Source organism: Kitasatospora herbaricolor (assembly GCF_030813695.1).
Taxonomy (GTDB): Bacteria; Actinomycetota; Actinomycetes; order Streptomycetales; family Streptomycetaceae; genus Kitasatospora; species Kitasatospora herbaricolor.
In genome coordinates this window covers 1-115343 of record NZ_JAUSVA010000002.1, presented here as the reverse complement: position 1 = coordinate 115343, position 115343 = coordinate 1, and the positions used below count along the sequence as shown (strand labels likewise).

At 69.9% G+C, this 115343-nt stretch carries 84 protein-coding genes and 5 pseudogenes (1 of these 89 running past the window's edge); 50 read left to right on the top strand and 39 right to left on the bottom strand.

What is annotated here, in order from left to right; translation table 11 throughout:
• From J2S46_RS00875 to J2S46_RS00855, 5 genes are all read left to right on the top strand, one after another.
• Positions 1-581, top strand: partial view of a sugar ABC transporter substrate-binding protein gene (locus J2S46_RS00875; RefSeq protein WP_191294159.1) — the 3' portion only. It extends 466 nt beyond the left edge of the window; only the last 581 of its 1047 coding nucleotides appear in the window; the start codon falls outside the window, past its left edge; it ends in the stop codon at positions 579-581.
• A 60-nt stretch (positions 582-641) separates the two neighbouring features.
• On the top strand, positions 642-2207 hold the full coding sequence (locus J2S46_RS00870) for a sugar ABC transporter ATP-binding protein (RefSeq protein WP_191294160.1): 1566 nt from the start codon (positions 642-644) through the stop codon (positions 2205-2207).
• Complete coding sequence (locus J2S46_RS00865) at positions 2191-3216, top strand: ABC transporter permease (protein WP_191294161.1); 1026 nt, start codon at positions 2191-2193, stop codon at positions 3214-3216. The genes J2S46_RS00870 and J2S46_RS00865 overlap by 17 nt, the downstream gene beginning before the upstream one ends.
• Positions 3217-3422: 206 nt before the next feature.
• Positions 3423-4127 (top strand): FadR/GntR family transcriptional regulator, encoded by a 705-nt coding sequence (locus J2S46_RS00860; RefSeq protein ID WP_191294162.1) that lies wholly within the window; start codon positions 3423-3425, stop codon positions 4125-4127.
• A gap of 929 nt (positions 4128-5056) precedes the next feature.
• Positions 5057-5347 (top strand): hypothetical protein, encoded by a 291-nt coding sequence (locus tag J2S46_RS00855; RefSeq protein WP_307348198.1) that lies wholly within the window; start codon positions 5057-5059, stop codon positions 5345-5347.
• Positions 5348-5816: 469 nt separating this feature from the next.
• Here J2S46_RS00855 and J2S46_RS00850 read toward each other — a convergent pair whose 3' ends face one another.
• From J2S46_RS00850 to J2S46_RS00835, 4 genes are all read right to left on the bottom strand, one after another.
• The gene (locus J2S46_RS00850) at positions 5817-7859 is read right to left on the bottom strand and encodes a family 20 glycosylhydrolase (RefSeq protein WP_307348195.1); all 2043 of its coding nucleotides are present in this window, start codon (positions 7857-7859) and stop codon (positions 5817-5819) included.
• A gap of 798 nt (positions 7860-8657) precedes the next feature.
• The gene (locus J2S46_RS00845) at positions 8658-8867 is read right to left on the bottom strand and encodes a hypothetical protein (protein WP_191294361.1); all 210 of its coding nucleotides are present in this window, start codon (positions 8865-8867) and stop codon (positions 8658-8660) included.
• A gap of 615 nt (positions 8868-9482) precedes the next feature.
• Positions 9483-9722 (bottom strand): hypothetical protein, encoded by a 240-nt coding sequence (locus J2S46_RS00840; RefSeq protein ID WP_191294360.1) that lies wholly within the window; start codon positions 9720-9722, stop codon positions 9483-9485.
• A gap of 273 nt (positions 9723-9995) precedes the next feature.
• Positions 9996-10901, bottom strand: coding sequence for a serine hydrolase (locus J2S46_RS00835; protein WP_191294359.1), 906 nt, complete (start codon positions 10899-10901; stop codon positions 9996-9998).
• 549 nt (positions 10902-11450) lie between these two features.
• Here J2S46_RS00835 and J2S46_RS00830 point away from each other — a divergent pair.
• The 9 genes from J2S46_RS00830 (at position 11451) to J2S46_RS00790 (ending at position 22013) form a co-directional block, all read left to right on the top strand.
• Positions 11451-11606, top strand: a complete 156-nt coding sequence (locus J2S46_RS00830; RefSeq protein WP_191294358.1) for a hypothetical protein — start codon at positions 11451-11453, stop codon at positions 11604-11606.
• Between the two features lie 316 nt (positions 11607-11922).
• Positions 11923-12090 carry a hypothetical protein gene (locus tag J2S46_RS00825; RefSeq protein WP_191294357.1) on the top strand — a complete coding sequence of 56 codons (168 nt, stop codon included), beginning with the start codon at positions 11923-11925 and terminating at the stop codon, positions 12088-12090.
• On the top strand, positions 12087-12386 hold the full coding sequence (locus J2S46_RS00820; protein ID WP_191294356.1) for a hypothetical protein: 300 nt from the start codon (positions 12087-12089) through the stop codon (positions 12384-12386). The genes J2S46_RS00825 and J2S46_RS00820 overlap by 4 nt, the downstream gene beginning before the upstream one ends.
• Before the next feature lie 547 nt (positions 12387-12933).
• Entirely contained in the window at positions 12934-13254 is a 321-nt protein-coding gene (locus tag J2S46_RS00815; protein WP_229913371.1) for an endonuclease domain-containing protein, read from the top strand.
• Positions 13255-13266: 12 nt separating this feature from the next.
• Positions 13267-13452: a hypothetical protein gene (locus J2S46_RS00810; protein WP_191294355.1), complete on the top strand. Its 186-nt coding sequence runs from the start codon at positions 13267-13269 to the stop codon at positions 13450-13452.
• Between the two features lie 1418 nt (positions 13453-14870).
• Positions 14871-17168 (top strand): NPCBM/NEW2 domain-containing protein, encoded by a 2298-nt coding sequence (locus J2S46_RS00805; protein ID WP_191294354.1) that lies wholly within the window; start codon positions 14871-14873, stop codon positions 17166-17168.
• Between the two features lie 660 nt (positions 17169-17828).
• A complete protein-coding gene (locus J2S46_RS00800) occupies positions 17829-18107 on the top strand; it encodes a hypothetical protein (protein WP_307348183.1) in 279 nt (92 codons plus the stop codon).
• A gap of 150 nt (positions 18108-18257) precedes the next feature.
• On the top strand, positions 18258-18851 hold the full coding sequence (locus J2S46_RS00795; protein ID WP_191294352.1) for a hypothetical protein: 594 nt from the start codon (positions 18258-18260) through the stop codon (positions 18849-18851).
• Between the two features lie 282 nt (positions 18852-19133).
• Complete coding sequence (locus J2S46_RS00790; RefSeq protein WP_191294351.1) at positions 19134-22013, top strand: ATP-binding protein; 2880 nt, start codon at positions 19134-19136, stop codon at positions 22011-22013.
• Between the two features lie 117 nt (positions 22014-22130).
• Here the strand turns inward: J2S46_RS00790 and J2S46_RS00785 are convergent, their stop codons facing one another.
• A complete protein-coding gene (locus J2S46_RS00785) occupies positions 22131-26018 on the bottom strand; it encodes a carbohydrate-binding protein (RefSeq protein ID WP_191294350.1) in 3888 nt (1295 codons plus the stop codon).
• Between the two features lie 1590 nt (positions 26019-27608).
• Here J2S46_RS00785 and J2S46_RS00780 point away from each other — a divergent pair.
• The 6 genes and pseudogenes from J2S46_RS00780 to lexA all read left to right on the top strand — a co-directional run bounded on the left by J2S46_RS00780 (position 27609) and on the right by lexA (position 31146).
• Positions 27609-28736, top strand: coding sequence for a helix-hairpin-helix domain-containing protein (locus tag J2S46_RS00780; protein ID WP_191294349.1), 1128 nt, complete (start codon positions 27609-27611; stop codon positions 28734-28736).
• Complete coding sequence (locus J2S46_RS00775) at positions 28733-29770, top strand: DNA polymerase Y family protein (protein ID WP_191294348.1); 1038 nt, start codon at positions 28733-28735, stop codon at positions 29768-29770. The genes J2S46_RS00780 and J2S46_RS00775 overlap by 4 nt, the downstream gene beginning before the upstream one ends.
• A 93-nt stretch (positions 29771-29863) precedes the next feature.
• Positions 29864-29986 carry a hypothetical protein gene (locus J2S46_RS00770; protein ID WP_268255745.1) on the top strand — a complete coding sequence of 41 codons (123 nt, stop codon included), beginning with the start codon at positions 29864-29866 and terminating at the stop codon, positions 29984-29986.
• Positions 29979-30299, top strand: a complete 321-nt coding sequence (locus J2S46_RS00765) for a hypothetical protein (RefSeq protein ID WP_191294347.1) — start codon at positions 29979-29981, stop codon at positions 30297-30299. The genes J2S46_RS00770 and J2S46_RS00765 overlap by 8 nt, the downstream gene beginning before the upstream one ends.
• A 158-nt stretch (positions 30300-30457) precedes the next feature.
• Positions 30458-30651: pseudogene (locus tag J2S46_RS40750) on the top strand (LexA family protein); the annotation flags it as partial.
• Positions 30625-31146 (top strand): transcriptional repressor LexA, encoded by a 522-nt coding sequence (gene lexA / locus J2S46_RS00760; protein ID WP_370882296.1) that lies wholly within the window; start codon positions 30625-30627, stop codon positions 31144-31146. The pseudogene J2S46_RS40750 and the gene lexA, both read left to right, overlap by 27 nt.
• A gap of 79 nt (positions 31147-31225) precedes the next feature.
• Here the strand turns inward: lexA and J2S46_RS00755 are convergent, their stop codons facing one another.
• Positions 31226-31921: a hypothetical protein gene (locus J2S46_RS00755; RefSeq protein ID WP_307348176.1), complete on the bottom strand. Its 696-nt coding sequence runs from the start codon at positions 31919-31921 to the stop codon at positions 31226-31228.
• A gap of 208 nt (positions 31922-32129) precedes the next feature.
• Here J2S46_RS00755 and J2S46_RS00750 point away from each other — a divergent pair, with 208 nt between their 5' ends.
• On the top strand, positions 32130-32534 hold the full coding sequence (locus tag J2S46_RS00750) for a hypothetical protein (protein ID WP_191294345.1): 405 nt from the start codon (positions 32130-32132) through the stop codon (positions 32532-32534).
• A 658-nt stretch (positions 32535-33192) separates the two neighbouring features.
• Positions 33193-33672 (top strand): hypothetical protein, encoded by a 480-nt coding sequence (locus J2S46_RS00745; protein WP_229913370.1) that lies wholly within the window; start codon positions 33193-33195, stop codon positions 33670-33672.
• Positions 33673-33777: 105 nt separating this feature from the next.
• On the opposite strand, the gene J2S46_RS00740 is transcribed toward J2S46_RS00745, so the two are convergent.
• Positions 33778-33936 carry an ATP-binding protein gene (locus J2S46_RS00740; RefSeq protein ID WP_191294364.1) on the bottom strand — a complete coding sequence of 53 codons (159 nt, stop codon included), beginning with the start codon at positions 33934-33936 and terminating at the stop codon, positions 33778-33780.
• A gap of 130 nt (positions 33937-34066) precedes the next feature.
• Here J2S46_RS00740 and J2S46_RS00735 point away from each other — a divergent pair, with 130 nt between their 5' ends.
• The gene (locus J2S46_RS00735) at positions 34067-35143 is read left to right on the top strand and encodes a tyrosine-type recombinase/integrase (RefSeq protein ID WP_229913369.1); all 1077 of its coding nucleotides are present in this window, start codon (positions 34067-34069) and stop codon (positions 35141-35143) included.
• On the opposite strand, the pseudogene J2S46_RS41085 reads toward J2S46_RS00735, so the two are convergent.
• From J2S46_RS41085 to J2S46_RS00710, 5 genes and pseudogenes are all read right to left on the bottom strand, one after another.
• Positions 35088-35492, bottom strand: a pseudogene (locus J2S46_RS41085) (transposase); the annotation flags it as partial. The gene J2S46_RS00735 and the pseudogene J2S46_RS41085 overlap by 56 nt on opposite strands.
• Before the next feature lie 214 nt (positions 35493-35706).
• A complete protein-coding gene (locus tag J2S46_RS00725; protein WP_191294342.1) occupies positions 35707-36015 on the bottom strand; it encodes a transposase family protein in 309 nt (102 codons plus the stop codon).
• Between the two features lie 212 nt (positions 36016-36227).
• Positions 36228-36683 (bottom strand): hypothetical protein, encoded by a 456-nt coding sequence (locus J2S46_RS00720; protein WP_229913372.1) that lies wholly within the window; start codon positions 36681-36683, stop codon positions 36228-36230.
• Positions 36684-36801: 118 nt separating this feature from the next.
• Positions 36802-37203, bottom strand: coding sequence for a hypothetical protein (locus J2S46_RS00715; protein ID WP_307348170.1), 402 nt, complete (start codon positions 37201-37203; stop codon positions 36802-36804).
• Between the two features lie 34 nt (positions 37204-37237).
• Positions 37238-38521: an IS481 family transposase gene (locus tag J2S46_RS00710; protein WP_370882295.1), complete on the bottom strand. Its 1284-nt coding sequence runs from the start codon at positions 38519-38521 to the stop codon at positions 37238-37240.
• 192 nt (positions 38522-38713) lie between these two features.
• Here J2S46_RS00710 and J2S46_RS00705 point away from each other — a divergent pair, with 192 nt between their 5' ends.
• Entirely contained in the window at positions 38714-38857 is a 144-nt protein-coding gene (locus J2S46_RS00705; RefSeq protein WP_191294340.1) for a hypothetical protein, read from the top strand.
• Between the two features lie 448 nt (positions 38858-39305).
• Here J2S46_RS00705 and J2S46_RS00700 read toward each other — a convergent pair whose 3' ends face one another.
• From J2S46_RS00700 to J2S46_RS00690, 3 genes are all read right to left on the bottom strand, one after another.
• Positions 39306-39431 (bottom strand): hypothetical protein, encoded by a 126-nt coding sequence (locus J2S46_RS00700; RefSeq protein ID WP_268255744.1) that lies wholly within the window; start codon positions 39429-39431, stop codon positions 39306-39308.
• 748 nt (positions 39432-40179) lie between these two features.
• Positions 40180-44403 (bottom strand): RHS repeat-associated core domain-containing protein, encoded by a 4224-nt coding sequence (locus J2S46_RS00695; protein ID WP_307348165.1) that lies wholly within the window; start codon positions 44401-44403, stop codon positions 40180-40182.
• Positions 44334-47630, bottom strand: coding sequence for an RHS repeat domain-containing protein (locus J2S46_RS00690; protein ID WP_191294764.1), 3297 nt, complete (start codon positions 47628-47630; stop codon positions 44334-44336). The genes J2S46_RS00695 and J2S46_RS00690 overlap by 70 nt, the downstream gene beginning before the upstream one ends.
• Positions 47631-48672: 1042 nt before the next feature.
• On the opposite strand from J2S46_RS00690, the gene J2S46_RS00685 reads away from it, so the two are divergent.
• Both J2S46_RS00685 and J2S46_RS00680 read left to right on the top strand, forming a co-directional pair.
• On the top strand, positions 48673-52983 hold the full coding sequence (locus J2S46_RS00685) for a ricin-type beta-trefoil lectin domain protein (RefSeq protein WP_307348163.1): 4311 nt from the start codon (positions 48673-48675) through the stop codon (positions 52981-52983).
• A 162-nt stretch (positions 52984-53145) separates the two neighbouring features.
• Complete coding sequence (locus tag J2S46_RS00680; RefSeq protein WP_191294623.1) at positions 53146-53547, top strand: hypothetical protein; 402 nt, start codon at positions 53146-53148, stop codon at positions 53545-53547.
• Positions 53548-53652: 105 nt separating this feature from the next.
• Here the strand turns inward: J2S46_RS00680 and J2S46_RS00675 are convergent, their stop codons facing one another.
• The 6 genes from J2S46_RS00675 to J2S46_RS00650 all read right to left on the bottom strand — a co-directional run bounded on the left by J2S46_RS00675 (position 53653) and on the right by J2S46_RS00650 (position 71539).
• Positions 53653-59625 carry an AAA family ATPase gene (locus J2S46_RS00675; RefSeq protein WP_191294624.1) on the bottom strand — a complete coding sequence of 1991 codons (5973 nt, stop codon included), beginning with the start codon at positions 59623-59625 and terminating at the stop codon, positions 53653-53655.
• A gap of 108 nt (positions 59626-59733) precedes the next feature.
• Positions 59734-61995 (bottom strand): hypothetical protein, encoded by a 2262-nt coding sequence (locus J2S46_RS00670; RefSeq protein ID WP_191294625.1) that lies wholly within the window; start codon positions 61993-61995, stop codon positions 59734-59736.
• Between the two features lie 146 nt (positions 61996-62141).
• Positions 62142-68240 (bottom strand): DEAD/DEAH box helicase, encoded by a 6099-nt coding sequence (locus J2S46_RS00665; RefSeq protein ID WP_191294626.1) that lies wholly within the window; start codon positions 68238-68240, stop codon positions 62142-62144.
• 968 nt (positions 68241-69208) lie between these two features.
• Positions 69209-69631, bottom strand: coding sequence for a hypothetical protein (locus J2S46_RS00660; RefSeq protein WP_191294627.1), 423 nt, complete (start codon positions 69629-69631; stop codon positions 69209-69211).
• A complete protein-coding gene (locus J2S46_RS00655; RefSeq protein WP_191294628.1) occupies positions 69628-70068 on the bottom strand; it encodes an ADP-ribosyltransferase in 441 nt (146 codons plus the stop codon). Before J2S46_RS00655 ends, J2S46_RS00660 begins: the two co-directional genes overlap by 4 nt.
• A gap of 169 nt (positions 70069-70237) precedes the next feature.
• A complete protein-coding gene (locus tag J2S46_RS00650) occupies positions 70238-71539 on the bottom strand; it encodes a hypothetical protein (protein ID WP_191294629.1) in 1302 nt (433 codons plus the stop codon).
• A 555-nt stretch (positions 71540-72094) separates the two neighbouring features.
• Between J2S46_RS00650 and J2S46_RS00645 the strand changes: the two genes are divergently transcribed.
• The gene (locus J2S46_RS00645; RefSeq protein ID WP_191294630.1) at positions 72095-72799 is read left to right on the top strand and encodes a DUF6262 family protein; all 705 of its coding nucleotides are present in this window, start codon (positions 72095-72097) and stop codon (positions 72797-72799) included.
• Between the two features lie 35 nt (positions 72800-72834).
• Here the strand turns inward: J2S46_RS00645 and J2S46_RS00640 are convergent, their stop codons facing one another.
• Positions 72835-74022 (bottom strand): HEAT repeat domain-containing protein, encoded by a 1188-nt coding sequence (locus J2S46_RS00640; protein ID WP_307348152.1) that lies wholly within the window; start codon positions 74020-74022, stop codon positions 72835-72837.
• 92 nt (positions 74023-74114) lie between these two features.
• Positions 74115-74951: a zinc finger domain-containing protein gene (locus J2S46_RS41080; protein WP_503129174.1), complete on the bottom strand. Its 837-nt coding sequence runs from the start codon at positions 74949-74951 to the stop codon at positions 74115-74117.
• Here J2S46_RS41080 and J2S46_RS41075 point away from each other — a divergent pair.
• The 3 genes from J2S46_RS41075 (at position 74881) to J2S46_RS00625 (ending at position 76384) form a co-directional block, all read left to right on the top strand.
• On the top strand, positions 74881-75390 hold the full coding sequence (locus tag J2S46_RS41075) for a DinB/UmuC family translesion DNA polymerase (RefSeq protein ID WP_503129173.1): 510 nt from the start codon (positions 74881-74883) through the stop codon (positions 75388-75390). The genes J2S46_RS41080 and J2S46_RS41075 overlap by 71 nt on opposite strands.
• 2 nt (positions 75391-75392) lie before the next feature.
• Positions 75393-75641 (top strand): hypothetical protein, encoded by a 249-nt coding sequence (locus J2S46_RS00630; protein WP_191294727.1) that lies wholly within the window; start codon positions 75393-75395, stop codon positions 75639-75641.
• A 218-nt stretch (positions 75642-75859) separates the two neighbouring features.
• Positions 75860-76384, top strand: coding sequence for a hypothetical protein (locus J2S46_RS00625; RefSeq protein ID WP_191294726.1), 525 nt, complete (start codon positions 75860-75862; stop codon positions 76382-76384).
• Here the strand turns inward: J2S46_RS00625 and J2S46_RS00620 are convergent.
• Together J2S46_RS00620 and J2S46_RS00615 are read right to left on the bottom strand one after the other, a co-directional pair.
• Positions 76381-76521: pseudogene (locus J2S46_RS00620) on the bottom strand (ATP-binding protein); the annotation flags it as partial. The gene J2S46_RS00625 and the pseudogene J2S46_RS00620 overlap by 4 nt on opposite strands.
• Positions 76522-76552: 31 nt before the next feature.
• A complete protein-coding gene (locus tag J2S46_RS00615) occupies positions 76553-77044 on the bottom strand; it encodes a hypothetical protein (RefSeq protein ID WP_229913440.1) in 492 nt (163 codons plus the stop codon).
• 108 nt (positions 77045-77152) lie between these two features.
• On the opposite strand from J2S46_RS00615, the gene J2S46_RS00610 reads away from it, so the two are divergent.
• The 9 genes from J2S46_RS00610 to J2S46_RS00570 all read left to right on the top strand — a co-directional run bounded on the left by J2S46_RS00610 (position 77153) and on the right by J2S46_RS00570 (position 85379).
• A complete protein-coding gene (locus tag J2S46_RS00610) occupies positions 77153-77710 on the top strand; it encodes a hypothetical protein (RefSeq protein WP_191294725.1) in 558 nt (185 codons plus the stop codon).
• 68 nt (positions 77711-77778) lie between these two features.
• Complete coding sequence (locus J2S46_RS00605; RefSeq protein ID WP_191294724.1) at positions 77779-77916, top strand: hypothetical protein; 138 nt, start codon at positions 77779-77781, stop codon at positions 77914-77916.
• 743 nt (positions 77917-78659) lie between these two features.
• On the top strand, positions 78660-80405 hold the full coding sequence (locus J2S46_RS00600; protein WP_191294723.1) for a DUF8841 domain-containing protein: 1746 nt from the start codon (positions 78660-78662) through the stop codon (positions 80403-80405).
• Entirely contained in the window at positions 80405-80830 is a 426-nt protein-coding gene (locus J2S46_RS00595; RefSeq protein ID WP_191294722.1) for a hypothetical protein, read from the top strand. The genes J2S46_RS00600 and J2S46_RS00595 overlap by 1 nt, the downstream gene beginning before the upstream one ends.
• Positions 80831-81549: 719 nt before the next feature.
• Complete coding sequence (locus J2S46_RS00590; protein ID WP_229913439.1) at positions 81550-81837, top strand: hypothetical protein; 288 nt, start codon at positions 81550-81552, stop codon at positions 81835-81837.
• 507 nt (positions 81838-82344) lie between these two features.
• Positions 82345-82863, top strand: coding sequence for a hypothetical protein (locus J2S46_RS00585; RefSeq protein ID WP_191294721.1), 519 nt, complete (start codon positions 82345-82347; stop codon positions 82861-82863).
• Positions 82864-83377: 514 nt separating this feature from the next.
• Positions 83378-84001 carry a DUF6000 family protein gene (locus J2S46_RS00580; protein WP_191294719.1) on the top strand — a complete coding sequence of 208 codons (624 nt, stop codon included), beginning with the start codon at positions 83378-83380 and terminating at the stop codon, positions 83999-84001.
• Positions 84002-84250: 249 nt separating this feature from the next.
• Entirely contained in the window at positions 84251-84646 is a 396-nt protein-coding gene (locus J2S46_RS00575; protein ID WP_191294718.1) for a hypothetical protein, read from the top strand.
• 205 nt (positions 84647-84851) lie between these two features.
• A complete protein-coding gene (locus J2S46_RS00570; RefSeq protein ID WP_191294717.1) occupies positions 84852-85379 on the top strand; it encodes a hypothetical protein in 528 nt (175 codons plus the stop codon).
• A gap of 35 nt (positions 85380-85414) precedes the next feature.
• Here the strand turns inward: J2S46_RS00570 and J2S46_RS00565 are convergent, their stop codons facing one another.
• Positions 85415-85786 carry a hypothetical protein gene (locus J2S46_RS00565; protein ID WP_191294716.1) on the bottom strand — a complete coding sequence of 124 codons (372 nt, stop codon included), beginning with the start codon at positions 85784-85786 and terminating at the stop codon, positions 85415-85417.
• Between the two features lie 507 nt (positions 85787-86293).
• Here J2S46_RS00565 and J2S46_RS00560 point away from each other — a divergent pair.
• On the top strand, positions 86294-86587 hold the full coding sequence (locus J2S46_RS00560; protein WP_191294714.1) for a hypothetical protein: 294 nt from the start codon (positions 86294-86296) through the stop codon (positions 86585-86587).
• On the opposite strand, the gene J2S46_RS00555 is transcribed toward J2S46_RS00560, so the two are convergent.
• The 4 genes from J2S46_RS00555 to J2S46_RS00540 all read right to left on the bottom strand — a co-directional run bounded on the left by J2S46_RS00555 (position 86553) and on the right by J2S46_RS00540 (position 89814).
• The gene (locus tag J2S46_RS00555; protein ID WP_191294713.1) at positions 86553-86888 is read right to left on the bottom strand and encodes a hypothetical protein; all 336 of its coding nucleotides are present in this window, start codon (positions 86886-86888) and stop codon (positions 86553-86555) included. The two genes, J2S46_RS00560 and J2S46_RS00555, sit on opposite strands and share 35 nt — an antisense overlap.
• 16 nt (positions 86889-86904) lie before the next feature.
• Entirely contained in the window at positions 86905-87477 is a 573-nt protein-coding gene (locus J2S46_RS00550; protein ID WP_191294712.1) for a suppressor of fused domain protein, read from the bottom strand.
• Between the two features lie 250 nt (positions 87478-87727).
• Positions 87728-89266, bottom strand: a complete 1539-nt coding sequence (locus J2S46_RS00545; RefSeq protein WP_442358315.1) for an ISL3 family transposase — start codon at positions 89264-89266, stop codon at positions 87728-87730.
• 29 nt (positions 89267-89295) lie between these two features.
• Positions 89296-89814 (bottom strand): hypothetical protein, encoded by a 519-nt coding sequence (locus J2S46_RS00540; RefSeq protein WP_191294488.1) that lies wholly within the window; start codon positions 89812-89814, stop codon positions 89296-89298.
• Between the two features lie 371 nt (positions 89815-90185).
• On the opposite strand from J2S46_RS00540, the gene J2S46_RS00535 reads away from it, so the two are divergent.
• Positions 90186-91007, top strand: a complete 822-nt coding sequence (locus J2S46_RS00535; RefSeq protein ID WP_191294487.1) for a DUF4190 domain-containing protein — start codon at positions 90186-90188, stop codon at positions 91005-91007.
• A gap of 633 nt (positions 91008-91640) precedes the next feature.
• Here the strand turns inward: J2S46_RS00535 and J2S46_RS00530 are convergent.
• Positions 91641-92636: a YrhB domain-containing protein gene (locus J2S46_RS00530; protein WP_229913397.1), complete on the bottom strand. Its 996-nt coding sequence runs from the start codon at positions 92634-92636 to the stop codon at positions 91641-91643.
• Between the two features lie 355 nt (positions 92637-92991).
• Between J2S46_RS00530 and J2S46_RS00525 the strand changes: the two are divergent.
• Positions 92992-93201: pseudogene (locus J2S46_RS00525) on the top strand (transposase); the annotation flags it as partial.
• A 169-nt stretch (positions 93202-93370) separates the two neighbouring features.
• Here J2S46_RS00525 and J2S46_RS00520 read toward each other — a convergent pair.
• Both J2S46_RS00520 and J2S46_RS00515 read right to left on the bottom strand, forming a co-directional pair.
• A complete protein-coding gene (locus tag J2S46_RS00520; RefSeq protein WP_229913396.1) occupies positions 93371-94714 on the bottom strand; it encodes a hypothetical protein in 1344 nt (447 codons plus the stop codon).
• Between the two features lie 119 nt (positions 94715-94833).
• A complete protein-coding gene (locus J2S46_RS00515; protein ID WP_191294486.1) occupies positions 94834-96414 on the bottom strand; it encodes a right-handed parallel beta-helix repeat-containing protein in 1581 nt (526 codons plus the stop codon).
• A 666-nt stretch (positions 96415-97080) separates the two neighbouring features.
• On the opposite strand from J2S46_RS00515, the pseudogene J2S46_RS40745 reads away from it, so the two are divergent.
• Positions 97081-97252 (top strand): annotated as a pseudogene (locus J2S46_RS40745) (LysR family transcriptional regulator); the annotation flags it as partial.
• A gap of 217 nt (positions 97253-97469) precedes the next feature.
• Positions 97470-99887 (top strand): sigma-70 family RNA polymerase sigma factor, encoded by a 2418-nt coding sequence (locus J2S46_RS00505; protein WP_191294484.1) that lies wholly within the window; start codon positions 97470-97472, stop codon positions 99885-99887.
• Between the two features lie 880 nt (positions 99888-100767).
• Here the strand turns inward: J2S46_RS00505 and J2S46_RS00500 are convergent.
• Positions 100768-101817, bottom strand: coding sequence for an Lrp/AsnC family transcriptional regulator (locus J2S46_RS00500; RefSeq protein WP_191294483.1), 1050 nt, complete (start codon positions 101815-101817; stop codon positions 100768-100770).
• 72 nt (positions 101818-101889) lie between these two features.
• Between J2S46_RS00500 and J2S46_RS00495 the strand changes: the two genes are divergently transcribed.
• Together J2S46_RS00495 and J2S46_RS00490 are read left to right on the top strand one after the other, a co-directional pair.
• Entirely contained in the window at positions 101890-103434 is a 1545-nt protein-coding gene (locus J2S46_RS00495) for an MFS transporter (RefSeq protein WP_191294482.1), read from the top strand.
• A 551-nt stretch (positions 103435-103985) separates the two neighbouring features.
• Complete coding sequence (locus J2S46_RS00490; protein WP_191294481.1) at positions 103986-105497, top strand: pyridoxal phosphate-dependent decarboxylase family protein; 1512 nt, start codon at positions 103986-103988, stop codon at positions 105495-105497.
• Between the two features lie 844 nt (positions 105498-106341).
• On the opposite strand, the gene J2S46_RS00485 is transcribed toward J2S46_RS00490, so the two are convergent.
• From J2S46_RS00485 to J2S46_RS00475, 3 genes are all read right to left on the bottom strand, one after another.
• Positions 106342-107115 carry a heavy metal-responsive transcriptional regulator gene (locus tag J2S46_RS00485; protein ID WP_191294480.1) on the bottom strand — a complete coding sequence of 258 codons (774 nt, stop codon included), beginning with the start codon at positions 107113-107115 and terminating at the stop codon, positions 106342-106344.
• Positions 107116-107547: 432 nt separating this feature from the next.
• Complete coding sequence (locus J2S46_RS00480) at positions 107548-107808, bottom strand: hypothetical protein (protein ID WP_191294479.1); 261 nt, start codon at positions 107806-107808, stop codon at positions 107548-107550.
• A 38-nt stretch (positions 107809-107846) separates the two neighbouring features.
• Positions 107847-108812 (bottom strand): helix-turn-helix transcriptional regulator, encoded by a 966-nt coding sequence (locus J2S46_RS00475; RefSeq protein ID WP_191294478.1) that lies wholly within the window; start codon positions 108810-108812, stop codon positions 107847-107849.
• Between the two features lie 79 nt (positions 108813-108891).
• Between J2S46_RS00475 and J2S46_RS00470 the strand changes: the two genes are divergently transcribed.
• Together J2S46_RS00470 and J2S46_RS00460 are read left to right on the top strand one after the other, a co-directional pair.
• Positions 108892-109626: an alpha/beta fold hydrolase gene (locus tag J2S46_RS00470; protein ID WP_191294477.1), complete on the top strand. Its 735-nt coding sequence runs from the start codon at positions 108892-108894 to the stop codon at positions 109624-109626.
• Between the two features lie 404 nt (positions 109627-110030).
• Complete coding sequence (locus tag J2S46_RS00460) at positions 110031-111599, top strand: ISL3 family transposase (protein WP_229913398.1); 1569 nt, start codon at positions 110031-110033, stop codon at positions 111597-111599.
• A 48-nt stretch (positions 111600-111647) separates the two neighbouring features.
• On the opposite strand, the gene J2S46_RS00455 is transcribed toward J2S46_RS00460, so the two are convergent.
• Together J2S46_RS00455 and J2S46_RS00450 are read right to left on the bottom strand one after the other, a co-directional pair.
• Positions 111648-112142, bottom strand: coding sequence for a hypothetical protein (locus J2S46_RS00455; RefSeq protein ID WP_191294476.1), 495 nt, complete (start codon positions 112140-112142; stop codon positions 111648-111650).
• Positions 112143-112845: 703 nt separating this feature from the next.
• Positions 112846-113466: a DUF4328 domain-containing protein gene (locus J2S46_RS00450; RefSeq protein WP_191294475.1), complete on the bottom strand. Its 621-nt coding sequence runs from the start codon at positions 113464-113466 to the stop codon at positions 112846-112848.
• A gap of 217 nt (positions 113467-113683) precedes the next feature.
• Between J2S46_RS00450 and J2S46_RS00445 the strand changes: the two genes are divergently transcribed.
• Together J2S46_RS00445 and J2S46_RS00440 are read left to right on the top strand one after the other, a co-directional pair.
• Positions 113684-114130 (top strand): transposase, encoded by a 447-nt coding sequence (locus J2S46_RS00445; RefSeq protein ID WP_268255747.1) that lies wholly within the window; start codon positions 113684-113686, stop codon positions 114128-114130.
• Positions 114127-114681 (top strand): hypothetical protein, encoded by a 555-nt coding sequence (locus tag J2S46_RS00440; RefSeq protein ID WP_191294491.1) that lies wholly within the window; start codon positions 114127-114129, stop codon positions 114679-114681. The genes J2S46_RS00445 and J2S46_RS00440 overlap by 4 nt, the downstream gene beginning before the upstream one ends.
• The last annotated feature ends 662 nt before the right edge of the window (positions 114682-115343 follow it).

Sequence of the window (115343 nt, the reverse complement as noted above, 5' to 3'; positions counted from 1 at the left end):
AGCAGCTCGGTGGCAAGGGCAAGGTCGCCGAACTCCAGGGCGCGCTGGACTCCATCAACGGACGCGACCGCTCGGAGGCCTTCGCCGCCTGCATGAAGCAGCAGTTCCCCGGCATCCAGGTGATCGAGCTGGCCACCGACTGGAAGGGCGACGTGGCCTCAGCCAAGCTCCAGTCCACCCTGGCGGCCAATCCCGACCTGAACGGCGTCTACATGCAGGCCGGCGGCGTGTTCCTGCAGCCGACCCTCGCCCTGTTCCAGCAGAAGGGCCTGCTCAAGCCGGTCGGTGAGCCCGGGCACATCGCCATCGTCTCCAACGACGGCATTCCGCAGGAGTTCGAGGCGATCCGCAAGGGCCAGATCGACGCCACGGTGTCCCAGCCCGCCGACCTCTACGCCAAGTACGCCCTCTACTACGCGAACGCCGCCGCCCGGGGCAAGACCTTCAAGGCCGGCCCCACCGACCACGACTCCACCATCATCGAGCTCCCCAACGGCCTGGAGGACCAGCTGCCCGCCCCGCTGGTGACCAAGGACAACGTCGACGACACGAGCCTGTGGGGCAACAGCGTCGGCAAGTGAACCCGGCGGCGGGCCCCAGGCCCGCCGCCACGGACCACCCAGCGGAAAGGAACCTCACCCATGGCGGACACCAACCGCCTCCCCGGTCCGGCCGGCGCCTCGGCCGCCCCGGTCGTCGAGGCGCACGGCATCAACAAGCGCTTCGGCGCGACCGTCGCCCTCTCCGACGCGCGGCTGTCGGTGGCGCCGGGCGAGTCGCACGCGCTGGTCGGCCGCAACGGCGCCGGCAAGTCCACCCTCGTCTCCATTCTCACCGGTCTGCAGAGCCCCGACACCGGTACCCTGCGCTTCAACGGCGCGCCGGCCCCCGCCTCCGGCGACATCGACGCCTGGCGCGCCCGGGTCGCCTGCGTCTACCAGCGCTCCACCGTCATCGGCACCCTCACCGTCGCCGAGAACCTCTTCCTCGACCGGCAGAGCGGCCGGGCACTGCGGCCGATCAGCTGGCGACGCCTGCGCACCCGCGCCTCGGACCTGCTCGCCGAATACGGCGTCGACGTCGACCCCGCCGCCCGCGCCGACCAGCTCACCGTCGAGCAGCGGCAGTTCGTCGAGATCGCCCGGGCACTGTCGTTCGGCGCCCGGTTCATCATCCTTGACGAGCCGACCGCCAAGCTCGACGCCCGCGGCATCGAGCGCCTGTTCGGCAAACTCCGCGAGCTGCAGATCCAGGGCGTCGCGTTCCTGTTCATCTCGCACCACCTGCAGGAGGTCTACGACCTCTGCGCCACCGTCACCGTCTACCGCGACGCCCGGCACATCACCACCGTCCCCGTCGCAGGCCTCGGCCACCACACCCTGGTCGAGGCGATGACCGGTGAGAGCCGCGGTGCCGCCGGGGCGCGGCACGCCGCCGGGCCGGCCCCCGACGCGCCGTACCTGCTCGAACTCGACCACCTCACCCTGCCCGGGGCGTTCGAGGACCTCAGCCTGCGGGCCCGGTCCGGCGAAGTCCTCGGCCTGGCCGGCGCCGCCGCCAGTGGCAACGTCCAGGTCGGTGAGACGATCGCCGGCCTGCACCGCCCCACGGGCCGGATCACCGTCGCGGGCAAGCCCGTCCGCACCGGCCGCGTCCCGGCCGCGCTCGCCGCCGGCGTCGGCTTCGTCCCCGAGGACCGTCACATCCAGGGCCTGGTCCCGGGGCGCAGCGTCGCCGAGAACGCCACCCTCACCGTCACCGGCCAGCTCGGTCCCTTCGGTACCGTCCTGCCCTCCCGGACCAGGGCCTTCGCCGAGCGGATGATCGCCGACCTGGACATCAAGACCCCGGGCCCCGACGCCTCGGTGGACGGACTCTCGGGCGGCAACCAGCAGAAGGTGGTCATCGCCCGCGCGCTGGCCACCCGCCCCCACGTCCTGGTCGCCGTCCGGCCCACCAACGGCGTCGACATCAAGTCCAAGGAATCCCTGCTCGACACCGTCCGCCAGGTCGCCGACGACGGCAGAACCGCCCTGATCGTGTCCGACGAACTGGACGACCTGCGGGTCTGCGACCGGGTGGTGGCGATGTTCCACGGCCGGATCGTCGCGGAGTTCCCCCGCGGCTGGAGTGACGAACAGCTGGTCGCCGCCATGGAGGGCATGGCCGACACCGACACGAAGGAAAGCCATGTCACCCGTCACTGAACTCACCCCCCGCACCGCCACTGCACCGACCGCCCGGCCCCGGCCGGACATCGCCCGCTACCGGGACCTCTCACTGGTACCGGTACTCCTGGCCCTCGGTGTCATCGGCTTCATCGTCTCGCCGGCCTTCCTGACCTCGGACAACCTCCTCGGAGTCGGGCAGCAGGCCACCGAACTCAGCCTGTTGGTGCTGGCCCAGGCACTCGTCCTGATCGCCGGACGGATGGACCTCTCACTGGAGTCCACCATCGGCGTCGCCCCGGTCATCGCCGTCTGGCTGGTCCTGCCCACCTCCGGCGACCGGTTCAACGGCCTCGGCCTCTTCCCCGGCTGGACCGCCGTTCCACTCTGCCTGCTCGTCGGGGCCCTCATCGGCGCCGCCAACGGCTTCCTCATCCTCAAGCTGCGCCTCAACGGGTTCATCGTCACCCTCGGCGCCCTGACCTTGCTCCGCGGCCTGCAGGTCGCCATATCCGATGGTCAGTCCATCGTGAACCTGCCCCCCTCCTTCTCCTACCTCGGCGGTGCATCCTGGTTCGGCGCGCCGGCCGCGATCTGGATCTGCGGAGTCCTGTTCCTGGTCGGCGGCGCCGCGCTCGCCTGGCTGCGGCACGGCCGGGCGCTCTACGCGATCGGCGGAAACGCCGAAGCCGCCCGCGCCGCCGGCATCCGGGTCGACCGCATCACCTGGGCCGTCCTGATCACCGGCGGCGTGCTGGCGGCCTTCGCCGGCATCCTGTACGCCGGCCACTACGGCTCCATCTCGGCGAACCAGGGCAGCGGCTGGATCTTCCAGGTCTTCGCCGCCACGGTCATCGGCGGCGTCAGCCTCAACGGCGGCCGCGGCACCCTGTTCGGCGCCCTCACCGGCGTCCTGACGCTGCAACTCGTCGTCAACGTCATGACCCTGGCGGGCGTCCCACCGCTGTGGAACCAGTTCCTCTACGGAGCCATCATCATCCTGGCGCTGATCGTCTCCCGCTTCGCCTCCGGTGAGAAGCAGGAGTAGCAGGCGATGTCACCCGGTCGCGGTGCGACGGCTCCCGGCCATCGCACCGCTCCGGCTTCCCGCACCGACGGATCCGGCGGTGCGGCGCCGCAGGGCCACCGGAGTCAGGGGGCGTGCCCGGTGGGGAGTACCGTCATATCCACAGCTCAGGAGAGCGTCGGCCGCGCCGACCACCTCAGGTGTCCGTACGGAGAGGAGGAACGAGCATGCCGGTAACCGATGAGGCGATCGACAAGATCAAGGCGATGATCGTCAGCGGTGAGCTGCGCCCGGGAGCCAGACTCCCGAAGGAGGCCGACCTCGCCGAGCGGCTCGGCCTCTCGCGCAATTCCCTGCGCGAGGCGGTGAAGGCCCTGTCACTCATCCGGGTGCTGGACGTCCGTCAGGGCGACGGCACCTACGTCACCAGCCTGGAACCCAGTCTGCTCCTGGACGCGCTGGGCTTCGTGGTCGACTTCCACCAGGACGACACGGTGCTGCAGTTCCTCGAGGTCCGGCGGATCCTGGAGCCGGCCGCGACCGCGATGGCCGCGCGCCGGATGCAGCCCGAGGAGGTGGACGCGTTGGGCCGGATCCTCGACCGGCTCGGTGACGAACCGACCCTGGAGGAGCTGATCGCCAACGACCTGGAGTTCCACCAGCGGATCGCCGCGGGCGCGGGGAACATGGTGCTCTGCTCCTTGATCGAGGGGCTGTCCGGCCCGACCACCAGGGCACGGGTCTGGCGCGGTATCACGGAGGAGGGCGCGGTGGAGCGCACCCGGCAGCAGCACCGGGCCATCCTCGACGCGATCGCCGCCCGCCGTCCCGACCTGGCCGCCTCGTGGGCGACGGTCCACGTGGCCGGCGTCGAGGAGTGGCTGCGCGGCACCCTGGGTTCAGCCGAAGCCGTCCTGCCCCCCACGGCGTAGCCGCCTCCCGGCCCTGTGCTGCAGGCCCCGGCGGCCGCAGCCGCGCGGGCGATCTGTCGGCGCCGGTGACGGCCCCCGGGGTATCGGCCCGAGGCCTCGCCGACCGCGACCCCAGGCCGTCCGTGACTGTACCTACGGCTCCCCGTCCGACTACGTGGTGTTCCCCTGTCGGCATCTCGCGGACCACTGGCGCGACGGCACCCGTCAGGACGCCGACGCCGGCGAATTTTGGAGAAGTCCGTCCCGACTGGGCCGGCACCGTCTCCGGCGTTCAAGCAGCCGACTGCTCCGGCCGAGCTTGCCGCGACTCGGCATCGGGCCGGATCGGCCGGATGCCTGCGCCCATGGGTGGGTGCCAGGGAGTCGCGAAGCAGGTCGGGTTCGCAGGCCGGAGGCCTCCCGCCTGCCGTGACGCCCCTATGGTGCCGGCGTGCCGAACGGAGCAGAACGCCGGTACGGGTGCGGTTCGAAGCGGGAGGTGAGGGGCGGCCTCTGCGGCTGCCTCGGCAGAGACCGGCACGGATCGGGGTGCCCTTCGGAAGGGTACGAGCCGGGGTGCTCAAAGCCTGCTGTGTGCTGATGATCCGGGGGTTCTCGCCGCGCCATGGATGACGTTCCCACCACCGGCCCGTTCCACACGGTGCTGCGCTCGGCGATCGCGGCTCGGGGCCTCGGTCTGGAGCGCCTCCGTGATCGGCTGGCCGCCCGCGGCCTGTCGGTAAGCATCTCCACCCTCAGCAACTGGCAGCGCGGAGTCAGCCGCCCGCGCCGGCCGGACAGCCTGCACCTCGTGGCCGTACTGGAGGCCGTGCTCGACCTGCCCGGCGGGGCCCTCGGCCGGCTGCTGGACGAACCCGTCCGGGCCGGCCGCGACTGCCGTCTCGGCCGGGTGCGTACCGACCCGGGAGGCCGCCCTGGTCGCCGCCGAGTTGCTGTGGGCCCCGCTCGGCGCGGGCGAGACCTTCGCGTTGGAGTACCACCTCACGGCCGGTCAGCCGGAGCCCTGTCACGGCCGGTGGTTCCGCCGTGCCGGGCAGCACCTCGACCTGACGGTCCGCTTCGCGCCCGGCACCGGTGTCGGCCAGGCGTACCGGGTCTGGCGGCTGGACGGCGCCTCCCCGCACAAGGACGTGGCCACGTTGCGCGTCATCGACGACCGGGTGCACCTGGCGGACTACGACGTACCGCCGGGCTTCCACGGCATCCGCTGGAACCCGTGACGCATCGCCGGGTCGCGACGAGCGAACGCCTCGCGCTCTGCCCTCGGCCGCGTGCAGCCTGGGCCCGACAGCGCGGAACAACGAAGACCCGGGCGCCCCCGTCGGACGAACACCGCTTCTCCGAATCGCACTTGAGGCGTCGAACCTGTGTGTCAGTCGTTCAGGTCTGCCCAGACGGCCGACGGCATACTCGTGGTAGCCGAGGCGGGCGCCTATGTCGTCCGGGTGGGTCATTCGGGCTGGGCCGATGGGGACGAAGTACGCCCTCATGGCGCGCGGAAAGAGGCGGAATGCGAGGTCGGACCCGCGTGCCGGGACGACTGCAGACAGCAGCGGGGCAAAGAGGGCGGTCCTATGCACCGTAGGCACGGCGAACGCGGATGCTCCGGGCGGCGTACACCGGTTGGGCGCCCGCTCGGACCGAGCGGGCGCCCTCGGGGCTACCTGGGCCGCACCAGGCCTGGCCGGGTCAGGTGATGGTCCAGTGCTGCAGAGCCGCGTTGGTGTTGTTCTGCTGGGTCACCAGGGCGCCGTTGGCGGTCGAGGCGGTGGTCAGCAGCAGCCCGCTCTTGGCCGAGGCCAGGGTGTAGCCGCCGCCGGCCAGCGCCACGGCCTGCCAGCGCTGGTTGAGGCCGCCGCTGCAGGTGTACTGGATCACGGCCGCGCCGGCGGACATCGAGCCGCCGTTCACGTCGAGGCAGAGACCGGAGGCGCCGTTGACGAGCGTGTAGGAGCCGTCGGACTGCTGGGTGAAGGTCCACTTCTGGTTGCTGCCGCCGTGCAGTGCCCAGGTGTCCAGCTGGAGGCCGTTGCTGGTGGAGCTGGCCGGGTCGTCCAGGGCCTGGCCGCCGGTGGTGACGGTGTGCACGCCGTTCAGGGTGCCGGGGGTGCTCGGCCAGGTGATGTCGGGGGCGGCGTAGAAGGCGATGCCCGCGGCCGTCCAGCGCGGGCCCTGGGCGGCGAGGCGCTGGCTGAAGCCGGTCCAGTCGTGGGTGGACTGCGGCGACCAGCCGATCTCGGCGACGGCCGGCAGCCGGGGGAAGCTCATGTGGTCGGTGTAGACGGACGGTTCGGGGAACTGGCTGCCGGAGTTCGGCGTGCTGGTGCTGGGCGAGTAGGCGCGGTCGGCCCAGAGTGCGGCCTCCACGCCGGCGATCTGGGCGGCCGGCACGACCGGGGAGGTGCCGTTGGTCTTGGCGGTGACGGTCGTCGGGTCCCAGTCGTAGGCCTTCTGGGCCGAGACGTAGCCGTCCCAGCTCAGGCCGTAGGGGGTGCTGGAGTCGTACTTCATGTCCAGGTAGGCGTGGTCCGAGGGGGACATGATGAACCTGGCGCCCTGCGCGGCCCCGGAGCGGACCTGCTGGATGCTCTTGGACTCCTGCGAGGTGCCCACGGTGGCCCGGTCGGCGGCGTCGCCCCAGAACTGGAGCAGGCTGTTCGCCGGGAGGGTGCCCTGGCCGAGCTGGTGCCAGCCGATCAGGGTCTTGCCCTGGGCGGTGGTCGCCGAGGCGGCCGCCGACACGTACGAGGCGTACTGGGCGGCCGTGGCCTGCGGGGTCTCGTCGCCGCCCACGTGGAGGTAGGGGCCCGGGGTGAGCGCCGCCACCGTGCTGATCACGGTGCTCAGGAAGCTGCCGACGTTGGCGACGTGCTGCGCGTCGCCGAGGCAGTAGAGGCTGATGCCCACGTCGACGCCGGAGTACGGGGCGATCGCCTGGTTGTTGCAGTTCAGGTTGGCGACGGAGGCCAGCGCCGCGCTGGTGTGGCCCGGGCCGTCGATCTCCGGGACGAGCGTCATGAACCGCGACTTGGCGTACGCGACGAGGTCCTGGTACTCGGCCGCGGTGTAGTACCAGGAGGTGCCGCCGGTGAAGCCGCTCTGGGTGCTGGCTCCCACCGTGGTCAGGTTCGGCAGCGCGCCGATCGCGATCCGCCAGCCCTGATCGTCGGTCAGGTGGAGGTGAAGGGTGTTGATCTTGTACGCGGCGGATTCGTCGATGAAGCGCTTGACCTGCGCCACGGGGTAGAAGCGGCGTGCCACGTCGAGCATCGCGCCGCGGTAGGAGTACCGGGGCGAGTCGGATATCTGCACGGGCGCGACCGTCCACGGCCCCGGCTTCACCGTGGGCGACTCCACGGCGGCCGGCAGCAGTTGGCGCAGGGTCTGGACGCCGCGGAAGAGGCCCTCGGCGCCGTGCGCCGTCACGGTGACGCCGCCGCTGTTCGAGGTGAGGGTGTAGCCCTCCGCCCCGAGCGTGGCCGGGCCGTTCGGGTCCAGCACGACGGCGTTGCCCGCCGGCTGGGTCGAGCTGACCACCGGGAGGGTGAACCCGGTCGCGGGCGCCAGGAGCCCCGACAGGTAGCCGCCGACGCCGAACGCGGCCGGGTCGGTGGACAGCACGTCGACCTGCGTCCCGGCGGCCAGGGTGAACCCGCTGCCGGTGCCGGCCGACTCGGAGACCGGCTGGGGCACGATCGCCGGCAGGGCCGACACCGCACGAGCGGCCGTCACCCCCGTCGTACCCGACAACAGCGACGTCGCAATGGCGACGGCACCCAGAGCGGCGAGGCCAGGGCCTCGCCGACGAAACAACCTCATCGATGACTCCTTCATGTGGACGGACCGCACCGCCCTGGGGCAAGGTGCGGCACCGCGCCGGACCGGGGGGAAGAGGGGAATACAACTGCGGGAGGAAGGAGCGCGGACCCGACCACAGGTCCTCACCGGCGGAACAACTTCTTGCGGGAGAGACGCGCATCTCGACGCGACAGGCAGGGCCACCCGCCTTTCGGCTGGGCCTGGCCTGATCGTGAGGTGCACGCGTTCTGCGAGAGGTATCCGATCACCGACGTACAGAATCGGAAGCATGCGGGAACATGCGGGTGTGGGACGAAACAGGTGAATTGTCGGCTTCCTCCCCGCCTCCTAAGGCGACCCTGGGGTTCCCCCGGGGTGCCTCGGGTGCAGCGGGCCGAGTGCTCTTTCGGTGAGCCGAGGATGCTTGATTGTGCATGATAGGGCTCGGATTAGAGCACATACAAGCAGAGAGTGCAGGCGATCTACGCCATGCTCCAAGACGGTGGCTTGGATCAGCAGGCCTACGTCTCCCAGGAGGGCTCTCACAGTTACCGGGAAACGGTCTCCTGCTGCGCGTCCAGCGCGCCGGCGACATCCTGCTCACCCGGCCAGTCTTCGCCGCCCCGCCTAGATTTTCGGCCACACCTCTCCGTCCGGTGACACGGTCGGCGACCGTGCCAAGTGGCTCGGTCCACCGGGTCGGTCGGTGAAAATTTGGCGGCCGGTTCCAGCTCACCGGACGCGAAGGGGCCAGGGCTGGTACTCAGAAGGACCGAGGTTGACGACCAGCTCGGCGGTCTGCTGGAGCAGCTGGCGCGCCAGCTGCTCCAGCAGACCGCCGTCATCGAGCAGTCGCATCCCGTAGGCCCGGGCCTGCTCGGCCGCGAACTCGGCTGCCGGCGCGCCCTCACCTGACCCGTCCCCGCTTCGGCGCGGACCCACGTCCGAGGTATCGGCAGCCAGGTGGGTGGTCAGAGGCTGTCGTTGTGAGCGTCGGCCGCCGCGCAGGAGTCCGGACGCGTAATGGCCCCATACGGAGTGGACTACCTATCGATCCCCTATGAATGATGCGAGATGTAGTCGAATCCGAGTTCCCGAACTATGGATTCGACTTTTCTGTTGGCGTTCCCTGGGGCAGAGGCGGAAATCAGAACGTGAACCCTGAGTCGGGCGCCTCTGGGACTTCTCGGAGGAGGCGGACGTCATGGGAATCGACACGGTCCGAAACGCCACAGCGGGAACGGCGATCTACCTGCGCTGCTACCCCTACGACATTCGGAGGATGGAAATCCGTCGCAGCGCCCTTTGTCAGATGGCTGGTCTGCTCGGGCTGCCCGAGCTGGGGAGGACCCGCGCCGGACATGCGTCCCGCGGCGGTACGGTCGTGGGCAGGAGGCGGCAACCCCTTCCTGTGCGTGCCGGCGGAAGCCGCCGGGCGGCTCCCGCGGCGGCGGCCGGGTCGGGGAGTGCTGCGGTCCCGGGGGCAGCAATCCTGCGGCGGGGGTTACTGCGGGCAGGTGCCGAGCATCTCGTTCAAGGCACGGTGCTGCGCGGTGGTCAGCGGGCGAGGGTGACGGTGAGCGGTTCGTCCCTGCAGTCTGCGGCGAGCCGGTGCAGTGCGTCGGCTTCGCGCTGGTCGACGGTGAGGCCCCAGCGGGTCTTCACCGCGGTCCAGTCGGTGAGGTAGGTGCAGCGGTAGCTCTGCGCGGGCGGGAGCCCGTCGGCGGGGTCCTTGTCGGCCTTCGAGCGAAGCGCGCGAGTTCGAGGATTCCTGGGGGAAACCCGGAGTGAACTCACAACCAGAGGAGGGCGAAGGGGCGGATCTGGTGCGGGTTCCGGCTCGGCCTTCGAGTTGAGTCGTGCGGCGAGCGCGGTCAGGACGGTGGCACTGCGGCGCCACCTGTAAGTGATGATCATGGGGTCACGTCTACCGGCGGCCGGGCGGTGAGGCACGGTTGGTCACCCGGCCGACGGCGTGCCCTGGCCGGTGTTGACGCAGGTGGCGGGCCCGGCATGGACCCGCTTTGCTGGTCGGAAGCCTGGGTGTCTGTAGCTGGTGCCAGAAGGACTTCAGGCCCCCGTGTCCTGTAGGGCGGTGACGGCCTGCGCGGTGACAGCGCCGATGGCGCGGCTGATCGCGGCGTCGTCCGAGCCAGGCCGGGATCGAGTGAAGACAGCGGCGGCATATCGGCGGCCGTCGGGATAGGAGATCACGCCGATCTCGTTGCGGATCACGCCGACCAGGCTGCCGCTCTTGGCTGCGACCCGTACTGGCAGCCGGAACCCGCTCGCGATCCGGTGTCGGGTCAACTGCCGGGCCATTACGGCACGCACACGTTCGCACGCGGCGGCTGGGCCTGCCTGGTCCGTCCAGATCAGCCGCAGTAGTCCGACCATGTCACGAGGGGTGGTTCGGGTCCCCTGCGACGGGTCCAAGGCGCGGGAGGCAAGGAGCCTCTCGTCGGCCTGCGCCATCTCGTCTGCCGATGCGCCGGCTGCCCAGGCCAGCGATTCGTTCCAACTGGCACAGCCCAGGTCCTGGCCGATGGAGTCGAGCATGGTCTGCAGGTCGGAGTCGATCGCAGTGCCGGTCAGCCCGAGCCGCGTCGCTGTCGCGTTGAGCGCGTCAACGCCGACTCGCCGCAGCAGCGCGTCGGTCGTGTGGTTGTCGCTGATGGTGAGCATCAGGACGACCATGTCCCGCCATGAGAGCACGGCATCGTCGTTGAAGAGCGAGATCCCGACCGGGCCGGGAGTCCGGTCGGCGGCACTCAGCGTCACCCGCTCGCACGGGTCCAACCGGCCTTCGGCGAACGAGGTCTCCACCTCCAGAGCGACCTGCACCTTGACCACCGAGGCTGGGACTACAGGCTCATCAGCATGCAGGCCGAACTCGGCGTCGCCTTCCAGTGGCTGGACGCATAATGCGCCTTCACAGCCAGCCTGTTCGAAAATCTCTCGAATGTCGTCCGTCATGGCGCCGATTCTGTCAGCACCCAGGCGAAAGATCACGAAGTCGTACTGGAGTACTAGGCGGTCCAGTCGGTGGCGGCGCGGCGGCGCCATTGCTGGGCGGGTGATGGGGGTGAGGATCGCCGGCGGCAGGTCCTGGGCGAGTCGGACGAGTGCGGTTGTGCGGGCCGGGCGGCTCCGGCGGCGCGGACCTCCAGGGGCAGCGCGGTGTCGGTGAGGCACTGCTGGAGGAGGTCCCAGTGGGAGTCCTCGTCGAGGCCCTCGGGGCCGGCCTTGGGCGGTGGGGGACCAGCAGGGGGCGGCTGCGGCCGCAGCGGGCGGCCCGGACCAGGAAATCGCGGACCTCGTAGTGGGTGCCGGGATTGCCGGCGAGCCCGGCGTCGACGTCGTGCCGGGTGACGTCGGCGAGTGCCAGGCCCAGCTCCCGCATGGCGGTGAGGAACGTGGCGGCCAGGAGGCGGCCGGAGTGGGAGCTGCGGATCCAGTTCAGCGCCGTCCGCGGCTGATCGCACCCGGCGAGCGCCGCCCGCATCCGCGCGTACTGGCCCTCCCGTGTTGCAGCCGCCGCTCGACGTTCAGCCACTCCCGGACGAGCGGGCTCAGGTTTCGCTGCTGCGACAGGCCGGCCGCGCCGCCGTCCTGTCGCTCGCCGGGACCCCCGCGCTGATCGTCGCTGCCCTCGTCGAACGGCGGCTCAGCACCCGCTGACACCAGGCCCCGACGCGGGTGCCGGGCGCCGGGCCGCCTCCCGGCTCTGTCGAGCCCGATCGCCCGTGGCGTGGCCCGGGCTGCCGCCGTTGCGTCCGTAGGACGATGTCCGGCCGCGCCGCTGTAGCCGGACGGCGCCGTCGCCGGCGGCGGTGGGAACGCAGCGGTGGGAACCTGTCCTGCCGCCCTGCCGCAGGCCCGCTGTACTCACCGTGCGGCGGTGGGTTCGTCGCGGGGCCGGGCGAATCCCCGCAGGACGCTCCCCAGACCCGCTGCCGGGCGGTACCGTCATCAGGTAGCTACGGAGGGTTGGGTTATGGCGACGGAGATCCGCACCTGCGCCTCGTGCGGCGGGGCCCGCGGCACGGAGAAGGAGCAGCACAAGGTCGACCTGGACGCGGACGGCAATCAGGTCCACCGCGTGGAGCGGTTCTGGTCGCCCTGCAGCGCGTGCGGCGGCGCGGGGACGGTGATCGTCGGATGAGGTACGTCTTCGAGTGCCTGGAATGTGGCGTCCACTACCTGCCGCCCGAGGGTATGTCCTACCCGGACGGCCCGGCGAGCCCGGTCTGGTGCACCGTGTGTCAGGGCCTGATGTGCCAGCGCGGGATCCCGGAGCCGGCGGCCGCCGCGGCCGTGGCGCTTGCCGCGGCGAAGGCGGCCCTCACCGCCCGGACCCTGCAGGCCGACGAAGCCACCCCGGACGTCCGCCCGTCCCGACCGGCACGCACCCGCCGAGCCCGATCCGGCCCCAGCAGCGCACGCAGCAAACTGGGCTGACGACCCGGCGCCGGCCCTCGTCCATCCGCTGGCGTCATCTCCGTAGTTCCACAACCGACGGTTCGGCTGGTGGACGAAGCGTCGCCAGCGCACCATGGCCGACCCGATCGAGCCCGGCCACAGGTACTTCTTCTGGCGCTCCATCCGTCGAACCTCAGCGAGGGCTGCCGCGGACGGCCCGTGGATGATCGTGATGTCGTCTTGCAACCGAGGCCGGTACGGAAGCTCGGCACGGACGCGGCCAGGCCGTCTACGCGGCATCGGCCTTTCTGGTGATCGTCACGTCGCCATCCTCCACCGACTGCCGCTGGCCGACCAGACTGGGGTCAGGCCTCCCCAGTCCTGCGCCCTGCGGGGCCTGGCGGTCCGAGCCGCAGGCCGGGCAGAGGACCTGGCAGCGGTGATCGTGTCGTCCATCTCGTCCTTCTCCCGGGGGTGGAGTCCGCCCGCCTTTCGAGGGCAGAACTCCGCTCCGACAGAAGGGCCTGGTCAGCGGCGCGGGGCGACACGGTCGATCGGGTGACGCCTGTCGGAGCTGCCTGCGACCGTGGCGGCAGATGAGTGGATCCCGTTGCTGGAGGAGCACGTGAAGTACCGGAGGATGTCGTCGGAGGCGAAGGCGCAGTTCCGGGCGGAGCGGCCGCGGTGCGCGTTGTGCGGGGCCGGGTCGATGGAGGTCGATCACGACCACCTGACGGACGAGGTTCGGGGTGCGCTCTGCCGGATGTGCAACGGCCGGCTCGGGTCGCTGGAGGCGGCGCTGCGCCTGCCGGCGGGGCAGTTCCAGGCCAAAGCGGGTGATCCGCACAGAGCGCTGTGGCGCGACGGGCGTGTGGAGCTCGGCCGGTACGCGGGGGATTGCGCCTAACTCGGCACCTCGGTGGAGGGGTACGAGCGGCGGCCGCGCGAGGTGCACAACCTGCTGGTGCTGCCGTACGTCTACTGGGCCCCGGTCACCGATCAACCGATCTCGCGCGAGTGGACCAAGATCGGGCCGCTGGGCGACGACGAGGAGGCCCGGCGGCGCCAGGCGCGTCTGGCGGCCGCCGCCGGCCCCTCTTCGTGATGGTCTGGATGATCCGGGAACCGGACGGCGGGGTGAACTCCCCGCGGCCTCGCGCTCTACTTCTGGACGGGGCCTGCACCGAGGGCGCGAGAAGGCCGCCCGGGCGCGGTGCCGCCCGGCGGACATGAGCGGGTACGGGGCGAAGTGCCGCGACTTCGTGGACCTCGTCGTGCCGGGCCCGGAGGCCAGCGGCCCGCTTGCAGGACCGCGAAGAACATAACGGGGGCGTGGTGAGATCCCGGAATCGTCGGTTCCGCCGGCGGTGACGTCCGTCGCGCCCTCGGTCACGGCGGTCAACGTGCCGGGCGGGGTTCCGGGGTCCGCCCGGGAGAAGTTCAACATAAGACCACAGGGATGACTCGATTTCTCCGTGACGCCTGTTGGTATCTGTTCGCTGCTGCTATCTTCTGACCGGGCAGGATGTGAAAGTATCCGTCTCCCGGAGGCCAGCCCGGGGGGCGGCGACGCTTGCCTGCCGGTTCGGGAATTCCTCCCCGGGCACCCGAACCGGCTTCTGCCGACGGCCCGAGCCGCACGGCAGGTTCGGCCGGCGGGGTGCCCTAGGGGGGACGTTTCGCCGGCCGAACCATCGTCCTTGCGGGGTGCAACGGGCCTTCGCCCTAGCGCCTTTGGGTCATCAGTTGGCCGCACTGCCGAAGGCGCGGGTCGCGCCTTGCCCTGCGATCCTGTGGGTTGCCCGTGAGATCTCCGGGATCATGGAGCCCTCTCGGTTCGCATGTCGCAGTCGCGGGCATGGCTGCGGCTCACGCACCGTCCGGCACCTCCAGAAATCTGACCGGTGCAACCGCCGCTCCGTCCTGACCGTGTCATGAACGCGTCTGTATCACAGTCCCCAATCGTTGGAATCTGTTGAATTCTGGAAGATCTCGTGTCTTTTGCCCGCCTGGATGACCTCCAGCGTGGACGCCCCCGGCCGCGCCACGGCTCCGACCCCTGGTGCCGGCGACGGCCACCTTGCCCCGCGCCAGTACCGGCCTCCCACGGCCACCGGCCCCCCACGGCCTGACCCGCTCCGACCCCGCCTCGCCACCCGCCCCAGCCGGGTCCCCCCACCCGGCCCGGCGCCGATCATCCCAGCCGGCCCCGCCACCCCGGCTGGCCAGCTTCGGCAGCAGGCGCCACGCAGCGCCTCCGGCAGTTCCTCCCCTCCCGCAGGGCGGGCCCCAACCCCACCTGCGGCCCCCGATCCTCCCGACGCGCACGTCGGGAGGCGTCTTCCCGCATGGTCATCGGCGCGGGAAGCGCCCGGACACGCAGGCGGCCGGACCGCCTCGGTCGAGATCGACAGAGACACGGCCCGACGTGCTCTGCCGTGTCCACCCCCACCCCCACCCCCCACCCCCACCCGCCGCGCGCGAGCCGTAGAACTTCCGCGCCGCAGCCCGCAAGGACAATCCATGGACGACATCGCCCCAAGCCCCCACCGCGGGCGCCGCACGTTGGCGCTCACCGTCGCAGCGGCACTCGCCGCATCCATCGGCCCCCTCATGATCGGCGCCCCACCCGCCGCCGCCCAGGACAACAACGCAGCCTTCACGCCCCCGATGGGCTGGAGCAGCTGGAGCACCGTCCGAGCCAACCCGACCGCGCAGAAGCTCAAGGACCAGGCCAAGGCCATGTCCGACAAGGGCCTGGTCGCCGTCGGCTTCAAGAACATCAACCTCGACGACTTCTACTACCTCGCGCCGCAGACGAACTCGGACACCTACGGGCGCTGGCAGACCGACCCCGCACGGTTCCCGGACGCCGGCACCAAGAGCGGCATCAAGGACGTCGCCGACTACGTCCACGGCTACGGCGAGAAGTTCGGCATCTATGTCACCCCCGGCATCCCGGTGGACGCGTACGCGAAGAACAAGCCGATCGAGGGCACCGGCTTCCACGCCCAGGACATCGTCTCCGACACCACGCACTTCGCGGTCAACTTCGGGCCCGGCCGCAACACGGGGATGTACACCATCGACTGGAACAAGAACCCGGCCGCTGCCCAGGCCTACCTCAACTCCTGGGCGAACCTGTTCGCGTCCTGGGGTGTGGACTACCTGAAGCTCGACGGCGTCAACTCGGACGAGGTCAACGTCCAGCACTGGTCGCAGGCGCTCAAGCAGACCGGCCGGCCGATCCACCTCGGCCTGTCACTCGCGCTGGACCGCGGCTCCGCCGACATCTGGCAGGCCAACGCCAACAGCTGGCGCACCGACGGCGATCTCGAATGCTACTGCGGCGCCGCCGGCAGCTCCTACCCGCTGACCACCTGGGGCAAGGTCGCCAACCGCTTCACCAGCGCGCCGAAGTGGACCAAGTACAACGGCAGGGGCGGCTGGAACGACCTCGACTCGCTGGAGATCGGCAACGGCCCGGGCGCGAGCGGATCCGGCCTGACCCGGGACGAGATGCAGACCCACATGACCCTGTGGGCGATCGCCAACTCCGTCCTGATGCTCGGTACCGACCTCACCAGGACGCTGGACCCGGACGACGTCGCGATGCTGCAGAACCAGGAGGTCATCGCGGTCAACCAGGCCGGCCGCACGGCCCGTCCGATCGACCAGTCGACCCAGCAGCAGGTCTGGCAGACCCCGAACCCCGACGGCAGCTACACCGTGGCGCTGTTCAACCTCGCTGACTCCGCGGCCACCGTCACCGCCGACTGGTCCGACCTCGGCTTCGGCGGCACCGCGACGGTGCACGACCTGTGGACGAAGACGGACAGCACCAGCGTCGCCGACTCCTTCGGCGCCACCCTGCCCGCACACGGCAGCCGCCTGCTCAAGGTCACCCCGAACACCTCGGCCGCGCCGCCCAAGGGAATCACCCCGCTCGCCGACCTGCCCTGGCGCTCCGCGCCGAGCAACGGATGGGGCCCGGCGGAGCTCAACACCAGCAACGGCGAGACCCGTGCCGGTGACGGCCACACCCTGACCATCGGCGGGACCACCTACACCAAGGGCCTCGGCGTGCACGCGGCCTCAGACGTCAAGTACTACCTCGGCGGCTCCTGCAACTCGCTCCTCGCGACCGTGGGAGTGGACGACGAGGTCGGGAACAAGGGCTCCGTGACCTTCCAGATCCTGGGCGACGGCGTTCTCGCCACCAGTGCCACCCGCACCGGCGCCGACGGCCCCCAGAACCTCACCGCCGACCTCACCGGCGTCCAGGAACTCACCCTGCGCGTCACCGACAACGGCAACGGCGACACCTACGACCACGCCGACTGGGCCAACCCCCGGATCGCCTGCGGAGATGCCGCCCCCACCCCGGGCAGCCACGCCCTGTCCGACCTGCCCTGGCTCTCCACGCCCGTCAACGGATACGGGCCGGTCGAGCTTGACCGCAGCAACGGCGGCAACAGCGCCGGCGACGGCCACACCCTGACCATCGGAGGCACCACCTACACCAAGGGCCTCGGCGCGCATGCCTTCTCCGAGGTCGCCTACTACCTCGGCGGCAGGTGCACCAACCTCACCACCACCGTCGGCGTGGACGACGAGGTCGGGAACAAGGGCTCCGTGACCTTCCAGATCGTGGGCGACGGCCAGGTCGCCACCAGCGCCATCCGCACCGGCGCCGACGGCCCGCAGGACCTCGCCGCCGACCTGACCGGCGTCCAGGAACTCACCCTGCGCGTCACCGACAACGGCAGCAACGACTCCGACCACGCCGACTGGGCCCAGCCCGTCATCACCTGCACCTGACAGCCCCCTGAGCCTTCCTCCATCCGGAAGGGACTCACCGACAACGGCGGGAACATTCCCGAGCAGCAGGCCGAGGCAGAACCTGGGCCCCGCCTCCGATCCCCGGGGGCATACGGTTCCCGGCGGTGGTCTCCGCGGACGTGGCGTCCTCGGGGACCACCGCCGTCAGTCCTCACGCCGCAGTGACACCAGGGTGAGGCCTCGCTGCGCGGGCTCCGGCCGAAGTGCGCTCGATCTTCGGCACCGAGCTCGCCGTCCCCTGCTGCAGCCTGGGCAGAGGCCCGGGACCGAGCGTGCCGCCCGGGCCGCGGCGCGCTCGGGGGCGTTCGTCGACGACCCTGCCCTCGGGCCACCGTGCCGGCGCCCGCCGGACGAACCTGTGCGCGCTGATCACCACCGCCCGGGCCACGGCGCCGAAGCCACCGGCCGCCGGCGGTCGCTCGGACCGCTCTGCGGCACGCTGAGCACCCGATTTCCTGCTGGCGCCCGCCGAACCGCTGCGGGCGCCCTGCCAGCCGGTCGGGCCCAAGGTATGCTCGCCGCTCCTTTCACCAGGTGGCCCAGGCAGTTCGCGCGTTCGGCCGCAACCCCGGCGCGCCGCCGCATCCGCCCGCTTCTCACGGAGTTGGAGGGGGCACCCGTATCCTGAGGAGCGACGTCATGCCGGCTGCCACCCTCGTTCGCCGTGCCCTGGTCAACGCCACGTCCGTGACCCTGCTGGTCGGCGGGTGCGGCAGCGGCGGGGGATGCGGCTCTGCCGACGCCGCCAAGTCCTTCAGCTACCAGGTCAGCGAGCCGCAGAACCCGGTCCAGCCGGCCAACGCGAACGAGGCCGGCGGCTCACGCATCATCCTGAACCTCTTCAAGGGCCTGGTTGGACTACGACCCGGGCAACGGCGCACTGCGGATGTAGGTCACGGAGAAGATCGACAGCAGTGACGTGTTCGCGCCCTGCCATTCGGGCTGGTAGAGGGTGAAGCCGATGTTCTGGATGCCGCCCTGCGGGGCGTCGAGCGCGCCCGGCTTCCGAGGTCACTCCCGTAGCTCGCCAGGGCGGACGGCGGGACCTGGTCCAGCACGTCCAGGCTGTTGGACTGCAGGACCGAGGGCGGCGGGGTGCCGGGCAACAGGCTGACGATCACTTACAACGCGGACGGTGGCCACAAGGAGTGGGTCGACGCGCTCTGCAACTCGATCCGCCAGAACACCGGGGTGGAGTGCGTCGGCGACCCGAAGGTCGACTTCAAGACCGCCCGAACGGCGATCACCGGCCACACCGTCAACGGCGCGTTCCGCACCGGCTGGATCCAGGACTACCCGCTCAACGCCAACCTCCTCGCCGACGTCTACCGCACCGGCGCCGCCTCCAACGACTTCGGCTACAGCAGCCCGCAGTTCGACCAACTGGCCGACCAGGCCGACCGGACCACGGCATCCCGGCCACGGTCACCGGGTACCAGCAGGCCGAGGCCGTGTTCGCGCAGGACATGCCCGCCATCCCGCTCCGGTACTACCGGAAGAACTCGGGATACTCCACGAAGGTCAAGAACGTCACCTTCGACCCCTTCGGAAACCCGGCCTGGACCCAGGTCCAAGTCACGGGTCGAGAGCCGGTCGCCGGTCACGCCGGCGCACGAGGTGGTCGCTGCGGCCCTGTCGGCCGATACCCGCCGGACCAGGTGAAGAACCGGTGTTCAGCAGCCTACCGAGGAAGGCCTCAGCAGGCGAAGACGGCACAGGCCTCGCGCCCTGGGCGCGGCCGATCCAGGGGCCGCGAGCGCGCTGCCGGTGTCACGGGTGGGTACCCGTCGGCCGGGTGGGCACGGACCTCGCCGGCAACGTGCGCAGCCGGCACCGATTGCCGGATGCATCCGGTGCAAGGCCGGGGCCGACTTGCTGGTCGAGCGGTGTGGCAAGTGGAACAATTGCCGTCATAGCTGTTTGGTCAGGTCCTTCGGAGGCTTCATGCCAGCTGTGCGGGCCGACGGGCCCAGCTTCGACCGTCGCGCGGGCTTCGCGTTCGTGGGCCGTGAGGGCGAACTCCGATCACTCATGGTAGCTCTGCGTGAGGGGCCGGCCGTGGTCTTCGTCGAGGGTGCGTCGGGGATCGGGAAGTCCCGGCTGCTGCAGGAAGCCGAGCACCGCATCCGGGCGGCCGGCACGCCGGTTCTGCGCGGCGCGTGTCACCCGCTGCGTGAGCCGCTGCCTTTCGGACCGGTGGTCGACGCGCTGCGCGACGGCTGGTCGCACTTCGGGCCCGAGGCACGGTTCGGCCCCTCGACGGCCGTCCTGGCCGCCTACCTGCCTGAACTTGCCGACCGGCTTCCCGCCACGGGCCCGGACATGGGCCTGGACCCGGAGGGTAGCCGCGGGCAACGGCTGATGCGCGCGGTGCACCAGGTCCTGGGGGCTCTGGGTCCTGCCGTGCTGATGGTCGAGGACGTGCACTGGGCGGATGACGCCACGCGGGACCTGCTGCTCCTGCTTGCCCGCAACCCACCGGGCCGCCTGCGGCTGGTGCTCACCTACCGGGCACGCGACCTGCCGGGCAGCGGAAGCGTGCTCGGATCACCTTATCGTCGACCGATCGGGGTCGGCGGCACCGAGATGATCCTTCGGCCGCTCTCGCAGGCGCAGGTCCGCGAGTTGGCGGCGTCGGCGATCGGCCCGGCTGCCACCGGGTCGCTGTGCCGGGCGCTGTACGAACGCAGCGGTGGGATCCCGATCGCCGCCGAGGAGGACCTCCTCGTCCTGGCCGGCCACGTCACCCGCGGTGGTGGCGCGCTGCAGATCTTGGAAGACGCCCTGGTGCCGCGGGCCTTGCAGGAGGCAGTGAACAGCCGGATCGAACCGCTCGGCGCCGATGCGACCACCGTCGTGCAGGCCGCCGCCGTCCTGGCGGTCCCTGCGGGCGAGGAACTCCTCGCCGCGGTCGCCGCGATGGACGAGGATCAGGCCGGCCAGGCTCTCATCGCGGCGCTCGAAGCCGATGTCCTGGTCGAGAAGGGTTCCGGGCGATACGGATTTCACCACGTCCTGGCCCGCCGCGCTGTCTACGACCAGATCCCCGGACCGCGGCGGCGCCGCCTGCACGCCCGGGCCGCCGAGGCGCTGGAGTGGCAGGACCCGCCCGCCCTGGTCCAGGTCGCCCACCACATCGGCAGGCTCGGCGACACCGCGGCCTGGCTGCCCAGAGCCCTTGCTGCCGCAGACCACGCCTTCGCCCTCGGGGACGACGGTGTCGCCGCCGAGCTGCTGGGCCAACTCCTTGCCGAACCCACCCTGCCACCCGACGACCGCACCCGCGCCGCCCTCGCCCTCGGCACCATCGCCGCCTTCCGGACCGACCCCGCGGCCAGCGTCGCGACGCTGCGCCGGATCGTCGCCGACCCCGCCCTGCCCACCGGGATCCGCGGCGAGATGCGTTTCAATCTCATCCGGATCCTGACGAACACCGACGCGTACTGGGAGGACCTGGCGGAGCTGAGACAGGCGATCGCCGAATTGGAGACCAGGCCGGCGACCGCGGCAAGCGCCATGGCGACCCTCAGTTTCTGCTCCGCCATGAGCGAGAGAGGCGACACCGTCGCAGAGGATCTGGCCCTGATGGACCGAGCGGAGCGGTTGGCCGCCGGCACCGGCGACACCCTCACCCTGGCCGACGTCCTCGCCACAAGGATCGGATTGCTGGAGATCATCGGCGACCCACGCGGCCGGGAGCTCCTGAAGGAACTGCCCCTGCGGGCCACGGACCGCGACATCCTGCGCCACTGCGCCCGGGCCCTCCACAACGCGGCCTATTACGAGATGTCCCGGGGTTGCGACCAGACCGCGCACGAACTCCTCGGTGAGGCCGAGGAACTGGGACGTCATACCGATTCGGAGATCCTGGAGCTGGGCTGCCGGGCCATCCGGCTGGGTCTTGACGTCGTGAGCGGACACTGGGCCGGCCTGGACCGGAGGATCGAGGCGACCCTGTCGGAGTCCGCAGAGGACAGCACCATCCGGCTCGCCCTGACGGCGGCAGCCGCCATCCTGGACACGGCAGGGGGGCGATGGCTCCAGGCCCGTACCCGCCTGACCCCACTCACCACCGCCGCCAACGCGGACATCGGACCGATGGCGATCAGCATGCTCGCCAGGCTCGACATGCTGGAGGACGACGCGCCCGCCGCGTGGCAGCGGATCCAACCCGTGGTGGTGGCCAGACGCCGTAAGGGACTCTGGGCACAAACACTCGACCTGGTACCGACCGCCGTCCAGGCCGCACTCGCCTGCGGCCGACGCGACGAGGCACACCGCATCACCGACGACGCCGAACACGGCATCCAGGGCCTCAACGCACCCGGGGTCGCCGCGGGAGCGTCCTGGTGCCGCGGCCTGCTCGCAGCCGACACCGACCCCGAGGGCGCCCTCACCCACCTGGAGCGTGCCCGGATCCAGTACGACGCCATCGGCCGCGCCCCCACCGTGGCCAGGGTCGTCGAACAGAGCGGCCTCCTCGCTCTCGCACACAACCCCGGCCGAGCCACCCGCGACCTTCACCACGCCCTCGACACCTTCACCCGCCTCGGCGCCACCGCAGATGCTGCACGCTGCCAACGGGCGCTGCGCGACAACGGCCTGCCGCGCCTCACCCCCCGCAGCCGTCGCAGCTACGGGACCGATCTGTCCCCCCGCGAACAGGAGGTCGCCCAACTCCTCGCCGGCGGCTCCACCAACCAGCAGATCGCCCGCTCCCTCGCTCTGTCCCCCCGCACTGTCGAGCACCATGTCGCCAGCGTCTTGAAGAAGCTGAGCGTTACCCGGGACCGGGTCCAGGAGACTCTCGACACCGACTCCTGACCCGGGACCGAGTGCCGTTGCCCGAGGCAGGCCAGCCCGGCGAGGGCCCGGGGTCCGCACGGCGCAGAGCGTTCCGGCCCGGTGCCCCGGGCCGGAACGCTCTGCGCCGGGGCTGGTTCAGCCGGCTGTGACGGTGATGCTGTCGATGTTGATGCTGCCGGAGTCGTTCGGTCCGACGAGCAGCTGGACCTCGTTGTCGCCCTTCATCAGGGCCACGGGGACGTTGACGGTGCCCCAGGTGTCCCAGTTGGCGGTGGTCGGCAGTGACACGGTCACCGTGGAACCGCCGGCCGCCAGCGAGATGGTGCGGGTGACCTTCACGTAGGGAGCCGTCCGGCCGCCCGTGGAGTTCGCGTACCGGATCGCAACCGTGTGGGGCCCCGCAGCCGGGGCCTTCACCCGCAGGGTGTCGGAGGCATCCGGGTACAGGGTGTCGACGAAGCTGGCTCCGACGGCTCCGGTGGCGCCGCTGTGGTTGCCCGCCGCCTTCGCGCCACCGGCGAGGATGCCCTTCTCCGCTTCGCACAGGGTGCCGACGGTACAGGCCGGTGCGGTGACGGTGATGCTGTCGATGTTGATGCTGCCGGAGTCGTTCGGTCCGACGAGCAACTGGACGGGGTTGTCGCCCTTCGGCAAGGTGACGGGGACATCGACGGTGCCCCAGGTGTCCCAGTTGGCGGTGGTCGGCAGTGACACGGTCACCGTGGAACCGCCGGCCGCCAGCGTGATGGTGCGGGTGACGTTCAGGTACGGGCCGGGCGACTTTCCGCCCGTGGAGTTCGCGTACCGGATGACGGCACTGTAGGTGCCCGCGCTGGGGACGGTCACCCGCAGGGTGTCGGACGCGCCGGTGTAGAGGTTGCCCACGAAGCTGCCGGTGGCCCCGACGTGGTTCGACTGGGTGGTTGCGCCGCCGGCGTAGAAGCCCGACTCCGCCTCACAGGGGTCTCCTGCCGCGCAGCCGTAAATCAGGGGTGCTGCGGTGGAGGTGCCGGCCTCGGCAGTGCCGTCCTGCCAGGTGGTGCTCGCAAGCAGTGCCGTGGCGGGCCCGCTGGTCGCGGGCGGCGTGACCGTCCAGGTGACTGTGGTGGAGACACCTGCCGCGAGGCTGCCGACGTTCGTGCCACTGACGGGCTGGGCGGTCCATCCGGCGGGGAGGACACCCAGGGTGGCGCTCACGCCGTCGGCGGTTCGTCCGCCGTCGGAGGTCAACGACAGGCTGACCGTCGCGGCCTGGCCGGGGATGAAGCCCGGAGCGGTCAGGGTGGAGGTGACATGGGCTGCCGAGGGGTCGGGCAGGGCGAGTTCAGCGATGCTGGCCGTGCCACCGCCGAAGGTGAGGGTGACGGCCTGCGTGGCGGTCGTCGGCCATGACGCGTGGAGGTCTCCGCTGGTCGGAACGTCGCCGGCGGTCACCTTGGTCCAGGTGCCGCCAGTGGACTGGACCCAGGCCTCGTAGGTGGTGGGCCTGGTCGGTCCCCACTGGATGTCGGCCTTGCCGGTCTGCTTGCCGGGTGCCAGGGTGACGGAGAGTGACGACGGTGCTGTCGACGTGGCGGTCCAGACGGTGGCCGTGCTGCCGTCGACGGCGGCGGCGGGCGGGTTGTCGGACAGGGCGGACGACGCCTTGACGCTCTGGCACCGCGCCTGGTTGGACGTCGGGGCCAGGTCCGGTCGGGCGGTCGGCACGATGAGCGGAGAGCCCTGAGCGAGGATCTGCGTCCCCGAAGGGAACTTCACCGTGATCGGCGCGCCGGAGGCGAGGGAGACCGTGGTGGTCTGCGGTCCGATGGCCAGGGTGACGGATCGTCCCTGGTACTGAAGGCCGGTGAGCGTGATGCCGTCACCGAGTTGCGGGGTCAGCATCGGGTCGAGCACCAGGCCGTCCTGCTGCCAGCGCAGACCGCCGAGGCCGTAGGGGAAGGTCTGCAGGAACCCGCCTGCGCCGGTCGCGAAGTTGAAGGCCGGGTTGCCCTGGCCGGCTGAGGCCCCCGTGAACTTGGTCTCCAGGAACTGTTGGAAGGGGCCGCGGAGGAACGGGGCGTAGGAGTTCCGCATGAGGGTGTCGGTCAGGCAGCCCGGGGTTTGGGCGTAGGCGGCGATGACGGCCTCGACCGACGCGGTCATGGCCGGGCCTCCGGGGTCCGTCAGCGGGAGGTAGCGGTGGAGGTCCGCAGCCGCCACCGTACGGTCGGTGACGTACCCGATGGGGTAGGACATCATGACCGTGGCGGCCTGCTTGACCGACTGGTTCGTGTAGCCGGCGTACTCGGGGTGGGTCCCGTCCGGGTCGACCGGGATGAACAAATTGTCGCCCACTGTCGTCCAGGCCGGGTCGGGGCTCTGTCCGGCGGCCTGCGCGGCCAGGACCGCGTTGCGCAGGGCGACGACGGCGCCGGCGTTCGTCGCCGACTCGTCGTTCTTGTCCCAGGCGTACTCGTCCGCGGACTGCACACCGTTGACGTGGTAGGTGCCGTCGGCGTTCCTGTCGACGCGACTCGCCCAGTAGTCGGCGACGGCGCTGATCACGGGGTAGCCGTAGGACTTGAGCCAGGTCAGGTCGCCGGTGGCCTGGTAGTACTGCCACTGGGCGAGCGCGATGTCGCTCTGCAGATGGTCCTGGCTGGAGGGACAGCCGTTGAGTCCGCCGCAGGTCCCGCTCGGGCCGTTGTCCCAGGCCCAGGCGCCGCCCTTGAGGGCTCTGCTCGTCACCCCCGCCGCGTTGGCCTTGGCTGCCGCCAGCGTGTTGTAGCGGAACATCACGATGGACTTGGCGAGTTCGGGGTGGAAGGCCAGCAGCGTCGGGTACATCCAGGTGTCGGCGTCCCAGAAGATCACGCCGGCGTAGTTGTCGCTGGTGAGGCCGGCCGGGGGGATGCTCCAGGAGACGCCCTCGCGCAGGCTGGAGTAAAGCAGGTAGAACGAACTGTAGATGCCAGCCTGCAGGGCGTTGCGCCCGGTCGCGGTGATGTTCGGCGCCCAGAGGCTGGCCCAGGCCGCCTGGTGGCGCGTCAGGAGGTCCTGCCAGCCGCTGTTCGCGGCTGCGGTGACGGTGTCGGCTGCGACCGTGTCGGGCGTGGTGGTCTCGTTCGAGGTGGAGATGCCGACGTACTTGGTGAACGTGTACGTCCGGCCCGCCGTCACCGGAATCGTCCACTGCTCTCCGGCGGTGGCGGTGTCGGTGGGCGCCTGCGAGGTGGCGGTGACAGTGGTTCCGGGGCTCGCGACGAGGCGCTGGGTCTCGATGACCTTGGTGTCGCGGCCCGGGGTGCTGAGGCTGACCGTCGAGGTGTGGGTGGCGGTGTCCACAGTCCGGGAGACGGGGGTGATGCGCTGGGCTCCCGCGCCGTCGAGCAGGCCGGTGAGGGACAGGCTGCCGCTCCACGCGGGGGTGACGGTGACCTGGACCTGACCGAGGTTCATCACGTCCCGGTTGGCCAGGACGTCGAACTTCACCGCCGTGGCCTTTCCCTCCGTAGGTGTCCAGGTCATCGAGGTGCTGACAGTGGCGTTGCGCTGGTCGAGCGTCTGCTGATAGCCGGTGATCTGACCTGCCGGTACCATCGCGTCCAGCGTGTTGCCGTCGATCCCGAGATTCATCGTCGACCAGGTCGGTAGGGCGGAGATCTCGTCGGTCGGCTTGCTGCCGTAGGGGATCCGCTCGTAGACGCCGGCCACCAGCGCCGAGGTGTACCGCGGGTTGTAGAGCGGCCAGCCGGCCTTGTCGGTGGACTGCTGAAAGCCCTGGCCGACGGCGGGCAGCCGCTGCGAGAGGTAGCCGTTGCCCACGAACGGCTGCTTGAGGTAGTCGGCCGAGTCGAAGGCGGTGTTCGTCAGGACCCACGGGTCCGCGGGTCCTGTGTCCGGCTCGGCGACCGCGGGCAGCGGCGAATCCGCAGCCAGGGCGGGAGCGGCGGCCCACGTCGGCAGCACGCACAACAGTGCGGCGAGTGCGGTGGTGGCGGCCAGGGCACGTCTGCGTCCCGGGACTGATGGATGTGTCATGTTGTTCTCCCCTGCACTGGTGAAGACCGTCGCGACCGGCGCGAGGGCACAGGTCGGCAACCCGGTCCGGAGGGACGACTGACATCGTCAGACTTCAGAAGTTGAACTGGCGATGGTAAAGACCGCACGCACCTTCGAAGGAGCGATACGGGGACCACCTGCATGTTCAGGACCAAAGAAGTGGACGTCATATTTACCGCGCCGTCACGTGCTGTCAATGCACTCCACACACGAATGGGCCTAGCAGGGGGCTTTGCGTACAACTAATGAACTAATGGCTTTGGAGGCGCCCGTCGACGACCGCCCGGGGCAACGGACCGCCGTGAGCCTCGGCGAATGGGCCCCAGGCCTGCTCAGCCCCTGTGAACGCCAGTCGTACGGTCAGCGCAACCGATGACACCCGGAAGCCCCACGGCGGAACCGCGCGCCCTTGGACCGTCCACGTCGGCTGCCCGGTCCCCCCGCCTTCGGGCGCCACAGAAGCCTCCAGCATGCGGGCGAGAGTGGGAACAAAACCGCCCAAAGTTACCCTTATCAACTGCTCGCGTGCCCACTACCTACATAGGGATCCTGCGCTGCACTGCCATACCTATCGCCAGCCGCATGCCAAGTCCGACCCGTTACCGCAGGCGCCGGGTTCTGGTTTGTTCCGGCCCCGTTTCGAAGGTTCTCCTGGGACAGGAGTCGCTGAACCGACGGTGATCATCGCGACTCCGAGCGATGAATCTGCCAGGAGGACCAATGAAACCGAATGTCGAAGGGCGCTTCCCCGGGGCAGCGATCTACCTGCGTTGCTATCCCTTTGACGAGTTGGCCATGCCGACACACCAGTACGCTCTGAACCGGTTCGCGGACCAGTTGGGGCTTCCGGCTCCGACGGTCTTCCTGGACAACGGCTGTCCCTCGCGGGGACCGCTGCCTGCACTGGAGCACGTGGTCGACCTGGCAGCCGCAGGGGCTGTTCGGGTGGTACTGGTACCGGGCCCTTTCGTCTTCTCACTGTCCGACATCGAGGCCCACCGTGTCCTCGCCCGGCTCGGCAAGCTGGGCTGCCGTGTGGTCGAGCTCCCGGTCCCGCACCGAACGACGAATTGGCGGTCGGCGCAGGGGCGACCGCCTTGTTGATCGGCCGTCAGCCCCTGCAAAGCGTCAGCCGCCAGCACTGTCAGGGTTGAGGTGGACCTGCGCGAAGATCCTTCGGGGCGAGGTCGCAGTTCGGATCCCGCCCAAGGACTCGGGCCTACGCCAGTTGCCGGCCGACAGCGGCCTCGTCCAGGGCTTCGCAGCCTACGGGCACGGCATGCTCGTCGGTATGGCCCAACCGCCCAAGGGCCCAACGGGCCGACGGTCGGACCGCCGACCTCGAAGAACTGGCGCGGCGCCTGTGGTTCTCGCCTGGCCACCTGGGCCGCCGACTGCAGGGGCCCCAACGAACTGCACCTCGACCCAGTACGCGTCTACGCCTGGCGCTGCGGGCGCGGCCGATGCCAGAGGCCGCGCCGCGGACCGCGGCGACGGCCAGCCCGGCCCCGCGCCGGGGGCCGGCGCCGTGTCCTCGCCGGCCGACGCCTCGACCGCGAGCTGGAGAACATGGGCGCCTACGGCTTGGCCCGGGCCCACGCCGTCGCCTTCGCCCTGCCCACTCTGCAGTCGGCCTGGTTGAAGGCGCACTACCCGGCGCCGTTCTACGCCGGGCTGCTGGAGCACGACCCCGGCATGTACCCCAAGCGCCTCGTCCTCGCCGACGCCCGCCGGCGCGGCGTGCCGATCCTCCCGGTCGACGTCCAGCACTTCGGCACCGACTGCCGCACTGAACAGCTCCCGGACGGGCGGCTGGGCCTGCGCGTCTCGCTCACCGACGTACACGGCATCACCGACGACCAGGCCGCCCGGATCGCGGCCGGCCGCCCCTACACCGGCGTCGCCGACTTCCGGGCCCGCGCCCGCCCTTCCCAGCCGGTCGCCGACCGCCTGGTACGCATCGGCGCGCTGGACGCCCTCGCCCCCGGCGCCCACCGCCGCGAACCCCTGCTGCAGATCGACGAGCTCCACCGCCAGCACCGCACCGCCGCCATCCCCGACCAGCTCGTCCTCGCCGCCCCCGCCCCGCCCGAGCCGGGCGCCACCGGCCTGCCCGCCATGTCCCCGCAGGAGGAGCTGTGCGCCGAACTGGAGGTCATCGGCATGGACGCCTCCCGCCACCTCATGGAGCCCTTCCACCCGCTGCTCGCGGAGCTCGGCGTCACGCCCTCCCACCGGCTGAAGGACCAGCGGACGGGGGAGATCGTGCTGGTGGCCGGGGCGAAGGTCGCCATCCAGACCCCGCCGATGCGCTCCGGCCGGCGCACCATCTTCGTCTCGCTGGACGACGGATCGGAAGGTGGGCAGGTCGACCTCACCTACTTCGACGACACCCACGCCCAAGCCGCCCACCCGCTCTTCCACCACCACCTGCTGCTCGCCCGCGGCACGATCTCGCGCCGCGGCCGGTCGGTCACCGTCATCGGCACCCACGCCTGGAACCTCCAGGACGTCGCCGACGCCCACGCCGCCGGCGGCACCCCCGCGGTGCGCGCCCTGCTCGCCGCCGGATCCGCCCCCGGCCCCGTGCACGACGACGCGGACCGCACCGCCACGGACACCGGTGCAGGTGACGGGCGTCCGGCCGGCCCGGGCGCCGGACGGCTCTGGCACGCCTCGCAGGGGAGCCCAGGGTGACGAATCGGGACCGCGCGATCCTCCACCTGCGCATCCACCGCCCCTCCTTCGAGGTGTACGCGCAGCTGTTCAGCGTGCTCGCCGACGTCTCGCCGGTGGTGCAGGCCCTGCCGCCGGACGGCGCACTGATGGACGTCACCGGCGCCCTCGGCTACTTCGGCCGCACCCCGGCCGGCCTGGCCGACCTGCTGCAGACCCGGCTGCTCGCCCGCTACGGCCTCACCGTCTCGGTGGGCGGCGGCGGTACGCGCATGATCGCCACGATGGCCGCCGAGACCTGCGCCCCGGGCGAGGTCCGGGTGCTGGACCCCGACCCCACGTCCGTGACGAAGTTCTTGCGGGCGCGGCCGGTGCGGGCACTGCCCGGCGTGGGCCCGGCCCTTCTGCGGGGACTGGTCCGGTACGGCATCGAGAGCGTCGGGGACCTCGCCGACCTGCCGCTGTCCACACTGCAGCGCATCGCCGGCGGCAGCACCGGCCGGCTGCTGCACCAGCGCGCGCACGGGATCGACCCAGGGGGCGTCACGGTCGGCGGCCCGCCGGCGAGCATCGCCGCCGGCCGCCGCTTCGAGCGAGACGTCCTGGACCCCGACGAGGTCCGCCAGGCACTGCTGGCCCTGGCCACCGACCTCGGCGCCCGCCTGCGCACCGCCGGCAAGACCACTCGCGGCGTCGAACTGCAGGTCACCTACGCCGACCGCTCCACCACCACCCGCTCCCGGACCCTGCGCGAAGCAACCGCCCACACCCCCGTCCTCCAGGACACCCTCTACGCCCTGTTCGCCGCGCTCGGCCTCCAGCGGGCCCGCATCCGGGCCGTCACCGCCCGCGTCAACAACCTGGCCGCAGCCGAACGCAGCTTCGTCCAGCTCACCCTCGACGCCGCCACCGAGAACAACCGGGCCCTGGAGCCGGTCCTCGACAAGGCGAACAACCGCTGGGGCACCGGCACCGTCCACACGGCCGCCCTCACCAACCCCAAGAGCCATGCCACCCGCCCGACCCTGCGCCCCCGCCACCCGGACCGCCCGTGACACCGGCACTCCGGCCACCGGGCACGCGCCTGGCCCCACAGCGTCGGCCCCGCACCGAACCGCCGAAACCGCCCCTGACCCCGAAGGATCGACATGCCCCAGTCCCTGCCGCTCCCCAAGGACCTCACCCCGCAGCACGAACCTGCCGACGCCCGCCGGGCACCGCGCGACGCCGCCGCAGCGGCCGCGGCCGTGAAGGAGGACGCAGATGCCTGACGCCATAGGCCCGGAGGAGAACGGCGAGAGGCCGGTCGAGCCGTCCTGGCCGGCCTGGCTGCCGGAGCTGGAGGAATGGCTGTCCGTGGCCGATGCGGACGACGGACAGCCCGGCGAGGACCCGGGCATCCTGGAGCTGATCGGCGGGCCCCTCGACGGCGCCTTCGTCGACGCGGCGTTGCTGTGCGCGGAGGAACGCGAACAGGGCCTCGCTCTCACCTGCCCCGGCTGCGGCTACCCCCACGGTCGCTCCCTCTACGACCCCATACCCGGCCGGCCCGGAGCCCTGCGCTGGGCCGGCGACATCCCCTGACGAACACCGCCCGGCTGACCCACCACCGCACGCCGGGCACCCGGGCCGGGGCCCCGGGGCCCCGGCCGCAGCAGGGCCCGGGCGCCGGGCCCCGGCGGGGCGCTGTTGTCGTAGGGCGGGGATAGTGTCCGACCAAGATCGAAGCAGATGGGGGAGTCATGGTGAGCGCCCAGGCCGACAGCGGAGGGGCCGGCCGCCCCGCGGGCGTCCGGCGAAACAGCGACGGACTGACCGACCGGCAGACCAGGATCCTGCGGTTCGTGGAGCGGACGGTCGAGCTGCGGGGCTTCCCGCCGAGCATGGCGAGATCGGCGAGGCCGTCGGGCTGAGCTCGGTCTCCTCGGTCTCGTACCAGGTCCTGGCGTTGGAGAAGAAGGGCCACCTGCTCCGCGACCCGCACACCCCCCGCGCCTACCGCATCCGCCACAGTCCCTGGAACACCCTCCCGCAGGACGGCTCACAGGGCCGGTCCGGGTCCGTGGACCTGCCGGTGCTGGGGCAGATCGCGGCCGGCGCCCCGATCGTCGCCGAACAGCAGGTCGACGACGTCTTCACCCTGCCCCGGCGCCTGGTCGGCGAAGGAGAGCTGTTCATCCTTCAGGTGCGCGGCGACTCGATGACCGGCGCGTCCATCCTGCCCGGCGACTGGGTGACGATCCGCCGCCAGGACACCGCCCGGCACGGCGACATCGTCGCCGCCCTCCTGGACGGCGAGGCCACCGTCAAGCAGCTGCGAATCACCGACGGCCACACCTGGCTGATGCCCCGAAACCCCGCCTACGACCCGATCCCCGCCGGCCAGGCGACCATCCTCGGCAAGGTCGTCTCCCTCCTGCGCCGCCTGTAGAGCGGGCCGGGTCCCCGGATGAAGGCAGTCGGGGCAGGGGCTCGGCTGCATTGCGGCGGTGCGGGTGGCGATGGTGAGGTCAGCCGCCGCTTTGCAGGCCGGCTGCTTCCTGCCCCGTTTCGATCTTCGTGCTGATGGCCAGGACGACGCCGATCGTACAGCTGTCAGCCCAGGCGCACACCGGGAGGTCATACGAGGAGGCCGATCCGCGCAACGTCGCCACCGTGCAGTGCAGGACCACCGCTGTGTCCTGCGTCGCGTAGCCCTGGGCGGGGGTGGTGGCGAGGGTGAGCGTGGTGTTGGACGTGTTGGCCAGCGGTGCCGCCTTCAGTGCCAGATCTGCCTGCCCCGCCAGGTCCTGCGGGTAGGGCCGCGGAAGGTTGACCCCGGCGAAGTAGAACGGCTTGTTGATGTCGAACCCGGCCGCGACGGCGGTCGGCGAGCGCTCGGCGAAGAGCGATGCCAACTGCACGCCCATCTGCCGCGCGTAGCCCTCTCGGGTATGTCTCCGAGCGTCACCGACGGCCTGCGGGGCGGTCAGTTCGTGCTTGGCGGGCAGCTCGGGCGTCAGTGCGGCACTTCCGTCGCCCGCCGAGGTGGCGGTCCCGGCGGCCGGTTCGGTGGCGGAATCGGCCGTGGTGCATCCGACCGCCAGTGCGGCCAGGACGGCAAGTAGGGCTATCGACCGGTATCTATGCATTTGTTGAACTCCTTTGGCCGGTCTGACCGGTCCCTTGAGGCGGGGCAGCGCTTCCCGCAGGCCCATGATCGGCAAGGTACCGGTCCTGAGGGGGAGCGGGTCCGAATTATGTGCCCGACGCCGGTCCGCGATCTCGCTGCCGCGGGTCCAGCCCCGAATCGCAGAGGGCACTACTCCCGGCCGATGTCCCGCAATCCCGCCCACGACCCCAACCCAGCCCTAGGGTCGATCCGCGATCTGCGCCAAGGGGAAAGGTGGTACCGCAGTGTTCCCAGGGTTCACGGTGGACGAAGAAGGCCGCTACGTGCAACGGGTGTTCACCGATGGGCAGCCGCGAAAGCCATGTCATGTGTACGTCGTGGTGCATGACGGACTCGGCGCGGCCAAGTACGGCTTGGGGGAGACGGGGCCGCACGACATCCGGGTGCGCGATCACCTCAGAGAGGGGTGGCGCGAGCACGATCGGAAGCTGTTTGGCGATCGGTCGGCTGCCGGAGCTGTGGAGGACTACGTGCGTTGGTCGCTGCGTGCGCGCGGGGTCCGGGCGTTCCTGTCGGCCGAGCAGATGCCGCAGAAGGGCGCGTCCGAAACCGTGGCGCTGGCCGAGATGTCGGCCGAGCAGCTGTGGGAGCTGGTGGAAGAGGCCGCCACCGTTGTCAAGGTCGAGTACGTGGTCCGCCAGGGGTAGCCCGATGCGCCGCGCTCACCCCGGCCGGCGCCTGCTCCTACCTGCACCTGTTCGAGACGCCATCGGGCCCCGGAGGCCCCACGGCTTCCTGGTGTCCGGGGCGGGGGGAGGTCGAGGACCAGGACGTGGTGGGGCGCTGACCTGTACCAGGGGATCGCGGTTCCGGCGTAGCGTTAGCCCCAGCTCCGGTTGGCGGCCTGCGCGACGGCCTCGGGCTGTTGAGCATGATTTTGTCGGGTCATATGAGAGCCACTGCTTCGGTGTGAACGGGAGCCGGGTGCAGACCGTTCGTGGCGGTGGTGTACTCGCCCGGGACGGGTGCTCTTCGGTGAGTTCGGGGGCCACTTCGGCGGGAATGAGAGCCACTGATCGGGTGACCGGGCGGGTCTGGGCGGAGTGTCCGAAATGACCGGGTCAGCGTCGTCGATAACGTGTGGTCGCGGGCCCGGGTTGCCTCCCTGACAAGTCGTGGCCAGGGCCCGCCCCACACGAAGCGAGAGCACTGCGACAGCATGCCGTGATCGAGCCCCTTGGGTTCCTCGGAGTGCCTGACGCACTGGTCCAGCTGGCCGTCGCGTGGCGTACCCGGCCGTCCCCCGTCTTCAACACCGCTGTAGCGTTGTCCGCAGACGATCAGGGGGGTTCAGTGACGAGGTCCTTGCACTTCAGCTGGGAACTGAGCGGCTCCGGCTGGGCGACGTGCAGGATCTGGGACGGCTCGACGAAGCACCGGGACATCGTCAGCTACTGCACAAACGCGCTCGCCGACTTGTTGAAAGGCGTGTCGGGCCTTTACGGCCCCCATGGCATCCAGCGGTTCTCGTTCGACCTTGAACCGGCAGAGGCGCGGTGGATTCTTCGTCGCCGAAACAGTGACGTGCACATCACAATCCGTCGCTTCCCGGACATGTCGGCCAGCTTCGACGCACCGGACGGGAAGGGCACCCTCGTGTGGACGTCCACACGTCCTCGCACCTCCCTGGCGCATGCGGTCCTGATGGCTGCCGAGAAGGTGCGGGGAACCCACGGTGAGGACGGCTACCTCCAGAAGTGGCGGCTGCACGCCTTCCCCACCACCGAACTGGAAACCCTTCGGCACCTGCACCTGGCAGCGGATAACTGCGCTCTCCAGCACTGAACCAACGGCGCCTCACGGCGCAAACACGAGCTGAGCCAGAACTGCTTCTTATGCTCAGAGCCAGCCATCGGTGGGGGTCAGTCCTTCGTGCTGCTTGGCGGGTTGTCAGCTCTGAGCGGTGAAGAGGGATTCCTGGGTGGCCTGGTAGCGGTAGGACTCGGTGCCGGTCTGGATCAGCGTGCAGCGGAAGGTGATCCGGTCGGCGATGGCCGCGCAGAGGCGGGCGTCTCCGAAGGTCTTGTCCCATTCATCTGGGGCTGGCACTTGTTCCCTCACACGAGTTAGTGCTGCCACCTGGCCGTATCCGTCTCCTGCGGTCCTCGTTGGTTCTCGTGGCAGCAGCCGAGTTCTCCAGGTGCTGCCTTGACCGTTCAGGTGCGAGGAAGGTGTGCCGGTGGCTCGGCTGCAGGTCATCGCGGTCGGGGCCGTCCCGCAGGGACCATTGACGGCGGATCCGTGGAAGTTCCAAACGGAGTGCGTCGAGGCGTTTGTCGCCTCCTGGCGGGCGCGCGGGTTCAGCCCGGTGACCATCGACAACGACATCGGGCTGCTGGAGCGGACGCTGGCCGCACTGGGTCGGCCGGCCTGGGAGGTGACGCCGGAGGACATCGACCGGGTGGTCGGTGATCTTGCGCTCCAGGGGCGGAAGTCGTCGACCCGGCGCGAGTATGTGCAGATCTTCAAGGGGTTCCACCGGTTCCTGCAGGTCCGCAAGGCGGCCGAGGTCGAGGCCGCGTTTGGGGTGCGGCTGGTCTGCCCGGTCGATGAGTTCAACGCCTCCCGGCATGTCGGTGACGATTCCCCGGCTCTGCTGCCGCCGCCGACGCCGGAGCGGGTGGAGGAGTTCTTCGAGTTCCTGAAGCAGCGGATCGCCACCGCCAGGAAGTACGCACCCGCCGCGCGGGACTACGCGCTGTTCCGGACGCTGTATCACGCTGGCCTGCGGTCAGAGGAGGCCTCGCTGCTGGAGAAGCCGGACGCGCATTTCTCGCGCGGCCCGTTCGGCAAGCTCCACGTCCGGTTTGGCAAAGGCGCCCACACTTCCGGACCGCGGCCGCGCTGGGTGCCGATGCTGGACGGCCTGGACCTGGTGCTGCGATGGTTCCTGGACGACGTGCGGCCCAAGTTCCCCGACTCGACGGTGCTGTTCGCCGACGAGTCGGGCGGCAGCCTGCACCGCGGAACGATCCGCAACCGGCTTCGGTATCTCATGGAGCTGGAAGGCCGGCCTGCGGTTGAGCGGTTCAGCCCGCATGCCTTGCGGAGGGCCTGCGCGACCCACAACTACGAGCGCGGTGTCGACCTGGTCGCGATCCAGCAGATGCTCGGTCACTGGACCGTCAGCTCGTCGATGCCGTGGCGCGGGCGAAGCGGCGCACGGTGGACCGGTCCAGCCGCAGTGTCCGGCAGATCTCCTCCAGTGTGCTGCCGCCCTCCAGGAGCTGTCGCACGGCGGTGTAGCGTTCCCTGATCCGGGCGACCAGGCGGCGATCGCGCCCGCAGACGTCGAGCATCGCGGCAGCCGGTGCCGGCGGTGGTGGCGTCTGCCAGATGTCGTCGCCGGTTGGCGGGGCGGCCGGTGCGGTGTTCTCGAACGCGGTCCGGACGCAGGAGTGGTGGGCGGAGACGGTCTTTTCCACGGCTTCGCCGACGTTGTGCCACAGATGCCAGGCGTCGGCGACCTGCTGGTCCTGCGGGGCGCCGTCGCGGGCGCCCTCGGCATAAGCCCCGGCCCGGTCCCGGCAGATGATCTCCACTTCCGGATGGCCTTTCAGCCATGCGGCCAGTGGTTGGGCGTCCCGGCCGGGCAGCACGTCCACCGGTCGCCGCCTCTACAGGTCCACCAGGATCGTGGCGTACGAGAGTCGCCCTTGCGTAGCGCGAAATCGTCGACACCGAGCACCCGGATCTGCCCGACGGGTTCTTCCGGCGCGGCGCGGACCAGGCGTAACAGGGTGTCCTTGGCTGCGCTCAGGCCCAGCACCCCGGCCAGACGGGCACCCGCGCGGCCGGCCAGCGCGAGAGCTATCGAGGTCAACTGATGACGCACCTGTAGCGGGCATGCGGGCTCGTCAGTCCCGCGATCTGCTCGGCGAATGTCACCGCCGGACACGACGGGTTCGGGCACTTGAACCGCCGCACCAGCAGCTCGATCACCACGTTGGCGCCACCGACCGCGGCATCCGCGAGCCGTCGCATGTAGCGGCCGTGCACCCGGTGCGACGCACTACCGCAGTGCGGACAGTCCGCACTCGCCGAGCGGGCCCGCGCATTCATCGTGACCACCCCGGCCGCAGCCCGCTCGACCAACTCCACCACGACACCGGCCAGATGAGGAAGCAAGACCTCGAAACTCCGCGAAGAACACGCGGGCCATGATCACAGCCACCGCTGACACCGACAGCGTCACAAGATCTGCGATGTGAGGTCTCAGGACTCAGTTGACACTTCCGGCTCATCAGATCCTTGACAGGCTCAAGACTTACTGGACATGGCCGGGCATCGTGTTTCGAAGCCGGTTCGCCGAGCCGGTGGCAGTGCTGTGATGGACGAGATCAGGGCCCGTCTGGGCGTGACGCGTTCGGATCGACGTTCCAGCGCCCGGGTAGGTCGGCGTCGCAGAAGACGCAGACGAAGTGGTCTTCTCGCACGATGTTGTGCTCCTGGCAAGTAAGACATCGACGGAAGACCGCTGCGTGGGTGAGGTAGTCCGGGTGGTCGAGGTCGGCTTGATCCAGTGCGTTCGCGACAGCTGGCCATGAGGCAACGTCCGGACAGTAGCCGGTCGACTGGTTGCTGACCTCGTTCACCGTCCAGCGTCCGGCGTCGGTGCAGAAGCTGACCTCGCCAGCGCCCAGTACCCGATCGCCGCTCGCGCAGGCGACGTGTTCGCTGCGGCGTGGGGCCAGCCGCAGAGCGCCGTCCGTGTCGATGACGAAGGTGAAGGGCTCGTTGAGTTCCTCGACGGTCCGGGCTGCCACCCAGTCTGCGAAGTCGGCGGCTGTGCGGATCGTGGCACCACCGCCCGCTGGCTAGACAGCATCAATCACATGGCGCGGCCCGACATAGCGGTAGGTCCGGCCCAAGGCGCTCATGTCGATCAACGTAGAGCACGAAGTCTTGGCGCGCTCAGAGTTTCGGTGCGTGGATCTTGGCCTTCCATCGGGTCACGGGGTGTTGGTCCTGGCGTGCATGGAGCGAGATCTCGGCGCCTTCGTAGGTGACGCGAAAGTGGGTGTCCTCGACGTAGATGGTGACGATCCGCCCGGCGTGGGTCCGGCTGACGCGCAGGCGCTGGCGGGCCACCATCACGACGCCGTCGTTCGGGACCTTGCGCTCAACGGTGACGGCGGCTGGGGCCGGCGGCAGCTGGGTCGTGGCGAGCCTGGCGCCGCGGAGCCGTGGGTGCTCGCCGCCGGTGAAGGGCGAGGGCAGGGTCTTGACCAGCTGCCCGTTGTGCACCGCATGGAGGAGGTGCCCGTCGAGACGGACGGTGATCCGTCGGTTGGCGAGCTCTGGACCGATCTTCACGCGTTGGGTGGCCAGGGCGATCCAGCCGTCCTGATCAGCGGTGCGTTTCGAGCTCCAGCGCGTGGCCGGCTGGGAGGTCACCCAGGCGGTCGACGGCAGGGAGAGCCGGTGGAGGCCCGGCCGGGCGCGCTCCGCGGAGTTTGAGCTGGTGGAGGTGCTCGGCATCGAGGTTGGACGCCACCGTCTTGACCACCTCGCCGTTCACCAGGACGTGGACGGTGTTCTCGTCGGCCCAGATCCGGACTCGCAGGCCAGCCCGCTCGGCGCCGAGTCGGATGCGCTGGACTGAAGGGATGATGCTGACCTGGCCGCCAGCCGGGACCACGGTGTCGAACTCGACCGCGCCAGCCGACGGCGTCATCACCGGCGCCGGCGGGGCCGACTCAGCGGGCACGGGCGCGGCCTCGGACCGCTGGGCAGGCACGACCTTTACGGGTTCCGGCTGCGGGTTGGGGCGGAACAGGCTGGCAGGTGTGGCCATGTCGAGGGCCTGGTGCGGGCGGAGGTGGTTGTAGGTCTGAACCCACTCGCCGATGGCGGCCTGGGCTGCCGCGAGGGACGCGAACGGCCCGCAGTCGTCGAGCAGTTCCCGTCGCAGGGTCCGGTGCCAACGTTCGATCTTGCCGGTGGTCGTCGGTGAGTACGGCTTGGTCAGCTTTGCGCCGATCCCGTTCTCCCAGCAGACCCGCTCGAACAGCACTTCTGCGGGCCTGGGCCGCGTGTAGCGGCCGGTGAACTGCTTGCCGTTGTCCGTGAGCACTTCGGCCGGCACCCCGTGGATCCGCATGGCCCGCACGAACGCGTCGGCGACCGCCCTGCCGGAGGGGACGGTGAGCACATCGGCGACCACGATGAAGCGCGAGTGGTCGTCGATCCCGGTGAGCATCTTGCACTCGCGCCCGTCGGCGAGGTAGATCCCGCCGACCAGGTCGAGCTGCCACAGGTGCATCGGGGTCTCGCGCTGCCACCACTTGTACTTGCGCCGGTGCTGCTGTTCCTGTGGGCGCACGAGACCGTTGCGGTTCAGGACCCTGTGGACCGTGGCCCGCGACGGAGCGGGCTTCGTGCCGGTCCGCTCGATCTCGAAGGCGATCCGTCGCGCTCCCCTGCGTGGATGGGACCGGCGCATCTCGCAGACCAGGGACTCCACCTCAGCCGGCAACCTGGTCGGACTCGTCCGCGGCCTACGCGATGCCTCCCGCAGACCCTCGAAGCCACCCGCGGCGTACTTCGCCTTCCACGTGTAGACCGACTGCCGCGAGACCCCATACCGCTGGGCGACCTCCGTGATCGGCGAACCGTCAAGTACCTCCAGCACCGCCCGGTACCTCTGCTCGACCAACCAGTCGCGCTGCTGCTGGCTCTCCGCCTCTTGAGTCACACCCGAAGCATCTGAATGACCATCAGAAACTGTCAAGGGTGTCCCGAGAACATCACGTCAACTATGTCCTGAGCCCTCACATCACAGGGTCGCCTCGGTGGCTCGCGCCACCGAGAAGGGGAAGCAGTGATGAGCCTGCATGTCAATGCCCAGGAGGTTGCGGCGGTGCTGCTGGCCGACGGCTGGTACGAAGCCAAGACGGGCAGTTTCACGGTGGGCCCGTTCGCCTTCGCCGGCGCGACGGACGGCAGTTCGGCTGACATCGCGGGATAGCCGGGCTTCCGGCTCACCACTCAGGAGGGCTCGATCATCATGAGGCCGTTGTCTTCGGTCCTCGCCGTGCGGTGCGAGGCCGGGACGGACCAGGGGCGGACGCCGCTGTAGGAGCTCGCCTACCGGCTGGACGGACAGATCGTCACGGTGGACGGTGCCGAGTCGGTCCGCTTCACTTACGCTGGCCAGCAGTTCGAAGTGTGGCTGGGGGCGACGAAGTATGGGTTGCGATGGTTGTTTGCTACAGCTGGCCACCGGGAGAGCGCCATCGACTACGGGTACGGCGAGAAGGACCCCGTCGACCACGTCGCCCGGGCGGCCATGAGAGAGCTCAAAGCCGGCATGCACTCCGGCCCAACCACGGACACGGGCGACCACCCTCCCCCCGGCTGAACCGCAACCACGGACTCCCCGGCCGAGAGCGTCTTCCTCATGGTCCGGACAGCGATCAGTTGTCGGGCCTGAGCCCCGCCAGCACGGCGGTCGCTGTCACCTTGGGCCGCTCGACCATGGACGAGTGCGAGGGCCTCATGAAGGCGGTGTGGTGGATCGCCGACGGCAGGGCCGACAGCATTCTCTCTCTGAGCTTGACCGGATCGTCGGGGGCTCACCGTCGGGGAAGCGGTCCTGGCGTATGGGTGGGTGCTCGGAGGCCTGGCTGCGTAGGTGAGAGCCGTTCTCGTGCACAGAGCCAGCGGCGAAAACTCCTACATCAGGACCCAGCGACAGCACGCAGTTCGCCCGATGTAGCCGCAAGACCTCCTGGGCTGGTAGAGGAGGACGACTTCCTGTCACCGCGCCCACGGTCGCCGATTGACCTGACCACGCCTGACCGGTGCTGGCCTGCAGGAAAAAATCCCCGGCGGGCCAGCACCAGTCGCTAATCTAGACCTTTTCAAGACTGCATGGCGTCACAGCTCCAGAGTGTTCAAAGTTATTTTCAGAACTGGCTGGAGCCTCATTGTAGAAGAATATTTGAGTATTTCCATCCAGGCAATCAAGAGCCATCTCGGAAGAGAACTGTTCTGGAGTTCCATCCGCCCTGCGCACTCCGGTGAGTGAAATGATTGAAGCATGCGGTCGAGTCGAGAGTTGCCAAATTCCCGACCCGCTGCGAAGCTGCTGGGATGAAGTGCCGAAAATTATGCTATCCGCAATCTCGGACATCACAAATGTTCCGTCAGGTCCGAGTGAAATTGATGCACCAGTGCCGTTTTGCCACCGCCCTGCGAGATCCTTCTCGGCGACGACAACCCTCCGTCCTGACTGCTCGGTAGAGCAGGAAGTCAGCAGGAGCAGCAGGGGTGATACAACGCATGCGATTATTTGACTGCTTCGAATCGGGGCCACCGAATCTGCTCCATCCAGAGAAAGTGCTCAGTTACGTCATGGACACCCGCAGATTTTAGCGCACCCGCAGCTCCGGCATTGCTCTTGGCTCCCGAGTACCCGCCACTACCGGGTGGACGGGTGCCAGACTCGACGCTGGTTCGGTTGCTGATCTCGAACTGGACCGTGGAAACCCCGTTCTTCTCGTCGCGCCCGACGATTTTATAGGTCATATTAAAGCTCCCGAGGAGCATCTTGGTTCGACTCCGGTCGTCCGCCCAGCTGGACGAGATCTTCGGTATGTCAACCAAGGATGTAACATCCTGCCAGAACAGTGAAGAGATTTGCTCCTGAGAATAACTTCCGATACTGTATGGCGCATTTACAGTGGCGCCCACTGGCATATTTATGATATCGCCGTATCGCAGTTGCTTTTCGATATCCGTGACATGCTGGAGCTTCCTCACTTGATCCATGAGATGGTCGCCGTCCAGGAAATACAAATCTGCAGGCAATACTCCGCCGAGCCACCCCCAGCCCAAATCCAAGGGCCCCATCTTTTCCTGGAAGCGGATCCGAGGATATCCCTTAGCTGTTACGGCGGGGCCAGTGCTCTTCGGCTTTGACTTTATAATGCTGCCCTTGATGGAGAACGAGCGGTCATTGTTCTTGAAGTCGATATGCTGCCAAGTTTGCGTTCCGCCCGTTGCATCGTCGGCGATATTGTTGTATTGCCAGTTTCCTGGACCTCCCTCCCATGTTTCCAGGCTGCCGTCCTGACAAGTGCCGCTGCATTTTCCCTCAGGGCGCAGGCCACTGGGATCGGTGAGGTTGACGGGGTTGTTGTTGCTGTAGGCGTAGCCGTTCCATTGCTGGGGGTCGCCTGCGGCAAGGAGAGGGTCGGGGTTGATGAAGCGGCCGGTGGTGGGTTCGTACTGGCGGGCGCCGAGGTTGGTGAGTTTGGTGGTGTCGTCCTTGGTTCCTCCGACGTAGCCCTTGTCGCCGGTCCAGGCGCCGGGGGCGGGTTGGGTGCCGCGGGGGTTGCCGAAGGGGTCGGCGGGGCGGCGGTTGATGGCGCCGGTGTTGAGGTCGACGCTGGTGGTGTTGGTGCCGTGGTGGTCGGTGTTCTGGACGACGAAGGTGCCCGGGGCGGTGCCGACTCCGGTGCGGACTATGGTCATGCCGCCGGGGATGGGGTAGTACCGGGTGCCGATCGGGTTGGTCTTGGTGGCGGTGTCGAGGGTGAGTTCGTCGGTGCCGAGGTTGATGGTGGTCTTGTCGGGGTTGCGGCGGATGAGCTGGTTGCCGTCGGCGTCGTAGAGGTAGGTGGTGGTGGTGTTGGGGAGGGTCCACTTCTGCCCGGCGGGCACGGTGGTGGCGCAGTCCCCGAGGGCCAGGGCGGTGCTGCTGGTGGTGACGTCGCCGGGGACGGCGAGGCAGCGGCCGGAGGTCGGATTGTAGAGGGTCTTGTCGGCGCGGGCGGTCCAGGTCTGGGCCGCGGACTTGTCGCAGTTCTGGAGCTGGACGGCCGCGCCGGTGGTGGTGCCCATGGCCTGGGCGCACTTGCCGAGTGTGCCGAGCGTGTTGTCGGCGGTGGTGTAGAGCTGGCTTCCGCCGCTGGAGCAGTTGTTGATCTGGAGGTTGCTGCCGTTCGCGGAGCTGCCGCCGGCGGTGGCTATGCATTTGCCGGCGATGCCGGTGATCTGGCCGGGGGCGGTGTAGCTGGCGAGTTTGCCCTCGCTGTTCCAGGTGAGGGCGGCGGCGCCGGTGCTGTTTTTCCCGGTGCGGGTGGTGTTGCCGGCGGCGTCGTACTGGTAGGCGGTGGTCTCGCTGCCGCCCGGACTGGTGAGGGTGGAGTTCAGCAGGGCGTGGGCCCCGCCGGTTCCGCCGCCGGTGTTGGCCGCGGCGGTGGGGGTGTTGCGGGTACCGGCCGCGGGATAGGTGGAGGTGGTGGTCGTGTCCGTGGTCGGCGGCTGCTTGAGGAGCGACCAGGGCGACCAGACATTGCTGGTGCCATCACGCTTGGTGTAGTTGAGCTGCCCGGAACCGGCGAGGAGGAGCTTGAGGTCGGCTCCGGAGCCGACCGCACCAACGGTGGTGGGTGCGGCGACGGTACCCGCAGCGGCGGTCAGGTCTGCCCAGGGCGCCCACTGGCCGGCGGAGTCGCGCACCGCCCACCAGGGCTTTCCACCGGCGAGAGCGATGGTCTGCAGGCCCCCGGTGGTGCTGGCGAGGGCCAGCTGCCCTGACCCGGTGAGTGCACCACTCAGCGCGCCGGTGACGCTGTAGACGTCACCCCAACCCTGGACCTGCCACTGACCGTTGGGCATCCGGACGGTGTGCCACAACTTGCCGCTCGCCGAGGCCATGATCTCCAGGCCGGAAGCGGTGGCCGCCGCAGCCATCTGACTCGGACTGGTGAGGGGCCCGACGACGCTGTAGACATCCCCCCAGCCCTGCGCCTGCCAGGAACCGCTGGCCAGACGAACCGTGTGCCACAGCTTGCCGCCGGAGAAGGTGAGAACCTCCAGCCCCGACGTGGTGGCGGTGAGAGCCAACTGGCTGGGCTGAGCGAGCGCTCCGACAACGCTGAAGACATCGCCCCAGGGCTGCCAGCTGCCGTCGGCCCTGCGCAGGGTGTGCCAGATCTTGCCGCCCGCGACGGCCATGACCTGCAGCTTGCCGTCACTCACCGCCGCCGAGACGGACTCCACGTTCGCAAGGGCACCGGCGCGGACCATCAGGTCGCTGAAGGGCGCCCAGGTGCCGTCCGCGTTCTGCGCGGACGTCCACACCTTCCCGTTCGCCAACCCCACACCCCAGGTCTGGGAACCGTCGGCCGCGGCGCTGATCTGCGTGACCTGCGAGGGGTCGAGAACGGCCGGTGCGCCGGCGGAGCCGTGGGAGGTGAGGCTGGTGCGGTTACCGGTGGGGTCGTAGGTGTAGTCCTGCCAGTAGGGGTTGGCGCCGCCGACGGTGTTTGTGGCGGGGGCGACCGCTCCGTTCGTGGGGGTGGTGTTGGTGCAGGCGCCCTGGTCCTGGGTCTTGCTCTGGAGCACGTCGGGCTTGGTGATGCCCCCGGTGTCGGTCCAGGCGGTGGTCAGGCGGCCGAGGACGTCGTAGGTGAAGCACTGACGGTCGGTCGCGGTGGGGGTGTTGTCGGGGATGTCGGTGATCGAGGTGATCGCGCCGGCGGGGTTGTAGGTGTAGGTAGTCTGGTTCACCGCACCCTTGAGCTGGGGTTGGTAGTCCAGGTACTGGCCGAGGACGCGGCCGGTGGCCTTGTCGTAGTCGGTGGTGGAGACCACCTGCGTGCCCCACGGGTTCACTGTCGAGCGGATGGGCCGCCCGAAGGCGTCGTACGCCGTCTGCACGTCGTAGGTCGTTGCTCCGGCGTAGGAGTACATCAGGCCGTAGTCGTTGTAGGCGTAGGCCAGCTTGTCCTGCGGCACTCCTCCCACCGTGGGGAGCGTGACGAGCTTCGGGTTTCCTGTGATCGGGTCGTACTGGCTGGTGGCGCTGTAGGTGTAGGTCGTTCCTGCAGCCTGCCCGACCTCGGTACCGGGCATGGTGATGCTGGTGCCAGTGGGGTGGTAACCGTTGTCGTAGCTGGTGACGGCGTTCGTGTAGGCCTGCCCGCTGCTGCCGCCGACGTAGCGGGTGGAGGAGGCGGGCTTGCCCTTCTGGACCGTGTCGTAGGCCCATCCGGCGAGCTGGTTGGCGGTGCTCACGGGCCCGTTGTAGAGGCCGGTCTTACGTCCGGCCAGGTCGTAGGTGTACTTGAGGACCTCGCCCTTGGCGTTCGTGCTCGTGTCGAGCCGTGAAGCGTCGTCGTATGTGAGGGTGGAGATACCGGTGTCCGGGTCGGAGGCGCTGGTCTGCCGACCACGCAGGTCGTAGCTGTAACTCCAGGTGTTCCCGACCGAGTCCACCCGGCCGGCGGCCTTGCCTGCCGGTGTGTAGCTGTACCGGGTGACCGCGGCGTCCGCGGCCCGGCCGGTGGCGGTGGGGGTGCTGTACTGCCACAGTTCGCTGGTGCGCCCGCGGGCGTCCGTGACGGTGCTGGTGGGCCAGGCGCCCTGCGGGGGATTGACGTCGGTTCGGTCGACCCCCGGGTAGGCGGTGGTGGTCCGGCTCTGCAGCACGTTCATCGATCGGAAGTCCGCGGCGACCGGCCGTCCCATCCCGTCGAAGGTGGTGCGGGACTGCGCGGGCACAGCGTCCGTGGCGTCCAGCAATGTGGTCGACGGACCGCTGGCGTTGTTGTACCAGGCAGCGTTGGACTGCCAGGTCCGGCCCTGCGAGTCGTAGAAGGCGTCGGTGACGATCCGGCCCGGGTCACTGGGGTTCGCCGGTGAGGACTGGGTCTGCCGGGTGCGGAGAAACCGTCGAGTAGCGCTGTCTGGCGGGTGTACACGGGCGAGGCGTCGTCGACCTTCAGCGTGTACGTGGTGATGGTGGAGGGGACGCCGGTCTGGTTGGAGACCGTGTATTCGAATTTTTGGTCGGGGTTGGGATTCGCCGCAGGGGTTCGGCCTACTGCCCACGCGCCGGTGAGACGTCCCAGTGCGTCGTACTGCTTGGTGACGGTCTTGCCGTTGGGGTCCGTGGTTGTGAGGGGCAGGGACCGTCGTGTGTCGAGAGTTGTGACGGAGTCCCAGGTGACGGTTGTCCCGGGCGCGGGCGCCGAGACGGTGACGGTGGCCGGGAGCTCTCCGGCGGCGGCCGGGGTGTAGGTGCTGTTGGTGGTGGCGCCGCTGGGGTGCGGGCCGTCCTTGCTGTTGGGATCGCTCACCGAGACGGTGCGGCCGTAGGCGTCGTAGGTGCTGCTGGACACGGGGACGAACACGGGCGTGCCGTTGGTGTCGTACCGGTCCAGGGTCTGTGTGCTGGTCTGGTCGGCGGTCACGGCTGCCAGTCCGTAGGCCAGGCCGTCGTACAGCACGATGTCGCGGGAAACGGTGTTGGTGGCGGTGGCGGTAGCGGTGCAGGCGCCCGGGCCGGAGACGGTGAGGCGCTCGGCGACCTGGTCGATGCGTTGTGGGTCCGGGCCAGTCGCGTAGCTGGTCCGTTCACACAGGTCCGGCAGGCCGTCGGCCTGGCTCAGAGAGGTGATGAAGCGGTTGCCGTGGTCCTTGTCCGTGGTGCTGGTCGTGCTGGTGGTGCGCCAGGTGCTGTCGGCCTTGCGGGCGCGGTTGGTGGTGCTGGAGGTGGTGGAGGCGTATCGGGCAACCAGGTCGGGAAGGCCACTGCCCCGGAGGTGGGTTGCCGTGTCGATGTGTCCGCCGGAGGTGCTGAGGGTCTGCGCCGGTACGGTGCCGCCGGCCTGGTCGAAGTCCTCGTCCAGGAGCACCTGACCGGCGAGCCAGTCGTCGTCGGTGTCCTGGCCGAGCTTGCCGGTGAGCCAGGTGGCGTCGTTGACGTCGGAACTGAGCAGGTCGGTGAGGTGGACGGTGCGGGTGCCGCCGGCCTTGCGGGCGTCGCCGTTCATGCCTTGGCGGTAGGTGGTGCGGCTCTGGCCCTTGGGACCGTCGTTGCCGTCGCCTGTGGTGACGGTGACGGTGGAGAAGCCGCGGAAGTCACCCCAGGTGCGGGCCTTGGGATCGGTGAACTCGTTGTCGTCACGGTGCCAGCCGGCCTTGCCGTACTTGTACGTGGTGATCTTGGAGCGGTTGGCCGGGCTGCCCGGAGTGCCGGTGGCGAAGTCGTTCTCGGTGAGCGAGGAGACGACGTAATGGTTGAACCAGTCGAGCACGGGGTCGGCACCCGCCAGGGATCCCTGGGGTGACCAGCGGACCGGGTAGCAGGCGAGGGTGTTGTCGTCCTCGGCCGCAGGCATCACGTGATTGATACGTGAGCAGCTGGGGAGCTGGTAGTCGACGTTGAGGACCCCGCCGGTCTCGTTGTGGATCTGCTGGATGCGGGGGCGGTTCATGAGTGGCGGGGCGGGGACGAGGTCGGTGCCGTCGACGCGGTTGGGGAGCATTACCGGGGTGAAGGTGACGGGTGGGGTGCTGAGGGTGTCGGTGGCCGTCTTGCCCGTGCGTTGGATGGAGTCCAGCCAGAGGGATTTCTGGCTGATGGTGTCCTTGGGGTAGTCCTTCGGGGTGTTGGACGGGTCCGGGAAGGAGTGCTTCAGCTCGTAGCTGTCGATGTCCTTCCAGGCGTTGTTGACGCGTACCTGGGTGAGGATTTTGGTCAGGCGTTTGGTGGTGAAGTACGTGGGGCCGTAGTTGGTGCAGGTGGGGGTGTTCGTGCACTCCTGGTCGACGGGGACGTCGGGCCAGTTGTTCTGGTTGGCGACGGTGCGGTTGGCGATGTCGCAGGTTGTTCCGGTGCCGACGCAGCGCTCATCGACGCCGAATATGATGCGGGTGGCTGGCTGCAGGGTGCCCTTGGCCGCTATTTGGTCGGTGAGGCGCTGGCCGTAGTCGATGCGGGCGAGGGTGGTGGCCCGGGTGTAGGAGCTGGGAGTGCCGTTGCCGTTGTTCTGGCCTGCTCCTCGCTTGTACCAGTTTGCCTCCGGTGCCCAGGTGAAGGTCGTCAGGTTGCCGTGCGGGTCGACGACGTAGTCCAGGGACAGGCGCTGCCACATCTGGCACCAGGACGCCTTGCCCTTGGCTGCGTCGTAGCACCGGTCGCCTGCGTTGGGTGCGTACACCGGGACGGTGGACGCCGACAGGGTGGGCTGGTCGCTGTTGTCCCCGCCGGGCAGGTGGTTGCGGCCGAAGTAGTAGACGGTGCCGGAAGTGTCGGTCACCTTCGCGTAGGCCCCGTTGTCGGTGCCGTTGGTCTTGGCGGCGTCGACTCCGAACTCGACCTTGGTGCCGTCGTCGCCCTTGAGGTGCCAGACGCCGGTGTTCTCGTCGGAAGCCACCGCCGCGTCCGACTCGCGGACGAGTTCGCCCGAGTGGGAGCCGAGGGAGAGGGTGGCGTTGTAGCCGCCCCAGCACAGGTCGCCGGAGCCTGTGATGCCGTCCTTGTCGCAGGGCTTGTAGGTGCGTTCGATGAAGCCGGGGTTGAAGTCCCAGCCGTCGCCGACCCAGGAGGCCTGCGCGTTGGTGGCGGAGGTCTTGCCGTCGACGGAGGCGGAGTTGTAGCCGAGCGAGACAGCGGGGGCGCCGCCGCCCAACGCCGATGGCGTCTGGACGTCGTAGCTGTAGGTCATCGCGCCGGAGGAGCCTCCGGCTGCCCAGCCGGAGGAGGAGCCCAGGCTGGTGGCGCTGTAGGTTCCGCCGCCGCCCGACGCGCCGGTCTCCGCCGAGAGGAGGACGGGCGAGGTTTCCGGTGCTGAGGCAGGGGCCGCCGGGGCGCCGACGGTGAAGGATGACTTGACCGCGCCTGTCACCGGAGCTGTGGTTGAGTCGGGCGTCAGGGGCAGTTCCACGTCGGCGGCCAGGCGTTTTGTGGCCGCGTCGTAGGTGGTGGTGACCGGTGTGCGCACCTGGCACGAGGGGACCTGGGGGGTGGTCAAGGCGCAGGCCGGCAGGGACACCAGGTGCCCGCGGGAGGCGAAGTCGCTACCGATTTGTGCGCTGAGTGCCGCGACGTCGATTGCGATCTTGACCGGTGCCGTTCGGGTCCCCGCTTCCGTGGACGCATCTGCGGGGCTCTTGGCATTGTCGACCGCTGTTGCGGTGAAGGCGAAGAGCAGACCCTTCACGCCGGCTGCGTCGGCTGTGCCTGCTGCGGCCTGCTCGACGGTGACCGAGCGTGCGGTCGGCCTCTTGTCGCTCTCTTTGCCCGCAGGAGCTGTGATCCAGACCGGCAGTCCGCCGGCCTTGGCTGCGACGCCGGCTGTCGGTGGAAGGTCGGTGGTGGCCTTCTCTCGCTTAGCTGGTGTCTTGGGGGCCGCCGTACCTGCTGGTGTGGGTACGGGGTAGTGCGGGGCGACCTCGGTCGGCTTTGCCGCGTTGGCTGCCTTCACCGAGGGTGTGCCGGGCAGGGGGGTGTTGGGTGGGGTCCAGACCCGTGAGAAATCCGGGCTGGCTGCGGCGGCCTGAGCGGCAACGGGGCCCAGGAGGGATGCCACGACGGCGAGCCCCAGGGGTCCTGCTATGCGTCTGTGCAACGCGATTGGCGGGTGATTCTTCTTGCGAACTCTCATGCTTTTTCCTGAAGTTGTTAATATGACGTTCTGTCATCTGTTATAAAGTCAGGCAATTTCTTCCGAATTCTATGACAGCGAGGGGGTTGGCCTGTACTTTTGCCGCAAATAGATGCCATGTGATGCATCCCACAGTGGGCCCAAAGGGCCATTTCTTGACCTCAATCAGGACAATCCATGAAGATCACATATTGACCCAAGATCCAAAATCCTGTAATTGTGCGAACGACTTCTGAGCATCAAGCAGCAGGGGCTTCACATTCCAGGGGATCGTGTGCGTACATCGCAGTCCATGATGGTTCGTCAACAATTTGCCAAGAGAGGCCGATCGCGACGAGCCCTGCGGCTGCCGGCCATTTCCGTCGCAACGGTGCTGACGATGACCGCCGGCCTGATCCTCCTCGCCCCGCCGTCGGCCCAGGCCGACGGAACCGACCCGCAGGCCGCGGTCCGTGCGGGTGATGCCAAGCACGCGGGCGAACTGCTCTCCCCGCGCCCGGCGGAGCAAGCCATGTCCGACGCCGTACGCACCGGCAAGGAAGTCCCGGTCCCGTCGCTGACCGACGAGTTCAGCACCACGGTCGCCACCCCCGAGGGCAAACTCCGCCAGGACCGGCACCTCGACGCCCAACGCACCAAGCGCTCGGACGGCTCCTGGACCGGGCTCGACGACTCACTCGTCAAACGCGGCGACGGCTCACTGACCCCAGCAGCGGCCAGCGAGAACCTGGTGATCTCCGGCGGAGGAACCGGCCCGCTGGCCACCATGACCACCAAGGACGGCAAGCAACTCTCGGTGGGCTCACCGTTCCCCGGCGCACTGCCTACACCAACGGTCAGCGGCAACAGTGCCATCTTCGCCTCCGTTGCACCGGACACAGACCTGAAAGTGACCGTCACCGAGTTCGGCGGCTACACCACCGTCCTCGTTCTCCACACTCCCGCGGCAGCAGCGAACCCAGCCGTCCGAAGCCTGAACTTCCCCACCACGTCGAAGGGCCTGGAGCTCTCCAACGGGGCGGACGGCAGTCTCAAGGCAAGCAGCGAGGGAGAGACTGTCTTCGCCGCGCCCCCGCCACAGATGTGGTCGGCCGGCGCACCCACCACCGCGGCAACGACCACTGACAGCGCCCCCTCGGACGCCGACACAACTGCAGTTGTTCGCAGCGCCTTCGCGGAAACGAGCGAACCTGCCCCAGACCCCTCGGCATCCGAACTCAGCACTGCCGACGGTCCTGGGCCGGCCGCCACGACGGCCGACATCCCGGTCACCACCAGCGCAGGCCCGGGCGGCAAGGGCACTATCCACCTCTCTCCCAGCCCCGAACTGCTCGACGGGGAGAACACCAGCTACCCGATCTACGTCGACCCGTCCTGGTCCAACGACGCGCGTGGCAAGAGCCACTACACCTGGGTGCAGTCCGGCTACCCGACCACCAGCAACTTCGACAAGCCGGCCTCCGGCAAGCCGGGCGTCGGTTACCAGGGCTACCTACCGACCAAGGGCATCGAGCGAGCGCTGTACGAGTTCAACCTCAACGGCTACTTCAACAACACCGCCATCGACTACGCCAACCTGCACGTCACCCAGAACTGGTCTTCCGACTTCTCCTGCACCAACGCCTACCCCGTCACCCTCTACCGCGCGGGCGCCTTCGACTCCGGCACCACCTGGAACAACCACTCCAAGCTCGAATGGGTCGACAGCAAGAACGTCCCCGGCAACGGAAGCAGCGCCAACTGCATGGGCGGCATCGGCGTCGACTACAACATCACCGCCCCCACGCGCAGTGCCCTCGCCGATGTCAGCAAGCCGCTCGCCTTCGCCCTGGTCGGCAACGAGGGAACCGGTGACCAGAACGGCTTCAAGCGCTTCGAGTACGACGCCGTCCTGTCGACGCTGTACGACCACCCCCCGCTGACCCCGAGTGACCCGAAGGCACTGCCGACGCCCAACCGCGTCACGGCCCCCGACACCGACGCCTGCTACGACGCACCGCTGTCCGTATACGGCTGGGTCACCAGCACCGGCGTAACCCTGAGCTCGGTCGTCAGCAGCTACAACCAGTCCCAGCTGACCGAGTTCGCCAGCATCTGGGACAACGCAGTGGCCGGCGCTCCCGGAGTCGCCAGTGGCTGGTCCGGCTTCGTCCCCAGAGACACCCGTGCCACGTACACCGTCCCCCTGGGCACCCTGAAGGACGGCCACTACTACGGCTGGCAGACCCAGGGCGACGACGGCCTGCTCCGCGGCCCAGCCACCCCCGTCTGCCACTTCGCCGTCGACACCACCCCGCCCGTCGCCGCCTTCGGCACCTTCACCAACCCCGACACCCAGTTCCCGCCCTCCGGCAACGGCCAGACCACCAACCTGAGCCTCGGCGCCACCGGCAAGATCCCCTTCACCGCCTACGACCCCAACCCCTCCGGACTGCTCGCCTCCGGCCTCTCCTGCGTCCGCTGGGGCTACGACCCGCAACTGGTCGGCGCAGACCAGGTCTGCGGCACCCCCCTCAGCGTCACCGAACTCACGACGACACCCACGCACTGGGGAACCAACATCCTCTACGCGCAGGTCTTCGACGAGGCCGGCAACGCCTCCCAGACCCTCTCCTACGCCTTCTACGTCCCCTGGACCAACGGCCCGGTCATCTTCGGCGACACCACCGGTGACCACCGCCCCGACATCCTCATCCCCGACGCCGCCGGCAACCTCATCACTCACGGCCGTGCAACCGACCCCGGCAACACCAGCGTCCCCCCGAGCGGCACCGCTGCCGCCGCCCGCCAGGCTCCCCCCGAGACCGGAAAGACCTGGAAGGACTACCGCGTCACGCACCGCGGGTCACTGGACCCTGGGAAGAACACCGACGACCTTTTCGTCCACCGCGATGCGACACCTGGTCTCGGTGACGGCAGTGACAAGCTCTACTTCTACGCGAATCCGGAACAGCATGCCGGTGCCTTCACAGCGGACACCAGGCGCAACCTGGACCGGCCTGACTGCGCGGGCAGCTGCCCGGGCTACCACCAGGGCAACCAGTGGCGGTACAGCAGTCAGATCACCCCGATCGGCTCGCCCAACAACCTTCGCGCCACCGACCGGAACGTCACCAACGGCGTCCTCGCCGTCGAAGCCGACAACCTCTGGTACTACGCAGCCGACACCAACGGCACCCTGCGTCCGCCCGTCCTGGTAGCAGCCGGAGGCTGGGACAACCAGGACCTGATGGTCCCCGGCAACACCCTGGCCATCGATCCCACCGGCACCGTTGCGACCGCACCCGCCCTCTGGGCCCGGGCACGCACCACCTCCGGCGGCCGAACGGAGGGTGACCTCTATCAGTACGCGTTGACCTTCGAGAGCCGCACCGACGGTGCGACCTCGTACGACGTTGTGACGGCCCTCACCGCCTCACCCGCCGGACCGATCGTCACGGGCTTCAAAGCCAGTACCTACCCGACCGTCGGCTCCGACGGCGACCAGACCGGTGACGGCATCCCCGACCTGTGGGCCCTGGACACGGCCGGAAACCTGCGCGTCTGGCCTGCCACAGCCACCAACGGCCGCGTCACGGGCCTTGGCACCGACCACTACCGCGGCAACACCCAGGCCCCCCTCGCACAGTGGCCCCTGCACGAGACCGGCGACGCCGTCCCCGGGACCCCCGTCGCCACCGGAACCGCGGTCACTTACATCGACGACCCCGTTGACGGGCAGCGCCATACCATCGTCGCTGTGCTCAACGGCAGCAACTCGGCCCTGACCACCGCCGTCCCCGCCCTCGCGAACCCCAATCAGAGCTTCACCCTCAGCACCTGGGTCAAGTCCACCGGCGCCGGCGGCGTCGTCGCCAGCCAGAGCACCGCGCACGCTGCCAGCTTCCTGCTCTACAGCGAAGGCACCGGAGGTTCCTGGCGCTTCGCCCTCGCCACCGCCGACAACGACGCTTGGCCCTACGTCTACACCAGCACCAGCAACAACGCCGCCCTCGTCAAGACCGGCACCTGGACCCAGCTCACCGCCAGCTTCAACGCCACCACCGGCGAGATGAGCCTGTACGTCAACGGTGCTCTCGCCGGGAGCGCCAACCGCTCCACCGCCCCGAGCCTGCCCACCAACGGCGCCTTCGTCCTCGGCCGCTACCAGTCCCAGAGCAGCCTGGCACCCACCGCCCAGAACCCCAGCTTCAACGGCAGCATCAGCAACTTCGCCGTCTACAGCTCTGCGGTCGTCCCCGGACCCACCACCACCGCCATCCGGCACGCCTCCACCGCCGACTGCCTGGACGTCCCCAACAACGACACCAGCCAGGGCATCTCCATCACCGGCTGCAACAACAGCCCCGCCCAGAACTTCGTCGTCAACCCCGCCGACGCCACCATCAACCTGCGAACCACCATGTGCCTGGAACTCACCGGCGGCAACACCGCCAACGGCGCCGCCGTCGGCCTGGGCACCTGTGCCCCCGGCACGGACCGGCAGAAGTGGCTCACACGTGCCAACGGCAGCCTCTACAACCCCGTCTCCGGCCGCTGCCTGGAACTGCCCAACAACGACACCACCCCCGGCACCCGCCTGCGCATCCTCGACTGCAACGGCACACCCGCCCAGACCTGGAGCATCCCCACCCTCAACACCCCTACCCTCCCCGTGAACCCCTGGATTCTCCCGGACCCGACACCGTAGTCCCGCTCACCACAGGGGCCCGTCGCGCACACCTTGCGCTGGGGGCCCCGCTGTCTACGACAGAGTTTGTGAAGAGGGCCGGAGGTCCTTCTGGTACTGAGGGACGCTCCCCGGCGCTCCCCGCCGAGGGCGGCGGGGAGCGCCGGACAGTCCGCGCCCGAGATGTTCAGCGCGGCCGTCGACGCCGCCTGGCACCGCCTCCTGGACAGCTCCGACTACGAGGCGTTCTGCACCGTGGCCGCCGGCCGCGTCCTCGGCCACCACGAAGAACGCGGACACGGCCACGTGGCGTGGGCCGGCGCCTACGAGGAGGCCTACGGCCCGCTGCCGGAGATCTGGTTCACCGACGAGGACGGCATCCTCGACACCGTCGCCCTGGCCCGCTACCGCGAGGACGGCACGGTGACCGCGTCCTGGTCATGCTCCCGGGCCGGAGGGGGCGACGACGGGGCCCCGGTACCCACCGAGCACGCCCTCCATCCACCACGGCCTGACCTGCTGGACCACCCACCGCCCCGCCCCCGGCACACGGCCTGCTCTGCGCGCAGGCCGCGGGGATGGTGACGACGGCCAGCGTCGGCACCATCGGTCCGCGGCGCCGGACACCGGGCGGAATGCCGCAGTGACCGGTGGTGGGTCGGGGGAGTGAGGTCCGGCCCACCACCGCACTCACACCGACTCGGTCCGCAGCCAGCAGTTGGACAGCACGGATTCGAGTCCGAACAGATCTGGGCTCAGCCGCTCGAAGACCTGCATGGCGTCGAGGCAGGCGATCGCGGTCTCTGCCTGTTCCCGCCCTCTGTCGTCCTCGGCTGCGGCGATGAGATCGGCGTACTCCAGCCCTCCTGGTTCCATGTAGGAGTGGACGGACCGATACGCAGCAGCAAGGTCCGGCTGGTCGGCGAGGCCGACCGATCGCACAAAATCGGCGCAACCCTGCGGATCGTCCAGGGTCTCGGCGGCCTTGGAGAGTGCACGCTTCGAGCTGAGGCCTTCCTTGAGGTGCGCCGAGACCCGGTCGAGAAGGATCGGCCACCCGCCGGTCATCGTGCCGAGCTGGCCGAGATGGTCCTCGTCGGTGAATCGCTGCTGGTCCAGTGCCCACAGCCGCAGGCCCTGGCGTGTATAGCGCCGCAGCACGATCACTCCGAAGGACGGCTCGCGGCTGGGCGTCACCAGAGCACTTTGCCACAGCGCGATCTGCTGCGGGCCGGCCATCAGCACCGCGGAGCGGGTCACCCTCGGATCGGCGGGGAGATCGCAGAGCGCCTCCTGCAGTGACTCGAGACAGGCGGTGTCCTGTGGTGCTCTTGCTGTGAGGTCGCTCAGGATCGCCCTCTTCTCTTCGGCTTTTCCGTCGACGAGTTCACGCTGGAAATCGCCACGGCCTCGGACCGCCGGAACCGTCCATCCGCCGGCCTTTTCGGTCAGGATCCTCAGTGCGGAATCGGCCTGCCGGATTCCGGTGGCGTCGGTTCCGAGGACGACCCGGACTTGGGAGCCGTGGTGGCCGAGCACATCGGCCACCTGCCGGGTGGTCAGAGGTGCGTATGAACCGTCGGCGAGGGCAGGACGCGCCTCCAGCGAGGCGAACTCCTCCGGCATGCTCTCGGACTCGGCGCTGGTCAACTGGTCCTCGACCTCGGACCGGGTGCCGATCATTCGTAGGGCGTTGGTGCTCCGCAGGTGCCAACCCATGCCGGTGTCAGGGCCCAGTACTCCGAGTCCCTCCATTTCCGCGAGGTAGGCGCGGAACGCCTCGGCGTCCAGTGAGCGGAAGCCGGTCGGCCAGTAGTACCGGCAGAGGTCGCGGAGTTCCGCCTGAGTCAGGCGGGAGTGCATGCCGTGGTCGTGTGCGTGCTGGGCGAGCACATTGGCGATCACGTTGTAGCGGTGGTCCAGCAGCAGAGTGTCGCGGAAGGCGGAGGTGATCTTCTGCTGCAAGGCCGGGTCGCTGTGGACTGCCTGCACGTCGTTGCGGGTGATCCGGTACGGCGGAATCCCCGCGTCCTGACCGTCGGCACGCCGACGATGCATCACTTCGACCAGCCGGTGCCCGAACATCTGCAGGAGGAAGGGCTGGTACGAGCAGTAGCCCAGGATCCGGTGCACCAGGTTGACGTCTTCGAACTCGTAGCCCAACACCGACAGCGGCTTTGAGAGGAGGTTCGCGGCGTCCTGCGGGAAGAGCGGACCGACCACTGTGGGTTTCTGGGCGAGGTGGCTGAACGGACTGTTCCCCGCGACCTTCGCGAAGCGTTGAACGGAGTGCAGGCCAGCGAAGACAGCCTTGACCCTGCCGTTGCTGTCCTGGCCCAGGTCCCGCAGGCGCCGGGTCTCAAGGAAGCCGGGGGCGTCGGCTTCGAAGAAGCGGTCTGCCTCGTCGAGCAGAATCAGCAGCTGGTGCTGGGGGTCTTCCCGAAGCTGCCAGGCTTCGATGGCATCTCTGACCTGGTCGAAGGCGAAGGCAGGCACCGATCTGCTGCGTCGCTTCGCCTTGACGCCGCGGGTGTCCAGCTTGCGGCCGATCTCGTGCCACACCGCCGAGGACGTGGCCGCCCCCCCGAAGTGCACACCGTCCAAGCTGATCAGCAGGCTGATCCTGTGGGCGGCGTCCTGCTTTTCGAAGAACTGGCCGGCAGCCTTCAGCAGGGCCGACTTGCCGAGTCCTCGGCCCCCGAACACCACCTGGGTGCCACTGGGACCGGTGAGCCCGTGCAGCTCCTTATGACGGCCGAAGAACATCTCGTCCGCGACGCGGCCCCGCTTCTCGCTGATGTACGGGTTGATCCCGGAGAACGGCACCAGGATGTTCATCGCCGCGTCCAGGCGGCCGTTGCCATGAGCGGCCAGGTACGCCAGCGCCGCGTCGTCGAGGACGACGATCGGGCGGTGTCCGACGGTTCTCACGGCGAGTGCCGCCCTGTCCTTGGCGGACATGGTGCCGAAGTAGGCGATCAGCAGGCTGTCGCGGGCTCCATCGTGCTCTGCGTAGCTCAGCAGCCGCTCCGGGGCCGGCTGTCCCCACACCAGCATGATCCGGAGGTTGGGGCCCAGATCGGAGCCGAAGGCGGGGACCTGGGCCCGACCGGTCAGCCGCACGTCGGGCAGATCGAGGAAGCGGTAGTCCGGCCCCTTGCGCAGATCGTCCCGTCGCTGGGGCCGGCGCAGGCTGCTGTAGCCGATCAGTCTCAGCGCCGGGGTCAGCGATTCCTGCTCGCGCAGGCCCTCCTGCCGCTGGCCGCCCGAACGGCTACCCATGACCGACCAGCTCTGCAGCGCGGCGGCGGCCCGTTCCGCGTTCTCCTCGGAGAGCGCGGAGTAGTCCAGCTCCGGCAGACCGCGATGGCGTCGACGGCTCCGCACGGCCTTGATCAGTTCGTCGGTGATGCCGCTGGACAGCGCTTGCGGAACGGCAGGGAAGAAGCGGTCGAGCTCCCGCTGTTCCTCACCGATCTGGGGGATGCCCTCGCCACTCTCCAGCTGGGAGATCATTTCCTCCGCGGTGCTGAACTGCCGCTCGGCCAGCACAGCGCCCACCCGGTCGCGGTCCACGGGGTCGGTGTCCTCCACCGCATCGAGCCGGGATCGTAGCCCCGCCTCGTGCAGCTCCCGCAGTCGGGTCAGTTCTGCGGCGATGCTGTCCAGCTCCGCTCGAACCACAGCGAGCTCCGGACGCTCGGGCGCCGCGGCCTGGAGGCGGCGGTCAAGGTTCCACTCCTGTTCCTGGGAGACCGAATTGTCGAGTCGGGCATGCCGCAGTTCGCCGTTCAGCTCCTCGTGGCGGGCCGTCAGGTCGCGGGAGATCTGCAGTTGCGTCTCCTTCGCCTCCTTGCGCACCTCCTCGGGAACGACCGCGCGAGTGCCGTCCGGTTCTCGGAGGAGACCCTGTTCGGTGCAGAGGATCAGGTGGTCGACCGCGTCGAAGCGCTCGGCGAGCACCTGTTCGCGCACCGAGTGGGCCCAGCTCCGGTCGGCCGCGGCGGTGAGCTCCCGGACGGACACCGCCGGTCGGGTGATGCGGTCACTCTCGGCCTCGGTACTGACCCCGGGCAGCTTGAGAAGCTCGGCGTCAAGGACCAGCCCCAGCGGCAGCTCCAGCTCAGGAAGCCGCTCACTGCCTTCCAGGAGTGCGAAAGTATGCCTCATCGACGCGTCGGCACCGAGTGCCGCGGCTCTGGCCAGGGTGTCCGACCCTTGCTCGGCCCGGGAGGACAATGCCGCCAGGACCGCCGACCGCCGTTGGAGCACAGTGCGGCGCATGGCCTCGACCTCGCCGGTGTTCCGTGAGAGATCCTGTGAGCGGGGGCGGGAAAGGGATCGGGCCGCGATGACCCACTGCTCGACGGGGCGGGCCCGGACCTCCACCAGCCGGATCAGCTCCTGCCGTGCCTTGCCCTGCAGGGGCTTCCCGCTGGAGTTGATCTCGGCATCCAAACGGCCGAGTTCCGACTGCACCACGGTGAGCCTACGGATCCTCTGGAGGGAGCGGACCACCTCCGGGATGGAATCACGGTCGTCCGCGATGACATGCTGGAACACCGACCCCAGAAGGCCGTCGTCGGCGAGCAACTGACGTGCAATCTGTTCCGCTCGCGGAAACCGGCTGCGGGCAGGCTTGCGCAGTGCTGCACGGCAGGCATCCTGGGCCCGGGCCAGGTCGCGCTCCAGGGTCGCGACGTCCTCCACGACGTTCAGCGGCGGGCACTCCACCAGCGCCCCCGACAGTACCCGCCGGGCGATCTCCGATGCGATGGTCCCGAGGTTGTCCTCCAGCCGCGGAGCCAGCTCGTGGAGCCTCGCACCTGCCGTGTACTCCCCCGACACAAGGCAAGTCCGGATGATCGCCGGTACCACGAGGGCGGCGGCGGGCCAGTCCACGGCGACCGCTTCCACGTCGAGACCGGTCATCTCCTCAGCCAGGGCGGCCGCGCAGCCGCCCGCCTCGGTGCGGATGCCGTGCGCGTACGCGGCGATGCGCAGCGCGGCCTGTCGCTGGGCGCTCCAGTCCGCGACGGCTGCCACGTGGTAGGCCAGGCCGTAGCGCTCGCTCGGAAGCAGGCTCGCGATGGTTGCAGTAGCCAGGTCGTCCGGGTCAGGGGTGTTGTGGGCGCCCCCGGTTGGCCGGCCGGTATGGTTCTCCTCCCCTGGGTGGTGGCCGGGGCTTTCGGTCCGGACCGGCCGGGCCACCATGGCGGGCGGCTGTTGCGGCTGTTGCGGCTGTTCCGGCTGTTCCGGTCGACCGGTCCGTGCTGGTGGGGTGGCGGGATCGGGAGTGCTGGTCGCCTGGGGCGGGTCCTTCAGGACGGCTTCGGTGAGGGCACCGGGCGGGGCCGGCGTGCCGGCGCCGGTGCTCTTCACGCCGGTCGGGGTCGCGCAGGGCTGAGGAGTTGGAGCCAGGACGATGATGTCGAAGTTGAACGCGAGAGTGGTCAGCTCCGGCAGGCCCTGGACCAGCGTGCTCTGCAACGCCAGCATCTGCCCGGTGTCCGTGGCTTCGCTGCCGACCAGGGCGATCAGTCGGGGCAGGGCCGCCAGAGCGTCGGCCCTGGTGCGGAGCTCCTCGGTCCAGGCCGTGGATGCGAGGAGGTCGCGACCCAGTTGCTGGGCCACGGGCAGCAGATCGAATGCCGGTGACCCCTCGGGGGCCCGCAGATCGGCCACGGCTGCCAGATCGGTACGGACGAGTTCCTCGGCGGCTTGCGTTCCGGCCTGTTCCTCGGCCTTCTCCGCGGCCGACTCCAGGTCTGCGATCCTCGCCCGAGGTGTGCCGAGCCCGAGGTCGGAGAACAGTTCCAGGGCCTCGTCGAAGTCGTGCACGAGTCGCTGAAGGGCGGCGAGATCGGCGTCCAGCGGCCGCGCCCCGTCGCGGATTGCGGAGGCGATCCGCTCAGCTGGCGGCTGTGTTGTCGACACCGTCACCTGGAGGGCGGCGAGCAGGGTCCGGAGGTCGGCCGGATCACCCGGGTCGGCGTCCGCAGGGGCCGGGCGTGGCGCCGGCACCGTGGCTCGGGAGGGGGACACCTGCTCGTCCACCGGTTCGAGGACCTCGCTTCGCCGGGCGGGCGGGGTGTCCTCGCCGGGGTGGACCCGGTGCGGTGCCAGCGCGAGCACGGCCTCAGCCGCGGCCGCGATCTTTGACACGGCCGCCGGGTCGAGGTCGGAGGTCATCCAATCGAGCTGCAGCGCCCAGGCCCAGACGCGGGCGTCGTCGATGTCTGCCGTCGCGTGCGCCCAGAGGCAGAGACGCAGCATCCCGTGCGTCCAGGGCGGAGTGTCGGCGAGGGCATGCGGTTCGGCTTGGTGCGAGGCATGGATCAGTGCGGGTTTCACCCGTCCGCTCAGATGCCGCAGTGCATGGCGGGTGCGGGTGGAGTCGGGAGCACGTCGCATGCGTGTGAGCATGTCCCGGCACATCGGCAGGTTGACGCTGGTGGCGGGGACGGCGATGCCGAGTGCTTGAAGGGCGTGGGTGCGCTCGGTCTGCTGCATTGCCTGGAGCGTTGTGAGGAGGTCCTGTTCGGTCACTCGGCCCAGCGCCGGGTGCAGGGGGTCGGCGAGATGGGTCAACGCCTTGGAAAGGCTCCGTAGGGCGGCGGAGACCTCGTCGGGTGGGGCGGTCAGGGAGAGCGGGTTGGGCATGACAACGGGGTAGGGCTCCTCGTCCGTGCAGTTCTTGGGGGAGGAGGTTCGGCGCTTGGTCAAGAGTGCTCCGAGAGGGTGGTTTCCGGAATCGAGCGGCGGGCGTGTTCAGCTGCCGCGGCGGTGTTCGAGTACGTAGGTGTAGCCGGGTGGGATGTCCAGGCTCCCGATCAGTCCCCACAGTTCCCTGTCCCGGCGGTAGGCCTCGCGGGCCTCAATGCTTGGCTGGTGGTCGAGGTGCCCGATGCGGCGCAGGTGGCCGTGCACGCGGTGGCCGACGGTGGGATGGCGGCCCTCCGGTTGTGCGGGGCCGGGTGGCGTCCGGCTTGGCATGTCTGCATGCCGGGGCGTGTAGCAGAGGAGCCGGATCTTCGGCTGTCCCGCAATGACAGGGTGGTGGACCTTCCCTGACGGTTCCTGGCTGCCCCATTCCTCGGTGAGATCCCCTGCCGCGAGCATGGCGTGGGTAGTCTCTGCGAGCTCCGGTAGAGGCGTCTGGCCTGGTGACGTGCGGGCGATGGCTTCGGTCAGGCGTTCGGCCGGGAACAAGGCGCGACCGAAATTGTCCAGGAGTCCCATGATCCGGACGGCACGCAGGACGCGCGCCTTCGGCGTCAGGTCCGGCGCCCCGTGATCCTTGGCCCAGGTGTTCCCAGGAGCCGTGTCGCGAGTTCGCACCCGGGGATCGAAGCGGTGCCGGATCTCCTCTCCGTCGATCAGGACGGGCGTGTTCAGCAGCGTGGTGCGGGCCCGGACCGCACCACCGCCGCGCACCCAGCTGAGGGTCAGCAGCATCCCGGGGACGAACTCCAGCGGCCAGTCCACGTCGTGGAGACGGCTGCGGTCGCCGTCGGTTTCGAGGGAGGTCATGAGAATGCTGTCGCCGGGCGGCAGCGGATGTCCGGCATGGTCGAGCTCCAGGCGCACCTGTCGGCCCGACCACTCGGTCCCCTTCAGCCCCTCGGCGACTGCGGGCGGCAACGGCAGGACCGAGTCCAGGATGTGCCGGAGACGAAGAGGCTGGGTCCAGTCGATCTGGCTGTTGGCTACGGTGAGTCCCTCGACTGCGCCGAGATCCGAGTCGTCGGGCAGCCACGGAGGGGCCACCTCTGCGTGGGTCTGCTCGTCGGCTGCGGCAAGCTCGTGCGCGTCCGGTTGCACGGCCGGTGCCGAGGGGTCCTGGGGGAGGGTGTCCCGCCAGCCACGGCCCCCCGGTTCGTTCGGCCCGCCCGAAGTTCTGGCCTCGCCCGGCCACTCGGCTCGCCAGACACCGCCGCTCTGCCAGGCGTCGTCCAGGCGCAGGTACACACCGTTGTCGAGCAGTCCGGTCTCCTCGTCGGACTCCGAACGCACGTAGTCCGTGATGAGCAGATTGGCGTGGCTGACCACGGTCGGGTAGGCGAGCCCCATGAAGAGGCCTTCAGTGCCGTGGAGTGCACGCAGCGCGGGACCGACAGCGGTGTGGTGGGCGGTGGGGCGCGGTACGGCGCCACGGCGTGCGCGAGGAACGGCCGATCGCGCGACATTGACGGCCAGGTGCTCGAGAACGGTCCGGCCCAACGGGCCGTCGTCGGCGAGCCGGGCCGCGTAGGAGCGGCGGGTGACGGCGTAGTCGCCGTGCATCCGCAGATCGTTGCGGCTGCGCAGGATGTCACGAAGGGTGCGGAGGACACCCTTCAAAGCGCTCTCCAACTGCTCGTGCCCGGTGCCGGGGGCCAGCAGGGTGGGAAAGGGGGCGGGCGCGAGAGGGCTGAGGAGCAGCGTGCGGCCGGTGGTACTCATGAAGCGGGCGTAGAAGTCGATGTCGCTGAGGTCTGCCGCCGTCTGCGAGTCGTAGCACGCGTTCAGCAGCACATGCCCGTCCGGGTCCACCCACCGGCCTTTGCGCCGCATCCGCTGGAGTTGCGCGGGGGAGGCGGACAGTCCGTGGCCGAAGGCGTCGGTGTCGATCACAAGCCGCTCACGCAGCACCGGCGGCTCCCCTGTGGTGACCTCACCGGGCCCGGCCGCGTTGCCCGGGGCACCGGAGACCCAGGCGGGCAGCTCGCCCCAGTTGGCCGTGTCGACGAGGGGATGGGCCCCTTCCTTGTAGACCACCTCGGCCGGGAACGCCTCGGCACCGGTGCGCACGTTGACCATGGCGCCGACGGGCAGCGCGGTAGTGGCGTCACCGAGGCTGACGGACGGAAAATCGCCCAGTTCGATGGGGCCGCCGACGTATCCGCCGGCGCCCACGTCGTAGCCGAGGAATACGGCATTGAAGGCGACCGCGATGTGGACGGGGCAGCCGCGGGCGGCCACGAGAGCGCTCAGGTACCGGCCGAGAGGCTCGGCCTCGCCCGGGCCCACGGCGGCGAGGCCGAGTGTCATCGCAGAGGTGAGCAACGGTGGGTCGTCGTACGGTCGCCACACGTCCTGGCTGGGAGCGACGGAAGGACTGGCGGAACTGCGGTACAGGATGGGCTGGCTCCTAGGGCGATGCGGGTGGGTGGGGCAGGAACAGCGGTCGGGGCAGTTCAGGACGTGCGGCTGGCCCGCAGATGGGGCACGGCTCGCCAACGGGTCTCGTCAGCACGCACACGGTCGGCTGCGGCGAGACGGGCCAGACTTGCCTCCACGTCGGCGTGGGCGACATCGGCCCGGGCACCGAAGTGCCGGTTGTTGCGCAGGGCGGGATGCAGTCGGGCTCGACGTCCGAGCCGTGGTGAGTACCAGGACTCCTCGCCGTGGAGGGCCCGCCGGATCGCGGAGGGGTGCAGGCCCCGGTGCACTGCCCAGATCAGCTGGTAAATCTGCTCGTCGAGCCGCCTCTGCAGATGCTCTGCGTCCACCCTCGGGCTGGCTCCGCGCAGAAGCCCGATCGGTGTCGCTAGTGCCTTGGCGGCGTCGGGCCGGATCTCCTCCCTCGGAAGGCCGGGATCCTCCCAGCAAGCGGAGCAGCGGTTGGCCGCGTTGGTGCAACAGCCGGGCGGGAGGTCGGGCACGCCGAAGTAGTCGGCGAACTTGCGCTGCGAGCAGGTGGTGGTGTCGGTGAAGAAGTCCCGGAGCAGGGCGGTCTCCCGTGCGCTGCGCTCCGCTCGGCCTGCCAATTGCCGCGAGAGCGCGGCAGGCACCGTGTTGTGATGGATCCGAAGGCTGCTCACCAGATGGTCGCTGGGTGCGGCAGAGACGTCCAGGACACCGCGGTCGTGGAGATCCGCGAGCAGTTCCCACGTTCCGGCTGGCCCTTCGGCGTATGCGCGGTAGCCGTCGACGGACCGAACCAGGACGTCGTCCAGGCGGACGACGTCCAGGGCGCTCCGGTGGAGGCGGCCCGGGCTGGGGGAGCGAGCTGGCAGGGCCAGGATTATGGCCGCCACCGCCTGTTCGACCGGGTCCGCGGCTGACGACCGCTCGGACTCGCCCTCGCGCACCGCGCACCGCGGTGGGAAGTCGCCCAGGTCGGTCACGGCGCCGAGGCTGGCCAGGGCGGTGAACGTCCTCATCACGCCGGTGCGGTAGGCCTCGGCGGTCCGGGCCCGGCGGGCGTCCTCGTCGGTGAGTCGGCCGGCCGCCAGGTCCTCGCCTATCAGCGTGTCGGCGATCTGTGTGGCGTCGAGGAAGCCGTCACGAGCTGCGAGGACCTGCTCGCCCATACGTACGAACAGTGACGGCGCCAGGTCGATACCGGTCATCCAGGCGATCGTCCGCAGTCCCCGGCCGGTCAGCAGGGCCAGCCCGACGTTGGGCGGCTCGTCCGCCTCGCCGGGTGCTCCGCGTCCCGCGACGTCCCGGCCCGCCCTCCCGACCTGCTGGTACAGCGCCGCAAGATCCGTCGGCGCGGACGCGCAGAAGACAGTCCGGATGTCGTCTCGATCGATGCCCAGGCCGAATGCGGTGGTGGCCACGACGATCAACGGTGCGAAGCCCTCCTCGCCACGGCGGGGTGCCTCACGGAACTCGGCCATCACTGCGGCCTTCTCCGCCTCAGTCAGCCGGCCGTGGAAGCGCCGGACGCGGCGGCCCGACTCGCCCAGATAGTCGCGAAGATGAGCATGCAGGATCACCACCTCCTTGACCGTCAGGCAGTACACCACCGCGTGATCACGCACGGTGTCCACCACCTCCTCGGCGAGCCTGGCTGCGGTCACCGGCCCCGACCGCCCCAACGCCCTGCGGAAAACCGCAAGCTCAGGGCGGATGGGGTTCTCCCGGACCGTCACGAGCGAGCCCCGGACGCCCGGGCTCCGCTCCTCCCGCCGCTCTGCCGGACTTCCCACCGCAGGTGGCTCGCCCGGCAGCTCGAACACGCCTTCGCGAAGACCCGCGTGAACCGTACGGTTGGCCGTGGCGGTCAGGGCGGTGACGGACAGACCGAAATCCGCACGCAGCTCGGCCAGGAAACGCTCCACCCGCTGCATCCCCGGCCGGAAGTCGTCCCACTGCACGATCGTGTGCGCCTCGTCGAGCACGATCCTGCCGACCCTGCCCAACTCCGCCCCTCGGCGGACCACCTCCCGGAAACGCCGCTGGCACAGCCGCTCCGGACTCACGTACACCAGCTTGATGCCGTGCTCACCGCGCCCCAGGAGCTGCTCGGCAACCTCGGTCTTACCGGCCCGGCTACTCGACTCGCGCAGCGGCGCGACCAGCGCACGAACCGCGCCGCCGATTGACCGGTTCAACTCCAACGCCTGATCCTGCATCAGTGCGACGAGCGGGCTGACCACGATCGTCGTCCCTGGCATCACCAGGGCGGGTAGCTGGAATGTGTAGCTCTTGCCGAACCCGGTCGGCAACAGCGCCAGCACGTTGCGTCCCTCGGCGACCGCACCGATCACCGCCTGCTGGGCAGCCTTCAGCCGGAACGACGCAGGTTCGTCCGTCAAGCGCAGCAACCCCGCGACCTCGGCGCTGCGCCGGAGGACCTCCTCCGCCAGCGAACCGCGCCGGCGCAGTTCTGTCACTTGGTCAGAAGTAAGTTCCAGCTCCCGGATCCGCCGGGTCTGCGGTAACAGGACGTGCTCCAGAAGCGTCTCCGGCTGGGACAGCTCGGCAGCCCGCTCATGCGCCAGGAGGCCGTGGTCTGCGAGGAAGCCCCAGATCCTGGCCCAGCCCTCCGCCATCCCGACGACATTCCCGCCACCGGGCTCGCCGGTGAGCGGATCGGGGCGCAGCAGTTCGGGCTCCAGGCTGCCCAGGAACGTCCGACGGTAGGCCCGGCGCAGGGCGGAGCGGCCGGCCAGCTTCCGGTCGGAGATGATGACGATCCCGCGGTGCCGGTCCGATCTGATCAGACGGCCTACCGCTTGGCGCAGCTGGATCGCCGCCAGCGGTAGGTAGTAGTGGTAGGTGGCGAAGGCGTCGGGATCCTCCTCACAGGCGGCCTCGGCGCGAGCCCGTACCGCAGCCCGTCGCGCCTCGACGAGAGGCGCGGCGAACGGTGCGAAGGGGAGCTTGTTGATCCAGACTAGGCTCAGCCGGCGCTCGTCTTCGACATCCACGCCCTGCCAGAGACCGCGGGTGCCGACCAGAAAGCCGCCTCCGTCGTCCCGGTCGGTGAAGTCGCGGAAGCCGCGGCTGTTGCCGAGCGTCACGGCATTGAGGACCGGTGCCTGATGGCCTCGGCGGCGAAGCTCGGTGGCGAGCCGGTCGCTGATTCCCGCGGCGGTGGCGCGCGCCGTGGTCAGGACCAGAGCGCCACCGTCCCAGCCACCCCGTCCCAGCAGGCCGTCACCCTCCTCCGATGCGGCCGGCCGCACCATTTCCGCCGCATATCCGGCCAGTTGGTGGGCGACCGTGCGCATCGCCCCGTCCTGCTGCTCCGCCCAGGACGGGAAGTCTGCGAGGCACACCACCTCGGTCTGCCGACCCAGGGGGAATGGCGACCGCAAGTGCAGGGCGGCCATGCTGGCAGGCAGGCCGAGACGCCCGCGGACGAAGTCCCAGCTGCCCGCCACCCGCAGGGTCGCCGAAACGTAGTACGTGCGTGGGAAGGCTGACAGGAATCGCTGCCAATCGGGATCGGCCGGCAGCTCGATCGGGCTCGATGAGAGCCGGAACCGGTAGTTCCGCAGCCCGGCGCGAGGGATCTCGCTCTCCTCGGCGTACACCAGCCGGTTCGGCATCGGAGGCAGTCCGGGCAGGGCTTCCTGCTCCGCGGTTTGCGGCACGTCCTCGTGATCCTCGGCCGCCTCGTCCTGAGCGGAATGAGCCGCCGAGGAGGCGGACGGAGGGACGACACCGTCGGACGCGCGCGAACGAGGCTGTGCGGTGGACGTCGACGGGCCGAGTACCGCATCGATGTCGGAGGTCACCGTGTCCGCGGCCGCCTTGAGATCGCCCGCCCGGGCGTACATCGCGGCGAGGCGTTCGGACTCGAAGAAGTCGAGCGGCGGGACGTTCTGCGCCGCGTGGGCGGCCAAAGCCGCGGTGAGCCTGCCGGTGAGGGCGGCGATCGTGCGTAGGTGACGCTGAACCGCGCGCGCGGCCCGAACCCCCGAGCTGCCGCTGAAAGGGCCGGCCAGCGTGGTCGTACGAGAGCCCACGAGGGCTCCGCCGACGGCCGACCCGTCGAACGCCTCCGCCACGGCACGGGGAAGCTGCTCGTGGTCCAGCATGCTCTCCATCTCGTCGAGTACCGCCTGGACGTTCCGCCCGGAGGGGCCGGAACGTGCCGTACGAGCCCACGCGGTGCACTCGGCCACCATGTCCTCGACGACTGCGTAGTCAAATGAGACGGTGAGCGCCGAGGTCGCCGCGTCCTCGACCTGATGCGCCTCGTCCATCACGAGGAGGACTTCCCCGGGCATGGCACGCAGGTCGTCGAGGTGCGAGAGGACGAGGGCATGGTTGGCCAGCAGCAACCGGTGAGAGGAGAGCGCCTCGCGCACAGTGTCGGTATGCCTGGCCAGGAAGCTCCCACTGGACGGGAGGTACTCCCCGCCGACTCCCTGGGACAGCGAGAGCAGCCACTCGCCCAGCCTCGGCCCGATGCTCTCCACGAAGTGCGGGGGTACGTCCACCGGATCCACGGAGCGGGCCGTCCAACTCAGCGGCGGACGGATGGCGGCGGAGAGGCGCAACCACAGGTAGACCAGTAGTTCGCGGTACTCGGGCTGCTCGAGGAAACGCCGACCGCCATGCGTGTCGCGGCCGACATCAGTGGCCTGCGTCAACGCTGAGATGAGGCTGCGTAAGGACAGCCGGTTGGTGCTGCCCTTGACCAGATCGGACGCCGCCAGCAGACCCGGGCTCGACTTCTCCAGGGCATCCACGTCACGGGCGAGCTGGTTCTGCAGCTGCTTGGTGTTGGTGGCGATCACCGCGACCCGGTCAGGCGCGCCCGCCAGCCAATCGAGCGCGCACGCCAGCACCGCCAGGCTCTTTCCCGTGCCTGTCGGGGCCTCCACCAGGGCGGGCACCGCAGCGTCGGTCCAGGCGTGCAGGGCAGCGGCCATCTCCTCCTGCGCCTCACGCCTCTGAGCTTTCGCACGGATCGTGGAGGCCAGTGACGTCGGATCGACTCGCCCGTCAGCGCCTCGGAGCGAAACACCGACCGTCAGGGCGGCCCTTCCCGAAGCCGCACCGGCATCCCGACGCGGAGCATGTCCCGTCAGAGTCCGGTCGACCGCGGCCGAAACGGCGGTCGTCGTCCAGGACATCGGGGCGGTGACCGACAGACCGGCGAGGTGACGCAACAGGAGCCACGAGCGGGAGTCCGGGCAGACCGCGAACACGAGGTCCCGCTGCTCCGCCGGCCAGAGCGCATAGGCGGAGCTGGCCTGGCGCAGGATCCGGGACAGCAGCACGGCATCGTCCACCGCGTCATGAGCGGTCAGCCCCGCCTGATCAGCCCCGAACTCCTCCGCGATGGACGCCAGCCGGTGACTGCCGGAGACCGGCAGGAGAGCATGGGCGAGATAGAGCGAGTCGGCCCGGTGAGTGTCCAGAACAGGGATGCCGGCCCGTCGGCACTCCTCGTCCAACAGCGGGAAGTCGGCGGCGTTGCCGTTGTGGGCGATGATCAGGTCCGCGTTGCCGCAGAACGCCCGTAAGCCCTCGATGGCCTCGCGCAGACCGACAGCCTCGGCAGCGTGCCGTTTGCGCCGCACCGGGTCGGAGAGCTCCCATTCCCCCTCGGGAAGTGCGACCCACCGTTCGAACCGGGGCTGCTCCGTGCTCCAGGTCTCGTCGGTGCCCATCCGCACGGCGCCGATCTGGAAGATCCGCCGGTCCGTCCACGGCGCAACGGCGATGCTCCGCGAGATGCTCTCCAGGTCGAAGGCCACGACTCGAAACCCTGAGCTGCCCAGGGCCGGTTCGACGGTCCGGGGCTGGGCGGCCGGGGTCGGCACGGGCCGCGGAACACGAACCCGACCGGTCTCCTCGATCAGCGCGCCGCCGGCGATGGCTCGCTTCAGGTCGGAGACCCGTGCCGAAGGGAATCCCGGGTACTTGGCGCGGACTGCCGCGGTGAGATCAGGGACTGTGATCCCGTCAGTCGCCTGTGCCACCAGGTCGACAAGCCGCGTTACGGAGGAAGGCAGGGAGGCCTGGACCGGCGGATGTTGCCCTTGTTGCACGCTACCTCCGCCGACGTGTTCCGAACCGCCATTGTCGTGGCGCTGCTCCATGCCGTGCCAAGGGATTGTCCGATTCGTAACATGTGCGCCTCTGAGCCCTTCCATCCTCGGCGGCTCGACGGCGTGCCGGGCGACGGTCATGGAGGGGCAGCGCTGCGTCGAAGATGCCCGCGCGTCCGCTGCTCCGGGCCGCCGCTCAGCCGGCGGCCCGGAGCAGCGGACGGGTGGCGGGTGACGGGATGTCCGGTCTCGCCCCGACCGAGGCGGTTGCGGAGAGCGGGGGCGCCCCGGTCCTCGCCCCTTCCGCCGAGGCTGGGTATGGGGTTCACGTGCGGCGCGGTCCGCTGGCGGCAAGGCCGCGGCTGTCGGGTCAAGATGCTCCTCACCCGGCCTTGAGGGTTCGGCTTGGGCGGGCGGTCAGAAGCGGTGCGCAGCAGCAGGAGGTCTACCGGATGATCTCCGGGGCATCGGATGTGGCGCCGGCCGTGGACGGCGAGCGGAAGGGCCTGTAGCCGCAGCTCGAGATGGGTGGCGGCAAAGTGGCGACCGCGCAGGTCCCGGCCGCGTCACACCCGGTCTTCCTCGCACGCAGCCCTGCCGGCCGCCGCAGGGGTCAGGACCCCTCCACGACGATCGCCACCCTGAACAGCGTTTGGGTGCCCGGCGCCACGGTGGTGCACGTCGGCAAGGCCGCCAGCCGTCAAGGGCTGCGAGGACGGCTGAACGCCTACCGGCGCCAGGGCCAGGGGCGCAACGCCGGTCACAGCGGCGCCGGGTACATCTGGCACCTCGCCACCTCGCCGACTCCGACAGGCTCCTGGTCGCCTGGCGCACCGTGTCCGAACCGCCCCCTGGCTGGGTCGAGGCCGAGCTGATCGCGGAGGTCAGCGCGCTTCACGGAATACTCCCCTTCGCCAACCGCAAGCGGGGCTCATCGTCTGAGGAGCTGTAAGCACGTTCTCCAAGCGTTCCTGCCGGTCGTCACCCGGCCCTCGATTCCCTGGGGCCGCCGTGGCAGCTCAGTGCGCGGCGATCTCCCGGAGTGCGGCAAGGCTGTCGGCGCGGGTTCGGGAGCCGGCGACGACGCGGCCGATCTCGCCGCCGGGATGGGCCGCGAGCAGGGCGATCGCCTCCGAGGGCAGGAGGTTCTGGGCCTTGTAGCGGCGCAGGAGCTGGTGCCAGGGCCTGGCCCCGTTGACCGAGTCGGGCTTTGCTGCGGGGCGGGCCATCCAGCCTGCCGCGCCGTCGGTGTCGTTGGCCCAGATGTAGCCGATCACGCCCTTGGTGGCGTTGGCCACCGCCACGTATTCGACGGGGTTGTCGGTGGTGGAGGCGTAGCGGGGCGGGCCGTCGTCGGTGGCCTGGAACTGCAGGTCGTCGTGCAGTCGCGGGGCGTCTTCGTTGTCGCGGTTCATGTGCGGGTTGCTTTCTTGGGTGGTCACAGGACTTCTCCGTAGATGTGGATCTTGCCGTCCGGGCCCTTGATGACCCGGTCCGCCCTCCAGCGGGTGCCGCGTCCCAGGAGGACCTCCCGCTCGATCCCCAGGAGGTTGGAGACTTCTCCGAGGTACATGCCCGGGGTTCCCTCGGGCACCTTCAGGTGCATGATGACGGGCTTGTCGCTCATGGCGGCGTCGCCGAGGGAGGTGGACACGTACGCCTTCTCAGTGAACGTCCGTCCTTCCAGCAGGAGCGGGTCGTCGACGTCGAAGTGCTTGACGCGGGTTCCCCGGCTGATGACGGCGTCCTCGGGAAGGGTGCTGCCGGCCAGAGCCTTGTCGATGTCCGCGACGCGGGTGTCCATGTCGGCGGAGCCGGTCCCGTCCTTGCGGAGGTAGCCGTTGATGTCCTCGTAGCTGCCGGGGAACGGCGCGTCCACGTGACTGGGCCGACATGGAGGCAGTTTAGGGCTCATCTGACGACCGATAGCTGGTGGCGGATACAAGCGCGTCGGGGACACCTCCAGGACCGCTCGACGAAGCCGTCGCGACCTGGCGGAGCCTGGGCCTCGGGGCCCGGAAGGAGCGCCGCCAGAGCACATGTTGGGATTACTCACCGGAATCACTCGAGGCGTAGATGCGGAGCATGTGCTGGACGTCGCCCATCATGCCGTGGCCCGGGCTTCGGTGGCCGGTGAGGCCCCGGCTGATCTCGTCAAGGACGCCACGGCCCCGCAGGTCCCCACGTACGGCGAGTGCGCCGGCCGCCTGGATCCGCACGTCGATGTCGACCTCGGCGTCGTCCAGACGGCCGGTGAGTGCGGCTCGCAGGGCTGGGGTGTCCAGCCCGGAGCGGTACAGCGCGTAGGTGGCGGCGGCCCGTACCGCCGCGGCCGGGTCATCTGCCAGGCGCAGCACGGCAGCGAGGATCCGCGGGTCGACGTCGGCGGCGCTGCGGTGCGCGAGGGCACCGGTGAACGCGCTTGCGGTCACTCTGCGTACCTCAGGATCCAGGTCCGCTGCGCGGCGAAGGAGCGCTGCCGCGAGGTCCTGGTCCAGCTCTGGGGCGGGGTGTGCGAGGGCGCCCGCCGTAGCGATCACGGCGGCGCTCCGCACAGTGGCGTCCGGGTGTTCGAGGTGTGGCAGGGCGGCCCGGTGATTGTGCCAGTTGTGCATGTCCAGGCCGTGCAGCACGGTTTTCAGCGCGTACGGGTCCTGCTCGGTGTCGAGCAGCGGCTCCAGGAACGTGACGGCAGCGTCGGCGAATTCGGTGCCGTCGTCCTCGCCGTCGCTGCCGTCCAGGAAGTTGCTGCCGATTCCGAGGTGGAGGAGGGCGTCGAGAGCGAAGCGGCGTGCGGCGAGTGACGGTGCGTCCAGGACGCGGGCGCAGGCCCAAGCGAGGAGTTCACGGTCGGCGCGGCGAGCGATCACCAGCAGCGACTCATTCCAGTCCGCATGGTCCGGATCGGCGTGCACCAAGGCCCGGGCGACCAGTTCGGCGGGCTCACAGAACAGGCCGAGGTCGAACTCCAGCATGCTGACCACGCCCCTGTGGGCCTGCGGACCGCAGGGGTCGGCGGCGAGGGCCGCCTTGGCGACGCGCAGTGCTCGACGGTGCAGCACGAGGCTCTTGCCCGTCCCGTCGAGCAGGCTGTGTAGGACGTCGACCAGGCCGTGCTCGGCGGCCCACCCCACCGGGTCGACGCCGCCCGTCCACGGTCGCGCGGCGTCGACGCCCCGCAGGTTGACCAGCTCCCACACCGCCTCGGCCCGACGCGCCCGAGCAGCGGCCTCCAGCAGCGCGGTGCCTTCCGGACCTACCAGTTCCTCGTCGGGGACACGGTCCAGGAGGCGGGCGAACTCGGCGTCGTCGCCTTCGGCGAGCGCGGCGATCAGTGTGTTGCTGTCCATCCGCGCGAGTCTGTCGTGACGAGTCGGCTCCGTCGACAGAATTCCCGCCTGCTCGGTTGGCCGGAGGCATGAGTCCACTGTGCTGTTCTCGGCTCTGCCGGGGTGTCGGCGCAGTGTCAGGGGCGAGCTCCGTGTGGCCGTGGACGCTGCTGATCTCTACTCCGGGGCCCGGGCGACGGTTCCGGCAGGCCAGAGGCGACGGGTCAGCGTGCGAGCGTGTCCGTCAACTCCTCGTCGGGGCAGCCGGCTGCGATGCGTTGCAGGGTGTCCTTCTCGCGGGGGTCGACGTTCAGGTGCCAGCGGGTCTTGATGGCGGTAGGTGCAGCGGTATTCCGTGGCTGAGGGGAGCCAGTCGGCGGGGTCCTTGTCGGCCTTCTGGCGGTTGGACCTGGCGGTGACGGCGATCAGCGCGCGCGGCTCGTCCAGGTCGTTGGCGTAGGCCTGGCGCTCGGCCGCGCTCCATTCCGCCGCGCCGACTGGCGGGGAGCGTCATTCCATGCGTGCGATGTCCGGAGCTGTCGGGGATGTCGGGGGCGTGGGCTACGGTGCTTGGTCGTGGAAGCAGCTGATCTTGACTACCGGGCCCGGACACAATCGGGCTGTCTCTCACCGCGCCTGGTCTCCCAGCTCCTTGAGTTCGGCCTTGCCGAGGAGGTGGAGTTCTGGGCCGGCCGTGGTGAGTGGTTCTGCGCGAGGGAGTGGACCCGGTTGCTCAGCGAGCGGGGCCAGCAGGCCGAGGCGCTGGAGGTGCTCGCGCCGTACGTCGCCACGGGCTGGTGGACGGCTGCCGAGGCCATGGCGGAGCTGCTGGAGGCGAACGGCCGGGCGGGCAACGGGCTCAAGGCGTGCCTTCCCTCGCTGTGGTCAACGGACGGTTCCGCCCGGTCGGGTGCGCCAGCGGACGCCGACAAGCGGGCCCGGACCGCGCTCGCCCAAATTGTCGGGGCCGGCCAGCCCGTCAGTTTCACCGCCGTTGCCCGTGTAGCAGGCGTGAGCACCGACTTCCTCTACAGGCACCCCGAGATCCGCAGCCTGATCGAACGCCACCGTGCGAAAGGTGGCCGGGTTCCCGGAGTGCGTCAGGCGGACGCCGAAGCGCCGTCGTCGACTTCGGCGGCCGTACGAGCCCTGAGCGCACGCCTTTCACAGCAGCAGCGGGCCCACCGCGAGGAGATCGCGCGGCTACGGAAGGCCCTGGAGGCGGCCCACGGCGAGAACCTGGAACTTCGACGCCGTCTGGCCCGGTACGAACCGCAGTGATTCCCGGCGGCTTCCGACGTGACGCCCAGGGTCTCTCAACGAGTTTGCTCCAGAAGCGCCTTGATGGCATCCCGGTCTGCGGGAAGGCCGATGTCCTGAAACCAGGACGCGATGAGGTGGGTATATCGCCAGCACACATCGCGGTCCGCGAGCACTCTGAGAAAGCGGTGCTGGGCGGGTGTGAGCTCGGCCCCCGGGCTGTAGCCGGACGGGAAGGCCGCAGCCAGCAGGGGGCCCCAGTCGTCGCCGATGGTGAGGTTGCTGCAGAAGGGCACGCAGGCTACGGCGACCGCGAGCAGTTCTTCGAAGTCGTCGGTGCGTTCGATGGCCGCAGACAGCAGGGCGTGCCGTAGACGGCCTTCGATCTGCGGCAACGGGTCCACGATCCACGGGTCGGCGGCAGTGGGCTCCGGGAGCCAGGAGTCGACGGTGGCCGGTTCGAGCAGGGCGTTGAGGATCACCTGCGTTGCCTGGGTGTTGCCGATACAGGCGGGTGCCAGCGCCGCGCAGGCCCGGACGGCGGGGTCGGGATCAGTGAGCAGTTCGCTGGTGTCCTCGCCCCAGGCCCCGATCGTCAGAACCGTGGCTGCGCGTTCACGCCCGTCGGTGCTCTCGGCGAGTAGACGTCGGAGAAACTGGGTGGTGGTGACGATCCGTCCGGCCAGGTCTGGAGCCTGCAGGAGTGCGGTGGCAGCGCCGAGGGCAGTCTCCCGGACGGCTGGGTCCGGGGCGAGCAGGTGCGCGGTGACGGCGTTGCAGATCGGTCCGCGAACGGCTCTGACGGCGTCGGTGGCTCCCGGGTCGTTGCCGTCTTCCGCGCCGGTCCTCTCGCCGTAGGCGGCCGAGTCCGCTACCCGGCCCAGCCATTCGAGCAGGGCGGCGCGCAGCGGCCGGGAGCGGTCGTCGTCCCAGGGAAAGTAGCTCTCGTGCCGGGCCAGCGTGCGGTGGTCGTCCAGGATCGTGGCGATGAACAGCGCGGCCGGCGCCGTGGCGCTGTATAAGGAATCCTGGTGCAGGACCGACATGTCGAGCAGCCCCAATGCCTCGGCCTGGACCTCCGGCTCCTCGGCCAGGAGTTGGATCAGGCGCAGCGGCGTGTCCTGCGCCGGCCCGTAAGCGTGCTCCAGCGAAGACCAGTCGGTGTCCTCGATCAGAGAACGCGGATCAGGCAGGCAATCGCCGGCCGCTTGACCGTCGATCGGGTTCTCGTCCTGGAGCGTCACAGGAGAAGCATCACCCACCCCACTGACAGTCCCCGCAATCGGGACGCCAGAGAGCTGTCGTCGGCATGCCGTTGACCCAGTGACCAGCATCTTCATCCACGGTGATCCGTCGCAGGTGCGGATAACATGTGGTCGACGTCCAAGCCGGCGGCGTCGGAGACGGTCACCGCGTCGTAGGGGGAGTACCACTCACCGCCCGTCAGGGCGCAGCGCGCACCGACCTCGGGTGCCTGGACGGCTTCGTCGATGATGACCTCCCGGCGGGTATCGCATCCGTCCTTGTCGGCGTCGATCCAGTGCCGGAACGCGGTGCGGACGTAGCCGGTGCGGTCCTCGTCCGTGACGGGCAGCGCGTCGAGGGCGCCCAACAGGGTGGTGCTGACCACCTCACCCGGGGCCCGGTGAGCGGGCGCGGCCGGCGCCGCTGCGCCGGCGGGGGAGGCGAGGGCCACGCCGAGCTGGACTCGTCCTCGACCAGGTCGCAGGCGTAGGGGAATGCCTCCAGGAACTCCCGTCGGTCGGGGTCGGTCTCGGCTTCGGCCAGGCTCTGAAGCACAAGCAGGAACCGGGCGACCTGTTCGGAGGGCAGATCCTTGAGCGCCGAGGCAACGCCCTCCATTACCTTCACTGCGGAGTCGGGGTCCACTGCGTCGTCGTCGCAACTGTCGAGGAACCAGATGTTGTCGATGAGCAACCTGATGAGGACAGGTACCAGGGGGTCGGTGTCGATCATCCGGAGACCCTAACGGCGCGCGGACGACGTGTGCGGGAACGGCAGACCTGTGGGGAGGTTGGACCCGGGGACCGCTTCGGGCTGCGCCGCGCCGTACGGGATGGACGGTGCTGCGGCCGCCACACATGACTCCGGGTGGGGCTTTGCAGTGGGGGCACAGCACTGTGAGCGCGGGTTCGTCGCCACTCGCTTCCACTCGGTCGTCCTGTCCGGGGCCCTGTACTGGTTTCTCCGATCGGGGTGGGATGCCGATCGGACAAGCACACTCGCGGACACGCTACGTTGCCGCCTGGGCGCTTTGGGCGGGAACACGGAGACGGGTTTCGGGTCTGCTATCGGCTGGCTCCTGCACCAGCGCGCCCACGGCACCGACCCACGCACCGTCGCACCCGGCCGCCCCGCCGGCGTGCTTCGCGCCACCCGCCGCTTCGAGCACGACGTCCTCGACCCCGACCAGGTCCGCCAGGCCCTCCTCGCCCTGGCGGACGACCTCGGCGCCCGCGGCCGCGCACGGCGCCAGGAGCGCCCGCGCGGTGGAGCTGCAGATCACCTACGCGGACCGCATCACGACGACCCGCTCCCGGACCCTGCGCGAACCGACTGCGCACACTCCCGTCCTCCAGGAGACCCTCTAGCCGTGTTCGGGGCACTCCGTCTGCAGCGGGCCCGCATCCGCGCCGTCACCGCCCGCGTCGGCGCCCTGCTGGCGGCCGAGCGTGCCTTCGTCCAGCTCACCCTGGATGCGATGACCGAGGACAGGCGAGTGCTGGAGCCGGTCATCGACAAGGCCGCCCGACGCTGGGGCAGCGGCACCGTGCATCCGGCTGCCCTCACCAGGCCGAAGACCCGCCCGACCGGTGCGGCCCGTCATCGGGCCGCACCGTGACCCGTCGGCGGCAGTCCGTTCGGTCCGCACGGCAGAAACAGCACGGTCAGGGGTTGCGGGGGCGCCGCAGGAGAGCGGGCGGTCGCCGAGGAAGTAGGAGATGGCCAGCGGCGCGCTCTCGGGTCGCGCGGCCGTGCGTCGTAGCAGGGCCAGTTGCAGATGTCGACGATCACGCAATTCCCCAGGTCCTCGCCCCAGTCGGGTCTAGGTTGGTGAGCATGACCATGCGCGGGTGGAGGTATCGCTATGTTGGACCGGCCGACCTGAGGAGTCTCGTCCGCCCGGGCGGTGACGGTCAGCTTATGCGTTCGCCGGCCGACTTCGACGAGTGGGCCTCGGCTCGGACAGCGGAGGAGTTGTCCGAGCCCTTCACCTTCGTTGTCGATCAGGCTGGGGCCTTGCGGCTCGCGCCGCGCCGCAGTGAGCACGTGGTGTGTGCCGGTGGAGACATGGTCCTGAGCGCCGGTGAGATCGGCTTCCGCGAGGAGTCCGGACGGTGGGCGATAGACGAGGTCAGTAATCAGTCGACCGGCTACTGCCCGGACGTCAGCTCGTGGCCGGCCGTCGCCGAGGCCCTGGACCAGGCCGGGATCGTTCGCCCGTCCGGCTTCACGCACGAGGTGGTGTTCCGCCGCTGCCCTTCCTGTCAGCAGCTCAACATCGTGCGCGAGGACGACTTCGTCTGCGTCTTCTGCGACGAGGCCCTGCCGCGGGAGTGGAACGTGGACCGGCCCAGACGCTAGGTGATCAGCTTGTCGGTCAGGTCCTTGGGCCGCTTGTTCGGTCTGTAGCTGGGACCGTTCATGATGACCTGGTGGCTGGTGTTGATCAGCCGGTCCAAGAGTGACTCGGCGACGACGGGGTTGGGGAAGAGCGGATAGAGACCATGATCCGCTGGGCGATGATCGGCATCATGCTCCGGCGACTCGCTCGCGGTGGGCCGGCGTCATGGCCCGGCCCACCGCCTCTGGCGCGGGCTGCGGAATGAGGTGCAACAGCGCGGTGTCAGTCTGCGACGTCGTCGAAGAGCGCGGCTTCCATGTCGAGCAAGTCCTGACGACTGAGTTGCGCACAGTCCAGCCTCGGCTCCGCGCATGGGTGACGAACCGGGGGTCGAGAGCGACATGATGGTGCTCGACGTAGTGGGCAAGGTCGGAGTACCAAAGCCATTGCCCATCGGTCAGCAGGGAGAGCCCACCGATGACGGTCCTGTCGGGGCTGAGGACATCATGCGTGAGTCCAGCCGTTGCGGCCAGAACCACACCGTCGTGAAGGTACTGGATCAGCTCACGAGCGTGAGCCGGCTCCCTGACGCCCGCGGCGGCCCAAAGCGACGACCCATCCGGCCTGCCGTGCCCAAGTTCTCTGAAGTCGCCGACCATCGGGAACTTTTCATCGCTCATCCGCCGAGCGTAGAGGACTCTGCGGGGCCTGATCCACGGAGATCTCATACGCGGTCTGAGGTACTGGCCGCTCTTCCCCTTCAAGTACTTCTCCGCCGGAGTTGATCCATGTACGAAGCAGTACGAGAAGCAAGCGGGCTGGCAGAACCGCGGCTACAAGCGGTGGCTGTGAAGCGAATCAGCGCAGCGGTCAGCGCGCTCGCATGCACGATCGGCCTGTCCGGGTGCTTCATGTCCGACCCTGATCCGCTCCCCTTCGGCTACCGGATCACGGACGGAAGAGTCGAGGTGTTCGTGCCGATGTGCCCAGATGACCACTTGCAAAGCATCCGAGCAGCCGATGTCAGCGGGGAACGTATCGAGCTGTTCTCTGCGACGCACCCCACCCCCAGCCAGGAGGCCAAGGGAAGCCTCATCATTCACGACAGCCGGGGCTGGGCCCCCGAGGGCTTCGAGGAGCGGCAGATTTTCAGCACCTCGACCAGCCTTCCGAAGCTGCTGGAAGTCGACTACGGAATCGCTAGCGGTTCGAGTGCGGGCGACGTGGCCGACATGGAGAAGGTAGCTGCCGCCACGTTGGTGTCCGGACAGTACTGGACCAGAAAAGGCGTCATGACAGCCGAGCAGATCAATCAGCAATTCCACTGCAACCAGCCGGCCCGCTGACCTCGGGACGGACCGGGTTCGCCGGCCGGGAGCTGACCTTCTACTACCGCCCGCAGGTCCCGATCGCGGTGGCCGACCTCGGGCGCACCGCCGGCTACACCCTGCGCCCCGCCGCTCCGAGCAGGGCCGTCTGCGTCACCGAGGCGCTCTTCGACGCCCTGTTCGGCGACCCCCGGATCGACCCGACCCGACCCAACGGACGCTGAGGAGAGAGCCCGATGTCCGACGAACTGCTGAACTCCGTCGACGCCCTGCTCGCCGCGGTGAGCACCGGTCTGCCGGTCCCGGCGGAGCGGCAGCGGCTGCGCCTGGCGGCCGGGCTGACGACCACGCAGATCGCCGTCGCCCTGCGGGTGGACTCGGTCCTGGTGCGCGGCTGGGAGGACGGCAGCGTCGTCCCGGGCCCGGACATCACCCCGGCCTACGCCCGTCTCCTCGACGGCCTCGCCGCCCGCTTCCCCGCCGCACCGGCGCCCGCTGCCGCACCGGCACCGGCACCGGCGCCTGCGGCGCCTGCTGCCGCGCCGCAGGCCTCCGCCGCCGCGGTGCCGGCGTTGGACCAGAACCCGGACGGCTCGCTGAGGATGTTCGAGGCGCAGCCGTGCGTGCAGTGCGGCCAGCCGTCCGTCTACCGGGCGCAGGGCCGCCCGATGCACCTGGGCGGCTGGTGCCGTCTCGCCGCCGCCCCGCAGGCCCAGCCCGCCCCGACCCCGGTGGCTGTGCAGGCCCAGCCCGCTCCGGCCCCCGCCCCGGCCGTCCCGGCTGAGCAGCCGGCCCCCGCTCCGGTCGCCCCGGCACCGGTTGCTGCGCCCGTCCCGGTCGTCGCCACGCCGTCCCGGCCCGCAGCCGCTCCGGCTCCGGCGGTACGGTCCGGCCAGCGTCCGGCCGCAGGCCGTACCCCGTCCCGCCCGACCCCGGCACGTCCGGCAGCTCCGGCTGCTGCTGCCCGATGGTCGCGCTGGACGTCGCCGAGGACGGCACCTGGGCGCTGGACGTCCCGCAGGTCCCGGCCCCGGCCGGGCCGAAGCTCACCGACTGGTTCGCGTGGCTGGGCACCGGCCTGCCGCTGCGCATCGAGCGGGCCCATCCCTCCGGTCGTGGCGGGGACGGCACGGTGGTGCTGACCACCGACGCCCTTAAGCAACTGGGCCTGCCCGCCGCATTCCCCACGACGGAGAAGGCCGTGGCCGCGCTCCAGATGAAGCTGGCGAAGGCCGCCGCCACCGTGGGCATGGAGGTTTCCGACCAGGTCGGGCCGAGCTTCCACGTCTTTCGCCGCAAGGGGTCGGCCGGCGGCCCGAAGACCTCGGTGCGCATCACGGTCGCGCCGTGGCTCGGGCAGGGTGACGGACGCCAGCAAGCCACCAGCGCCTTGGCGATCCCGCTCGCCACCGCGCCCGACGGCACGAAGGACGCTCTCACCTTCGCCCGCCGCCTCCGGGCCTTCACCACCGACCTCGGCGTCGCCCCCGGCGCGACGACCGCCACCACCAGGATGCGGCTGCTGGAGGCGGTGCGCCCCAGGGAGGAGTGGGTCAAGGACGAGGCGACGGGGGAGTGGACCTCCTACTTGCGTGAGGGCGCCCTCACGAAGGGCGACCTGTGCGTGCCGCCGGCCGCCGGGGCCCGCCACCCGCTCACCCGCGAGCTGCTGTCCCGCGGTGAGGCGGTGTGTGAGGAGGAGGACTACAAGTGGTGGGCCCGCGAGCTCACCGCCGAGGAGGCAGGGCGGTCCTTCGCGGTCGCGGTCGACGTATGCGCGTCCTACCTGTGCGTCACCGACTCCCTGCGCCTGCCCGCAGGCCCGCTGAAGCTGGTGGTGAACCCGGACTGGAACGGCGGCAAGACCTCCGGCCTGTGGTGGTGCGACTTCACCACCACGCCGGTCGACGAACTGCTGCCGCACCCCGCGACCTTCCACGGCCGCCCCCCGACCGGGCCGGGCTGGTACGCCACCCCCACCGTCGCCTACATGGCCACCACCTACGGCTTCGACCCGGCCACCATCACCGAGGCATACCTGTCCACCCACACCGTCCCGCTGCTCAAGGAATGGACGACCCGCATCCGGGCCGGCTACAAGCGGGCCTACGCCGACCTCGGCCTGACCGACGGCCAGGCCCCGCAGGAGTTCCTGGCCGCCTACACCGTCCACAAGGACGTCGGCGACGACCCGGTCCGCGCGGACGCCCTGGTCCTGGCCGGCCTGTACAAGAACATCTACAAGGGCGGCATCGGCAAGTGGGCCGACTCCGCCCGCCACCTGGACGACCCCACCTGGCTGGAGAAGGTCGCCGCCTCCTGGTCCTACCGGCCCGAGATCCGCTTCCACATCATCGCCGCCGCCCGCATCGCCGCCCACCGCTGCCTGCGCAAGACCCTCCAGCTGACCGGCCGGGCGCCCTTCGCCGTCAACGTCGACTCCTACCTCTACACCACCGACCACCCCACCCCGCTGGAGCTCCTCCCGGCCAAGGACGACGGCACCCCCGTCCCCGGCGCGCTGCGCCTGGGCATCGCCCCGGGCAGCCACAAGCACGAGGCCTCGATCCCGCTGCAGGCCGCCGTCGAGGCGATGGGCGGCCGTGAGCACCCCTCCAAGCTGGTCCACCACTACGCCACCGACGCCACCTACATCGGCCCTGACCTGGCCGGCGCCGACAGCGCGAACGACGAGCAGGAAGGCGACAACTGATGGCCGGCAAGCTCCGGGGGATGTTCGGGCGGGTCCGCGAGACGCTCTTCCCTTCCCGTCAGGCTCCCGTGCAGTCCACCACCCAGGCCGGCCAGGTCCGCGAGCGCAAGTACGGCGGCAGCACCAAGGCCATGGCCGCCGCCTACGGCGTCGCACCGCGCACCGTGCTGCGCTGGATCGACGGCACCCGCCACCCCACCAAGCCCGAGCACGAACAGCAGCTGCGGCGCGAAGCACTCGACGTGCAGACCACCGAGCGCGGCCGCGAGCGCAAGGCCAGGCAGTTGTCCATGTCAGCACGCACACTTGATGCTCCGTTCGGAGTGATCACACGGGGGAGCGCGCGGCAGGCTGTGAGGCGGTCTGCCGGGCGGGGCTTCCCAGGGGACGGAGAGGTAGATGACAGGAGGTCAGGTAGCGCATAGCGCGGTGTTCGGCCCGCTGGCGGACGGTGAGCCACCGGCCCCGGGGGAGAACCCCGCTGGGGAAGGGCTGGCGGGGTTGATCGTCGCGGTCCTGGAGTGGGTGGGCTGGACTGCTGGCATGGGAGTGCTGGGACTGCTGGCCGTCCTCGCCGGGGGCGCGTGGATGTGGGGCCGGGCGCCGAAGGCCACCGGCGAGGAGAGGCGCCGGGTCCGACAGGGCGGCGTCGTCCTCGCCAGGCCGAGATCCTGCGGGCGACGGACGGGCCCGGCGAAGCCGCGTACGACACCATTCCCACCGGCGCCGAGGTCACCAATTTCATGAATATGCGCGTCGCCCAGGAGCTCAACGCCGCAACCTCACCACAGAACCGTTCCGGTCCACCCTCCGAGCCCCTACATGGTCAGCGGTGGGCGAGGAGAGCAGCCCGGAGGGGGCTGAAGACCACCTCGCTGCGCCCCGGGCACGGCCTGGCCATCTACCCTGCAAACTTTGGCCACATACGGTGCACAGTCACAATCCCGCAGACGGCTGTGCCGGGACTCGATAGTTGGCCAACGGGACAGCCTTGTTGGCCAAACCGAACAGGTAGTTGGCCATGGGCCCAGAGCCTGGGCAGGCTGCGGGTCGTTCGAGAAGGGGGTGGTGGTGGCTCCCGAGGTGCCTGGGCCGGCAGCAATCCCGGTGGCGGCCCGTCGGTCGCGGCTGCGACCCTGGGGCCGTGACTGCAACGCTGCCGGCCGGATGGACCATCGAGCGCGTCCGCGCCGTGTCAGGAGACGAGGGAGCGACCATGCTCTCCCTGGACCGGCTCGTGGTGACCGAGCTGGCGGGGCAGGTCAACAATGTACCGCTTCAGCCTGAAATCATCCTTGGCTTTCACGATCTGTGCTTGGTCAGAGCCGAAGGTGACGACGACTGGCACATGGGACAGTTGGATGCCGAGGGATCCGTGATCTGCTGGGCCTCCTACGGCTCTGACCTCGGTGAAGCTATCCAGGGACTTTGAATCAACGGTTCCACAACGCGGTGGCCAACTACCCTGTCCCGTTTGGCCAACTACGGAGTCCAGGCACACATCCCGTACGCGGCTCCGCACGGCTACCGTGGGAGCAGCGGACCTCCGGGTATCCGGGCGGGCCGGTGAGAGGCCGTCAAGGTGCCGCTGGACACCGTGCCGGGCCCGGTTGCGCTCCCGGTGGCATTCCCGGTGAACCTCCCGGTGAGGCACCAACCCGCCAACAGACCTGTTCCCCGAGGTCAGCGCCCGTTTTCCGGCCCCCGCGAAAACCCCGGCAACCCCCCCTGTGCCCTTGTCTTGGTAGTTGGTGGTGGCGGTGCTGGGGCGTGCGGGGTTTGCGCGCTCCAGGGCCGCTGAGTGGCCCTTCCCCTTTTTCCGGCCAGTCGGCCGCGCCCGCTCGGTGACCGGGCAGGGTTGATGGGCGGCAACGCGGGCTGTCGGTGCCGTGAGGTATCGAAGAACACCGAAAGATCACCAACCCCGGGGGCCCACACCATGACCAACCCGACCCGAGACACGACACCGAAGCCGGAGCCGACGCCCGACCCCGCCCCGCCGTCGGCGCCCTCGCCCGCGCCGAAGAAGAGGCGTGTCAACTTCCCCGCCTCCGCCGCCTACCCCCACCGCTCCACCGCGCCGCTGCGCGGCAGGGTCCTGGCCGTCCTCGGCGTTCTCAAGGTCGCCTCCCCCAACCAGGTCTGGCGCTTGGCGGTGCCGCACCACAAGCGCTCGGGCAAGGCCTACGAGGCGCTGCGGGACCTGGTGGAGAACAAGCTGGTGGAGCAGCGCGGCACCACCACCGCCCGGCCCGGGGCCTGGGCAGCCGCGACCTTCCGTGACGGCCAGGACGTCCACCGGGTCCGCCAGTACGGCGGGCGCCGCCTGTGGGACGACTTCGAACACCCCCTCGCCTGGTGGCACGACGCAGGCGAGCCCGGCATGGACCGACTCGGCCTCACCCTCACCCCCGACGGCTGGCACACCTGGCTCGACGACCCCGCCCAGCCCATCTGACCGCGCGTACCCTCCCAGCGCCCTCGTCGTTGACCACCCCGAGCACCTCGACCAAGGCACGCGACTGCACCTGCTTCACACCGCCCGGCACGTACACCCCCGCGACCCGGGCACCGCACGCTGAAGCCAACCGAGCCCGTGACGAGGGTCGCCCACCTTGACAGGACGGCCGCTTCGGGTGGCAGGGCACCGACCCACGAAGAGCCCCACCCCGGCTGCTGAGGTTCGGCGGACCGACGCGGCCCAGGGCAGGCCGAGCTGGAACGCCGCCGGAACACCCGTCCGCCGCCTTCCCACCGTCGGCCTTCACTGCCCCCCGAGCCCGTTCGGGAGACTGATCACCGACGCAAGGGACCGCGGTTGGGAGCGGGAGATTGAGCGCCACCAGCGCATCGCCGACCCCATCGCCAGCCTCCTCGACGACCTCGGCGAACCGCACGACGAGCCCGCCGAGTGAACGGTGCAGCCGAGAAATGCACTGGTCAGAGAGTTTTGCACAGGGCAGGATGCAGCCATGCGCTTCGTCCACGAGGACCCCGAGTTGCAAGCTCTTGTCCACCGCTACGTCACGCCCGACCGGCGCTACCTCAAACTCGGCGGCAGCCTCGGTCGCATGACCGGGCCTGAACGCGCCAAGTTCACGCGGGCGCTCGGCGAGGCCGCCGCCGACATCACTCCACGTGAGCTGACCATCCTGCTTGAGGGCGGGTGGCGCGAGCGCAAGACTGCTGCCTGGCTCATCGCCGTCGCCCGCAGAACCGAGTTCCGCGAACGCCTCGGCGAACTGCTGCTTGCCAGCGAGGTCTGCTTCGCGGGCTCGGCTTACTCCGTCGCCCTCGCCACCTTCGGCACCCCTGCCGACGCAGACCTGTTGGCCGCCTACCTCGATCGCTACCTGCGACGCCCCGACCTCTATTACGACCAGACAGCCGCTATTGGCGCACTCCTGCACCTCGACGCCAAGCTGGGTGCCAATCGAGCAGTCCGGTTTCTGACCCCAGGCGGCCTCTGGCACCAGTGGATTGACGGACCACCTCGCAAGGAGCACCACGGCACGCCGGACAGCTACCGGGAGAGCATCAGCCAGTTCTGCGTCGTCGCCGATGAGAGCACCGAGCACTGCACGGCGAAGCACTGATGAGGCTGTCCTCGGAAAGGGTGACACCTGATCGAAGGAACCCACCGCCGCACAACTCAAGGTTGTCCAGACCGCACCTCACACCCCGCGTCCGCCGCTAGGGTGCGGCCACCAAGGAGACCAAGGGGGACAGATGGCGGAGGACCTGGGGGAGTTGGCGTCGTGGTCGCCCTGGGCGCCGTGGCGGACGGCCCTGGGCGTCGCACCGACCGGCCCAGGGTGTATCTCGCCCGGCAAGGTGCCGGGCCGGTGGTCTACGTCGGCATGGGCGGCGAACGCAAAGGGCAGGGACTGCGAGGCCGACTGCACAAGTACGCCGGCGGCCTGGCTTCCGGGCTGGCGGAGGCCGCGCTCGACCAGGCCCTGGCCGACCCCACCTGGCTGCAGGACCGCCTCTCCGAAGCCCAAGCAGGCCAGACGGCCCGGATACGCGAGTGGGGCCGCGCCGCGCTCGACCGAGCACGCATCGAGCTGTGCTGGATCACCACCGCCACCACACAGGACGCCAGGGCGACAGATCTTCCTTGCACTGCACGACCAGTACCTGTGGAACCGGAGCCGACCCCGGCCGCCGGGCGCACCGTCGACCCGCCGAACCCAGCGCCCGGCCCCGACACCCCCCTCACCGCCGTAGTTCAAACTTGACCAACGCGGCCGGCAGCAAGCCACCAGCCACGACCTCACCTCAGCCCGGTACCTCGGCGACAACCGTCCACGGCAACCGCAGCCCGGTCAATCGCGCCAGCTGCTCCCCACTGAGCCGCACCCACCACCGCGGTCCCTCGACTCGAGAGGGCCCGTGATTGCGCTCCCGCAGCCGGCGCCGCGCCCCGGCCCCGATACTGGCCGGGTGCCCGCCCACACCGAGACCAACATCCGACTACCGCACTGCGCCCTCGACGCCCTGGCCGCCGTCGCAGCGCATCGCAGCACCTCGCGAGACGAGACGCTCCGCCAACTCCTCGCCAAGCACGTCGAAGAACAGGAGAAGCTCGACCCCGCCGACCGTCTGACCCACATCTCCACCGTGCTGCGCTACCCGCCGCCGCGCTGGCGCACCGACCCCAGGCGCGACGCACCCGTGCGGCTGCGCGCCCCCGCCGCCCTGCTGGAACGGGCCCCCTCCCTCTCGCTGACCCTGCCCGGCCAGCACGAGCGCGCCCACCGCGGCTACCAGAGCCGAAGGCTCACCGACGCCGTCATGACCGCCATCGCGCGCGCCAAATACTTCACCGACGAGTTCCTGGACGACCTGCACCCGCTGCTGCGCCGCCGCGCAGCGCTCGGCCTGTGGCGGCTGACCACCGACCCGGCCGTCCGGGGCTGGGATAGGTTGGGACATCCGCCTCCCAGCAAAACCGCGGCGACTCGCCCATGAATGGCCCAGCGGCGCTTTGGGCGGCGGCTGGCGACCTACTGTGCCGGTGTGCGTATCCGTGGACTGGCCTCTGGCGCGATTGCTGTCTTCGCCGTCCTCGCGATGGCTGGCTGCGCTTCGTCCGGTGGTACACCCGCTCCCGCGTCGAACAGCAAGCCCGCGGCAGCCACCACGGCAACGACGTCACCGGCCGGTACGCCCGCCACGACACCGTCTTTCACCGCCTCTGCGGCCGCGTCCGCGACGGTGGTGCCCAGCAGTGCGGCGGCGAGTGCTCCGGCGGTTGTCGTCACTCCCTCGCCCGCAGCCGTCACCGTGACGCCCAGCCGTCCGGCCGTCACCGCCACCGCCGCCTCCAGCCGTCCGACGGCCAGCAGCGGTGCCGGGGCGGGCGGGACGTGCAGCATCAAGACCAACGCGGGGAACTGCTACAAGCCGGGCGAGTTCTGCCGTAAGGGCGACGTCGGGCGGTCCACAACCGACGCCCACGGGCAGCCGATCACCTGCACCCGCGATGACGCCGGCTCGCAGCCGCACTGGCACTGAAGCTCCGTCTGCCAGCCCGATGGTGGGTCGCGGTGTCTCATGGCCGCCGGCGTAGGAGAGCGTCAGCTGGCCGCAGCCGGGGCGGCGCGGTGACGGTGCTGCCAGACTGGTTGATCATGAATGCCGAACACCGCCGCCCGCTGTACGGCCCGTTCTCCGAGCCCGCCGCCGCCCCCGTCTTGGCCGACGGGGGGCTCGCCGTCGAGCGGGCCCCAGTCCTGGAGCCGGCCTCTGACGACGTCGCCGCCCCTGCGGTGGCGCCGGGCGGGCGCCGCCGGTTGGTGTCGGAAGCCCTCGCTGGGCCGGCCGGATCCGAGGGCTGAGTGCGCCGTGGTCTTCGGGACCTTCGCCGAGAAGTTGGACCACCTGTGTTCCATACGGTCCATCCGGCCGGCCGCGGCCCGTACATCGTCCAGGAGATCTCCGAGGCGATCGGCGCCGGGGCGGCCGAGGGCCGGGGGTTCTCCGCGAGCGCGATTCAGAAGTTTGCGGTCGGCCGAAAGACGAATCCGACGATGCGCACCGTTGTACGGGACCTGGCCGTCGCCACGGTCGCGCTGTCGCCGGAGAGCCGCGACCTGGTGCTGGCTGTCGTCGTGCGGCTGTCCGAGCTCGAAGCGCTGGCCGCTACGCCCCCGCGGAGGCGAGGGCGCTCTCGATGACCGAGCACAGCACGGGCAGGTCCCGCCCAGGGTCGTTGAGGATGGTGCTGGGTGCGGTGGTGGCGATGGCGCCGACGGCGAGCAGGGCGAGCTGTTCGGCGCGGCTGAGGTCCGGGGCGCTGCCGGCGTCGGTGGCGCCGAGGACGACGTAGGCGTCCAGGCAGTAGCGCAGTTCGGTGCCGATCTCGCCGTCGCTGGTGGGGAGGATTGCGCGACCCATCACCTGGCGCACTGCGCCGGCGAACAGCTGCAACACCTGCCGGTGCCCCCGGTCGTCCTGCCGGGCGGCCGACCACGACACCCGATCCGCTCCTTGGCTACAGCTGCAGTGGGGGGCGTGCGGGATCGAGGAGGTCGGGGTCCTGGTGGGCAAGGGCTTCTTCGAAGGCCTTCCAGCCGCGGGCGCGGATGAAGGCGGATTCGTCCTGGGTGATGGGGATCAGCCAGACGATGACCACTTCGCTGCCGTTCTCGATGGGAACGGAGGCGAAGTCGTTGTCGAAGTGGACCGGCAGGGTGGCGTACAGGGCGGTCATGGCGCCCCCGGGCAGTGGTACGGGCAGCGCAATGACGTCGCCCCGCAGGACCGCTGTCCCGCCCGCCACCACCCGCCCCGCCACGTACTCCAGCACCTGCGGGAAGTACCCGTAACCCGTCGGGCGACTGTCGTACTCGCAGACCATCAGCTCCAGATGAAAATGCTTGTCTGTGGCTGGATGATGCAGCGGCGTACTGAACAGGCCGATCGTTGCGAACGCCTGGACGCCCGCTATCCGGCCCCCACGGAAGCAGGCCACCTGGGGGGTGCCCGGCGCCGCACCCTCCGAGGGGGACCACGCACCGAGCATCCGCCCGAGACGCTCCTCAAGATGGTCCATGAGCTGCGTCACGAGGTACTCCTGTCCGACCTCCGGGCATTCGGCCCCGGCGGGAATCGATGGTCCCCGGACAGTAGCGGCCACACCTCGTGCCGTCAGCCGGCGGCCCCGTCAGGCCGGGGACGAGCCGCCAGACCGGCCGGTGAGGCGTTCCACATAGCTACCACCGCAGATACCACCGCAGCCAGTCCCGTAGGTCGCCCCGCAGGTACCACCGTAAGTACGGCCCTGTCCCGTAATCGGTGGTAGCGCTGGGTGATGATCACTGGAGGAGGATGCGGTGGCGGAGCAGGGAGAATCCGGCTCGGCCGTGCATCTGTCTCGTGATCCGTTTGGTTCGCGTGTTGACTCCCTCGGTGCGGCCGTTGTGGAACGGGAGGGTGAGGCCGGCGTCGACGGCGGCCCGGTCGAGTTCCAGGCCGTTCGCGAAGGAGTGCAGGTGGGGCAGGTCGACGGAGCGAACTGATGTGATCCAGTCGGTGAGCTTGGCGTCGTTGCCCTCGGGCGGCACCAGCAGTTGCGCGAACTCCTCCGTGAGACGGGCGAGTTCGGTCATCTCGGAACAGCTTTGGGTGAGCTCCCTCAGGAGGGCGGTGTCCTTGTCTCGCAGTTTCTCGGGACGGGTGAGGAGGAGGCGGGTGAAGCGCCGCGGGGTGGTGACGGGCCTGTCACCATCGGCGCGGCCCTGGGTGACGTAGCGGACCAGGAGGTTCGCGCTCCCGGTGTAACCGAGCTCCCTGATCTCGCGCAGGAGGTGGGTGACGGGCACCGCGGGGTCCTCGGCCCTGCGCCGGCGCAGGTGGTCGCGGTAGGGATCGACCAGCGTGGGTTTGCAGCGGGGTGCCCGGCGGTCGCCGGTGGGCTCCTTCATGCGGGCGTACCGCTTGACGGTGTTCAGCGCGACGTCGAGGCGGCGGGCACATTCGAGCAGCCCGACGCCCTGGCCGAGCAGCTTGTGGACCTGGTGCCGGCGTTCGCGGGTGGTCTGCTCGCGTACGCCTCCGGGCCGGGTCGGGTTCACGGCGGTGGCCCAGCAGGCGGCGTGAGAGCGGATCTCGGCCAGGACCTTGCCACACAGGTTGCTCCACAAGTGCCATCTGTCGCTGACCTGCACCGCTTCGGGGAGGGCCTGGCGGATCGCCTCGCCGTAGGAGCCGGAGCCGTCGCGGCAGACGTACTCGGCCCCGGGGTGCTCGCACAGCCACGCGACCAGAGTCTGGGTGGTGCGGTCGGGCAGGACGTCGATCCGCTCGCCGGTCTCGGCGCCGATGAGCACGGTGGCGTAACGCTGACGCCGGCGCAGGGCGAAGTCGTCGACGCCCAGCACGCGCGGGACGCGCAGCCGCGGCACCGACTGGCGCATGAGCACGCGCAGGGCGGTCGAGCGGGAGACCGTCGCAGCCAGGACGTGGGAGAGGCGAGCGCCCGCCCGGCCCGCTAACTCCTTAACGATCTCACCGAGTTGATCGGCGAGACGGCGCGTGCGCCGCTGGTAGCGTTCGATCAGGCCGGGGACCTGCTCACGGAACGTCTGGCGCGGGCAACCCAGAACCGGGCAGGTCAGGCGTCGGACTCGCACCGACACCACGACCCGCCGACCGTCCACCGGCACATCCGCGACCACTCGATGGTGGAAGCCATGCACGTGCGGCGTCGGCTGCCCGCACGCTGGGCACGGCACAGGCTCGTCCTGGGTCCGGGCTGACACCCGGATGACCTCGCCCTCGTCCACCACGTCCTGGACGACCAGCGCCGACAGCCCTGAAAACACTATTCTCACAAGCTCGTTGGCATCTCGCACGTAACAACAACGACGACCGTCACCCTTCGTTACCACCGAATACGGGACAGAGCCGTTGGCTGGACACACCCTGCGCCAGCGAGCGCGATTCTGGTGTGCCAGTGGCCGTAGCCGGTCATGTCCCACACCCGCTCGCGTTCCCCGCGGTCGCGGGCGGCGTCGCACAGCCGCTGTTCGGCGTTGCGCTGCTCGCTCGCGTCGGCCAGTCGGGGGCGCAGGTCCACGGCGAGGTCGATGTGCAGCAGCGGCTCGTGGCCGGGTTCGGCGTACGGGCCGACCGCGCGGATCGACTTTACCCACCAGAGTGTTGAGTCGGGGTCGGTCTTGACGGCCTTGCGGCGGCTGCGATCACCTTGGCGACCAGTGCGTCGGCCCTCTTGCGGGTGGACGGTTTGCGCCCCGAGGTGTGGGCCAGGGTTCGACCGGCTGAGGTCAGCGCGGTAGTCGTGGTACTCGCAGTCGTCGGTGCGGCAGTCGTAGCAGTGCCGGCTCTCGTCAAGGTCATCGGGCGTGACCAGGTACCCTCCACGACTACCCAAGATCAACATGCCCGCAGGGCGGGACGAACGAGAGGGCACCAGTTGCCACCGTGTACGGAGGCTTACCAGCCTGTGCGCCAGGGGCGGCACTTGTTGCCGGGCCCGGCCCGCCCCCGCTGTAAAACCCCGCGTGCCCGCAACTACTGTCACCTGCTGCTGAGCAGAGGGTGGCATGGGTGACGGATTCCCAGGTCAGATGCGTGCAGACCGTCACCCTCCCCGGCCGTCCGCACCGTCACGGCCATGGTTCCGCGCAGCGGGCCGGCGGCCACGTGGGTCAGGGGTGTGCCCGGTGCGGCAGGGGCGACGCGGTGGAGATGTGCTGATGATGTGACTGATACGTTCGTCCCTCCGATCACGGATCACTCGAAGGACCGCACGTGACCACCCAAGCCCCGCCACCGGAGTCCACCGACCCCTGGCACGCCCCGGCACCGGCTGCGCCGAACCCGGCGCCCGCCCCCGCCCTCTGGCCGCCGTACCCGGGGCCCGGTCCTGTGCCGCGGAACGGGCTGGGCGTTGCGGCGATGGTGCTCGGCATCGTCGGCATGGTGCTGGCACTCACGCTGGTCCTGTTCTGGTTCGCCTGGCTGCTCGCCCTGGTCGCGGTGGTGCTGGGGGTGCTCGGGCTGCGGCTGTGCCGCCGGGGTGCGGCGAACAACCGGGGCGCAGCGATGGCCGGGGTGATCCTCGGGGTGCTCGCGCTGCTGGTCTCGAGCGGAGTCGGCACCTTCATGGGAGTGTCGGTATACCGGTCCGTCCAGGCGGACCGGGCGGAGCAGCAGCGCCGGGCGGCCGACGAGAAGGCCCGTCAGCTGACCTTCGGTCAGACTTACACCACCGCGGACGGCCTGAAGATCACCGTGGCCAAGCCGGAGACCAGGGCTCCGCGACTGAACGTCCTTCCCACCGAGTCGGGCGTGCAGGCGGTGCGGGTGGTGGTCACGGTGGTAAACACCACGGCCGAGCCGCGCACCATCCACCCGGGCATGCTTTACCTGAAGGGCCCGCACGGCGATGCCGAGGACCTCTACGAGGGGCCCGGGAGCCACATGTCGATCGACGGCACCCTGAAGCCCGGTCAGCAGGTGGTCGGCAATCGCACCTTCGCGCTGCAGCCCGCCGACTTCGGTCAGGTCCAGGTCGAATTCGTCCCGGACCGGGCCACCTACCTGCCCGTCCGGTGGACCGGCGCGCTCTGAGTCGGCGTCCCTGGCTTGGGTCAGCGCGTCGGGGCGGACGACCTCGCCCGGGAGGCCGGAGCCCAGGTCCGCTGGTTCAGTCGGCACGGCGCCCGTGCTCGAAGGCAGTCACGCTGGGTTCCGCGGTGTGGGGATCCGAGGGTGTGAGCTGGACGGAGGGAGTCGGGGTGACCGGTCAGACGGTGAAGATCGCGGTGCTCTGCGAGTGCGGTCACATGGCGGTGCGGCGGGGGCGGATGTCCTCACCGCGCTCGCAGCGCGCCGCAACTGCAACCCGGCGCGCCGTCACCGCTCCTACCCGCGCCGTCACCGCTCCTACCCGCGCGTCGTCAAGCGGGCCCGCCACAACTCCTGGCGGGTGAAGAGGACTTCGGATGCAGGCACCCGCCATGCGGGGCCACCGAGCCTGAAGTTCGCGACAATCAGGACAGCCCCGTCCACCACGTCAGGATCAACTTAAGCTTCGTGGCATCGGCTCTCTTGGCCCCTCCCGAGAAGGGCCAAGAGCCGGGGCTACGTAGCCTTCCTGAGGTCAGGTGGCCGGGCTGTTGCAGTGGAATTGCTGGTTAATCTGCTCGGCTGTCATGACGCCTTTCCTGGTCCAGTCCTGTCCGGGTTCCAGTTTGGCCGCAGCTACCTTCTCCGTGTCGGCCACGTCGCCCGCACTCGCACCGCTAGCGATTCCGTAGTCGACTTCCAGTAGCTTCGGAAGGCTGGTCGAGGCGTTGAACACCTGCCGCTCCTCGAATCCCTCGGGGGCCCAGCCGCGGCTGTCGTGAACGTGCCGAGCAGCATGATGGGCGAGCCGCCCGACCAGCCGCCGGCCCCGACCAAGGAGGTGTCGCCCTGCTGGACGGCGAGGGTGGCGGTGGAGCCGAGCTGCGGCGGGCTCTCGCCTTCCACCGTGACCTGGACGGGGTTGGTCTGTCCGGTGACGGGCTCGGAGAGCGAGGCGCGGTAGAGCGGGCCGAGGGGCTCGGTGATGTCGAGGCCGTCGGGGGTGTAGGTGGTGCGGGAGTCGAGGAGCCGGGCCCGGGCGGCGGATTCCGCCGACAGGTTCAGCTCCGCGGCTTCGCCGGCCGCCTGGTCGAGTGGGCTGCTCAGATCCTCGGCCGCGACCTGGAGATCGTCCGCAAGGACCCCGACCAGCGCGGCTTCCAGGTCCAGTCCAAGCGGTGGGCTGTGGAGCGCACCTTCTCGTGGCTCAACGGACTGCGTAAGGCTCGCCAGCTCGTCCGACGGTTCGGCTCCGTCCCGAACGGCCGTGACGTAGGCTCTTGCCTCCTGCGGACGCAAACGCGGGGCATGCTTTCGCAGGTGTCTCATCGCAGCCACGACCCCAGTGGACTCTACGAGTGCGCCGACCGACGAGGCCAGTGGATCCGGCTGTCTGATGCCCTTGATCTGTCGGAGGTAGAGATCCTCCCAGTCCTCCGCCACCCACGTGGTGGCGGGGATGTGATGGATGCTCCCGTCCTGCCGGTCCACCAGGTAGGGGCCGCTGCCGACGAGGTTGTCGTTCAGATCGCGGCTGCGGGCGTACTCCGCGGTGTTCCAGAAGACGAGCCAGCCGACCGCGTGCTCTGCACGTGGCAGACGGCAAGTTCGCGGTCTCCTATCCACGCCCACGTCAGCCGTTCCCTGGCCAGCAGCGACGCAACGAGCTCGACCGCACCTTCCTTGGTGATCACCCCCTCATCATTTACCACAGGGCAACCAGGTTTCCGGTGCTGAGATCTCAAATACGGTCTGACTGAGCGTTTCGCCCTTAGAGGTAGTGTTTTGCGGTATTTTGCGGTTCGCTCGGTGACGTGTCTGCAGGGACTGATGGGACCGTGGTATGTATGAGTGTCGCCTGCACATGGAACACCGCCTGAACTGCGAACTTCCTCCTGTCTCATCCCAGGAAGCCGGGCTGGGACACACCGTCCTGCCACCGCCGCGGCCTCTGGGCAGAACGACAATCCCGCAGTATGCCGTCATCATGACTGATCGTCGACCGTATCCGAGTGACTTGTCCGACGCCCGCTGGGCCCTGGTCGAGCTCACCCTGACCACCTGGCGCCAGGCCCGCACCGCACGCGCCCTCGCGTTCGGCCGGCCACCCGAGCACGAGTTGCGGGATCTGCCGGACGCGATCCTCTACGTCGACCGCACCGGCATCCTCTGGCGCTACCTCCCGCACGACTACCCGCCCCTTCTGTGGAATCCGACCTGTCAAGTGGCGTCGAAGAACCGCCTGGTCGATATGTGCTGGCCGCTAGGGTCAAAGGCCGGGAGACTCATGTGCTGTGAACATGGGGATCTCTGGTTTCGAGCCGTCCTTCCTGATCGGGGTCGACGCGATTCGGCAGGCGCACGGATCACGTCTGGCGACGCTCGCTGGTAGGCGTCTGACGGGGCTCGCACTGGTGCGGTTCGCCGAAGACGGGGACTGGTTTGCCGACTGCCCGGTGGTGCTGGACTTCGACGGCATCCAGGTGGAGGTTTGTCACTCGCAGCTCGACCTCCTCTCGATCGGCTGGGACACGATCGACACCATGGTGACCATCACCGGGTGGGAGTGGTCCGAGCTCACGCCGCAGTGGTCTCACAGTGATGAGCGACTGGAGCCGTTCGTCGGTCAGGAACTGCGAGAGGTCGCGCTGCTTGAGTGGCGGCCAGCAGACCGTGATCTGGCGGCAGGAACCGTGGCAGTGGAGTTCGTCTTCGACAGTGGCTGCCTGCGGATTATCAATGGCCTGGACGAGAATCGCATTGAGGTCGGTGCGGCCCACCCGGATTACGTCCGACACGGGCTGAGCGGCTGAACACTGCTGCCCGGTCGGTCTCCGGTTGATCTCGATGACCGGCAGCAGGGTTGCCTGCTGATCTGCCGGGGAGTGGGACCAGCGGGGGGGGGTGGGGACGTCGGTGAGCCGCGCCAGCAGCTGGTCGAGGGCGGTTTGTCCGTCGACGGCGGCGCGTTCGTCGTCCGTCAGTGGGATGGCCGCGAGCATCTTCTGCAGGTTCTCCTTGGCCTCCAGGAGCTGGCCCTTGCTGGAGGCTTTCGGGGTGTAGAAGTCGCAGCGTGCGCAGGCCGTGCGGTGCTGGCACTGCTCGAAGAAGGTGTAGGTGCACCGGCCGTGGCCAAGGTCGTAGTACTGCCAGGGGTCGCCGTTCGCGGCGGCGCCGGAAGCGACGGCGTCGCGGTCGACGAGGACTTCGACGGTGCGGACTTTGCGGGCGAAGTAGCTGGCGTCGTTGTAGGCCTTGGCCAGCGCGTTCGGGGTGATCTTCGCGTAGTGCGCGGTGGCTTCGGGAGTTCGGTGGCCGAGCCATCCTGCAGTTCGAACAGGGTCATGGGTTCCTTGGCGTTGTAGGGCTGGCTGGCGATGGTGGACCGGGCCCGGCAACTGGTGATGTTGCCGCGGACGTCGGAAGTGGGGCGCCGGCTTTCTCCAGAGCATGGGGATGATCGTCTCGTTGATGTAGTGCTTGGAGACCCGGTGGGCGCGAAAGGCGAACAGGAAGTCCGCGCGCTCGTTGGTTTTCGGGTCGAGAATGGCGGGCTGGTCTGGTCGGACCGCCTGCCAGGCCTCGATCGCAGCTCCGCGCGGCGCAGCGCAGCAAGCTGGAGTGGCTCCCGCCGGCCGCGGTGCGCCGTTTGCGGAGATCAGCGTCGTTGTGGAGGTGATCGTTTTGGACGGCGGGACGTGGGTGTTCACCGTTGTGAGTGGACTGTCGGTGCGAGGGCGCTTGGTTTTCTACCTGTGGTTTGCGTGGGTGCGGCTGCCTGGGGGTGTTGCGCCAGGTTGGGGCAGTTCGTAATGCGGGGCTGCTGTGCTCAGCGGCGGCTGCGGCCGTGGCTGGCGGCTGGCCGGCGGCGGCGGAAGATCACGAGGACGGCGATGCCTCCGGCGAGGGTGGCGGCCGCTCCGATCAAGGGGGCCGGGGTAAAGCCGGTCTGGGCGAGCAGGCTTTCCGCGTTGGGCGTGGGTGAGGAGGGGATGCCTGGTACGGCTCTGGCGTCGCGGTTGGTGCCCGCAGGGGTCGTGGTGGTGGAGGCGGCAGCCTTTGGGGCGGGCCCGGAGGCCGATCCGGAAGGTGTTTCAGCGATGGCGCCGGCGGCGGCGGTGCTCGCGTACGCGCCGCGGTCGTAGGCCTGCCCTGGCGTGCGCGTGGCTCCGGTGATGTCGCGGGGGACGGCCGCGAATGGGGTACCGGTGCCCAATGCGGGTGATCCCGGGCGCGGCCGGAAGTCGGCGGTGGCCGGATCTGTCGTGGGGTTCAGGAGCTTGGGGTCGGCCACCTGGTCGTGTGGCCCGGTCGTCTGCGGGGCGGTTCCGCCGGAGTAGAGGTTGTAGTCGTAGGTGACGTCCTGGTTCTGGGAGTTGCTGTTGGTGGGCAGGCCGGGGCGGGCTGCGGCGATGTTGTTGAGGATGCGTACGTCACGGCTGTAGGCCCCGAAGATGTTGGCGTACTTCAGGTGCGGGGAGGCGGAATTCTGGTAGGCCGTGTTGTTGACGATGTCGACGTGTTGGGACTTGAAGGCGTGGATGCCGGATCCGCCGTTGTCGAACACGACGTTGTCGGCCACCAGGGTGCGTCCCTGGTAGTCGTCTCCGGTCCCGGCCGGTTTTTCCTTGTTCGTGTCGATGATGATTCCGTTGCCGTCCGAATAGCAGTCGCACTGGCTCCATTTCACCTTGGTCTGGTTGCCGTACACGGTGTTGCCGGTGATGCGGATCTTGTAGGTCTGCGGATCTCCGGGGCTGGCGTCCAGCGCGCGCAGGACGGAGATGCCGCTGGTGGCGTAGTGGGTGTACCAGGAGTTGTCGTGCACCCGGTTGTCGCGGACGGTCACGCCGTCCGCGTCGATCGCGCTGATGCCGCCGCCGGGACAGCCGTGGAAGTCGTTCCCGGCGATCTCGACGTCGTGCGGTATCGGCCCGTCCTGCTTGTCCCGGCGGACGGTCAGGCAGTTGGTGTTGTAGCGGGCGTCGTCGGACAGGGCGTGGTGCTCGGCCGCGTCCAGGGTGAGCCGGGGTGCGTTGCCGGCGATCTCCAGCCCGGTGACCTTGATGTACGAGGCTCCGAGGACGTTGATGGCGTCCCAGCTGGTGACCGGGCGTAGCACCGGCTTGCTGCCGGGGTATGCCTGGTAGGTGATCGGCTGCGTGGCTGTTCCGGACCGGGTGATGAGCAGCAGGCTGCGGCCTTCGGCCGTTTCGTCGTATGTGCCGCCCATGATTGACACGGTGTCGCCGGGGAGGGTGCGGTCGGCGGCCTTCTGCAGTGTCCTCAGTGGGGAGCCGGGCGAGGTGCCCGCGTTGTCGTCCGAGCCTGAGGGGCTCACGTAGTACGTGGCGGTGGCTGCGTCGGCGGGGCCGGCGGTGACGTACAGCCCCAGGGGCGTGATGAGCACGCCGAGGAATGTGGCTCTGCCGATGAGTCGGGTTCGGTTCACGGGAGGGGAGCGCCTTTCGCTACAGATGCGGTGGGAGGATCACGCCGGTGTCCGGTCCTTGGGAGTCCGGGTCGTGCGACGCGGGTCGTCCAGGAATGCGTCGACCGTAGTGCCGTCCTGGGCCGCGTTGGCGCCGATCGGGCGATGGGCGTGCGCTCTGTGGTGGTTCGGTGCGTCGCGATGCCGGTGCTGAACAGCATTTATATCCGTGTGTTCATAAAGTGAGGCGGTCTGTTCAGACCGAATTGCGATCAATGGGGTCGGTCGTACGCGTCTGAGATGCGCCGGCCCCGCGGCCCGTATGGGGTCCGGCCGGCGCCGTTGCCCGTGCAGCGCCCTGGTCCCTCACCCCGGCCGGCGGCGGACGCGTCGGGGTCTGTGGTCTGGCGCCGTCGTCCTGTCGGGCGGCCGGGCGGCCGATCCCGCCCGCCCGAGAACGATCCGGTGTCCGCCTCGAAAATGTGTTACGCCCACGCCCCCTCCCGGGGTCTGCTCCGACGAAGCCCGGCGCAGGCCGGCCCGAAGCGAGGAGACACGATGGCCGCACCGAACCCCCGGCGTCCCGCGCCCGCACGCCACGTCCTGAGCGCGCCACGCTCCGAGCATGCGCTCGACTGGGGTGATCTGACGGCCTTTCGGGCGGTCGCCGAAGAGCTCAGTTTCACGCGGGCGGCAGCGCGGCTGCGACTGTCCCAGCCCGCTCTGTCCCAGCGGGTGCGCCGGTTGGAGAAGGAGCTCGGTGCTCGGCTGCTGCAGCGCACTACCAGGACGGTGGCGCTGACTCCGGCCGGCCGGGCACTGGTCGGCTGGGTGGTGAGCACCGAGAACGCCTGGGCCGAAGTGCGCCAGGAGGTGGCCTTCCTCGCCGGCCGGCCGGGTCCTGCGCGAACGGTGGCCCCCGCTCTGGCCGGCGTTCGCGCGACCGTAGGGTGAGGCCCTCGCTGCCGGACCCCCGCATGTCCCGTCCCCCCGCACCGACCGGCAAACGCCTGGACCCCAGAGAGACAATGGCCGTGAAATCCCTCGACGACCCCACCACGTCGGCGCTCGCCCTGGCCGCCCAGCAGGGTGACCAGGCCGCACTCGACCGCCTGCTGCGGTCCTGTCTGCCCCTGGTGTACCACCTGGCGGCCCGCGCACTGGCCCCCGACGACGCCGACGACGTCGTGCAGGAGACCATGATCCGCGCGGTGGCCGGGCTGCCGGGACTGCGCAAGCCCGACCGGTTCCGGTCATGGCTCGTGTCGATAACCATCCAGGAGACCCGTCGGCGCGGCACCAGGCTGAGCGAGCAGCGCCGGCGATTCACCGAACTCGACCCCGACCGCTGCGCCCCGCCCGTCGCGGCCTCCGAGGAGCAGGCCGTCGAGGGCATCCACCTGAGCGACGAGCGCCGCCGGTTCGTCCGCGCGGCCACCTGGCTGGACGCCAGGGACCGGGAACTGCTCGACCTGTGGTGGCTGGTACAGGCGGGGGTGCTGGAGCGGGCCGAACTCGCTCCGGCGCTGGGAGTGTCGGCCGGACACGCCCGCGTCCGGATGCAACGGCTCAGGAACAGGGTGGACGCGGCACGGCGGATCGAGGAGGCGCTCGAGGCGGCCGCCCGCGACGGGGGCTGTCCGACGCTGGGCGGCATGGTGCGCTCGTGGGACGGCGAGCGTTCCTCGGTGTGGCGCAAGCGGTTCACCAGGCATGTGGACGACTGCGGGCAGTGCCGGTCCCACGCGGCCGATCTCCTGCCCCCGGAACGGCTGCTGGCCGCCTTGCCGCTGTTCGTCCCGCCGGTGCACCTGACGAGCGGGCCGGGTGCCACCGCCGTCGTGGCGGCGGCGCAGTTCCCTGGGCCGGCCCTGCCGCGCGGCGGCCTGCGCGGCCTCCGTCACCTCCTGAGCGTCGAGTCGGGCAGGTCCGCGGCTCTCGCCGCGGTCGCGGTGGTCGTGGCCGTCGGCGTCGTCACCGCCGTGGTGACGCACCCCTCCGGGCACCCGCGTACCACCCCCTCGACCGTTCCGCGTCCCGTAGCCCCGACGACCGCCCCGGGGGTGACCGGCTCGCCGGAACCCAGCGCCTCCATAGCCCCTCCGAGCCCGGTTTCCCCGTCCGCACCACCGTTGGCGCCGTCGCCGGCGGGCGTGGGGGCGGGCAGTGGCGGGCCGTCGTGGACGTCCGCCCAGATGCCACCGACACAGGGAGGCCGCTACCTGTACGTCTCGGCGACCGGCGACGACCGGGCCGCCGGCACCTCCCGCGCGACGGCCGTCCGCACCCTGCAGCAGGCCGCCACTCTGACCAGGCCGGGTGACACCGTTCTCGTCGACGGCGGCCGGTACAGCGCCCCCGGGAAGCCCAACGTGCTGAACATCGACACGTCGGGGACCCCGTCGCACTGGATCACCTACGCCGCCTACCCGGGCACCCGCCCGGTGGTGCTCGCCACCGGCTGGCAGGGCATCCACGTGCACGCCTCGTACGTCACGGTCTCCGGCTTCACCGTCCGCGGCAACTCCCCGGATATGACGCCCGCCCAGCGCGAGGAGGCCGAGCACGGCAACACGAGCGACCCGGCCGTCAACGGCAACTGCATCGCGGTGGACGAGCAGAAGAGCGCCGACCCGCCCCGGCGGCCGCACCACGTCCAGGTCTGGGGCAATACCGTCACCGACTGCCCGCTGAACGGCATCTCCGCCCATCTGGCCGACTACGTCACCGTCTCCTACAACATCGTCGCCCGCAACGCCTGGTACTCCCCTTACGGCGGCAGCGGCATCTCCTTGCACGGCAGTTGGAACTCCGACGGCGCCACCGGGGCCATCAAGATGGTCGTCGAGGGCAACGTCGTGCACGACAACAAGAACACCGTTCCCAGTGCCGTCAGCGGATTCACCAAGATCACCGACGGCCACGGCATCATCGTCGACTCCTCCGAGAACCAGGCGTTCCGGGGAGCCCCCCTGTACCAGGCGGCCTACACCGGCCGGACCCTCATCGAGAACAACGTCAGCTACGGCAACGGCGGTGCCGGAGTGGCCGTCTTCGACAGCGGCAACGTCGACATCGTCAACAACACGCTCTACCACAACGCCCGGAGCGCCGAACTACGCTTCGAACTGGCCCTGATCCAGGCCCACGACATCACCGTGGCGAACACCGTCGCGGTCCCCGCCCCCGGTGAAGTGGCCGCGCACGTCCCGGCCTCCGCCGTGCGGGTCCGGCTCACGGCCAACCTGTTCTGCGGTGCGGCGGAGAGCGGCGGCGCGGGCGGCGGCGGGGCCCCGGACCCACGCTTCGTCGACCCGGGCGGCGCCGACTTCCGCCTGTCGTCCGGCAGCCCCGCGATCGACGCCGGCTTCGCCGAAGCCGCCCCCGCGGACGACGCCGACCGCCTCCCCCGGGACGCCCCGCCGGACCTCGGCGCCTACGAGCACCGTTGACCCCGGTGTTCCGGCCTGCTCGGAGCCGCCGCGAGCGCCGGCCGCCGTCCGAGTGTCGGTGCCGCCAGGCGGCCGGCTGCCCCCCGGACGCCGGCGCGGGCCGGCGGTCTGCGCGTGGCTCGACGTCGAGGCCATCGCCCGAACCACCCCCACCGCCGAGGCCAGCTGGTGAGCCACCCCCACCACCGAGGCCAGCTGGTGAGCCACCCCAGTGCGGTCCCCGGGACGGGGGCGCTTCACCAGAAGACCGTCACCCGCCCCCAGCGCCGCCGGGCTTCCCGGGCACTGCGACGCCTGCGTCCTGACCGGCCACCGGAGCGCCCACCGGACCCGTCGCCAGGCCACCCACCTCGCCCTCGCGGCCGCCGTCCTCGCCGGGCGGATACGCAAGGCCGGAGAACAGGTCCGGTTGTGCGCTCCCCCTGGCAGCAGCCAACGGCAGAGCAGACACACGCCGAAGGCCACGGCGGTGCGCACGCCGTAGGTGGTGGCGAGGTCGTTGCCGGTGGGTAATGCTTCGCCTCCGGCCGCAGATGATCTCAGTGCGGGCGCGGTCGCCAGGCGCCGCGCGCGGCCTTTGTGCGGGCCGGGAAGATCGGGGGTGTCCGTTGTCAGCGGTGCCTCTTGACGTAGTGGCGGTCGTGGGCGCGCTGGGGCTGGTGGTGGCGGCTCGGGCCTGGAGGTCCTGGATCAGGGTCCGGGCGAGGTTGCGGGGCTGTCTTCCCTCCGGCCCGGTTCGCCGCCGGTGACGGGGATTCTCCTCCACCAGTTCAAGCGTCCCGCTGTTCGGTGGGAACGCCGCTCGGACCTGCACGACGCCTCGGCATGTGGGACGCCGGAAGCGGCTGAGTCACGCAAGGTCAGGCGACCGGCAGGGCCGTCACCCTCCCGCCGGACGCGCGACCGAGGGCGAGAGGCGCGGCAGGCGGTCGCCGTTCATCACGGTGCCCGCCTGCTTGAGGTGGCGCACGGTGACCGTGACCTCGTGCTGGCGGATCGCGGTGATCGGGGCCAGGCGCTCGGTGATGTAGCGGTACAGGTCGGCGGTGTCGCGACAGGTGACGGCGACGACGAGGCTGGCCGGGCCGGACACGGCGCCGACGAAGCCGACCTCCGGGTGCAGGGCGATCTCGCTGCCGACCCGGTGGATGTCGGCCGGGGCGACGGTGAGCCAGAGCGTCGCGGCCGCGCGGAACCCGATCAGGGCGTAGGCGACCTCGACGTCGACGAAGAGCATCCCGCGCTCCAGGAGCGCCTCGACCCGCCGGGCGACCGCGCTCTCGTTGCGCCCGGTGGCGGCGGCCAGCGCCGCGTAGGAGATGCGACCGTCGGCGGCGAGCGGGGCGAGGAGCGCGTCGTCTTCGGGGGTGAGGCCGGGCTCGTCAGCGGTTCGGCGCACGGGGACGTGGCGGCGCGAGCGGGCGCCGAGCGCGGCGATCTCCTGGGCGTCCAGGCGCGCGTCGAAGCCCTGCCACTCTTGCAGGCCGGTCTCGGCGAAGACGTGCAGCAGCGAGGCTGTCGAGACGTCGGTGACCTGGCTCAGGCGCGGGAGGTTCTTCAGGACGAGCTCGTCGCGGTCGCGCGGGTCGTCGGCCCGCAGCGCGCACATCACCTCGGTCCCGGCCGCGGCGAGCGTGACCCACGAGACATCGGGCCGGCGGGCGAGCGCGCTGCCGATAGGCTCCGCGGCGCCCGGGGCCGTGCGGATGCGGACGAACAGGCTCTCGCGCGACGCGCGCGGGTCGGGGAGGACGACGACGCGCAGGATACCGGCCTCGCGCAGGCGCCGGTATCGGCGGGCGACCGTCTGCTCCGAGGAGCCGAGCGCCTGGGCGATGCGCCGGAACGAGGCGCGCCCGTCGAACTGGAGGGCGCTCATGATCCGGCGGTCCAGCGCGTCGGTGGTGATGGTTTCCGTCTTTGCAGGCATGATTATGGCGGGATTCTATACGAAACGCCGATTCGCTGGGTCGTGACCGGGGGTGCGCAAGACCATCGGCGCATGACTTCTTCCGCTTCTCCCACCGCTGTCGCGCCCGGGCACGGACGCTGGGCGCCGCTGCTGGCGGTCTGCCTGGGCACGTTCATGCTGCTCCTGGACGTCTCGATCGTGAACGTCGCGCTGCCCGACATGGCGACCGCGCTGGACGCCTCGTTCACCGGCCTGCAGTGGGTGGTCGACGCCTACGCGCTCGCCCTCGCCGCGCTCCTGCTCCTCGTCGGCTCGATCGCCGACGCCGTCGGTCGCCGCCGCACCTACCTCGTCGGCCTCGCCGTGTTCGTCGCCGCGTCGCTGGTCTGCGGCATCGCGCCGTCCGTCGGGCCGCTGGTCGCCGCGCGGTTCGTGCAGGGCGCGGGCGCCGCGGCGATGCTCGCGACGACCATCGCCCTGCTCAACACGGCCTACCGCGGCCGTGATCTCGGCACCGCCTTCGGCATCTGGGGCGCGACCTCGGGCGCCGCGGTCGCCGCCGGCCCGATCATGGGTGGCCTGCTCACCCAGGGCCTCTCCTGGCGCTGGATCTTCTTCGTCAACATCCCGATCGGTCTGGCGACGATCGTCATGGCCCGGCGCACGCTCAGCGAGTCGCGCCTGCCGCAGCGCCCGCGGATCGACTGGGCCGGAGGCGGCGCCTTCACGCTGGCCGCGGCCGCGCTGACCTTCGCTCTGGTGCGGGTCGCCGAGGAGGGCTGGGGCTCCGGGCAGACGCTCGGGGCGCTGGCCGTCTGCGTCGCCGCGCTGGGCGCGTTCGTCGCCATCGAGCGGCGCGTGGCCGAGCCGATGCTCGACCTGGCCATGCTGCGCCGCCGCTCGTTCGTGCTCGTGCTGATCGCCGCGGCGCTGCTCTCGATCTCGGCCTTCGCCGGCCTGATCTACGTGTCGATCTGGCTGCAGACCGTGCTTGACCTCGGCGCGATCTCGGCCGGTCTGGTGACGCTGCCGCTGAGCGGGATCGCCTTCTTCGTGGCCGGCGGCCTGGGTCGCGTGCTGCACGGCGCGTCGCCCCGCTGGACGGTCGGCGGTGGCCTGGCGATCATCGGCGTCGGCGATCTGCTCATGCTCGGCCTCGACGGCAGCTCCGGATGGGCCGCGGTCCTGCCCGGCCTGGCCGTGATCGGGCTCGGGGCTGGCATCGCGATCCCGACGGTCGTCGCCGCGGCGATGGCCGCGGTCCCGCGCGAGCGCGGCGGGATGGCCGCCGGCGCGGTGAACACGGGACGTCAGCTCGGGTTCGCGGCCGGCATCGGCATGCTGGGCAGCATCTTCAGCGCTCGGGTCGACGCCCTCCTGCCGGGCGGCGCGGAGATCGCGCACGCCGTGACCAGCGGCGGGTCCGCCGCGGTCCTGGCGGCCGCCCCGGCCGGCTCACGTGCGACCCTCGACGCGGCGATCCACTCGGCCGTCGGCGGCGCGCTGGGCACGACCTTCCTCGTGGCCGGTGTGCTGGGCGTGGTCGGCGGGGCAGTGGTTGCGCTGCTGCTGCGCGAGCCGGCGGCCGAGCGCGCGGGGGAGCCTGCGGGGGAGCGGGTGGGGGCGCGGGTGTAGGCGGGGTGGGGCGGCTGGCGGCTCGGCCGCAGGTGTGAGGGCGGCTCCAGGACGGCCCGGCAGCGCTGGTTGCGGTGCGCAACACGGCCTCCCGGGAATGCGGGTGGAACGGCAGGCCGACCTCGTTCAGCCACAACCACAGCGGTGGGGGACCGGGGGACCGGGGGGCGCGGGCGGCGTGGCAGCGCCGGCGCGGCTGGGGTGTGCTTTTCGCCGGGGTCTGCGGTGGCGCAGGGTGCGGGGCCGGGGGTGATCGACCCGGCCCCGCACCACTCGCAGCCCTGGGGCCGGCGGGGACCGCCGTAGCCGGGCCCGGCCGTGTCCCGTCCCGTGGCCGGCCCGGGACGCGCCATCGAGGCCTTGTTGCGGCAGGGGCTCAGGAGCCGGCATCGGGCGGGGTCGTGCTTGCCCGCGCGGATGTCAGTGGCCGGCGCTTCTTCCCGAATCGGGACGGCGGGTTCGGGTCGACCGGGGCCGTTACCCTTGCGGGCGGCAGTCGTTCTGGATCATGGCCGTCCGGCCGACTCCCTGAGCGAAAGTGCGACCGTCCGATGTCGACACCGTCGAAGACCAGCCGCCCGCCTCGCCTGCCCTCGGCCCGGTTGGGGGCCGGTGGCGGCGCCGGGCCGCTGGCCGTGCACCCGAAGGTGTTCCGCGACGAGCTGGCAGCCGCCGCCGAGTGGGTCGCCGACTACCTCGGGCAGATCACGGAGCGTCCGGTGGCCCGGCCCATCCCGTCGGCGCACCGGCAGGACCTGGCAGCCGGAGTGCTGCCGCAGGAGGGCCAGGACCTCGAAGCCCTGCTGGAGTTCGTCGACCGGGCGATCGCCCCGTACCCGACCGGCAACGGCCATCCCGCGTTCTTCGCCTGGATCAACTCACCACCGTCCCCCGCCGGCGTGATCGCCGAACTGCTGGCCACCGCCGTCAACGCGACCTGCGGCATGGGCGAGCACGCCCTGATGGACCTCGAACGAGGAGTGGTGCGCGAGCTGGCCTCGCTGGCGGGCATGGCAGAGACCACCGGCGGGGTGCTGACCAGTGGCGGCTCGATGGCCAACCTGCTCTGTATGGGCGCCGCCCGTACCTGGTTCCTGCGCTGCCACGACGCCACCGACGGCCCCGCCTACGACCGGACCCACGCCCGACTGACCGCCTACCACAGCGACCAGGCCCACATGTCGGTCGCCAAGGCCGCCGCCGTGATCGGCCTGCCGCCGTGGCGGCTGCGCACGGTGCCCACCACCTCGGACCAGCGCATGGACGTCGAGGCCCTGCAGGTGATGGTCGAAGCCGACCGGGCCCGTGGCCTGCTGCCGTTCTGCGTCGTGTCCAACCTCGGCAGCACCGCCGGCGGAGCCGTCGACCCGATCGAGGCGATCACCCGGGTGTGCCGCAGTCAGGGCATGTGGCACCACGGCGACGGCGCCTGGGGCGGGCTCGGCGCCCTCGTGCCCGAACTGGCCCCGCTCTACCGGGGCGTGGCCGACCTCGACTCGCTGACGGTCGACCCGCACAAGAGCCTGTCGGTACCGGTCGGCTGCGGCGCGGCCCTGGTCACCGACCCCGCCCGGTTGCGCGACGCGTTCGCTTTCCGCGCCTCCTACCTCGACGGCGACCAGGACTGGCCCTGGATGTCCGACTACACCATCGAGCTCACCCGCCCAGGCACCCGCGCCCTGACCCTGTGGGCCACCCTGCGCCAGCTCGGCCGTTCCGGAGTGACCGATCTCCTCCAGCACTACCAGGACCTCGCCCGATACCTGCGCCGGCGCGTCCAGCAGCACCCCGCCATGGAGCTCTGCAACGAAGGCCCGCTGCCCGTGGTCTGCTTCCGTCTGGCCGACGGCCCCGGCACCGGCCTCCCGGAGACACGAGGGGACCTCCACACGGCGGTGGCCGCACGCGTCCAGGCTCGTGGCCACGCCTATCTCGCCACCGTCTGCCACAACGGCGAAACCGTCCTGCGCGCCTGCCTCTGCAACTACCTCACCACCACCGCCGACGTGGACACTCTCCTCCAGGAGGTCCAGTCGGCCGTCGACCACCTCCGGACCAATTGACCCGACGGCACCCCCGAAGCCCAACGACAGTGACGCTGCGTAATGAGATTCCAGGAGCGGCCTGGTGACCACCGACCGGGACTTCCAGTGGTCACCAACAGCGGACGCTTTCGGCCGTTCACCTCGACCGCCTCCACACTGGGCAGGGCCCGCATCACCGGCCCAGCTGGGGTGCGTCCCGCCGGGCGGAGAATCCGTTCAGGACGATGCGGTAGGTGTGCAGCGGCTCGACCCCCCCGGATCCTGCCGGCCGTCGCGGCCGGGTCCAGGCCGTTGCATTCCGACGGTGTACTCGCCCGGTCTGGCCTTGGCCGTTCTCCGCAGCGGGCCGGGGCGGCCCGCTCGGGCACGGGCGGGCCGCCGGTGGCAGCCCGCTGCGGGCGCCCGAGGGAAGGATCAGCACTGCCCACGTCCCGGGTGGTTGATCCGACCGTGGCGGGCAGGGCGGGGGGTCGAACTGCTCCTACGTACGTGCGTACGTACGCCGGGCGGCGGCCGTATTGGTGTTCATCCTCTACTGCCGCCGGAGCAGCTCAGGGCAAGCGGTCCGGGCTGCCCGGGCCGAGGGTAGGCATTCCGAGATCGGCCTTGGCCGGGACCGGCCCGCAGGCTGTCGCACGGCGGCGCCGCACGACAAGGAGGCCGCCGAGCCCGGCGGCGACCGCCAGCACCGCCAGTACGGGCATCCACAGCGAGCCGATCGCGGAGGTGATGCCGATGGATCCGAGGACGGCCAAGAGCGGGCCCGCGCAGCACAAGGCGCAGGCAGCGATCGCGGCCGCGCCGGCACCGAGGATGCCCCAGGGCCGGGACGGGCGAGAAGACGGTGACGGGGACGAGGTGGTCATACGGACGCTCCGAAGAGGTCGGCCAGCATCCCGGCGGCGGACTCGGGCGCCCGTACCTCCAGCTGGAGAGCGGTCGGGGTCAGGTGCAGGGTGAAGTCGAAGAACGCGCAGCAGCCCTGCTCGGCCGCAGCGAGGGCGGCGACCTCACCGGCGAGCTCGGCGCCGGCGGGGAAGGACAGCCGTACGCCGTCGGGGATGTCCTCGCGCCCATCGGCCTTACCGACCAGCTGCTGCCACTGCGCGGTACGCTCACCGAGCTCGGCGCCGCCCAGCGTGCAGGCCACCGGGACGTCCCGCCACGGCTCGGCGGCCGGAGCCAAGCGGGTCGGCGACAGCTCGATCGGCACCGGCCCGGCCGCCGGCGTGCTGCCGATGGTGCAGCCGCAGTCCGGTCCGCACGCCCCGGCCGGGGCCGGGCCCGAGAGCTCGGCGTGGACACCGGCCAGGTGGGCGGAGAACGCGCGCAGTGCGGCGATCCGGCCGTCCGTCTCGGCGATCCGGTCCGCGACCAGGGGCACCATCCGCGCCCGCACCGACGCGCACACCCCCTCCTCGCGGACGTCGAGGAGATCGCGGATCTCCTCCAGGGCCAGGCCCAGCAGCTTGGCCGAGGAGATGAAGGCCAGGCGCTCCACCGCGTCCTCGCCGTACATCCGGTACCCGGACGGGGTCCGGTCGGCGGGCAGCAGCCCGGCGTCCTCGTAGAAGCGCAGCGTGGTGGCCGGAACACCGGAGCGCTCGGCCAACTGCGAAATGCGGTAGGTCGTCACACCACCGACGGTAAACCTTCGACCCGACTCGAAGGTCAAGCCCCGATGCCGCCCTCACCTGATCATGTGCCCAACGTGGCTGAGGGCGCGTCGGTGTTCTGACCTGCACCGCTACTTGACAGCTGTAGATAAAGGGCCAGGAGGCACTGCAGTGATGAGCCTCGACGAACCGCCGGGCCGACCTCTCCGGCAGCTCCACATGCCGGTACGCCCCCGGATCGAACCCACCCTTGCCGGTCCGAAACCAGGACGGCTGACGTGCACGCCACCGCTGGCACCACCCGGTCTCACCGGGAAGTTCGAGGGCTGACTGCTGCGCCGTGGGCCCTTGGCCGGCGCGACCGATCGGGACATGGCGGATCACTCTCCTGACGGGGTGCGTGAGGGTCGGCGGCAGGTGTCCGCCGCTGCGGTTGGGCGGTTGGCACGCGATCAGGCGAACTGGGCCAGCTGCTCGTTGGGCTCAGCAAGGCGGCGGCGGATCGCTGCGCCGGACCGCATGCGCCGGTACCGGGTGCGCCGGCGCTCAGCCCGGCGGCCGGTGCGGGCGGGACCGGCCTTGAGCCGGATGTCGGCCACCGACAGGCCGTGCTTGAAGCTGTGCGCGGTGCTCTGCTCGGCGTCGACGTAGTCATCGGTCAGCCGCGGGCAGAGGCCGGCGGCCAGCACCCGATCCCGCTCGGTCGCCAGCACGCAGAGCCGGCAGGAAGTCTTTGCCGGACTACGCGCCTTTACTGAGGCAGCGTGCGTTCGGCGGCTGCTGTGAGCTGGTCGGCCAGATTCTTGAGGGCAGTCCGAAGCTCGTCGGGGCGGTGGATGGAGAAGGGCCATTCGAGGGAAGCGAGCAGGTGCGCCATGCCGTCGAGGCGTTCTGCCCGGGCTTGCATCAGGACGCCGGTGGGTTGGGCGGTGAGTGTGATGGCCGTGCTGGGCAGGCGGCGGGCGATCTCGTCGAGGGGGCCGTGGATCATCACCTCGACCTGCCAGCGGTAGGGCCCCTGGGCGAGGGTTGACGTCAGGTGGGCGACGGGGTCAAAGCCGTCGGGGGCGGTGAAGGACTTCGCGTGGGGAGTGACGGAGGTGATGCGGTCGATGCGGAAGGTCCGTAGGTCGTCGCGGAGGTGGTCGTGGCCGACGAGGTACCAGCGGCCGGTGTGGAAGACCACGCCGTAGGGGTCGATATCGCGCTCGGTCTGGTCCTGCCGCCAGGACTGGTACTTGATGCCGACAGTCGTTGTGGCGCGGGAGGCCTGGGCCAGGGCGAGCAAGACGCCGCTGCCCGGTGCCTGCGCGCTCACGGCGTTCGCAGTGAAGGACAGGGTCTCCCACATGGCGGTGAGCGGTTCCCGCAGGGCGTTCGGAAGCACCCTCTCGATCTTGGCCCGGGCGCCCGCGCCGGCCAGCACGGTCGTACCCATCCCGAGCCGCTCGGCCGCGAGCAGTCCGAGGATGACGGCGAGGGCCTCGTCGTTGGTGAGCACCAGGGGCGGCATCCGGTAGCCGCGGGCCAGTCGGTAGCCACCGTAGCGGCCGCGCTCGGCCTCCACGGGGATGCCCAGGTCGCGCAGATGGGCGACGTACCGACGGACCGTGCGGACATCGGTGTCCAGCCGGTCGGCCAGCTCCGTCCCGGTGAGCCCGGCGTTCGACTGGAGCAGTTCCAGCATGGTCAGTACACGGGTCAGGGGATGCGACATGATCACTCGACATTTCAGGGCTGATTCTGTCCTGTATCGACTCTACGCTCCCCTGCAGCACCTACTTCAGGGAGATCAGATGGCCACCTTCGTACTCATTCCCGGCGCCTGGCTCGGCGCGTGGGCCTGGGAAGACACTGCCGACGCTCTGCTGGAGCGCGGCCACACGGCGTCGGCGCTGACGCTGACCGGTCTGGCTGAGCGCGCGGAGGAAGGCGGGCCCCAGACGGATCTGGACGCGCACATCGCGGACATCACCGACTTCGTCGAGAAGAACGATCTGCGCGAGGTCACCTTGGTGGCGCACAGCTACGCGGCCGCCCCCGTCACCGGGGCGGCCGGGCGACTCGGCGACCGGTTGGAGCGCGTGGTCTACGTGGACAGCGCCCCGTTCGCCGAGGGCATGCGCATGCTCGACCTCATTCCGCCGGAGGCAGCGGACCAGCTGGACCAGCAGGTCACGGCCCACGGCGACGGCTGGCGGCTGCCGATGCCGCCGTTCGAGGTCCTGGGTCTGTCCAGCAGCCTCGACGGACTCGATGAGGGCCGGCGGGAGGTGCTGAGCGCGCGTGCCACCCCTCAGCCGTTCGGCACCTACACCCAGCGCCTCGCCGGTCCGGTCGAGCCCGGACCCGGTGTGGACCTTGTTCTGATCACCTGCCACGACTTCACGGGCCTGCTGGACAGCGGGGTGCCAATGCTGGCCTTCCTCAACCACGCGCCGTGGCGGCGCTTCGACCTGTCCACCGGGCACTGGCCAATGCTGTCGGCGCCCGCCGAGCTCGCCGGCATTCTCCACACGGCCGTCTCCTGACCGAGCCGGATGCACAGCTCAATGCTGGCGGAGCACCGTGGTCGAGGTATTTCTTGACGGTCCGCCAGTTCAGTCCGGTCTCGCGGGCGATCTCCGAGATGCTCGCACCGGCCTCGTGCAGCGCGCGGAACCGCCGCAGTTGCAGCCATCGGCCAACTTCCAGAACCATCGTCGGCCGCCCTCCACCTCGGTCACCCGTCAGGCAGAAGGAACCTCAGCGCGGTACGCAGATACGCCATGTTCCTCTGTATGCTCACCCGTACGTGGCTCTGCACTTCCACGGCTCTGGCAAGATTTTCGTAGGCGGAGATCATCCCGGGGGGCGCCGGTCGGCTGGTTTGCCAGTGGGCAACCTCTGGATGTGTTCTATTGAACTGGCCGCACTCTTACCGCACTTGGCCAATGTGCTGGTTGTCTCGGTCGAGGTTTCCGATGCTGTCGTGGTGGTCCGCGCCCGCACACGGTCCGGTGCGCCGGCGACGTGTACGGGATGCGGCGAGCTGAGCGAGTGGTGCCACAGTCGCTATGTGCGGCACCTCGCCGATGTCGCGATCGGCGGCCGGTCGGCCCAGATCGACCTGAGTGTCCGCCGTCTGTACTGCGAGAATCCGGCCTGTCCGAAGGTGACCTTCGCCGAGCAGGTACCGGGGCTGACCGTGCGCTACCAGCGGCGGACCCCGCTGCTGCAGCACCTGGTCGAGGCGGTCGGCGTCGTGCTGGCGGGCCGGGGCGGGGCCCGGATGCTGCGCATCCTCAACGTCGTGCTCTCGCGGTCCACCGTGCTCTCCCAGCTGATGCGGATGCCGCTGCCGGCATCGGTGACACCCCGAGTGCTGGGGGTCGACGACTTCGCGCTCCACGGCGACACCTACGGCACCCTCCTGGTCGACGCCCACACCCGCCTGCCGGTGACGCTCTGGGAAGGCCGGGACGCCGAGCAGCTGAGCCGCTGGCTCCGTGAGCATCCGGGGGTGGAGATCGCCTGCCGCGACGGCTCACTCACCTACCGGCAGGGCATCGCGGCCGGCGCCCCCGACGCTGTCCAGGTCAGCGATCGCTTCCATCTGTGGCAGGGACTGTCCCGGCGTGTTCAGGAAGTCGCCGCCGCCCACCGCGGCTGCCTGCCCGCCGCGCTGCCGGACCCTGAACCGGCCGAATCTGAACCCACCGACGAAGCGGCAGCAGGTCCCGTCTCGGCGGACACTGCGGCCGGGCGTCATGCCCAGCGGCTGTTCGACGCCGTGCACGCGCTCACCGATACCGGCCGCACCTACAGTGCCGTGTCCCGCGAGCTCGGGTTGGACCGCCGCACGGTGCGCAAGTACGCCCGGGCCCGCACCTGGCACGAGGTGATGCGCCGCGCTCCCCGCCGCCCTTCCGCTCTGGACCCCTACCTCGACTACCTGCAGCAACGCTGGGACGAAGGCGAACACAGCGCGAAGACCCTGCACCAGGAACTCCTCGGCAAGGGCTACCTGGGCCACTACCAACGCGTGAAGATGGCCCTCGCACCCCTGCGACGCGGGCTGCCTCTGGACGGGCCACGCGAACGACCGCCGTCCCCACGCGAAGCCGCACGCTGGATCATCACCGCAGCCCACCGGCACAGCCTCCAGAGCGGCCAGCGCCTGCGCCGACTGCTCGAACACTGCCCGGAACTCCACCGCACGCACGACCTGGTCCGCCAGTTCGCCGCCATGCTCGACACCCGCGACGCCAGACCCCTCCCCGGCTGGCTTGACCAACTCACTGCCAGCGGGCTGCCGTCTCTCGCCGGAATCGCCACCGCCCTGCGCGAAGACCAACACGCGGTCGCCCAGGGAATAACCAGCCCCTACAGCTCCGGCGTCAACGAAGGCCGCATCACCGACGTGAAGCTCCAAAAGCGCATCATGGCAGGACGCGCCGGAGTACCGCTCCTGCGCCGCCGGGTCGTACTGATCGCCCACCTCCGCCGCCGCTACACAGACTGAGCTCACCGCACCAAGACGATCTCTGGCTATGAAAGTGATCCGATTCGGCTAGCATCGCCGGCCGGGGCCCGCCATGCGAGACCTGGCGATGTTGCGGGTGCGCCGGGTGCGGCCGCCCTCGGCCAGTGTCGCCAGAGCGGTCGTGGCCGACGACTCCTCTGCACAGCGGAGCTGGAGCCAGTTGGAAGCCGCGAGCAGAGTCTCGGTATCCCATGGCTCCTCCAAGGTCATCGCCCGCAGCAGAGTCCACTCGCGCAGGCGCCGGGCAGAGAAGTCGTCCACCGCCACGGGACCGGTCATCTCCAGGCACCAGGAGGGATAGCCGGGCTCCGTGAGTAGTTCAGCGGCCCGCTGGTCGAGGTACTCACACACGGCGCTGTTCGCAATCCCCACATTGGGGTCGGTGAGCACACGGCTGACGAGGGCGGCCGCGTCCTCAGCGGACACCTTGTCGAACGCCCTGCGGTAGCGGGCAAACCGCACGTGCTCGTCTGGTTCCCAGCCCGGATCGTCAGCTGAGACCACGCCGCCCAAGATCACCATTCCCTTTCGGCCTCTGGAGGATGGAAGCCTGCCACCACCGTGGCGGCTGAGCACCCATCGAACCATGACGATCTTCGGCTACGAAATTCTTGCCAGAGCCACTTCCACTCGTACGCGGACACAGGACTACTTGGAGGGGGGAAGGAGGTGCCGACTTGTCGGCGGAGGGGTAGCTGACGGCGTGGTTGATGGTCGCGGCTTCGTCGACGAGCGGCTGGAGGTAGGTTGCGGCCTCGACTTCGTCTCGGGCCTGGAGGAACTTGTCGGCGATCGTGATGGCCGCGGTGGTCAGGGAGTCGTCTGGCGGGAAGGTGAAGATCCGGGCTCGGCTTCGCGGGGCCTGACCGTAGTTCCAGGAACTGCTCATGGCGGCAGCCGGTCTCCCGGTCGATGACCTTGGCGAGGGACTGGCTCGGTGTGCGCGGGCGGGAGACTGGACGGGGTGGAGGCGCGGTTCGGCTGCCGGTTCGCGGCCGATCACCGCGGCTTCCTGGGTGCCGGGCTGCCATTGGGCGAGGGCTGGCCCGACTGGCGCGACGGCGATCCGGTCGCGCTGCGGGGGACAGGCACTCGCCCTCGCGCTCGGATAACGACGCACTGCCGACATCCGGAGTGTTCGCGACGCAGCGGCACCAGCAGCCGCAAGGATGGTCGGCCCGTGCTGACCCTGGCCGACCCGGCCCAGCCGGTTGCGCAGGGGAAGTCAGAGTGACGAGGTCTGCGTGAATGGCAGGGATTTCAGGTCGACACGCACCTTCGCGTCTTGACGGGCCGTGACCTGCTGGATCACCAGGATTGCCAGAGCCGCGGCGACAACGCCGACCACCTCGTCATAGAGCGAATACCCGTAAGGGCGTGCCCCGAGCCGAACGGCAACCGCACCACCGACCGTCTTGGCGAGCCATGCCACCCACCATGCGTTGATCAACCACGCTCCGCCAGTGGGCGAGTTCGCGCGCCAGATGTCCAGCGCCACCCGTCGCGGAATCCACCACATCGCCCCGGGGATGAACCATGCACCGACGGCGAGTCCCGCCGAATACTTGTGTGTTCCGGGAGCGAAGAGCTCGGCATTGAGCCGGCAGCGCCGGAACCAGCAAAGGAACACGATGATGGTGGCGAGGAACAACGGCATGGAAATCGGTACGAACTGCGCGAAGAACTTCGACCTGGTGCCGCCGGCTACCGCCACGGTCAGTTGTGCGGCGGTCTGCACAGCGATCAGCACCTGCGCGGCCAGGGCCAGACGCCTGGGGTCGGCGACCGGCCCGCTATAGGCCAGGGCGCGCGGACGCGGCACGTTACGACCGGCTTCAGAGTTCACTGCGGGTCCCCACCAAATACGCCTGCGGTGCTGGTCACGCGCAGAGATCGCCTGAAGGATAGGGTCGCGTGTTCGAGCTGTCCACAAAGTAACCCTGCCCCAGCCTGCCGCCCCCGGACCAGGTGTCACAGCTGTCGCCCGCCCAGTCCTCGACGGGCGCCGCCATTGAGCTGGGGCCTCCGGCAACTCCACCGACACGCCGAGATGGAAACGGCACATCGCGGTGGACACCCTCGGGCTGCTGTTGACGGTGATCGTCGCCGCGGCCTCGGCCACCGACCGTGAGGCCGGCCGAAGGCTGCTTGCTCGGCTCCGCGACCGGCACTGGCGAATCGCACTGGTGCGGGCCGACGGCGGCTACACGGGACGCCTGTTCGACCTCGCCCGCGACGTCCGTGCCATCGCACTGACCGTGGTCAAACGCACCGGCGACACCGCGGACTTCGTCGTATTGCCCAAGAGGTGGCCTTTGGAGCGGACATTCGCGTGGCTGATGCGCTCACCCCGCCTCGCCCGCGACTACGAGAGCAGCACCGACACCTCGGAGGTGATGATCCGATGGTCGATGAGCATGGTCATGAGCCACGGGCTCACCCGGCGAACTTCTCTGCACCAACACGCCGGGCGTGACGGCTGGACAGCCGAGTGCCCGCCAGGTACATGACCGTCGCGCTCGCCGAGTACACAGCATGGCACGATGTCGGGGTGGAGAGTGGAAGACGTGCAGAGACCCTGTCTGAGCTCGGCGACCTGCTGACGTCGCTGTCCAGCAGACCCGTCGTCTCCGTGCGGTACGGCCGATTCCCGGATGGTGCGACCGCTGGTCACAGGCTGGGACCCCTTGCCGGCCAGGTGTACGACCTCGTCGCCGAACTTCACCTGATGCGGGAGCGGTGTGTTCCCAGTGGGGCCGCGCCCCCGAACGCTTCGCAGATCGAGGCTCTCCTGGAGCCGCTCAGCGCCGACGCGGCCCTCGAACTGATGGCCACGCTCGCCGCTGACAACCTCGTCTGGCCCGGCTCGAAGCTCATGAACCGTGAGATCGCCCACCAGACTGTGACGCGCATTGTGAAGTGGTTCGGGCCCGGCACGGCCTGGTGGACGAACCGGCAAGGCAATGCCTGGGATCCCGTCACCGCCTGCACTTTCGATGGCGTGGTTGCGGGAAGCAACGGTGAATACTTCGCGATCTTGATCCAGGTCGGGGAGGACTGACCCGTCAATCGTCCTCGACCTCACCTAAGGCGATCATTCATGCCGGTGGCAGGAGATGGGCATGCCGATATCAGCACCCCGCGATCCCCGACACCGACCGCCGCCGAGTCGAGCCGATCAACGGCATAGTGCAGTCAACTGACCACACTGAACACCCCCGCCCTCTCCTCGGCCAACCAGCCCCGGGCCCCAGGCGCTTCGCCTTAGACCGCACCCCCTCGACCTTCGCGGCAACCGCCTCCAGCCCGAGGGCCACAGCGAGTTGCCGGCAGTCCATCGGCCCAGATTCCGCCCTGGACCGGCCGGCCAGGATCTCCACAGTCCGCCGGTAGTCCGGGGCCAGCGCACCGGCATCGAGCCCGTCGCGCCACACCGGCACCATCAAACCGGGCACAGGCGTCGCGACCCGCACCGGCTGATCGCCAGGCGCGATGACCGGCGGAACCGCCTCGTCCTCGCAAGGTCCCGCCAGGATCCGCCCCGAGGGCTTCCACCCGCTGCCGAGCGGGACGCTCGCGCCCCTCCAACAGCCCCATCACCAACGGCATCCCAGCGCCCAACCGAATGGACGACACGTCACCTCGTCCGTTCCATCGAAGCGCCGAACCCATACCTGACCAGCGGAAACGCACCCGTCTCTCGGGAAGACAACGGCTTCTCAG

Excerpts from the sequence above, each read along its gene's own strand:
- J2S46_RS00870 (WP_191294160.1), top strand. The coding sequence starts at position 642 with ATGGCGGACACCAACCGCCTCCCCGGTCCGGCCGGCGCCTCGGCCGCC.
- J2S46_RS00865 (WP_191294161.1), top strand. The coding sequence starts at position 2,191 with ATGTCACCCGTCACTGAACTCACCCCCCGCACCGCCACTGCACCGACC.
- J2S46_RS00860 (WP_191294162.1), top strand. The coding sequence starts at position 3,423 with ATGCCGGTAACCGATGAGGCGATCGACAAGATCAAGGCGATGATCGTC.
- J2S46_RS00835 (WP_191294359.1), bottom strand. The coding sequence starts at position 10,901 with ATGACGGACGACATTCGAGAGATTTTCGAACAGGCTGGCTGTGAAGGC.
- J2S46_RS00825 (WP_191294357.1), top strand. The coding sequence starts at position 11,923 with ATGGCGACGGAGATCCGCACCTGCGCCTCGTGCGGCGGGGCCCGCGGC.
- J2S46_RS00820 (WP_191294356.1), top strand. The coding sequence starts at position 12,087 with ATGAGGTACGTCTTCGAGTGCCTGGAATGTGGCGTCCACTACCTGCCG.
- J2S46_RS00805 (WP_191294354.1), top strand. The coding sequence starts at position 14,871 with ATGGACGACATCGCCCCAAGCCCCCACCGCGGGCGCCGCACGTTGGCG.
- J2S46_RS00800 (WP_307348183.1), top strand. The coding sequence starts at position 17,829 with ATGCCGGCTGCCACCCTCGTTCGCCGTGCCCTGGTCAACGCCACGTCC.
- J2S46_RS00790 (WP_191294351.1), top strand. The coding sequence starts at position 19,134 with ATGCCAGCTGTGCGGGCCGACGGGCCCAGCTTCGACCGTCGCGCGGGC.
- J2S46_RS00785 (WP_191294350.1), bottom strand. The coding sequence starts at position 26,018 with ATGACACATCCATCAGTCCCGGGACGCAGACGTGCCCTGGCCGCCACC.
- J2S46_RS00780 (WP_191294349.1), top strand. The coding sequence starts at position 27,609 with ATGGGCGCCTACGGCTTGGCCCGGGCCCACGCCGTCGCCTTCGCCCTG.
- J2S46_RS00770 (WP_268255745.1), top strand. The coding sequence starts at position 29,864 with ATGCCCCAGTCCCTGCCGCTCCCCAAGGACCTCACCCCGCAGCACGAA.
- J2S46_RS00765 (WP_191294347.1), top strand. The coding sequence starts at position 29,979 with ATGCCTGACGCCATAGGCCCGGAGGAGAACGGCGAGAGGCCGGTCGAG.
- J2S46_RS00705 (WP_191294340.1), top strand. The coding sequence starts at position 38,714 with ATGAGCCTGCATGTCAATGCCCAGGAGGTTGCGGCGGTGCTGCTGGCC.
- J2S46_RS00700 (WP_268255744.1), bottom strand. The coding sequence starts at position 39,431 with ATGCTGTCGGCCCTGCCGTCGGCGATCCACCACACCGCCTTCATGAGG.
- J2S46_RS00685 (WP_307348163.1), top strand. The coding sequence starts at position 48,673 with ATGACCGCCGGCCTGATCCTCCTCGCCCCGCCGTCGGCCCAGGCCGAC.
- J2S46_RS00680 (WP_191294623.1), top strand. The coding sequence starts at position 53,146 with ATGTTCAGCGCGGCCGTCGACGCCGCCTGGCACCGCCTCCTGGACAGC.
- J2S46_RS00675 (WP_191294624.1), bottom strand. The coding sequence starts at position 59,625 with ATGCCCAACCCGCTCTCCCTGACCGCCCCACCCGACGAGGTCTCCGCC.
- J2S46_RS00670 (WP_191294625.1), bottom strand. The coding sequence starts at position 61,995 with ATGACACTCGGCCTCGCCGCCGTGGGCCCGGGCGAGGCCGAGCCTCTC.
- J2S46_RS00665 (WP_191294626.1), bottom strand. The coding sequence starts at position 68,240 with ATGGAGCAGCGCCACGACAATGGCGGTTCGGAACACGTCGGCGGAGGT.
- J2S46_RS00650 (WP_191294629.1), bottom strand. The coding sequence starts at position 71,539 with ATGGACAGCAACACACTGATCGCCGCGCTCGCCGAAGGCGACGACGCC.
- J2S46_RS41075 (WP_503129173.1), top strand. The coding sequence starts at position 74,881 with ATGACTCCGGGTGGGGCTTTGCAGTGGGGGCACAGCACTGTGAGCGCG.
- J2S46_RS00625 (WP_191294726.1), top strand. The coding sequence starts at position 75,860 with ATGACCATGCGCGGGTGGAGGTATCGCTATGTTGGACCGGCCGACCTG.
- J2S46_RS00615 (WP_229913440.1), bottom strand. The coding sequence starts at position 77,044 with ATGAGCGATGAAAAGTTCCCGATGGTCGGCGACTTCAGAGAACTTGGG.
- J2S46_RS00610 (WP_191294725.1), top strand. The coding sequence starts at position 77,153 with ATGTACGAAGCAGTACGAGAAGCAAGCGGGCTGGCAGAACCGCGGCTA.
- J2S46_RS00600 (WP_191294723.1), top strand. The coding sequence starts at position 78,660 with ATGGTCGCGCTGGACGTCGCCGAGGACGGCACCTGGGCGCTGGACGTC.
- J2S46_RS00595 (WP_191294722.1), top strand. The coding sequence starts at position 80,405 with ATGGCCGGCAAGCTCCGGGGGATGTTCGGGCGGGTCCGCGAGACGCTC.
- J2S46_RS00585 (WP_191294721.1), top strand. The coding sequence starts at position 82,345 with ATGACCAACCCGACCCGAGACACGACACCGAAGCCGGAGCCGACGCCC.
- J2S46_RS00580 (WP_191294719.1), top strand. The coding sequence starts at position 83,378 with ATGCGCTTCGTCCACGAGGACCCCGAGTTGCAAGCTCTTGTCCACCGC.
- J2S46_RS00565 (WP_191294716.1), bottom strand. The coding sequence starts at position 85,786 with ATGCTGCACGTCCCGCCCGCCCCGGCACCGCTGCTGGCCGTCGGACGG.
- J2S46_RS00540 (WP_191294488.1), bottom strand. The coding sequence starts at position 89,814 with ATGTTGATCTTGGGTAGTCGTGGAGGGTACCTGGTCACGCCCGATGAC.
- J2S46_RS00500 (WP_191294483.1), bottom strand. The coding sequence starts at position 101,817 with ATGCCTGCAAAGACGGAAACCATCACCACCGACGCGCTGGACCGCCGG.
- J2S46_RS00495 (WP_191294482.1), top strand. The coding sequence starts at position 101,890 with ATGACTTCTTCCGCTTCTCCCACCGCTGTCGCGCCCGGGCACGGACGC.
- J2S46_RS00490 (WP_191294481.1), top strand. The coding sequence starts at position 103,986 with ATGTCGACACCGTCGAAGACCAGCCGCCCGCCTCGCCTGCCCTCGGCC.
- J2S46_RS00475 (WP_191294478.1), bottom strand. The coding sequence starts at position 108,812 with ATGTCGCATCCCCTGACCCGTGTACTGACCATGCTGGAACTGCTCCAG.
- J2S46_RS00470 (WP_191294477.1), top strand. The coding sequence starts at position 108,892 with ATGGCCACCTTCGTACTCATTCCCGGCGCCTGGCTCGGCGCGTGGGCC.
- J2S46_RS00455 (WP_191294476.1), bottom strand. The coding sequence starts at position 112,142 with ATGGTGATCTTGGGCGGCGTGGTCTCAGCTGACGATCCGGGCTGGGAA.
- J2S46_RS00440 (WP_191294491.1), top strand. The coding sequence starts at position 114,127 with ATGACCGTCGCGCTCGCCGAGTACACAGCATGGCACGATGTCGGGGTG.